The sequence below is a fragment of the Enterococcus sp. 5B3_DIV0040 genome (assembly GCF_002140755.1).
In the GTDB taxonomy this organism is placed as follows: domain Bacteria; phylum Bacillota; class Bacilli; order Lactobacillales; family Enterococcaceae; genus Enterococcus_D; species Enterococcus_D casseliflavus.
The window spans coordinates 780,833-896,175 of record NZ_NGLC01000001.1 but is presented as its reverse complement, the minus strand read 5'-3'; the positions used below and the strand labels follow the sequence as shown (position 1 = coordinate 896,175).

The 115,343-nt window shown below is 43.3% G+C and carries 118 protein-coding genes, 1 tRNA gene, 1 riboswitch and 1 other annotated feature (2 of these 121 running past the window's edge); of the genes, 29 read left to right on the top strand and 90 right to left on the bottom strand.

Annotated features, from left to right (window positions below):
• Positions 1-544: the 5' portion of a ThuA domain-containing protein gene (locus A5883_RS04450; protein ID WP_086338056.1), read on the bottom strand. The gene continues 152 nt to the left of window position 1, outside the view; only the first 544 of its 696 coding nucleotides appear in the window; its start codon is at positions 542-544; the stop codon falls past the left edge of the window.
• 96 nt (positions 545-640) lie between these two features.
• On the bottom strand, positions 641-1,573 hold the full coding sequence (locus tag A5883_RS04445; protein WP_005229489.1) for a DUF7916 family protein: 933 nt from the start codon (positions 1,571-1,573) through the stop codon (positions 641-643).
• Positions 1,574-1,642: 69 nt separating this feature from the next.
• Between A5883_RS04445 and A5883_RS04440 the strand changes: the two genes are divergently transcribed.
• Positions 1,643-1,714 (top strand) — tRNA-Arg (locus tag A5883_RS04440).
• A gap of 76 nt (positions 1,715-1,790) precedes the next feature.
• On the opposite strand, the gene A5883_RS04435 is transcribed toward A5883_RS04440, so the two are convergent.
• From A5883_RS04435 to sfsA, 11 genes are all read right to left on the bottom strand, one after another.
• A complete protein-coding gene (locus A5883_RS04435; protein WP_086338055.1) occupies positions 1,791-2,972 on the bottom strand; it encodes a GNAT family N-acetyltransferase in 1,182 nt (393 codons plus the stop codon).
• Positions 2,973-3,032: 60 nt separating this feature from the next.
• Positions 3,033-3,446 carry a DUF3284 domain-containing protein gene (locus tag A5883_RS04430; RefSeq protein WP_005229481.1) on the bottom strand — a complete coding sequence of 138 codons (414 nt, stop codon included), beginning with the start codon at positions 3,444-3,446 and terminating at the stop codon, positions 3,033-3,035.
• Positions 3,433-3,627, bottom strand: a complete 195-nt coding sequence (locus A5883_RS04425; protein ID WP_005236946.1) for a hypothetical protein — start codon at positions 3,625-3,627, stop codon at positions 3,433-3,435. The genes A5883_RS04430 and A5883_RS04425 overlap by 14 nt, the downstream gene beginning before the upstream one ends.
• A gap of 12 nt (positions 3,628-3,639) precedes the next feature.
• Positions 3,640-3,861 (bottom strand): hypothetical protein, encoded by a 222-nt coding sequence (locus A5883_RS04420; protein ID WP_005231914.1) that lies wholly within the window; start codon positions 3,859-3,861, stop codon positions 3,640-3,642.
• A 68-nt stretch (positions 3,862-3,929) separates the two neighbouring features.
• Positions 3,930-5,327, bottom strand: a complete 1,398-nt coding sequence (locus A5883_RS04415; RefSeq protein WP_081116262.1) for a PTS sugar transporter subunit IIC — start codon at positions 5,325-5,327, stop codon at positions 3,930-3,932.
• A gap of 81 nt (positions 5,328-5,408) precedes the next feature.
• The gene (locus A5883_RS04410; RefSeq protein ID WP_005229473.1) at positions 5,409-5,726 is read right to left on the bottom strand and encodes a PTS lactose/cellobiose transporter subunit IIA; all 318 of its coding nucleotides are present in this window, start codon (positions 5,724-5,726) and stop codon (positions 5,409-5,411) included.
• Positions 5,727-5,763: 37 nt separating this feature from the next.
• Positions 5,764-6,081: a PTS sugar transporter subunit IIB gene (locus tag A5883_RS04405; RefSeq protein ID WP_005229471.1), complete on the bottom strand. Its 318-nt coding sequence runs from the start codon at positions 6,079-6,081 to the stop codon at positions 5,764-5,766.
• Positions 6,082-6,216: 135 nt separating this feature from the next.
• A complete protein-coding gene (locus tag A5883_RS04400) occupies positions 6,217-8,931 on the bottom strand; it encodes a sigma 54-interacting transcriptional regulator (RefSeq protein ID WP_010749333.1) in 2,715 nt (904 codons plus the stop codon).
• A 66-nt stretch (positions 8,932-8,997) separates the two neighbouring features.
• Positions 8,998-10,272 (bottom strand): DEAD/DEAH box helicase, encoded by a 1,275-nt coding sequence (locus A5883_RS04395; protein WP_086338054.1) that lies wholly within the window; start codon positions 10,270-10,272, stop codon positions 8,998-9,000.
• A 14-nt stretch (positions 10,273-10,286) separates the two neighbouring features.
• Complete coding sequence (locus A5883_RS04390; protein WP_081116266.1) at positions 10,287-11,288, bottom strand: Gfo/Idh/MocA family protein; 1,002 nt, start codon at positions 11,286-11,288, stop codon at positions 10,287-10,289.
• A gap of 18 nt (positions 11,289-11,306) precedes the next feature.
• Complete coding sequence (sfsA, locus tag A5883_RS04385) at positions 11,307-12,032, bottom strand: DNA/RNA nuclease SfsA (protein WP_086338053.1); 726 nt, start codon at positions 12,030-12,032, stop codon at positions 11,307-11,309.
• Between the two features lie 183 nt (positions 12,033-12,215).
• On the opposite strand from sfsA, the gene A5883_RS04380 reads away from it, so the two are divergent.
• From A5883_RS04380 to A5883_RS04375, 3 genes are all read left to right on the top strand, one after another.
• On the top strand, positions 12,216-12,560 hold the full coding sequence (locus tag A5883_RS04380) for a DUF4828 domain-containing protein (protein ID WP_016610747.1): 345 nt from the start codon (positions 12,216-12,218) through the stop codon (positions 12,558-12,560).
• A 214-nt stretch (positions 12,561-12,774) separates the two neighbouring features.
• Positions 12,775-12,939 (top strand): hypothetical protein, encoded by a 165-nt coding sequence (locus A5883_RS19100; protein WP_005229460.1) that lies wholly within the window; start codon positions 12,775-12,777, stop codon positions 12,937-12,939.
• A gap of 245 nt (positions 12,940-13,184) precedes the next feature.
• A complete protein-coding gene (locus A5883_RS04375) occupies positions 13,185-14,519 on the top strand; it encodes a serine hydrolase (protein ID WP_010749328.1) in 1,335 nt (444 codons plus the stop codon).
• Positions 14,520-14,572: 53 nt separating this feature from the next.
• Here A5883_RS04375 and A5883_RS04370 read toward each other — a convergent pair whose 3' ends face one another.
• Positions 14,573-15,085, bottom strand: coding sequence for a GyrI-like domain-containing protein (locus tag A5883_RS04370; RefSeq protein ID WP_086338052.1), 513 nt, complete (start codon positions 15,083-15,085; stop codon positions 14,573-14,575).
• A 124-nt stretch (positions 15,086-15,209) separates the two neighbouring features.
• Between A5883_RS04370 and A5883_RS04365 the strand changes: the two genes are divergently transcribed.
• On the top strand, positions 15,210-16,409 hold the full coding sequence (locus tag A5883_RS04365; RefSeq protein WP_086338051.1) for a YdcF family protein: 1,200 nt from the start codon (positions 15,210-15,212) through the stop codon (positions 16,407-16,409).
• 48 nt (positions 16,410-16,457) lie between these two features.
• Here the strand turns inward: A5883_RS04365 and A5883_RS04360 are convergent, their stop codons facing one another.
• A complete protein-coding gene (locus A5883_RS04360; RefSeq protein WP_005229452.1) occupies positions 16,458-16,967 on the bottom strand; it encodes an HD domain-containing protein in 510 nt (169 codons plus the stop codon).
• A gap of 123 nt (positions 16,968-17,090) precedes the next feature.
• Positions 17,091-17,852: a TrmH family RNA methyltransferase gene (locus tag A5883_RS04355; RefSeq protein ID WP_010749325.1), complete on the bottom strand. Its 762-nt coding sequence runs from the start codon at positions 17,850-17,852 to the stop codon at positions 17,091-17,093.
• 94 nt (positions 17,853-17,946) lie between these two features.
• Here A5883_RS04355 and A5883_RS04350 point away from each other — a divergent pair, with 94 nt between their 5' ends.
• From A5883_RS04350 to A5883_RS04340, 3 genes are all read left to right on the top strand, one after another.
• A complete protein-coding gene (locus A5883_RS04350; protein ID WP_086338050.1) occupies positions 17,947-18,225 on the top strand; it encodes an acylphosphatase in 279 nt (92 codons plus the stop codon).
• Between the two features lie 124 nt (positions 18,226-18,349).
• Complete coding sequence (gene yidC, locus A5883_RS04345) at positions 18,350-19,279, top strand: membrane protein insertase YidC (RefSeq protein ID WP_010749323.1); 930 nt, start codon at positions 18,350-18,352, stop codon at positions 19,277-19,279.
• 106 nt (positions 19,280-19,385) lie between these two features.
• On the top strand, positions 19,386-20,327 hold the full coding sequence (locus A5883_RS04340; protein ID WP_086338049.1) for an AEC family transporter: 942 nt from the start codon (positions 19,386-19,388) through the stop codon (positions 20,325-20,327).
• A gap of 285 nt (positions 20,328-20,612) precedes the next feature.
• On the opposite strand, the gene A5883_RS04335 is transcribed toward A5883_RS04340, so the two are convergent.
• From A5883_RS04335 to rpsB, 9 genes are all read right to left on the bottom strand, one after another.
• A complete protein-coding gene (locus tag A5883_RS04335) occupies positions 20,613-24,962 on the bottom strand; it encodes a PolC-type DNA polymerase III (protein ID WP_086338048.1) in 4,350 nt (1,449 codons plus the stop codon).
• 118 nt (positions 24,963-25,080) lie between these two features.
• Positions 25,081-26,790 (bottom strand): proline--tRNA ligase, encoded by a 1,710-nt coding sequence (locus A5883_RS04330; RefSeq protein WP_005229438.1) that lies wholly within the window; start codon positions 26,788-26,790, stop codon positions 25,081-25,083.
• Between the two features lie 69 nt (positions 26,791-26,859).
• A complete protein-coding gene (gene rseP, locus A5883_RS04325) occupies positions 26,860-28,128 on the bottom strand; it encodes an RIP metalloprotease RseP (protein ID WP_005229437.1) in 1,269 nt (422 codons plus the stop codon).
• 149 nt (positions 28,129-28,277) lie between these two features.
• Positions 28,278-29,084: a phosphatidate cytidylyltransferase gene (locus A5883_RS04320; protein WP_010749318.1), complete on the bottom strand. Its 807-nt coding sequence runs from the start codon at positions 29,082-29,084 to the stop codon at positions 28,278-28,280.
• Entirely contained in the window at positions 29,081-29,881 is an 801-nt protein-coding gene (locus A5883_RS04315) for an isoprenyl transferase (RefSeq protein WP_015510051.1), read from the bottom strand. The genes A5883_RS04320 and A5883_RS04315 overlap by 4 nt, the downstream gene beginning before the upstream one ends.
• Positions 29,882-30,072: 191 nt before the next feature.
• Positions 30,073-30,630, bottom strand: coding sequence for a ribosome recycling factor (frr, locus tag A5883_RS04310; RefSeq protein WP_005229434.1), 558 nt, complete (start codon positions 30,628-30,630; stop codon positions 30,073-30,075).
• Between the two features lies 1 nt (position 30,631).
• Positions 30,632-31,354, bottom strand: a complete 723-nt coding sequence (gene pyrH, locus A5883_RS04305; RefSeq protein WP_005229433.1) for a UMP kinase — start codon at positions 31,352-31,354, stop codon at positions 30,632-30,634.
• Between the two features lie 147 nt (positions 31,355-31,501).
• Positions 31,502-32,383, bottom strand: a complete 882-nt coding sequence (tsf, locus tag A5883_RS04300) for a translation elongation factor Ts (RefSeq protein WP_005229432.1) — start codon at positions 32,381-32,383, stop codon at positions 31,502-31,504.
• A gap of 110 nt (positions 32,384-32,493) precedes the next feature.
• On the bottom strand, positions 32,494-33,282 hold the full coding sequence (gene rpsB / locus A5883_RS04295; protein WP_005229426.1) for a 30S ribosomal protein S2: 789 nt from the start codon (positions 33,280-33,282) through the stop codon (positions 32,494-32,496).
• 302 nt (positions 33,283-33,584) lie between these two features.
• Between rpsB and A5883_RS04290 the strand changes: the two genes are divergently transcribed.
• The gene (locus A5883_RS04290) at positions 33,585-34,055 is read left to right on the top strand and encodes an arginine repressor (RefSeq protein ID WP_005229424.1); all 471 of its coding nucleotides are present in this window, start codon (positions 33,585-33,587) and stop codon (positions 34,053-34,055) included.
• An 82-nt stretch (positions 34,056-34,137) separates the two neighbouring features.
• Here A5883_RS04290 and argS read toward each other — a convergent pair whose 3' ends face one another.
• The 10 genes from argS to A5883_RS04240 all read right to left on the bottom strand — a co-directional run bounded on the left by argS (position 34,138) and on the right by A5883_RS04240 (position 45,075).
• Positions 34,138-35,829: an arginine--tRNA ligase gene (gene argS / locus A5883_RS04285; RefSeq protein ID WP_086338047.1), complete on the bottom strand. Its 1,692-nt coding sequence runs from the start codon at positions 35,827-35,829 to the stop codon at positions 34,138-34,140.
• A gap of 128 nt (positions 35,830-35,957) precedes the next feature.
• Positions 35,958-36,151, bottom strand: a binding site (T-box leader).
• A gap of 79 nt (positions 36,152-36,230) precedes the next feature.
• Positions 36,231-37,244 carry an ornithine carbamoyltransferase gene (gene argF / locus A5883_RS04280; protein ID WP_005229421.1) on the bottom strand — a complete coding sequence of 338 codons (1,014 nt, stop codon included), beginning with the start codon at positions 37,242-37,244 and terminating at the stop codon, positions 36,231-36,233.
• 136 nt (positions 37,245-37,380) lie between these two features.
• Positions 37,381-38,400: a tRNA (adenosine(37)-N6)-threonylcarbamoyltransferase complex transferase subunit TsaD gene (tsaD, locus tag A5883_RS04275; protein ID WP_086338046.1), complete on the bottom strand. Its 1,020-nt coding sequence runs from the start codon at positions 38,398-38,400 to the stop codon at positions 37,381-37,383.
• Complete coding sequence (gene rimI / locus A5883_RS04270; protein WP_086338045.1) at positions 38,393-38,866, bottom strand: ribosomal protein S18-alanine N-acetyltransferase; 474 nt, start codon at positions 38,864-38,866, stop codon at positions 38,393-38,395. Before rimI (A5883_RS04270) ends, tsaD begins: the two co-directional genes overlap by 8 nt.
• Entirely contained in the window at positions 38,859-39,401 is a 543-nt protein-coding gene (gene rimI / locus A5883_RS04265) for a ribosomal protein S18-alanine N-acetyltransferase (protein WP_005237007.1), read from the bottom strand. Before rimI (A5883_RS04265) ends, rimI (A5883_RS04270) begins: the two co-directional genes overlap by 8 nt.
• Positions 39,385-40,110: a tRNA (adenosine(37)-N6)-threonylcarbamoyltransferase complex dimerization subunit type 1 TsaB gene (tsaB, locus tag A5883_RS04260; protein ID WP_086292836.1), complete on the bottom strand. Its 726-nt coding sequence runs from the start codon at positions 40,108-40,110 to the stop codon at positions 39,385-39,387. Before tsaB ends, rimI (A5883_RS04265) begins: the two co-directional genes overlap by 17 nt.
• A 263-nt stretch (positions 40,111-40,373) precedes the next feature.
• Positions 40,374-41,354, bottom strand: a complete 981-nt coding sequence (locus A5883_RS04255) for a LacI family DNA-binding transcriptional regulator (protein ID WP_005229404.1) — start codon at positions 41,352-41,354, stop codon at positions 40,374-40,376.
• A gap of 32 nt (positions 41,355-41,386) precedes the next feature.
• Positions 41,387-42,874: a UDP-glucose--hexose-1-phosphate uridylyltransferase gene (gene galT / locus A5883_RS04250; RefSeq protein ID WP_086338044.1), complete on the bottom strand. Its 1,488-nt coding sequence runs from the start codon at positions 42,872-42,874 to the stop codon at positions 41,387-41,389.
• A gap of 3 nt (positions 42,875-42,877) precedes the next feature.
• A complete protein-coding gene (galE, locus tag A5883_RS04245) occupies positions 42,878-43,876 on the bottom strand; it encodes a UDP-glucose 4-epimerase GalE (RefSeq protein WP_005229400.1) in 999 nt (332 codons plus the stop codon).
• Between the two features lie 41 nt (positions 43,877-43,917).
• Entirely contained in the window at positions 43,918-45,075 is a 1,158-nt protein-coding gene (locus tag A5883_RS04240; RefSeq protein WP_010749309.1) for a galactokinase, read from the bottom strand.
• A 150-nt stretch (positions 45,076-45,225) separates the two neighbouring features.
• Here A5883_RS04240 and A5883_RS04235 point away from each other — a divergent pair, with 150 nt between their 5' ends.
• On the top strand, positions 45,226-45,393 hold the full coding sequence (locus A5883_RS04235; RefSeq protein ID WP_017144401.1) for a DUF3042 family protein: 168 nt from the start codon (positions 45,226-45,228) through the stop codon (positions 45,391-45,393).
• Between the two features lie 56 nt (positions 45,394-45,449).
• On the opposite strand, the gene A5883_RS04230 is transcribed toward A5883_RS04235, so the two are convergent.
• The 9 genes from A5883_RS04230 to A5883_RS04190 all read right to left on the bottom strand — a co-directional run bounded on the left by A5883_RS04230 (position 45,450) and on the right by A5883_RS04190 (position 51,707).
• Complete coding sequence (locus A5883_RS04230; protein WP_086338043.1) at positions 45,450-45,806, bottom strand: DUF488 domain-containing protein; 357 nt, start codon at positions 45,804-45,806, stop codon at positions 45,450-45,452.
• Between the two features lie 148 nt (positions 45,807-45,954).
• On the bottom strand, positions 45,955-46,356 hold the full coding sequence (locus A5883_RS04225; protein WP_005229396.1) for a rhodanese-like domain-containing protein: 402 nt from the start codon (positions 46,354-46,356) through the stop codon (positions 45,955-45,957).
• Between the two features lie 83 nt (positions 46,357-46,439).
• Positions 46,440-47,411: an ROK family glucokinase gene (locus A5883_RS04220; RefSeq protein ID WP_005229395.1), complete on the bottom strand. Its 972-nt coding sequence runs from the start codon at positions 47,409-47,411 to the stop codon at positions 46,440-46,442.
• On the bottom strand, positions 47,411-47,620 hold the full coding sequence (locus tag A5883_RS04215) for a YqgQ family protein (RefSeq protein WP_005229394.1): 210 nt from the start codon (positions 47,618-47,620) through the stop codon (positions 47,411-47,413). Before A5883_RS04215 ends, A5883_RS04220 begins: the two co-directional genes overlap by 1 nt.
• A gap of 30 nt (positions 47,621-47,650) precedes the next feature.
• The gene (locus A5883_RS04210; RefSeq protein WP_005229393.1) at positions 47,651-48,319 is read right to left on the bottom strand and encodes a rhomboid family intramembrane serine protease; all 669 of its coding nucleotides are present in this window, start codon (positions 48,317-48,319) and stop codon (positions 47,651-47,653) included.
• A gap of 12 nt (positions 48,320-48,331) precedes the next feature.
• A complete protein-coding gene (locus tag A5883_RS04205) occupies positions 48,332-48,871 on the bottom strand; it encodes a 5-formyltetrahydrofolate cyclo-ligase (protein WP_010749307.1) in 540 nt (179 codons plus the stop codon).
• Between the two features lie 90 nt (positions 48,872-48,961).
• Entirely contained in the window at positions 48,962-49,939 is a 978-nt protein-coding gene (locus A5883_RS04200; protein ID WP_074536665.1) for a FecCD family ABC transporter permease, read from the bottom strand.
• Positions 49,939-50,919 (bottom strand): FecCD family ABC transporter permease, encoded by a 981-nt coding sequence (locus A5883_RS04195; protein ID WP_086338042.1) that lies wholly within the window; start codon positions 50,917-50,919, stop codon positions 49,939-49,941. The genes A5883_RS04200 and A5883_RS04195 overlap by 1 nt, the downstream gene beginning before the upstream one ends.
• A complete protein-coding gene (locus tag A5883_RS04190; RefSeq protein WP_086338041.1) occupies positions 50,916-51,707 on the bottom strand; it encodes an ABC transporter ATP-binding protein in 792 nt (263 codons plus the stop codon). Before A5883_RS04190 ends, A5883_RS04195 begins: the two co-directional genes overlap by 4 nt.
• 202 nt (positions 51,708-51,909) lie before the next feature.
• On the opposite strand from A5883_RS04190, the gene A5883_RS04185 reads away from it, so the two are divergent.
• Together A5883_RS04185 and rpmG are read left to right on the top strand one after the other, a co-directional pair.
• A complete protein-coding gene (locus tag A5883_RS04185; protein WP_086338040.1) occupies positions 51,910-52,869 on the top strand; it encodes an ABC transporter substrate-binding protein in 960 nt (319 codons plus the stop codon).
• A 137-nt stretch (positions 52,870-53,006) separates the two neighbouring features.
• A complete protein-coding gene (gene rpmG / locus A5883_RS04180) occupies positions 53,007-53,156 on the top strand; it encodes a 50S ribosomal protein L33 (protein WP_005229384.1) in 150 nt (49 codons plus the stop codon).
• Between the two features lie 6 nt (positions 53,157-53,162).
• Here rpmG and A5883_RS19360 read toward each other — a convergent pair whose 3' ends face one another.
• Positions 53,163-53,459 (bottom strand): hypothetical protein, encoded by a 297-nt coding sequence (locus A5883_RS19360; RefSeq protein ID WP_217809233.1) that lies wholly within the window; start codon positions 53,457-53,459, stop codon positions 53,163-53,165.
• A gap of 32 nt (positions 53,460-53,491) precedes the next feature.
• Here A5883_RS19360 and A5883_RS19095 point away from each other — a divergent pair, with 32 nt between their 5' ends.
• The 6 genes from A5883_RS19095 to A5883_RS04150 all read left to right on the top strand — a co-directional run bounded on the left by A5883_RS19095 (position 53,492) and on the right by A5883_RS04150 (position 57,196).
• Entirely contained in the window at positions 53,492-53,698 is a 207-nt protein-coding gene (locus A5883_RS19095; protein ID WP_172462577.1) for a hypothetical protein, read from the top strand.
• A gap of 246 nt (positions 53,699-53,944) precedes the next feature.
• Positions 53,945-54,196, top strand: coding sequence for a hypothetical protein (locus A5883_RS04170; protein WP_061053913.1), 252 nt, complete (start codon positions 53,945-53,947; stop codon positions 54,194-54,196).
• Between the two features lie 70 nt (positions 54,197-54,266).
• Positions 54,267-54,677, top strand: coding sequence for a FosX/FosE/FosI family fosfomycin resistance hydrolase (gene fosX / locus A5883_RS04165; protein ID WP_086338039.1), 411 nt, complete (start codon positions 54,267-54,269; stop codon positions 54,675-54,677).
• A 64-nt stretch (positions 54,678-54,741) separates the two neighbouring features.
• Positions 54,742-55,128 (top strand): VOC family protein, encoded by a 387-nt coding sequence (locus A5883_RS04160; protein WP_086338038.1) that lies wholly within the window; start codon positions 54,742-54,744, stop codon positions 55,126-55,128.
• A 254-nt stretch (positions 55,129-55,382) separates the two neighbouring features.
• Positions 55,383-56,777: a Y-family DNA polymerase gene (locus tag A5883_RS04155; protein WP_074933091.1), complete on the top strand. Its 1,395-nt coding sequence runs from the start codon at positions 55,383-55,385 to the stop codon at positions 56,775-56,777.
• Between the two features lie 143 nt (positions 56,778-56,920).
• Positions 56,921-57,196 (top strand): hypothetical protein, encoded by a 276-nt coding sequence (locus tag A5883_RS04150; protein WP_005229370.1) that lies wholly within the window; start codon positions 56,921-56,923, stop codon positions 57,194-57,196.
• Positions 57,197-57,230: 34 nt separating this feature from the next.
• Here the strand turns inward: A5883_RS04150 and A5883_RS04145 are convergent, their stop codons facing one another.
• The 4 genes from A5883_RS04145 to A5883_RS04130 form a co-directional block, all read right to left on the bottom strand.
• A complete protein-coding gene (locus tag A5883_RS04145; RefSeq protein WP_005229368.1) occupies positions 57,231-57,689 on the bottom strand; it encodes a hypothetical protein in 459 nt (152 codons plus the stop codon).
• A gap of 67 nt (positions 57,690-57,756) precedes the next feature.
• Positions 57,757-58,125 carry a thioesterase family protein gene (locus A5883_RS04140; protein WP_086338037.1) on the bottom strand — a complete coding sequence of 123 codons (369 nt, stop codon included), beginning with the start codon at positions 58,123-58,125 and terminating at the stop codon, positions 57,757-57,759.
• Between the two features lie 7 nt (positions 58,126-58,132).
• Positions 58,133-59,347, bottom strand: a complete 1,215-nt coding sequence (locus A5883_RS04135; protein WP_086338036.1) for a CCA tRNA nucleotidyltransferase — start codon at positions 59,345-59,347, stop codon at positions 58,133-58,135.
• The gene (locus A5883_RS04130) at positions 59,334-59,684 is read right to left on the bottom strand and encodes a nucleotide pyrophosphohydrolase (RefSeq protein WP_005231912.1); all 351 of its coding nucleotides are present in this window, start codon (positions 59,682-59,684) and stop codon (positions 59,334-59,336) included. Before A5883_RS04130 ends, A5883_RS04135 begins: the two co-directional genes overlap by 14 nt.
• A gap of 137 nt (positions 59,685-59,821) precedes the next feature.
• On the opposite strand from A5883_RS04130, the gene A5883_RS04125 reads away from it, so the two are divergent.
• Positions 59,822-60,727 carry a YitT family protein gene (locus tag A5883_RS04125; protein ID WP_010749295.1) on the top strand — a complete coding sequence of 302 codons (906 nt, stop codon included), beginning with the start codon at positions 59,822-59,824 and terminating at the stop codon, positions 60,725-60,727.
• 44 nt (positions 60,728-60,771) lie between these two features.
• Here the strand turns inward: A5883_RS04125 and A5883_RS04120 are convergent, their stop codons facing one another.
• From A5883_RS04120 to A5883_RS04050, 15 genes are all read right to left on the bottom strand, one after another.
• The gene (locus A5883_RS04120) at positions 60,772-61,329 is read right to left on the bottom strand and encodes a YpiB family protein (protein ID WP_005229358.1); all 558 of its coding nucleotides are present in this window, start codon (positions 61,327-61,329) and stop codon (positions 60,772-60,774) included.
• A 9-nt stretch (positions 61,330-61,338) separates the two neighbouring features.
• Complete coding sequence (locus A5883_RS04115; RefSeq protein WP_005229356.1) at positions 61,339-62,598, bottom strand: tetratricopeptide repeat protein; 1,260 nt, start codon at positions 62,596-62,598, stop codon at positions 61,339-61,341.
• Positions 62,599-63,648, bottom strand: coding sequence for a hypothetical protein (locus A5883_RS04110; RefSeq protein ID WP_086338035.1), 1,050 nt, complete (start codon positions 63,646-63,648; stop codon positions 62,599-62,601).
• A gap of 163 nt (positions 63,649-63,811) precedes the next feature.
• Positions 63,812-65,065, bottom strand: a complete 1,254-nt coding sequence (gene ilvA / locus A5883_RS04105) for a threonine ammonia-lyase IlvA (RefSeq protein ID WP_086338034.1) — start codon at positions 65,063-65,065, stop codon at positions 63,812-63,814.
• An 11-nt stretch (positions 65,066-65,076) separates the two neighbouring features.
• On the bottom strand, positions 65,077-66,066 hold the full coding sequence (ilvC, locus tag A5883_RS04100) for a ketol-acid reductoisomerase (RefSeq protein WP_005229350.1): 990 nt from the start codon (positions 66,064-66,066) through the stop codon (positions 65,077-65,079).
• A gap of 50 nt (positions 66,067-66,116) precedes the next feature.
• A complete protein-coding gene (gene ilvN, locus A5883_RS04095) occupies positions 66,117-66,593 on the bottom strand; it encodes an acetolactate synthase small subunit (RefSeq protein ID WP_005229349.1) in 477 nt (158 codons plus the stop codon).
• A 4-nt stretch (positions 66,594-66,597) separates the two neighbouring features.
• Positions 66,598-68,298 carry a biosynthetic-type acetolactate synthase large subunit gene (gene ilvB / locus A5883_RS04090; protein ID WP_086338033.1) on the bottom strand — a complete coding sequence of 567 codons (1,701 nt, stop codon included), beginning with the start codon at positions 68,296-68,298 and terminating at the stop codon, positions 66,598-66,600.
• 2 nt (positions 68,299-68,300) lie between these two features.
• Positions 68,301-69,989, bottom strand: a complete 1,689-nt coding sequence (gene ilvD / locus A5883_RS04085; RefSeq protein WP_015510070.1) for a dihydroxy-acid dehydratase — start codon at positions 69,987-69,989, stop codon at positions 68,301-68,303.
• Between the two features lie 567 nt (positions 69,990-70,556).
• Positions 70,557-70,832, bottom strand: a complete 276-nt coding sequence (locus tag A5883_RS04080) for an HU family DNA-binding protein (RefSeq protein ID WP_003126821.1) — start codon at positions 70,830-70,832, stop codon at positions 70,557-70,559.
• Positions 70,833-71,066: 234 nt separating this feature from the next.
• The gene (der, locus tag A5883_RS04075; RefSeq protein ID WP_005231911.1) at positions 71,067-72,377 is read right to left on the bottom strand and encodes a ribosome biogenesis GTPase Der; all 1,311 of its coding nucleotides are present in this window, start codon (positions 72,375-72,377) and stop codon (positions 71,067-71,069) included.
• Between the two features lie 163 nt (positions 72,378-72,540).
• A complete protein-coding gene (gene rpsA / locus A5883_RS04070; RefSeq protein ID WP_005229333.1) occupies positions 72,541-73,755 on the bottom strand; it encodes a 30S ribosomal protein S1 in 1,215 nt (404 codons plus the stop codon).
• Positions 73,756-73,967: 212 nt separating this feature from the next.
• Positions 73,968-74,639, bottom strand: a complete 672-nt coding sequence (cmk, locus tag A5883_RS04065) for a (d)CMP kinase (RefSeq protein ID WP_086338032.1) — start codon at positions 74,637-74,639, stop codon at positions 73,968-73,970.
• 105 nt (positions 74,640-74,744) lie between these two features.
• Positions 74,745-75,368: a LysM peptidoglycan-binding domain-containing protein gene (locus A5883_RS04060; RefSeq protein ID WP_015510072.1), complete on the bottom strand. Its 624-nt coding sequence runs from the start codon at positions 75,366-75,368 to the stop codon at positions 74,745-74,747.
• A gap of 72 nt (positions 75,369-75,440) precedes the next feature.
• On the bottom strand, positions 75,441-76,823 hold the full coding sequence (locus A5883_RS04055; RefSeq protein WP_086338031.1) for a RecQ family ATP-dependent DNA helicase: 1,383 nt from the start codon (positions 76,821-76,823) through the stop codon (positions 75,441-75,443).
• Positions 76,817-77,812, bottom strand: a complete 996-nt coding sequence (locus tag A5883_RS04050; RefSeq protein ID WP_086338030.1) for a helix-turn-helix domain-containing protein — start codon at positions 77,810-77,812, stop codon at positions 76,817-76,819. Before A5883_RS04050 ends, A5883_RS04055 begins: the two co-directional genes overlap by 7 nt.
• Before the next feature lie 26 nt (positions 77,813-77,838).
• Here A5883_RS04050 and A5883_RS04045 point away from each other — a divergent pair, with 26 nt between their 5' ends.
• Positions 77,839-78,054: a ferredoxin gene (locus tag A5883_RS04045; protein ID WP_005229322.1), complete on the top strand. Its 216-nt coding sequence runs from the start codon at positions 77,839-77,841 to the stop codon at positions 78,052-78,054.
• A 59-nt stretch (positions 78,055-78,113) separates the two neighbouring features.
• Here A5883_RS04045 and A5883_RS04040 read toward each other — a convergent pair whose 3' ends face one another.
• The 14 genes from A5883_RS04040 to tuf form a co-directional block, all read right to left on the bottom strand.
• Entirely contained in the window at positions 78,114-78,707 is a 594-nt protein-coding gene (locus A5883_RS04040; protein WP_086338029.1) for an ECF transporter S component, read from the bottom strand.
• Positions 78,708-78,857: 150 nt separating this feature from the next.
• A riboswitch (FMN riboswitch) is annotated at positions 78,858-78,982 on the bottom strand.
• A gap of 79 nt (positions 78,983-79,061) precedes the next feature.
• The gene (locus tag A5883_RS04035; RefSeq protein ID WP_060792339.1) at positions 79,062-79,778 is read right to left on the bottom strand and encodes a pseudouridine synthase; all 717 of its coding nucleotides are present in this window, start codon (positions 79,776-79,778) and stop codon (positions 79,062-79,064) included.
• Positions 79,779-79,780: 2 nt separating this feature from the next.
• Positions 79,781-80,365, bottom strand: coding sequence for an SMC-Scp complex subunit ScpB (gene scpB / locus A5883_RS04030; protein ID WP_005229316.1), 585 nt, complete (start codon positions 80,363-80,365; stop codon positions 79,781-79,783).
• Positions 80,358-81,107, bottom strand: coding sequence for a segregation/condensation protein A (locus tag A5883_RS04025; protein ID WP_005229314.1), 750 nt, complete (start codon positions 81,105-81,107; stop codon positions 80,358-80,360). Before A5883_RS04025 ends, scpB begins: the two co-directional genes overlap by 8 nt.
• 14 nt (positions 81,108-81,121) lie before the next feature.
• Entirely contained in the window at positions 81,122-82,012 is an 891-nt protein-coding gene (gene xerD, locus A5883_RS04020) for a site-specific tyrosine recombinase XerD (protein WP_015510075.1), read from the bottom strand.
• A 233-nt stretch (positions 82,013-82,245) separates the two neighbouring features.
• The gene (gene fur / locus A5883_RS04010; RefSeq protein ID WP_015510076.1) at positions 82,246-82,695 is read right to left on the bottom strand and encodes a ferric iron uptake transcriptional regulator; all 450 of its coding nucleotides are present in this window, start codon (positions 82,693-82,695) and stop codon (positions 82,246-82,248) included.
• A gap of 109 nt (positions 82,696-82,804) precedes the next feature.
• The gene (locus A5883_RS04005) at positions 82,805-83,668 is read right to left on the bottom strand and encodes a CvfB family protein (RefSeq protein WP_015510077.1); all 864 of its coding nucleotides are present in this window, start codon (positions 83,666-83,668) and stop codon (positions 82,805-82,807) included.
• A gap of 34 nt (positions 83,669-83,702) precedes the next feature.
• A complete protein-coding gene (locus A5883_RS04000) occupies positions 83,703-84,020 on the bottom strand; it encodes an AzlD domain-containing protein (protein WP_010749225.1) in 318 nt (105 codons plus the stop codon).
• Positions 84,013-84,720 (bottom strand): AzlC family ABC transporter permease, encoded by a 708-nt coding sequence (locus A5883_RS03995; protein WP_086338028.1) that lies wholly within the window; start codon positions 84,718-84,720, stop codon positions 84,013-84,015. The genes A5883_RS04000 and A5883_RS03995 overlap by 8 nt, the downstream gene beginning before the upstream one ends.
• 118 nt (positions 84,721-84,838) lie before the next feature.
• Entirely contained in the window at positions 84,839-86,734 is a 1,896-nt protein-coding gene (locus tag A5883_RS03990) for a cell division site-positioning protein MapZ family protein (protein ID WP_086338027.1), read from the bottom strand.
• A 308-nt stretch (positions 86,735-87,042) separates the two neighbouring features.
• The gene (gene rpoD, locus A5883_RS03985; RefSeq protein ID WP_005229298.1) at positions 87,043-88,149 is read right to left on the bottom strand and encodes an RNA polymerase sigma factor RpoD; all 1,107 of its coding nucleotides are present in this window, start codon (positions 88,147-88,149) and stop codon (positions 87,043-87,045) included.
• 23 nt (positions 88,150-88,172) lie between these two features.
• Positions 88,173-90,011 (bottom strand): DNA primase, encoded by a 1,839-nt coding sequence (gene dnaG, locus A5883_RS03980; RefSeq protein WP_015510081.1) that lies wholly within the window; start codon positions 90,009-90,011, stop codon positions 88,173-88,175.
• Between the two features lie 158 nt (positions 90,012-90,169).
• The gene (locus A5883_RS03975) at positions 90,170-90,799 is read right to left on the bottom strand and encodes a lysozyme family protein (RefSeq protein WP_005229291.1); all 630 of its coding nucleotides are present in this window, start codon (positions 90,797-90,799) and stop codon (positions 90,170-90,172) included.
• A gap of 212 nt (positions 90,800-91,011) precedes the next feature.
• On the bottom strand, positions 91,012-92,199 hold the full coding sequence (gene tuf / locus A5883_RS03970) for an elongation factor Tu (RefSeq protein ID WP_005229289.1): 1,188 nt from the start codon (positions 92,197-92,199) through the stop codon (positions 91,012-91,014).
• 246 nt (positions 92,200-92,445) lie between these two features.
• Between tuf and A5883_RS03965 the strand changes: the two genes are divergently transcribed.
• Positions 92,446-92,805 carry a YxeA family protein gene (locus A5883_RS03965; RefSeq protein WP_086338026.1) on the top strand — a complete coding sequence of 120 codons (360 nt, stop codon included), beginning with the start codon at positions 92,446-92,448 and terminating at the stop codon, positions 92,803-92,805.
• Between the two features lie 191 nt (positions 92,806-92,996).
• On the opposite strand, the gene A5883_RS03960 is transcribed toward A5883_RS03965, so the two are convergent.
• A complete protein-coding gene (locus A5883_RS03960; protein ID WP_005229284.1) occupies positions 92,997-94,001 on the bottom strand; it encodes a nucleoid-associated protein in 1,005 nt (334 codons plus the stop codon).
• Between the two features lie 163 nt (positions 94,002-94,164).
• Between A5883_RS03960 and A5883_RS03955 the strand changes: the two genes are divergently transcribed.
• The 3 genes from A5883_RS03955 (at position 94,165) to A5883_RS03945 (ending at position 96,152) form a co-directional block, all read left to right on the top strand.
• Positions 94,165-95,010 carry an aldo/keto reductase gene (locus tag A5883_RS03955; protein ID WP_375354563.1) on the top strand — a complete coding sequence of 282 codons (846 nt, stop codon included), beginning with the start codon at positions 94,165-94,167 and terminating at the stop codon, positions 95,008-95,010.
• A gap of 26 nt (positions 95,011-95,036) precedes the next feature.
• Positions 95,037-95,318, top strand: coding sequence for a hypothetical protein (locus A5883_RS03950; RefSeq protein ID WP_086338024.1), 282 nt, complete (start codon positions 95,037-95,039; stop codon positions 95,316-95,318).
• Positions 95,319-95,432: 114 nt separating this feature from the next.
• On the top strand, positions 95,433-96,152 hold the full coding sequence (locus A5883_RS03945; protein WP_010749217.1) for a hypothetical protein: 720 nt from the start codon (positions 95,433-95,435) through the stop codon (positions 96,150-96,152).
• Positions 96,153-96,190: 38 nt separating this feature from the next.
• On the opposite strand, the gene A5883_RS03940 is transcribed toward A5883_RS03945, so the two are convergent.
• The gene (locus A5883_RS03940) at positions 96,191-98,665 is read right to left on the bottom strand and encodes a hydroxymethylglutaryl-CoA reductase, degradative (RefSeq protein WP_086338023.1); all 2,475 of its coding nucleotides are present in this window, start codon (positions 98,663-98,665) and stop codon (positions 96,191-96,193) included.
• Positions 98,666-98,857: 192 nt separating this feature from the next.
• Between A5883_RS03940 and A5883_RS03935 the strand changes: the two genes are divergently transcribed.
• From A5883_RS03935 to A5883_RS03920, 4 genes are all read left to right on the top strand, one after another.
• Entirely contained in the window at positions 98,858-100,018 is a 1,161-nt protein-coding gene (locus A5883_RS03935) for a hydroxymethylglutaryl-CoA synthase (RefSeq protein WP_074536687.1), read from the top strand.
• A gap of 498 nt (positions 100,019-100,516) precedes the next feature.
• The gene (locus A5883_RS03930) at positions 100,517-101,494 is read left to right on the top strand and encodes an ABC transporter substrate-binding protein (protein ID WP_010749214.1); all 978 of its coding nucleotides are present in this window, start codon (positions 100,517-100,519) and stop codon (positions 101,492-101,494) included.
• A 29-nt stretch (positions 101,495-101,523) separates the two neighbouring features.
• Positions 101,524-102,444: an ABC transporter permease gene (locus A5883_RS03925; protein ID WP_005229245.1), complete on the top strand. Its 921-nt coding sequence runs from the start codon at positions 101,524-101,526 to the stop codon at positions 102,442-102,444.
• Positions 102,444-103,250 carry an ABC transporter ATP-binding protein gene (locus tag A5883_RS03920; protein ID WP_015510090.1) on the top strand — a complete coding sequence of 269 codons (807 nt, stop codon included), beginning with the start codon at positions 102,444-102,446 and terminating at the stop codon, positions 103,248-103,250. The genes A5883_RS03925 and A5883_RS03920 overlap by 1 nt, the downstream gene beginning before the upstream one ends.
• A 75-nt stretch (positions 103,251-103,325) precedes the next feature.
• Here A5883_RS03920 and A5883_RS03915 read toward each other — a convergent pair whose 3' ends face one another.
• From A5883_RS03915 to arcA, 10 genes are all read right to left on the bottom strand, one after another.
• Entirely contained in the window at positions 103,326-103,970 is a 645-nt protein-coding gene (locus A5883_RS03915; protein ID WP_005229243.1) for a V-type ATP synthase subunit D, read from the bottom strand.
• Complete coding sequence (locus A5883_RS03910; protein ID WP_005237151.1) at positions 103,970-105,358, bottom strand: V-type ATP synthase subunit B; 1,389 nt, start codon at positions 105,356-105,358, stop codon at positions 103,970-103,972. Before A5883_RS03910 ends, A5883_RS03915 begins: the two co-directional genes overlap by 1 nt.
• Positions 105,358-107,133 (bottom strand): V-type ATP synthase subunit A, encoded by a 1,776-nt coding sequence (locus A5883_RS03905; RefSeq protein WP_010749209.1) that lies wholly within the window; start codon positions 107,131-107,133, stop codon positions 105,358-105,360. Before A5883_RS03905 ends, A5883_RS03910 begins: the two co-directional genes overlap by 1 nt.
• A 31-nt stretch (positions 107,134-107,164) precedes the next feature.
• The gene (locus A5883_RS03900; protein ID WP_016613063.1) at positions 107,165-107,479 is read right to left on the bottom strand and encodes a V-type ATP synthase subunit F; all 315 of its coding nucleotides are present in this window, start codon (positions 107,477-107,479) and stop codon (positions 107,165-107,167) included.
• On the bottom strand, positions 107,472-108,473 hold the full coding sequence (locus A5883_RS03895) for a V-type ATP synthase subunit C (RefSeq protein WP_005229238.1): 1,002 nt from the start codon (positions 108,471-108,473) through the stop codon (positions 107,472-107,474). The genes A5883_RS03900 and A5883_RS03895 overlap by 8 nt, the downstream gene beginning before the upstream one ends.
• Before the next feature lie 14 nt (positions 108,474-108,487).
• Positions 108,488-109,078, bottom strand: a complete 591-nt coding sequence (locus tag A5883_RS03890) for a V-type ATP synthase subunit E (RefSeq protein ID WP_005229237.1) — start codon at positions 109,076-109,078, stop codon at positions 108,488-108,490.
• Between the two features lie 16 nt (positions 109,079-109,094).
• Positions 109,095-109,568, bottom strand: coding sequence for a V-type ATP synthase subunit K (locus A5883_RS03885; RefSeq protein ID WP_005229236.1), 474 nt, complete (start codon positions 109,566-109,568; stop codon positions 109,095-109,097).
• Positions 109,552-111,543 (bottom strand): V-type ATP synthase subunit I, encoded by a 1,992-nt coding sequence (locus A5883_RS03880; protein ID WP_086338022.1) that lies wholly within the window; start codon positions 111,541-111,543, stop codon positions 109,552-109,554. Before A5883_RS03880 ends, A5883_RS03885 begins: the two co-directional genes overlap by 17 nt.
• Entirely contained in the window at positions 111,544-111,855 is a 312-nt protein-coding gene (locus A5883_RS03875) for a hypothetical protein (protein WP_015510092.1), read from the bottom strand.
• Between the two features lie 384 nt (positions 111,856-112,239).
• Positions 112,240-113,457 (bottom strand): arginine deiminase, encoded by a 1,218-nt coding sequence (gene arcA / locus A5883_RS03870; protein ID WP_010749205.1) that lies wholly within the window; start codon positions 113,455-113,457, stop codon positions 112,240-112,242.
• Between the two features lie 435 nt (positions 113,458-113,892).
• Here arcA and A5883_RS03865 point away from each other — a divergent pair, with 435 nt between their 5' ends.
• Positions 113,893-115,343 carry the 5' portion of a beta-galactosidase gene (locus A5883_RS03865; protein ID WP_086338021.1) on the top strand. It continues 547 nt past the right edge of the window, so 1,451 of the gene's 1,998 nt are visible here — the first part of the coding sequence; its start codon is at positions 113,893-113,895; the stop codon falls past the right edge of the window.

Here is a 115,343-nt window from a genome sequence, read left to right as displayed (position 1 = left end):
ATTTTTTGATCCACATCATTGGCAGTATGACTTCTTGGTTAGCTGCATTCGGATGATCTTTAGCGGCAAATGTTGAGGTAGCTAACACAGTGACGGCTGGATCAACCAGACAATAGTATTGCTCCGTCGTCAACTGAGGGATCGATTGCGTATTTGCCGTAATATAGTGATCTGTCGTAAGATCGATGCTATAGGTCGTTTCCAATCCACCAGGATGTGCCAAAAAACAGCCGCCAGTCAGAAACAACCAGCCTTTACTGGCTTGAAAAGCCGAGGCAAAGCCGCCATGAACGCCTGCTAATCCTAACCCTTCTGCTACAGCCTGAGTGACATTTTGCAGCGGCTCATCAGGCAATTCTCCTCGCGTCCAATTCATGATCAACAGATCCAGCCTTTTTAATTCTTCTTTATGATAGAGAGGTTCAAAATCTGAGGCGAGTATCATCTGATATCCTTCTGACTCCAGCAGTGTTTGGTAAAACTGACTGGTTTCTTTTGGGGCGTGTCCTTCCCAACCTCCGTAAATGATCAATGCTTGTTTCATTTTGTGTTTCCTCCTTTCTTTCTAACTTAGCGAAAAAAATGCAAAAAGCGAAGCAGAACGATTCTCCGTTTTCCTTCGCTAGTAATTTTTTCTGATTTAACGGTTGATTGAACGCCCGACACGATTGATCGTATGGCGCATGCCTCTAATTGCAACTGATGTTTCGAAAATATTTTCGGTCGGTGCCATGCCGCCATAGCCAGCATCACCGATATGCTGCAGATCGACCCCACAAGTTTTGTTGATAATGGCTAATTGTCGCAACGTTTCTGGACGCGCGCTCTCTTGACTCGTTCCGATCGCTGACATCGTCAATAAGTCATATTGTTTGGCAATTTGAACAGCTTCGATCAGATCTTTTTCTAGAAAGCCTTGAATCGAACCAACGGAAGGCAGTAACAAAATATCTGCTCCAGCTTCAGCGTAAGAAATGATGGCGTCTCGATCAACCACAGGTTCATCTGAGCCGGCACTGTGCATTTTTCCAGCGATGATCAACCCAGAGAAATGTTCTTTTGCCAATTTTACTGCTTTAGCGATTTCTCGGTTGGTCACACCCGTTCCAGGATTGCCTGTAAAGCAAAGAAAGTCCACCCCGAGTTCTTGGGCTTTTTTGATGGTGTCAACCGAACTTGTACGGCCTTGACTGATGCTGATCTTTTCACTCATCATTTCCGTCGTAGCTGGGATCGGCTCAAGATTGATGCCGACAGGTCGTCCAATCAGTTGTTTTAGTTGAGGAATCGGATTTTCAATGGGCTGTGTAGGATCAAGCAGCTGCTCCAATGTGATACCAGGCATCCCAAAAATAGCTGGACGATAACAATCAAAGCCATTCAACAAAATCAAGTCAGCCCCAAAAGCTGCCGCGACTTCTGCGTTGGTGATGTCGCCAGCTTGCGGCATGGTTTGAACCACCGTTTCACAGATTATCACTCGTCCTTCGCTCGCTTTAATGGATTGTTTCAATTCTTGCGCCGACATTTCTTTGATTTCACTATAGTTTGCACTTATCAATCGTTTGACCATGTTTTTCTTCCTTTCTTTTCCTTCTCATCTTGCGAGAAACACGAATAACAGGTAAAATATAGCTATTGTGTTCCCTTAGTTAAATGGATATAACAAGTCCCTCCTAAGGATTAGTTGCTGGTTCGATTCCGGCAGGGAACGTTTTTTGAAGAAAAAGATTCCTTATTTTTAAGGAATCTTTTTTTGTTGGAAAGCAAATACCTCTGCCTCGATTTGCTTAGAAATAATCTTCCAGAATCGGCTTTCCGTCTGGTAAGTTTTCCTGAATCATCACTGCAGCTTCCTTCTCCGTTTCCATTTGCTGGAAAAAGACCAAGGAATCAAGGGATTGTGCCTGCAAAAACAGTTGCACAAAGCGCTGAATCGACAAGGTTGCTTTTGGCAGCTTGGTGGCGGTCGTTTTCGTGACATGATGCTGAGCGTTTTCGATCGTCACTTCATAACACCCATTATTCCATGGGGCATATTCGTCCCCTTGAATTTCTATGGCAAAACGACCAGCTTTTTTCAACGTAAATGGATAGCTTTTTAGAAACCCTTCCACATCGACGACTCGTGCCATCATGTCCGGGCGCACTTGGTAGTGAGCCAATGGTTTGGCTGCATTTACTTGCAGGACTTCCCCATCAAACCCTGGTCGATAATGGATCTGCGCTACTGAATCTGCATGGGAAACGATAAACCGATTGAATCCTTGATACGCGTCAGCGGTCAAATAGCCCCACTCTTGAATATCAAAGCGTCCTCCTTCAACAAAGTAGATCAAATACCCTTCAGGAACGCCCGCTTCATTGCGATAAATCGCAAACGTATACGGTCTGCGCAAAACAAACTTGATTTCTTCCCACCAGGCTTGGCGAATCAGCCCACCTTTTTGATGACGAGGCAATTGATGATAAATCTCGTGAATGATCGGCTGTGCTTCCTCCCAATTCATGCGTTGAATCCTTCCGTTCACTTTCTTCCCATCGGGCCATTGATGCGCATCAACTTCATAAACGGTGCGTTCAAAGGTATATTCATACCCATATCTGCGATAAAACGCAAAGGAGAAAGGTGCCAGATAGGACAGAACGATTTTTTGTTCATAGCAATCTTTAATGATTTGTTTCATGATCCGATCGATTCGACCTTGGCTGCGATACTCTGGATAAGAAGCCACAAAACCGATCCCTGCCATTGGATAGGTCGTTCCATGAAAATTCACATCAAAAATAGTTGCCATGATTTGGCTCGCTAGTTTTCCATCCTTGTCGTAGGAACCATAATTCCATGAATTCTCCGCAAGCTTGCGATAGCGCTTGATATTTGTTTCATTCAACTCCCACTGAAAGGCATAAGAAACCAATTCCAGTACTTCTTGCGAACCGAATTCGGTCATTTTTTTGACATCTGTCATTCCTTCATCTCCTCTACTTGAAAACACGCAAGAAACGCAAAAAAGGCGTCAGTCGACCCCTTAATATGCTTCTTCCATCATACTCAACATTTTTTTAAATTGCTTGCGTTTGAAATATCCTAGAATGGTGCCTAAGAGCATGTCATTCAATTGTTGGATCATTCCTTCAGAAGTCATTTTTTCTTCATAGTGCAAGGTGCAATGCGCGTCATCTATCGCTTCAATTTGATAGTGTACACGGAAGGTATTTTTTTTCGTCGCCGTTTGGAACGCATAGGCTTGGTTTTTCTTGACTGTTTCAATCGTTATGTTGGCATTGCTATCTTTATAAAATTGTTTTAGATAACTATAGCCTTCTAATTGGTCTTCTGTCAACGTTTGATCTGTCGCTTGTTTAATATCATGTAAAACGGAATCGATGATCGTTTTATATAAAAAGTCAGCGGGTACATTCATTTTTTTAGTGATTTCCATCTTGCGCCTCCTTGTCTTTCTTGTTGCGTTTGTGTCCAATTGAAGCCATGATTCCTCCAATAGCCATTAGAATGACTGACGTGATGAGATTCACCCAGTGGTATTCACCTGACTGCGCATTGGCGCTGTATATAAATAACATACTACCGATACTTATAAAAAACAATCCATTTTTAAACATGATATCACCTCACTATTGACTAACGACGTTGAAGTATAGTACTCGGCCCCAATCGGTATTTTTGATTGCGTCCTTGGCAAGCTTCACTGCTTTTTCTTTGTCATCTGCCGTTGTTTCAAAAATCAACTGAATCCCTTTTTTTTCTTTGAAGGTATACTTGATCTCATCTTCTGACAAAGACTCAAGTAATGCTTTGATGTTGTCTTGCTGCATTGCGGAATTTACGATAATCATTTTTTCTCCTCCTAAAAAAGATAGCTAGATGGGTGAAATCACCCATCTAGAACGTTTGCTTCGTTTGATTAGTTCTCTTGGTCTGCTGGATTGATTTTGTTGGCAGCAATAATAAATGGTGCCCAGATCAGTAAAGCTACAGCCAAATTAATGATCGTCAAGATGATTGCACGCCAGTCCCCACCGGTAGCCAAGAAGCCACTTAGGATCGTTGGCATTACCCAGATCACATTTACCACAACTGGTGCAACTAAGCCTAATGTTGTTGCAAAGTAAGCAATTGTCGCTGTAACTAATGGTGCAACAATAAATGGAATGATAAACAATGGGTTCAACACGATCGGTAGACCAAACATTACTGGTTCATTGATGTTAAACAAACCAGGTCCAATCCCTAGTTTACCAACTGTCTTGTAGTCGGCACGTTTAGAAAATAGCAAGATTGCGATCAAGAGCATTAAAGTCACACCTGCTCCACCAGGCCAAACAAACGCTTCGAACGAACCTGCTACCCATTTATAAGGAACTGCTTCCCCTAATTGGTAAGCATTGGTATTTTCAACCATAGCCACACCGTAAATCGATTGTAAAACGGGTCCCATGATATTTGTACCATGTAAGCCAAAGAACCACAAAACATGGACAAGCAATACAATGATAAATACGGCAAAGTATCCTTGAGAAAGACCCAATAATGGTTTTTGGATCGATTCGGAGATCCAGTCAATAATGGGCATACCAACGAAACGTTCAAATAGGTAGTAAATCAAGCCTGATGCATATAGCCCGGCGATCCCTGGGATAATTGCTGCGAAAGCACGAGAAACTGCTGGTGGCACTGAATCTGGCATTTTGATAATAATATTTTTTTGCATCAATTTTGCAAAGATAATAACTGAAACGAAACCAAAGATGATTGCGGTGAACAATCCTGAGCCGCCCATATAAGCACTAAATGGGAAATAGCCCCAGCCAGCAGCACTGATCGTTGAACCATCTGCTGCAAATCCTGATGTAGCACTTGTGCTGTTGATCAAATCTACTACGTTGGTTGGTAGTGCTTCTTCTAATGCTAAAGAAAGAGAAGCTGATTGTGGAATACCCATAATAAATGCTGCTAAAGAAACCAACGCACCTGATAGTGCATCAACATTGTAAGCCTTTGCTAAATTATAGCCAAAAGATGCTGAGAAGATAACCGCCATGATTGCTAAGGTACCTGTCCAAACTAATCCGTTGACGGCGATCACTGGTGTGAAAAATTTGGTGATTGCATTGTCCGCACCTAGATAAGTGTTTGGAAAATCACGCATGAAGGCGTTCAATAATACTGCAATTGCCCCAGCCATCGTTGCTGGCATCATTCCGATAAAGGCATCCCGCAAAGCAACCAAATGCTTTTGCGCACCAATTTTAGCTGCAACTGGGAGAATGTGTCTCTCCATCCAACTTGTTAATCCATCCATTCTTAATTCCTCCTATAAGTTCTATTCGTCAAAGAAGATTTTTTGATTCATCGACAATAACTACTTCTATCCGTTCAAAGATTATTCGTTATTTAGACGTCGATAGACATCAATGATTTCTTTCGCTAAATCGGTAAATGCGATTGACGTCATTAGGTGATCTTGTGAATGCACTGTCAACAATGTCACGGTCATATGATTGCCTTGCGCTTCTTGTGTCAATAATCCTGTTTGCGAATGATGCGCTTCCACAAGAGATGCTTCAGCATCTTTGATTTTTTGGTCAGCTAATTCGAAGTCCCCTTCTTTTGCTGCCGCGATTGCTTCCATTGCGTCACTTTTTGCATTACCACCATACATGATCAATCCCATAATGGCTTCCAAATTTTGCTCATCCATCTTTAAAAATCCTCCTTACACTTCGATCCTAAAAATCTTAGTTCATTAATGTTTCTGCTTGTTGCAATACTTTTTCGCCGTTCATCATGCCATAGTCTGCCATGTTGATCACGTCCAAAGGAATGCCTTTTGGTGCTAGCTTTTGTTCAAATTGTGATTTCATGAATCGTACTTGTGGTCCTAATAATAGAACATCGACTGGTTTCGACTCCAAATGTTGGTCGGCTTCTGAAGCTGAAACAGCAAAGATATCTGCTTCCATTCCTTTTGCTTCGGCTGCTTTTTGCATTTTCGTCACCAATAGACTGGTACTCATTCCTGCTGAACAAACAAGCATAATCGTTTTTTTCGCCATCGCGTATCTGCTCCTTTCTGTTGTAAGTTACACTTTACTATAAAGCAAAAAGCGTGCCAAAAAAAAAATAAGTCCAGACCTTTATATATCAATGGTCTGAACCAATTTTTCTTTTGCACACTCACGGATTTATCATTACACACTAATATTGTGTGCGGATTCATCATAACTTTTTATTTCATTTTCTAAGAACATTTGTGTTAAATAGGCGATCTCATCTTCAGAGATTTTGATTTGATAGTTTTTCTCTATCTGCAATAAATGAGTTCGCAACACATCTGTTTCGATACGATAGCGTTTTTGGAAGGCCGCCAAATTGGGGAAGGTACGGGAATGTTCCTTCTTCAATAAACTTTCCACTAGAAAGGCTAAATGAATCACTAAGCCCGCATCAACGGTAGGTTCAACAATCACATGCAATTGATTTTGAATTTGATGAACGATTCGCTGCAGACTTTCGATCAGATGATAGACGGACCCCACATGCGTTAAGGTATTTTCTAATGAACGTACGATTTTTTCAATCGGCACTTCATCTGAAACGATCCGCTTCAGCACATTCAACCGATTGTCATCAAAGACATCATAGGCGGAAAAGAACGGGATATTTTGATAATCGATCTCGACGGTGCCCGCAATGGCTTTGATCTCATATTCTTCTAGCAAGCCATCAATATGTTTCTTGAAGGTTTCTTTTTCAATAAATTGCATTTGAATGATCTCGACTTTTGATTGATCGACGACGGGATAAATTCGTTGATAAAGTTTGGCAGCGACACCTTCTCCAGTAAAGCAAGTGACGATGACTGCTTTTTTATTCCCCTTCGCTTCGCGAACTGTGCGGAACTGTTCTTGCACGATGGTTTCAAAAGAACGCTGAATGTTTTGATAAATGTCTTCTAAACTTCGGCCACTTTCCGCCATTCGCAAAGCCTCTAAGACGATCATCGTACTGACCATCGAGATGGCTTTCGTACGAATCCCGGTCTCTTCAGAAATCAAATTCGCAAATGAATTGAGGGAACCCATATCAGTTAAAAGCAATAAGCCGTTGCTCATCTTTTCCTTATTGTCAGTGACATAGTTCAATAGCTGTTCATACATTTGACCGACTTCCATATCTAAAGACATATTCATCGCTTTGCCGTGGTCAGTTTCAAGCAGCTCTTGTGCCGTTTCCAACATACTGCTAGCAGTCGCCTTGCCGTGCATCAAGACAATAATCTCGACTTTTTCAAGGGGCAGCTGCGAGGGTTGTTTGACTTGAATCGCTAAAAACATACTGATAAAGCCGATCTCATCGAAGGGGATCTCGACATGGCGTTCTTCTTCGATAATGGTCGATAGATCCATTGCCACCTGGAACTCGGATTTCAAGTTTTTTCTGACTGTATTCAAATCTGGATGAACGATCATATGTCCTTCCTTGACACGTTCCAGTGTACTTTGCAGATGTAGTGCAAAGGCAAAGCGGGCTTTTTCACTATAGGTTCGAGACAATCTTTGCCCAGCTAGATCATAAAGAACATTTGTCAGTTTCCAAATGTCTTCTGGAATCAGTTCTTTATGAACGGGATTTTGGATCAATTCTTCGACATACTTTTCAAAGTACGCATCGACATCTTTAGAGATCAAATTTTCTAGATCGACATTGGCTACGCCCGTTTCAATCAACGAGCTGACTTTTTCTTCGATCTCGTTATACACTTGCATATTCCGTTGTGGATCACGAGACCAGACGACATCTGGGTCGCCAGGTTCAAAACTTAGAAAGTCGCCTTTGCCATCTAAAAACCGATCCAAGCGTTCCGACATTTCTTTGATCTTCAACAAGCCTTTTTGAACTTGCAAGGAGCAGTCGCCTTTTCGTATCAGCAAGTGTTTTTTTCCATAGGTTCGATAATGCAAAAATGCTTTGGCACAGACGAGTTTAAGGTCGCGCTTGATTTGACCAATATTGCCTTCTGCATCATAGAGCATAAAGGCCAATATCGCATCTCGTTCGACATCGATTCGTTGGTTCAGACGGGTCGCCTCTTGCTTGATAAACAACGAAATGATTTCATACCGTTCATCTAAGGAACGACTTTCCACATTTGGCAAAGTAATAGCCATGGGAATTCGCCGATTGAAGGTCGTTAAAAAGGTTTCTGATGATTCCGTGGTGGCACCGATGATCTGCACGGCGGCTTCATGAACTTGATTACTTTCCCCTAATGGACGATAGATCCCTTTATCAATGAAGGTAAAGAGCATTTCTTGGCCTTCTGGCGGCAGTCGATGGATCTCATCTAAGAACAGGATGCCGCCATCGGCTTTTGCCATCAACCCTGGACTATCTTCTGCGGCACCAGTGTAGGCGCCTTTTTTGATGCCAAAGATGTGACCAAACAACAATTGCGGATTTTGTGCATAGTCCGCACAGTTAAAGGACACGAACGGGGCATCTTTTTCTAACATATTTGATTCAACCGCAAAGTGATACATACATTCGGCAAATAAGGATTTACCGGTACCTGTCTCACCAAAAATAATGGTATGGAGTCCTCTAGGCGGATATAAGATCGCCGCTTTGGCTTGCTGGATACTTACTTTCAAGGAAGCTTGGACTCCAACCAGACTTTCAAAACTAACTTCAGAGGAAACATCCACATGGACTGTTTCTTCTAAAGGCTCATAAACAACCGGACGGCCGGAACGTTTGCCGATTTTCTTTTCTTTATAAAGCTCACTGAGATAACGGCTTGCATTGCTGCGATCGATTTGTAAGATTTTAGCGACATCAACTGCGGTCAACCCTTGCTTATGCAGTTCGATCGTTTGAAAAATCTCTTCTTTTCGCGAATTCATTCGATAGCCTCCTCATTTTTTTACACACTAATAATAAACAACGTTAATGGTAACACAAAAAGACGCTCAATGGCGTCTTTTTCCTTTGTCTTTTTGCTTTTTCGTCTTTTTCTTGCTCTTTTTGACAGGAGTGTGTAATTTTTCAGGCGTTTTCTTGGAAATTTTCTGCACACTTGCTGTTTTCGTTTCTTTCTTGCTTTCTTTTTCGACAACAGGAGCTTCTGTGTGTAACTGTCCCCCATGCAGATAAACTTCTTTGAGTTCTATGGACAACTGATTCGCGATTTTTTTCAAATCCTTCAAGGAATGGTCTTGAACGATCGTGACGACGGTTCCTTCTTTGCCCATTCTCCCAACGCGTCCTGCCCGGTGTAAATAGGATTCTTTTTCTAAAGGGACTTCTGTATTGATCACGTAAGGCAGATCCACGACATCTAAGCCGCGAGAGGCAACATCGGTCGTCAATAGTTCCACTAGTTTTCCTTGACGAAAGCTCTCTAATGCACCTTTTCGTGCAAGTTTGTTTTGATCAGATGCCAGAGATGCCACCGGCAAGCCATGAAACAATAGCTTTTCTTCCGCATTCCCCATAGTGCTTAATTCATTGAAGAAAACCAAAGCTTGAAAGTTTGGTAAATGAGCAAAGCGTCTTAAAGCATCCACGATTCGTCGTTGCGGATAGTTCAAATAGTAATGATGGATGACGCCTTTGCTCTGATCTTCTTGGGTAACATCAATGATCAGCGGCTCTTTTGACACGAATGGTCGAATCTCATCGATCACTTCGTTCGCGGTTGCTGAAAAGAAACTACGCTGGATTTGTTTTGGTAATGTTTGATTGATCTTGGCTGCCAGGGTGAAGGCACCCTCTTTCAATAATTGGTCAACCTCATCCAATACCAACGATTGCAGCTGCTGGGTCTTGATTTTTTTGGCTTTGATCAACTCTAACACACGGCCTGGGGTACCGATCAAGACCTCGGGTTTGTCTTTTAGTTTTTCCACTTGGCGTTTTGTACTTGCGCCGCCAATTAGCGGCAGAACGGTCAAACCAATGGCTTGGGCCCATTCCCGTGCTACTTCTGTGACTTGCATCGCTAATTCTTGTGAAGAAGTCAAAATCAACAGCTGATTGCCTTGCTTTTTTTCAACCTTCGTTAACAATGGCAAGAGATACGCCAACGTTTTACCTGAACCGGTCGGTGAGATTCCTATGACAGACGCGCCGTCTTTTAAAGGACCAAAGGTTTTTTCTTGGATCAAGGACGGTGCGTGATATCCTGCCGCTTGCCATTTTTCCTGCCAGACGTCTGGCAATTGTGTCAATTCAAATACTGTCATAAATGTTCCATTCCTTATTTTTTATCTGCATCAAAAATGATGTCGGCCTGCTTACGCATCAAAGAGACGGTTTCATTGACACTGCGGGCAAGTTCCACCCATTCCTCATAGCGTTGTCCTTGTTTAGGATCATCTTTGTTTTCAATGATGTCTGCAAAGTCTTGCGCTTCTTCGATCATCGGATTGTCTAAAGCAGCGACTGCTAATGGATGCGTTTGTTTTGTTTGGCGTTCATAAAATGCTGCTTCTTCAATAGCATTGACGGCATTCAAATCTAATGTCCCGTCTTCAAAATAAATTTCTGAACGCAACTCTGAATCAGCGATTTTGCCTGTTTGGATCGTGACATCAAAATCAGCATAGCGCAACACTGCGGTTCCGATACCATCTACACCAGTCGGTAATTTACGGGCAAAATAATGAACATCTTGCGGTTTACCAAACCAAGCGACCGCCGCATATACTGGATACACACCCAAGTCGGCTAAAGCTCCGCCAGAAAAATGTGGAGAAAAGATATTTGGTTCCTCCCCAGCTAGTACAGCGTCATAACGAGACGAGTATTTCATATAAGAAAAGTTCGCCCCAAGAATGGCACCGCGTGTCGGTAAGAATTCGGCTACGGTTGAAAAACTCGCTTCATGAATGTTGCGAGCTGCTTCAAAGAATAAAACCTGTTGTTGGTTTGCTAGGTCAATGATCTCCGCCATTTCCTCTGGTGTCGAAAAGGCTGGCTTTTCCACTATGACATTTTTTCCTGCCAAAATACCTTGCTTGGCTTGTTCAAAGTGCAAACTGTTCGGAGAAGCGATATAGACCGTGTCCATATGAGCTAAGCCAAAAAAAGTGGCCAAATCGGTCGCATATTCGATATCCCCGTATTTTTCCCCAAAGCGTTGCGCTGTGGCCAATTTTCTTGAGTATACGGCTACCAATTGATACCGTTTGGTTTCGTGGGCTGCTTGTACAAATTGATCGGTGATCCAATTTGTGCCGATAATCCCTAAATGAATCATGTGTTTTCCTTCTTTCTTCTATAGATTGGGGTCGTCAAATTCGACGTTCAAATCAAAAGGGATCGGTTCTTTGACCGCGATCATCCCTTGGTTTACCTGGCAATTATAAGCAAACACTTCGACACCTTTGCTTTGCGCTTCAGCGATCTTATCGGCCAGATCCGGCTGCATCTGTCGATGGATCGTGGCGATTTGCACCACTTCAAATTGGATCATGAACAAAACCGTCGCATAATAGCCTGCTTCTTTGGCATGGATCAATTCATTGACGTGTTTCAAGCCGCGAATCGTTGGCGCATCTGGGAAAGCGCCGATTTGCTTGTTTTCAAGTGTCATCCCTTTAATTTCTATAAATCCTTTTTCTTGTTCGTCTGTTTCAAAATAAAGATCAAACTTAGACATCCCATAGACGACTTCACGCCGCAAGAGGGCAATTTTCCCTTTGATATTCGGCAACTGGATCGTGCCATCCAAAAGGCCTTCATAGGCTAACCGATTGGGTACTTGACTATCAATATTGATCCATTGGTCTTCTTTCTTGACTGAGATCAAATCGTAATTGGTTTTACGTTTCGGATTGTCCCAATATTGGAGGGTCACGAGTGTCCCTTTGTGCAATAGTTCTTTTCCTCGTCCCGTATTTTTCACATGGACGATCACTTCTTGCCCATCGACTAGACATCGGGCAATGAATCGGTTGTCTCGAACGAGAAACGTGGCTAAGAGGGTATTCGGATAATTCATTTTCTCACCTGCTCTTTTGAATCATAGCATATTTTGATAAAAACTTCTAAACTTCAAACTAAAGTACCATGCTTTTTTACCTTCTCATGGTATACTTATGGCAATTATTTTCTAGTGTGCAGAAGCGGGCATCTTGTTCACAAGGTGCAACTAGATGAATCGTAAGTGATAGGACGTGTATAAATGAAGAAAAGGTCTCTATTGATTGGTTTATCTCTAGCAACGGGCGTGGTCAGCTCCTTGCTGTTGCGAAAGGAAAAACAAAAAAATGAAAACCGCCAAAATTTCATTGGAAATTGGCGTTTTACTTCAAAGACAAAAGAAGATGTCATTTTAGAAATTGCCAATGATTATTCATTGACCATCGAAGGCAAACCGTTGCCTGTTTCCATTGTTGAACTGACTCCGATGCGATTAGTGTTACTGGACACATTTGGCTATCATTTAGTCCTGGAACAAAAAGGCTCCGTTATTACTTTATATGATGAAGCAGAAGATTGCCACTATTCTTTGACAAAAATCGCCTAAGGGACATGAGAAGATCGAGTTCACGTTTTCTTCACATTTTCTTCGGTCAATTCTCAGACTTTTTATCAGCATTTCCTGGCAATCCATGCTATCATTAACTTAACAAGTGGTTGAACAAGGTGTTCCGTTGAGTGATGTTTGATCGTTCATAGATTAAGGTGTAGGTTCGATTCCTACCTTCCACATTTATTTTAAACAGAAAGAAGGGATTTTTATGTTAACGACCTTTATTTCACTCTTTTCCATCTTTGCTTTAGCTGCGTTACTAGCTGGGACATTCTTTTTAGCAAAATTGGCCATGCAACAAGAAACGAGAGCAGTGAAAGTTCCCGTCAGAGCCCAAAACCAAAACCCGAGAATCCATTCCAATCGTCGCTAAGTGAAATCGTTTGACCCGATGTCAATTCAGAAAAACTTGTCTTCTTTATTAAATAGGAAGGCAAGTTTTTTTTGCTGTCTTTTGCCCTTAGGTCTTCTAGGTTGAAATGGTTTAACAACGCCCATTCCCCCTTTGAGCGGTCTTCTCGCAATTAAATGCTAAGTTTTCTCTTAGAGTATTGCAACAGCGGATACTCTTTGTTAAAATTTTTGCTTAGATACAACTTAAAAGGAGCTACTACATATATGCAGAAAATAACCAAGTTCGGGTATTCCTTCGTTGCTGCTTTGGCAATCCTCTTTGCTGCTGTCGGCATCCCCCTCGTTTCATATGCTGATGATACAGCAATGAGCATCGAAGAGATCCAAGATTTTTCGATTGACGCCAAAGCCGCTTACTCCATTGATTTTGACACAGGGAAAGTGTTGTATGATCAAGATGGCGAGACAGCCATGGGTATTGCCTCCATCACCAAGATCATCAGCCTCTACCTTGTCGCTGAGCAAGTAGAACAAGGAACGATCGCTTGGGATGATCCTGTGCCGATTTCCGATTATGCCGCTAATCTCAGCGTGTCCCCTAACTTATCAAATGTCCCTTTGCATCAAGACGTTACCTATACAGTAAAAGATCTGTATGATGCCAGTTATATCCAATCTGCAAATGCTGCAATCGTCGCGCTCGCGGAGCTGATTGCTGGGTCTGAAAGTGCCTTTGTGGATTTAATGCAAGAAAAAGTGCAATCATGGGGCATCACCGATGCAAAGATCGTCAATGCTTCTGGCTTAAACAATGCTTATCTTGGGGAAAATATTTACCCAGGATCAACTTCAACTGATGAAAACGAACTATCCGCAAAAGATGTGGCATTGATTGCCCGTCATTTGTTACAAGACTTTCCAGATGTTTTGGAAGTAACCAGCCTTTCAACAAAACAATTTGGTGAAGGTTCCTATTCGCCTGTCGAGATGGTCAATTGGAACTGGATGCTTCCAGGTTTTACGAATACGAAAGATGGTGTCGACGGTCTGAAGACTGGTACGACAGATATGGCAGGCGCCTGCTTTGTCGGAACCGCCGTTAAAGATGGGCAACGAATCATCACCGTGGTGCTAAACGTCAATGGTCATGCAGAAAATCCTAGTGTTCGTTTTATTGAAACAGGCCGTTTGATGGATTACTCGTTTGACGCTTGGGAACAAGTAGAGATTTTACCAGAAAATGCGCAACTAGAAGATACCCAGACGGTTGCAGTCAAAGATGGGAAAGAATTGAGTGTGCCCGTTGCCTTAAATCAAGGTTTGACCTTATGGGTACGTGGAGATATGGATGCCACCGCCTTTGAAACAACCATTGACTTTAATGAGCATTATCGTGATTCTGCCCTGCAAGCGCCATTGACTGAGGGCACAGAAGTCGGTACCGTAAGTGCTTCGATTCCAGCTGATACGCTTGGTTATATTGATGATTCCGATCATGACGAGACTGCAGGATTGATCACAACACAAACGGTGGAAAAAGCCAACATCTTTGTTCGTGCTTGGCGCGGCGTGTCCAACTTTTTCAGTAATCTTTTTTAACCTAAACGAAAAAATCTGTCCGAAGCAAAGACTGCTTCTCGGACAGATTTTTTTTATTCTACTGTTTCCACCGTTGCTGTTGCCAATGGCTCCACAGGGAAAAACAATTCAACTTCCCCTTCCTTAAAAAGAGGAAGATACCTTTCTTGGATGGCTGCTGACAACTGGACGTTGTTTTCTGGTAAAACTTCCATCAGCATTTTTTCAGTCATCATCGTTAAGTTTTTTTCATCTGTTTTTACAACGAGATAGGTCATTGCGGGCATTTCCCAACGGACCCAACCGACAGGAGGAAAATTTTCTGTCTGGACTTGAACGCCTGCCAAGTAGCGACCGGTTTCTTGCCAAGGCTCTAACCAATTGGTGCCATCACTCATCAAGCCCCAAAATTCCAGTTCTTCTGCCTTTTGATCACTTACGAGAAATTCGATCTCTTCAAAATCCTTTGTTGCAAGTTCCCAAAGCGCTGGTACCCAAGAAGCACCTTCTTCTGCTAACCCCTTGCCCTCTTTTCCAATCACATAAAAAGCGGGTCGTTCGACGCGAATCACTTCACCTAATTGCATGTTCCTTCCTCCTTCTTTCCTTCATTTTAGCGAATTGCAAGAAATTCAGCAACTTTGACCTTAGCAACAAGCAATTTCTGCCATTTTTCGGTATACTAAGTGTATCGTTAAAGGAGTGAAAAACATGGATCTTACGCAATTGCTGATTTTTGCCATCAGCTATGTGTCGGGCGTGATCGTCGTTCAAAAATGGCGCAAGAAAAAAGATGATCCGGATATTTTCTTTTTTGAATGTTGTTGGACGATTCTAGCCCTGCTAATTTATTTAGCTGTCTCAGAATTACGGACAGGTAGTTTCTTTATTTTGATACCCGTCGCCTTCGCCGGCCTTTTTTTATTTTCTTATCGGCGCAACAAGCACCAACTTGTAAATGGCTTGCTTTTTAATTTGTTCGTGCTGGCTTTTGGCGGCTACTTAGTCATTAATTTATACCGAACCCAAGACATACTCGTAGGTGGTCTACTCGCTGTTTTACTGGCAATCTTCGTTGCTGTACTATTATTCGGTTTGGCAACACTCGTGGTCTTTCTTTACTGGAATTCCATTATCGTACTACGAAGAGAATCGCGATCGATCGCCAATTTGTTAACCCTGATCTTAGCGGTGGTTTTGACCGTTTTACTATTTTCAGATACCCTTTTGCACTTTTTCCCAGATTGGATCCGAACCTTATTCGGCATTGTTCCCCTAAGTCTTTTGTATCTGTTTGTAGTCTTTTTGAACTTTTTATCCATTTCAGTCATTTATCAGTTCAACCATCCTCGCTATAATCAGGATTTTATCATCGTCTTAGGTGCAGGCCTTTTGAATGGCACCACGGTCTCCCCTTTATTGGCAAAACGCATCAATACAGCGATCTCGTTCTACGAATCGCAATTTAAAGCGAAAAAAACCGCGCCTCGATTACTGATGTCAGGCGGACAAGGAAGCGATGAGCAGCTGCCGGAAGCTGTTGCTATGAAAGAATATGCGATTGCCCAAGGCGTACCAGAAGGTGAGATTTTAGTGGAAACAAATTCCACGACTACTTATGAAAACATGAAATTTTCGAAAGAAATCATGGATTCGCTTAAGCCAAACGGCTACAAAGCAATCTTTGCCTCAAACAATTACCATATTTTTCGTGCTGGTCTCTATGCAGATCAAGCCCAACTTAAAGCGGATGGTATCGGAGCACCTACTGCCTTTTACTATTTACCGAATGCCTTTTTAAGAGAATTTGTGGCAATCCTTTTTATGCATAAAAGACGACATTTAACGGTATTGATCACCTTACTGATTCTCTATGCAGGAGCAGCGATCCTCCAACTTATTTTTGGCTAAACAAACAAAAAAAGTTCTTTGAACCAGTTGGTTCGAAGAACTTTTTTCTTATTGAATCGTGCGATGTTTCTTCCAGAAGCGTTGTTGCCATTTTTCTTTCATGCTGTCTGTAAGGGGTTCTGATGCTTCTTTGATCGCACAATATTTGTCCACCATCGTGACGATATAGCTTTCTTTATAGCGTGGCGGTGCAATCGTTGCTCCCCACATATGTTTCAAGATGATATCTTTTTCTAGATCACTAAGTTCAGTGATTTTTTCGGCATTTTTTACTGCGATTCGTGGATGCATGTACGCATGGGTACCTTCGTCAAACTTTGTAGTACGCCAATCGTAATAAAATAAATCATGAAGGAGTCCTGCACGAGCTGTTGCACGAGCATCGCCGCCCCATTTCTTGGCCAATTTGTAACTATAATAAGAGACGCTGATCGAATGTTCCAAACGTGTGGAGTTCATATGCTGCACAAAGTTGGCTAATTTTTTTACAGCTTCTGTTTCTAACAGGTCAGCCACGTAAGACATATATTCGCTATCTTCTTGCCATTTTTCTGTCATAAATTTTTGTCTGCCACCTTTTTTGATCTGCTTGATTGTTACAAGACAAAGTATAGCACCTATTCCTGCAAGTTTCTAGGTGAGGTGCAATAGATTCAAATAGTTTAACAGTTCCTTAAAAATCTAGCTGACAGCAAAATACATCAAAATACCTGCCGCAATGGCGACGTTCAATGATTCCGCCTGACCATAGATAGGAATATATAGATTTTTATCGGTCAATGCCAACAGTTCCTGATTGACCCCTTGCCCCTCGTTGCCTAAAATGAAGGCAGCCGCTTGTCCTTTAGGAAGCTCGGTATAAGGGACTGCTTCTTTGTTTAACTCGGTGCCATAAATCGCCACACCAGCTGCCTGCAGCTGCTTTAAAAATGGTGGGATCGCTCCTTCTACGATCGGCAGATGATAGTTGCTCCCTTGCATGCTGCGCAAGACTTTGGTACTGTAGAGATCGGCTGTTCCTTCGCCGAGAAAAACCCCGCTGAATCCAGCGGCATCCGCTGTTCGAATCATGGTGCCAACGTTTCCAGGATCTTGCACATTATCTAAAATCAGCCAATTGCCCGTCAGTGTCTGTAAGTCTTGTTCTTGCTTTTCCACCACGGCAAAAATCCCTTGTGGTGTTGGCAAATCAGAAAGCATCGCTGCGATCTCCTCTGTGATCAAATAGCTTTCTTCCTGATAATCATCGAGTTGCCCGTTGGCTTCACTTAACCCTCGCGGGGTCACCAACAATGCTTTGATGGGTACTTGTGCATGCAATGCTTCTTGCACCAAATGCCAGCCATCGATCAAATAGGTATTGGTTTGTGTCCGATGTTTTTTTTGTGTTAGTTTTTTGATTTCCTTGATAAAGGTATTTTTTTTCGATTGAATTTCTTTCATCTTGTCACCTCGATTCATTATAGCATGAGTCAATCGATCTAACTTGTTCTTTTACTGAAAAAACGCTATCATAAAAGCAGAGGAGGGATTGTCCATGAAGAAACTACGAATCCGTGTGCAAGGACGTGTCCAAGGCGTCGGCTTTCGTTATACCACAAAAATGCTTGCCGATCAGTTGGGCGTCACCGGATCTGTAAAAAACGAAGCGGATGGTTCTGTTTCGATTGAAGCAATTGGCGATGACAAAGCCATCGATGCCTTTGTTGCTGGGGTTAAGGATTCTCCTTCACCCGCTGGGAAAGTAAATCAGATCGACATCCAACCAGACGATGCTATCAAAGAGCGTAGGAGTTTTGATGTAGTGTACTATTAACAATTGAATATTTTCTAAGTCGAAAGATTGATTTTTCAATGAATTTCTCTTTGTACATTGAAATAGTCGGTCTTTTTTAGTATAGTTATTTTTGTCTAAATTTATTGTGAAGAGGAAGAATAGAATGTCTAAAATGAATAAATGGCTGCTTTCATCAGGATTATTTGGCCTGTTATTAGCATTATCAGGCTGTGTCAGTACCAATGCTGATGGTACGCCGAAAGAAACAGGAATGATTTATCGCTTTTTGGTGAAACCATTAGGGGATATGATCACGATGCTCGTAGAAAACTTCAACTGGTCTTACGGCTGGGCGATCATCGCCGTAACGATCGTTGTCCGTGTCATTATCTTACCATTAGGGATCCATCAGTCTCGAAAAACGATGGTTCAAAGTGAAAAAATGCAGTTTCTGAAACCTCAAGTGGATATTGCGCAAGCCAATTTGAAAAAAGCGACCACTCGGGAAGAACAAATGCAAGCGCAAGCGGAGATGCAAAAAATTTACTCTGAAAACAACGTCAGTATGTTTGGCGGTATCGGATGTCTCCCTTTGCTGATTCAGATGCCGATCTTCTCTGCTCTTTATTTCACCGCTCGTTACACACAAGGAATCCAAAACTCTGAATTCTTTGGCGTATCTTTAGGCGACCCAAGCATCCTCTTTGTGGCGATTGCTGGTCTTTCCTACTTGGCACAAGGATATATCTCAACCATCGGGATTCCTGAAGAACAGAAAAAAACGATGAAAACCATGTTGATCGTTTCTCCATTGATGATCGTTTTCATGTCCATGAGTGCACCAGCTGGTGTGACACTCTACTGGGTAGTTGGTGGGGTCTTCAGTTGTATCCAAACGTTTATCACGAATGTCATCATGAAACCAAAAATTCGTGCCCAAGTCGAAGCGGAAATGAAAGCAAATCCGCCTAAAACGGTAGTTACGCCTCGTAAAGACGTAACGCCTGAAAAAACAGAAGCTGTCAAAAAAGCGTTGAACACGACAAAGCCTAACGGAAAAGGTCGTAACGCTGGCAAGCAGCAACGGAAGTAATTCTTGACCAAATCGCTCATTGGGCGGTTTGGTTTTTTGTTGTTTTCAAATGGGAATCAGTTGCTTCTTCTATTTCCTTTCGCTATAGTAAATGAGAGGTGAGCGCATGTTTCAAGCATATATCAATATTTTTGTCATTTTCAGTCTCATGTTTATCGGTTATTGGTTGTCTTACAAACAATGGTTTTCTAATCGAACCGCCGATACGTTTTCAAAACTGGTGTTAAATGTCTCATTACCCGCCAATATGTTTTTGACGATCATTGAAAACTTTACGAAAGACGAGTTTCTCTCATTAGTTTCCGGGATGATCATCCCTTTGCTTTCCATGATGATCACTTACTTCGCCGGTTATTTATGGCGCCGTTTCGCGCAAGTTGAAACCAAACACCAAGGGGCATTTTCCGCCATGTTTACCTTTTCCAATACGATCTTCATCGGCTTACCGATCAATTTAGCCATTTTTGGTGAAAAAGCCGTTCCCTATGTGTTGTTGTACTACATCGTAAATACGACATTATTTTGGACCATCGGTATTTTTGAGTTAGCAAAAGATAACCCCGATTTCGGCGAAGCCCGCATTTCCTTTCATCCATTGGTCATGCTAAAAAAGATTTTTTCGCCAGCCTTGATTGGTTTCATTATCGGCTTGATCTGGATGCTGTTCACATTCCCACTGCCCTCCTTTGTTGATGGGCTTGGAAGCTACCTAGCAGATTTAACGACGCCTCTATCAATGTTTATTATCGGGATCATCGTGTACTTTGGCGGGCTCAAGAACTTGCGAATGACCAAAGACATTGCTGGTGTCCTATTTGGTCGCTTCATTCTTTCGCCCCTCGTTGTATGGCTATTAAGCAGGATCATCCCTATTCCTGAACTGATGCTTTCTGTGTTTATTATCCAAGCCTCCATGCCCGTCCAAAACTCTGTCCCGATCCTTGTACGAAACTACCAAGGGGATGAAGAATTTGCAACTTCATGTCTAGGCTATTCCGTCTTACTGTACATGGTGTATCTGCCTGTTTTGCTTTTTTTCTTTTTTTAGCTAGTTAACGAACTTTGTCGAAAAATACTCGTTGCCAAAGGCATTCGCTTCTTTCGGTAACGAGTATTTTTCTTCTCTTTGTATGGTAAAGGTTCGATTGATTCGCTGTCCAAGCGGCAACTCCCTTATGATTTGTCACTATAGACCACGATTTTTCTGATTTTCGCCAGATTGTGGCTGTTTAGGTTACCTTCATAAACAAGACAAAAAAGCCCATCATACAGAAACTAGCTATACTAGATGCTGCGATGATGGGCTTATTTTTTTAAGTGGACAGCCGTTGGCTTACAACATATCGAACAACGACAACTGATTTTCATCTGGTAGATCTTTTAGAACACCGTTATCCGTCATGTATTCAATCAATGTCTTAGAAACTTTCCCGCGATTGGCGAGGTCTTCTTTCGATAAGAAGGGACCATCTTTTCGTGCTTCCACGATTTGTTTCGCTACGTTCAGCCCTAAACTCGGTACTGCTCGGAACGGTGCGATCAATTTTTTCCCGTCGATCACGAAGTTTTCCGCATCCGATTTATACAGATCGATCATCCCAAATTCATAACCGCGCTCTAACATTTCATTGGCTAACTCCAGAACCGTCAACAGATTCTTTTCTTTCGTTGACGCATCCAATCCTTTGTCAGTGATTTCTTGCATCCGTTCTTTTACGGCGTCTTTTCCTTTTGACATGGCAATCAAATCAAAATCGTCTGCTCGGACAGAGAAATAAGCACAGTAATAGAGAATTGGGAAGTACACTTTAAAGTAAGCCACCCGCAACGCCATCAAAACATACGCCGCCGCATGGGCTTTCGGGAACATGTACTTGATCTTCGAACAAGAATCGATATACCATTCAGGGACATTGTTCTCCCGCATCGCTTGCAAGTAAGTGTCCCGCAAGTCGTCAGGAATCTTGTTCCATTGTCCTTTACGGACCGTCTCCATGATTTTAAAGGCCATCCCGTCATCTAAGCCAGCATGGATCAAATACACCATGATATCATCCCGACAGCCGATTACTTCCGCTAGGCTGGCATCTCCGCGACGGATCAATTCTTCCGCATTGCCCAACCATACATCGGTACCATGGGAAAGACCAGAGATCTGCAGGAGTTCAGCAAAGGTCGATGGATGGGTTTGATCCAGCATCCCCCGCACAAAGCGGGTACCAAATTCCGGGATGCCTAATGTACCGGTTTTCGAATAGATCTGCTCTTCGGTCACACCTAACACATCCGTGCCGCCAAAAATACGCATCACTTCTGGATCATCGGTGGGGATCGTTTTTGGATCGATGCCTGATAGATCCTGCAGCATCCGAATGACCGTCGGATCATCGTGTCCGAGGATATCCAGCTTCAAGATATTGTCATGAATCGAATGGAAATCAAAGTGGGTCGTTTTCCACTCCGCATTTTGATCATCCGCTGGGTATTGGATCGGGGTGAAATCATAGACATCCATATAGTCGGGAATAACAATAATCCCCCCCGGGTGCTGACCAGTCGTCCGTTTGACGCCTGTGGCACCTTTTGCCAGGCGATCGACCTCGGCTGCTCGATAATGAAGATTATGATCGCGCTCAAAGCCTTTTACGAAACCAAAGGCTGTTTTGTCGGCTACGGTACCGATCGTTCCTGCACGATAGACGTATTCTTCACCGAAGAGTACTTTCGTATAGTTATGGGCTTCTGGCTGATATTCTCCTGAGAAGTTCAAATCGATATCGGGTACTTTATCGCCGTGGAAACCAAGGAACGTTTCAAAGGGAATATCGTGGCCATCTTTGTTCAGACGGGTGCCGCATTTTGGACATTTTTTCTCTGGCATATCATAACCAGAACCATACGAACCGTCTTCGTAAAACTCCGAATACTGGCAATCGGGACAATAATAATGAGGAGCTAATGGATTGACCTCAGTGATCCCCGTCATGGTTGCCACGAAACTAGAACCGACTGATCCCCGTGACCCTACTAGATAGCCGTCTTCATTGCTTTTATGAACCAGTTTTTGTGAGATCAAATAGATCACGGAAAAGCCGTTCCCAATGATCGAATCAAGCTCTTTTTTCAAACGTTTTTCCACGATCTCTGGTAATGGATCGCCGTATAACTCTTTGGCACGGTTGTAACTTAAGTCGGTGATCTCTTGTTCTGATCCGGGAATCTTTGGTGTATACAGATCATCTTTTACCGGAATGACTTTTTCACAAAGATCGGCGATTTTATTCGGGTTCGTCACTACAATTTCTTTCGCTACTTCTGGACCTAAAAACTGAAAAGCGGTCAGCATCTCATCGGTTGTTCGGAAATGTACATCCGGTAAACTATGTCGATTCAAGGGATTGGCGCCCCCCATCGAATTGATCAAGACCTTACGATAAATGGCATCTTCTTCGTTCAGGTAATGGGCATTCCCAGTAGCCACAACGATTTTCCCTAACTCTTCCCCCATCTTTACCAGATTCCGAATGATGTCTTCTAGGTCTTTTTCGCTTTTCACGAGCTCCGTTTCCAGAAGATGGGCATAAACTGCTTTGGGCATGACTTCGATATAGTCATAAAACTTGGCAAGTTCTCGTGCTGCATCGACCCCTTTTTGCATCATTGCGACAAAGACTTCTCCTTTATCACAAGCGGTTCCGACTAACAATCCTTCCCGCAATTTCACCAATTCTGAGCGCGGGATCCGCGGAACTTTATCATGGAAGTACTTCACATTCGACATCGAGATTAGCTTGAATAAATTCTTCAATCCCGCCTGTGTTCGGGCTAAAATCGTGGCATGGAAAGGCCGAGCTGCTTTATAGGAGTTCTCACCCCCCACGTGTCGGTTCAACTCTTCGTGCAGTAGCATGTCATGTTTTTCCATCGCTTCTTTGACAAAGATCCATGCTAAATGACCGGTTGCCTCGGCATCGTAGATCGCTCGGTGATGTTGTTCTAAGCTGACGCCGAATTTTTTGGAAAGGACACCTAAACCGAATCGCTTAAACTCTGGATACAAATAACGAGCGAGTTCCAATGTATCAATGACCGGATTTTCCGCTTCTGGAATACCGTATTTTCGATAACTGGTATTTAAGAAGCCCATATCAAATGACGCATTGTGGGCAACTAAAATGGCTCCTTCAGAAAACTCACGAAACAAACGTAAGACTTCTTCTTCTGATTTTGACCCGCGAACCATTTCATCGGTGATTCCCGTCAGTTCTACGGTCGTTCGCGATAACGGATGACCGGGATCGATAAATTCATCAAAGGATGCCTCCACGTTGCCTTTATGCATCCGCACAGCAGCCAACTCAATAATGGTGTCGTATACTGCAGACAACCCAGTGGTCTCCACGTCAAACACGATATAAGTAGCATCGGTCAGTGGAACAGGCTGAGGATTGTAGGCAACCGCTACGCCGTCATCCACGATATTGGCTTCCACACCGTAAAGAATTTTAACACCAGCCTTTTCTCCTGCATGATGGGCATCAGGAAACCCTTGTGCGCCACCATGATCGGTGATCGCAATCGCCTTATGGCCCCATTTGCCTGCTTGAGCGACAAAATCCGCCACGTTGTTGGTGGCATCCATCGTACTCATATTGGAATGCAGGTGGAGTTCGACCCGTTTCTCGCCTTCAGGTGCATAGTCTTTGCGGGCTTCGTGTTTGACTTCCAGCAAATCTTGCGCATTCATAACGAGATCTCGCATGAAGGTATCTTCTTGGACGCTACCGCGTACTTTGACCCAACTACCTTTGGCGATGGCATCAAAAACTTGTTCATCTTTTTCATTGTTGGAGAATTTTTTCACACTAAACGATGACGTATAGTCGGTGATTTTCAAAATCAAAATCTTCCGTTTTGAACGCAATTCGCGGACTTCTTTATCAAAGACATACCCTTGGATCGTAACTCGGCGTTCTTCCTCGATGATATTGATCATCGGTGTCACAGGTTCATCGGCAGGAATATTACGTCCCAAGGCGATTGGTCCGTCAAATTCGACTGTTTTGACTTCTTTTTTGCGTTGCTCGTGCGCCATTAAGTTCTCAGCAGCTTGTTGTTGGAACGCTGCTGTTTGCTCTTCCTTGCGTGCTTCAAGTTCTTTTAAGGCCGCCTCCGCTTGCTCTTGGTCTAGCTGCGGCAAGATCCGAAATTTTTGAAAGCCGAAGGTACTATAATTTTCCTCAATGATCGGCAAGTACTGCTGCTGCAAAATCGTGATGACCGCATCATTGTTGACTGGCAAAATCACTTTGTTCTCTTGCAGCACAGGCATTTGGTTTTTGATCACTTGATGAACCAGTGGTCGATCACAATTTTGATTGGCTAACGCTAATGGCCAATATTCTTGAATGAATTGCTCATCAAAGGAACCATCTTGAGCTTCAATGATGATACGAACTTCCGCAATCTCTTTAAACGCCAATTCAATATGTTGTTTAAAGGACTGATACACCATCACCGGTAATAAACGTTCAAATTGGAAATAAAACGTCCACGCTTTTGATTGTCGATGCACGGTCACTTGTTTGATTTGGGCAGTCTGCATCAACGGATGCTGCCGAAGATTTGGGGCAGCTGCAATTTGGTCTAATAATATCTCAAAGGTCTCTCTTTCTTTTGACAATTGAAGATCCTCCTTTTCTCAGTACTCACTAGTATACCTCTTTTTGCCCTCATTTTCATTAAAAAATCGAGAAAGGATTTCCTCTCTCGATCTGTTATTCATTCTTGTTCGTTCCTGTTTATTCCTGATTGGCTAACAAAATCGTCAAGGTCGAAGCGACTTCTTCTTTTCTCACTTCAACGGTCGCACCAGTATGCTTGATTTTGATCTCCACGATGCCTTCTACGGCTTTTTTACCGATAGTCAAGCGAATCGGACAGCCAATCAAATCGGCATCTGCAAATTTGACCCCTGCACGTTCATTGCGGTCATCTACCAGCACTTGATAGCCGACTTGGTTCATCATTTCTTCTACTTCTTCACTTAAGGCATTTTGATAGCTATCTTCAATCGACGTTTGAATGATATGCACATCAAATGGGGCAATTTCTTGGGGCCAATCGATCCCAAATTCATTGCCGTATTGTTCGACGATCGTTGAAAGCAGCCGAGAAACCCCCAGCCCATAACAGCCCATGATGATTGGCTGCTCATCGCCGTTTTCATCGACAACCGTCGCTTCTTGCGCCTCACTGTACTTGGTTCCTAACTTGAAGATATGCCCAACTTCGATTCCTCGCGTAAAGGTTAAGGTTCCTTTTCCATCTGGGGAAGGATCACCTTCTTGAACCAAGCGAAAATCGGCAAAGGCTAATGGTTGAAAATCACGCCCCACATTCGCATTGAGATAATAGCTTTGTTTTTCTGCCGCTGGAACGATCAGATTCGCCATATCTTGGACATGCTGATCGGCGTACAACTGGATCGAATCAGCAAGCGCAATGGGACTGCGCAGCTGCGTCTCACTCGTCAGATAAGACTCCGCTTCCTCAACAGTCAGCACCTTCACTTGATCAGCGGCTAAGTAATGCTTGACCTTTGTTTCATTGAGGCTGTGATCGCCTCGTAATAACACCATAATGACTTGCTCGTCAACGAGTAATAAAGATACTTGAACGATTTTTTGCAAGTCTGTTTCGTATGCCTGCGCCAGCTCCTCTAACGTTAAAGGCTCATCCTGAACAACTTTTTGTAATTCTAAATAGGTCTCGTGAGATTTTTTGGCGATGTATTGACTGGTTGCTAATTTCCAATTGGCGACATAATCGCTTTCGGTCGAGTAGCAGATCAGCTCTTCGCCGATCCCCGACAATGCCAAAAATTCTTTCGAATCTCTGCCACCCATCAAGCCATTGTCCCCGACCACTGCCCGATACTCGATCCCACAGCGTTTCAATATTGCATGATAAGCCATTTCGTAACGATTATAGGTTTGATCTAAGCTGGCTTCATCGGCATGAAAGGAATAGCCATCTTGCATGATAAATTCGCGGCTGCGGATCAATCCAAAGCGCGGCCGCTGTTCGTCCCGATATTTCGTTTGGATCTGATACAAGCTCAATGGCAGCCGTTTATAAGACGTGATCTCGTTTTTGATCAATGTCGTAAACGGCTCTTCATGAGTAGGTCCTAAAACGATCTCTCGTTCGTTTCGATCTGTTAATCGATACAAGGATTCACCATACAATGAGGCACGTCCTGACTCCTTCCATGGCTCATACGGAAGCAAAGAAGGCATCGCCATCTCTACGGCATCGATTTGTGCCAATTCTTCACGGATGACCCGCTTGATCTTTTCTAACACCCTTTGTGCTAGCGGCAAGTAAACATAAATGCCTGCCGCCACTTGTCGAATATACCCTGCCCTAACTAACAGTTGATGACTTAACGTCTCCGCATCGCTGGGGGTTTCCCGCAATGTCGGAATCAAACATTTTGACTGTTTCATTTTTTTCTCCTTTGCTACAAAAAATCATGTTCACCCGATCAACAATTGATTTGCTTGTGCGTCTTATTTTTAAAAGAAGAAACGTTGGATATCATTCCAGGTAACGAGAACCATCAGCAGCATCAAAAACCCAAACCCAATCAGAGTAATGATGCCTTCTTTTTCTTGGCTGATTGGCTTGCCTCGCAAACCTTCTAAAATATTTAAAACCAGCTTACCGCCATCCAATCCAGGAATCGGTAATAAATTAAAGATCCCCAAGTTGATAGAAATCATCGCCATCATCGCGATCACCGTTGTTACCCCTTGCGATGCAGCTTGAGAAGACAGTTGGAAAATCGCTACCGGTCCACCCAATTTATTGATATCTGGTTGGGCAATCAAGTTGCCGACTGCTCTAAAAATCACCAGTGAATTGTCAATGGTCGTTTGCAAGCCGCCCAGTAAGATATCTCCGATCCCAGTTTTTAAGGAAGCGGTGATCCCTAAGAAACCAATCGTGGTCTCCCCTGATTCTTGACTCGCAGGAGTTGCCGTCAAATCAAGTGTTTCTGATCCTCGTTTGACTGCTAGAGCAATCTGAGTATCTGGGTACTTTTGGATCTCAGTCGTTAATTCTGACCAGTTAGAAACATCGACACCTTCGACAGCTAAGATTTCATCGCCATTTTGCAGCCCTGCTTCAGCTGCCGGTGTTCCTGCTTCGATTCCTGTCACGATGGTTGCATCTTGATTCGCAACACCACCTTGTGCAAACACCAACCCAGTGAATAAGACCAAGGATAAAATAAAGTTGTTCATCGGTCCAGCAAAATTCGTCAGCATTCGCTGCCAAAGCTTTGCGGACTGGAATTGAACGTCTTTAGGTGCGATCCGAACTTCAACGCCATCTTCATGGATGATCGTTGCATCATGATCCACAGCGTACGTAATCGCTTCTTGTTCATTGCCATTGATGAACCCTGTGATCGTCAACTTCTCCTCCAAGTCAAAGTCGGTCACTTCCATAGGGATCGCTTGCGGCAATTGGATCTTTTTGCTCGTATTGATTTTGATAACTTTGCCAGTTGCATCTTGAACCAAGGAGACTGGCATACCTGGTGTTAATTCTGTTTCATCTTCACCCCAGCCCGCCATTTGGACATACCCGCCTAATGGCAGCATCCGAATCGTGTAGGTCGTCCCATCTTTCGCTTGATGCGCGAACAATTTAGGCCCCATACCGATGGCAAACTCTCTTACTAAAATACCTGCCCGTTTTGCAAAGAAGTAGTGTCCAAACTCGTGAATCACTACCACTACGGAAAAGATAATGATAAATACAAGTATCGTTTTCATGCTCGTTCCTCTCTTTCACAGCATCCCTCTCATTCAGGGCAGCCTTTCCTTATTTTATCACACCGATTCCCGTTGAGGAACTCACATTCCCGTTGTAACAAGAATTTAAAAAAAGAAGCGCAAGCCAAGCCTGCACTTCTAAATAATTTCTAAAAAACACCGAATAAATACATGATTGGAAACACAAACAGCATGCTATCGAAGCGATCCAAGATCCCGCCATGTCCTGGCAAAAGATTGCCTGAATCCTTCACGCCATAATGACGTTTAATTGCCGATTCCACTAAATCCCCGAATTGACCAGCGATCGAAAAGAGGACCGTCAATAAGATCATGATGGCACTACCATGTCCAAAATAATCTTTCCCTGGAAATGCTAGCAGATACAGACCGGCTACGACCACCGCAGCAGCAATCCCGCCTAGGGCCCCTTCGATCGTTTTATTAGGGGAAATCTCTGGCCATAATTTTCGTTGTCCGTAACGCCGTCCCACCATGTAAGCCCCAATATCCGTTGCCCACACGATAAACAGACCGAAAACTAAAACGACTAAGCCATCTGTTGCTGAACGTGCCGTCAAGAAACGTTCAAACCCGACACCCGTATATAAGCTGACGATCACTGGAAAACCAGCTTCATCGATAGTATACGTATTTTTAGAAATAACCGCGATCCCTAGTAATAAAAGGACGATTACATAATACAAGGCACTTTTATCTGTGCCCTCTGGCAAAAAGAAAAACCAGCGTTCTTGAGGTAAAACTAAAATCACCGCACCGATGATTGAAAGAATTCCTTCAAAACTGAAAACAGCTAGTCCTTTCATCCGAAATAATTCATAAACACCAATCCCTGCCATCGCTGCTGCCAGCAATTCGACGGCAATGCCGCCAACGTAAATAATTGGCAGGAAAAAGGCTAATGCGACGACCGCAGTGATTACACGTTGTCTCACTCTTCTTCCTCCTTCGTTTTCAAACCGCCAAAACGCCGGTTTCGTTGTTGAAAGCTCCCGATCGCATCTTCTAGTAAAGCAGCATCGAAATCAGGCCAGAGCGCTTTCGTAAAGAATAATTCGCTGTAAGCAATCTGCCATAACAAGAAGTTGCTGATACGTTCTTCGCCACTCGTGCGAATCACCAATTCAGGATCACGTAACGCGTTTGGCAAAAAACCAGTCATCAAATGTGTCGCCAGCATGTCTTCCGTGAGCTTGGGCAGGGCTTCCTCCGAAGCTGCAAGCTCTTCATAAAGGGCTTGGACCGCAGTCAAAATTTCTGCGCGGCTGCCGTAATTTAAAGCAAAATTCAAGATCATCCCAGTATTATCTTTGGTTTGGTCAATCGCTCGCTTGACCGCTTCTTGTGTGTGTTCGGGTAAAGATTCCGTGAACCCCATCACTTTGACTTGAACATTTTCTTTGATCAGCTCAGGAACAAACGTGTCGAAAAAGTCGACGGGCAGTTGCATCAAAAAGTCCACTTCTTCGTTTGGCCGTTTCCAATTCTCTGTTGAAAACGCATAAAGAGTCAATACTTTCACACCAAGGTGTGAAGCATGTTTCGTGATCTTTTTTACCGTCTCCATGCCTTCTTTGTGACCAGCTACTCTTGGCAAGCGCCGGTTTTGCGCCCATCTGCCATTGCCATCCATAATGATCGCGATGTGTTGGGGAATCGGCAGTGATGGATCAAATTCATGTTCAGCCGCTTCTTTGATATATTTGTCTTTTTGTGGAAAAAAACGCAGCATCGTATTCGCTCCTCTTCCAATTCTTGAAATTCATCTTTTACATTATAACAATAATCAGATTTCTTGCCTATGAAAACCAAGAAAAGATTTCCATATTAAGAAAAAACAAAAAAACAGTCGTGATATTCAAGTACATACGGCACTTTCGACCATAAAAAAAGAGCCGCTGAAGCGACTCTTCGTCATTCCTTTTAAACCTCAAGTAGCTCTTGCTCTTTTTCAGCTGCGATCGCATCGATTTCTTTGATGCTGTTATCTGTAGCAGTTTGCACTTCTTTTTCAGATTCACGCAAATCATCTTCTGTGATATCGCCAGCTTTTTCTTGTTTCTTGTAAGCTTCCATCGCATCACGGCGAATGTTACGGACCGCGATTTTCGCATTTTCAGCTTCTTTTTTCACGTCTTTGGCTAATTCTTTACGACGTTCTTCCGTTAATTGAGGAATCACCAAACGAATGACTGTTCCGTCATTGGCAGGCGTGATACCAATATCACTTTGCATGATAGCTTTTTCTACTTCTTGGATCATTGTTTTGTCAAAAGGTGTGATCATCAAAATTCTTGCTTCTGGAATCGTAATTGAAGCCATTTGGTTCAAGGGTGTTGGTACACCATAGTAAGTAACCATTACGCGGTCTAAGATGCTCGCATTCGCGCGGCCAGCACGGATTTGTCCTAATTCCCGCTGCAAGTTTTCTGCTGCTTTTTTCATTTTGTCTTTTGCTTCTGTTAAAATTTTGTCAGCCATGTTATTTCCCCCTTACTGTCGTTCCAATATGTTCACCTAAAATGGCGCGGCGAATGTTTCCATGCTCATTCAAGTTGAATACGACTAATGGAATATCGTTGTCCATACTTAATGAACTTGCGGTTGAATCCATTACTTGCAATCCTTTAGAAATGACTTCTAAATGGGTCAATTCTTCAAATTTCACAGCACTTTGGTCCGTTTTAGGATCTGCTGAGTAGACGCCATCAACATTGTTTTTCGCCATCAAAATGACATCAGCGTTGATTTCAGCTGCCCGTAAGGCTGCGGTCGTATCAGTTGAGAAATAAGGGTTGCCGGTTCCGCCTGCAAAAATGACGACCCGCCCTTTTTCTAAGTGACGTTCTGCTCTGCGACGAATATAAGGCTCTGCGATTTGACGCATTTCGATCGAAGTTTGGACACGCGTTGGTACACCAGCGTTTTCTAGTGTGTCTTGTAATGCTAAAGCATTCATCACAGTCGCTAACATGCCCATGTAATCAGCTTGTGCTCTTTCCATCCCCATTTGCGCGCCGATTTGTCCACGCCAAATGTTTCCGCCGCCGACCACGATCGCCATCTGTACGCCTAATTCGTGGACTTCCTTGATCTCTTTAACGATCTCTTGGATCGTCGGTGGTTTGATCCCAAAGCCTTCGTCACCCGCTAATGCTTCACCACTTAATTTTAATACAACACGTTGATATTTTGGTTTGCCCATCATGATTCCTCCGTACATTCTCCAATTCTATTGTAGCATATTGGTGCTCTTTCGTTGAAAATTATCTACACTATTTCTTCAAAAACCGTTTTTGCTTAAAAAAAGGGAGCGCACTTCCATGCGTTCCCATCTGTTCGAGGAACAGAATTATTTTTTCACTTGGCTCATTACTTCTTCAACGAAGTTGTCTTCGCGTTTTTCGATACCTTCGCCGACTTCAAAGCGGACAAAAGATTTCACAGTTGCGCCTTTTGATGCAACATATTTTTCAACTGTCATATCTGGGTCTTTAACGAATGGTTGGTCAACCAAAGCGATTTCTGCTTTAAATTTCTTCAAGCGTCCTTCAACCATTTTTTCAACGATGTTCGCTGGTTTGCCTTCGTTCAATGCTTGTTCTGTCAAGACTTGTTTTTCATGATCCAATTCTTCTTGAGAGATTTGTGCTTCGTTCACGTAGCGAGGGTTGATCGCTGCAACGTGCATTGCAACATCTTTCGCAACTGATTCGTCAGTTGTTCCTTCAAGAACAGTCAATACAGCAATACGTCCGCCCATGTGTAGGTAACCGCCGAAAGCAGCATTGTCATCTTTTTCAACAACTTCAAAACGACGGAAGCTGATTTTTTCTCCGATTACTTGTGTTGCTTCGATTAACGCAGCATCCATTGTGCCTTTAGAAGTTTCTAATTTTAAAGCAGCATCCATATCAGCTGGTTTGTTTGCTGCGATTACTTCAGCGATTTCTTTTACTAAGTCTTGGAACATTTCGTTTTTAGAAACGAAGTCAGTTTCTGAGTTCACTTCAACGATTGCTGCTGTGTTGCCGTTGATCGCCACAGATGCTAAACCTTCAGCAGCAATACGGTCGTTTTTCTTCGCAGCTTTTGCCATACCTTTTTCACGTAATAAGTCTACGGCTTTTTCGATGTCGCCTTCTACTTCAACTAATGCACGTTTTGCGTCCATCATTCCTACACCAGTCATATCGCGTAATTCTTTTACTAATTTAGCTGTTACTTCTGCCATTTTTTGTTTCCTCCTAAATGTTTTTAAACAAGATTGCTTGTCTTTAAAAAAAGCTGTTTCAAAGGAGAGTGAGGCTTGGCGCCTAGCCTTTGAAACAGCTCCATCATTTATTATTCAGCTGATGCGTTGTCGCCTTCGACAACATCAACGATTTCTTCGATTGAAGTTGCGTTTTCTGTTGATTCAGCAGCAAAATCTTCTTCTGCTACTTGGTCTTCGCCTTGGTTACCTTCGATGAAAGCATCTGCCATTTTCGCAGTGATCAATTTAACGGCACGAATAGCGTCATCATTTGATGGGATAACAACATCGATTTCGTCTGGATCACAGTTTGTATCGACCATCGCTACGATCGGGATATTTAATTTGCGTGCTTCTTGGATCGCGATACGTTCTTTACGTGGGTCAACAACGTACATTACATCTGGAATTCTTGGCATATCAGCGATACCGCCTAAGAATTTTTCAAGACGTTCGCGCTCTTTGTTCAAGCCAACGACTTCTTTTTTAGGAAGAACAGCAAATGTGCCATCTTCTTCCATTTTGTTGATTTGTTTCAAACGAGCAACACGTTTTTGGATTGTTTCCCAGTTTGTCAAAGTTCCACCTAACCAACGATGGTTAACATAGTATTGACCTGAACGGATTGCTTCTTCTTTGATTGCTTCTTGTGCTTGTTTTTTAGTACCTACGAACAATGCAACGCCGCCTTCTTCAGCAACATTTTTCATGTAGTCGTAAGCTGCGTCTACTAATTTCACTGTTTTTTGCAAATCAATGATGTAGATGCCGTTTCTTTCTGTGAAGATATATTTCTTCATTTTTGGGTTCCAGCGACGAGTTTGGTGACCAAAGTGTACGCCGGCTTCTAGTAATTGTTTCATTGAGATTACTGCCATGTTGTGTTTCCTCCAATTTGGTTTTTTTGTTTTCCTCTCTTGCTCTTTTACTCCTTGAAGAACTGAATCGATCAGCACCGCTTCGCAGATGGAACAAGATGTGGGATTGACGTGAAAAACTCACGCCTTAAACAGTATACAGTAGCTAAAAAAGAAATGCAACTGATTCAAATGAAAAACTACGATTCGTGGTCCAGCTTTTTTTTAGCGTTCTAATTCTTTTCTTATTATATCTAGGTTTTTTCGGCTTTATCTGCTATGATAAGGCTGACTTAATCAATCATGCTTAAAGGAGTTTACCTATGCGAAAAGCTGATCGCCATTTACTTATTAGACAAATCATTACTGAACATACTGTACGCACGCAAGAAGAATTATTGCAGCAATTGGAAGCCCAAGGCGTCTCCGCCACGCAAGCGACCATCTCTCGCGATATTCGTGATTTGAAAATCGTGAAAGTGCCCGATGAAACAGGTCAGACGAAGTTTGTCATTTTTCAAGGAATGCAATCGTCAGAAGATGAAAAAGAAGAAGAGCAGCGTTTGATACAGATGATCGAAGACGTTGTCACTAAAGTAGATCGTGTGCAATTTATGACGTTGATCCATACCGTTGCGGACAATGCGCCTTTGCTTTCGGCTGCGATCGATGAAGTGACTATGCCAGAAAAAGTTTGCTCGTTGGCGGGCTTTGATACAGTAGCGGTGATTTCCCGCAGCGACGAAGATGCTGAAACTTTTTATCAATTTATCAGAAACCACGCGGTCTTATAAGACACCGAACAAATGTGACCTATCTGTATTTTTACTACAAAAAAGCTGTGTCTTTGTCGAAACAAGGACACAGCTTTTTTTGTTACATTTTGTCGGGTGCATGTAAACCAAGCAACCGTAAATCTTCTTTTAATAAGGTCGTTACTGCATAAACTAGAGCCAGACGTGCGTCTTTTTCCGCATCTTCAGCCAAGATTTTCACATTGGCGTAATACTTATTAAAGGCCTGTGCCAATTTGATGGCATGTTTAGCAATGACGGATGGTTCATATTTTTCTGCTGCTTGCAGCACGGTTTCTGGGTAGCGCTGAATCAATTTGATGACTTCCCAGCTCTCAGTATCTGCCAATGACAAACTGCTGACAACAGCAGGATCAAAGTCGGCTTTTTCAAGAATGCTCATGGCACGGGCATGAGAATATTGCACATAGGGTCCGGTCTCTCCTTCAAAACGGACAACTTCTTCTAGCGTAAAGTCGAAATTATTCAAACGGTCATTTTTCAAGTCGTGGAAAACGACTGCCCCGACACCGACTTGTTTTGCAACTTCTTCTTTGTTTTCAAGCGTTGGGTTCTTTTCAGTGATTTGTTCTTTCGCCGAATCGATCGCTTCATTCAATACTTCTTCTAAAAGAACGATCTTCCCTTTTCTCGTAGATAATTTTTTCCCATCTTTGGTGATCAATCCAAATGGTACGTGGGTCATATCATCTGCCCACTCAAAGCCCATTTCCTTCAAAACAGCTTTTAATTGCTTGAAGTGATAACTTTGCTCATTTCCTACCACGTACAATGATTTGGCAAAATTGTAGGTCCGTTTGCGGTACAGCGCTGCGGCCATGTCCCGTGTGATGTAAAGAGTCGCACCATCGGATTTGCGGATCAAGGCTGGATTTAAGTCATACGCAGCCAAATCAACGATCTCTGCCCCTTGGTCTTCTTTCAACAAGTGTTTTTCCTCTAATAATTCCACGACTTCTGTCATTTTATCATTATAGAAAGCTTCGCCATTCAATGAATCAAAGGAAACTTCCAACATATCATAGATTTTATTGAATTCTTTTAATGATTCATCACGGAACCATTGCCACAAATCCATTGCTTCTTGGTCACCATCTTCTAGTTTCTTGAACCAAGCTCTCGCATCATCTTCTAATTGTTTATCTGTCTCGGCAGCTTCGTGAAAATCAACATACAAACGCAACAGTTCGTTGATTGGTTCCGCTTTGACCGCTTCTTCTGACCCCCATTTTTTATAGGCCACGATCAATTTCCCAAATTGTGTGCCCCAGTCGCCTAAATGGTTGATGCGAATTGGCTGGTAACCGATTTTTTCTAAAATAAAGCCGATTGAGTTACCGATCACAGTGGAACGCAAATGCCCCATTGAGATGGGTTTGGCAATATTTGGTGAAGACATATCGATGGGTACTGCTTGCTGATTGCCGATGGTTTGATCGCCAAAATGATTTTTTTCTTTGAGAACCATCTCTAAGACGTGGGCAGAGATTGCTTTTTTATCCATAAAGAAGTTTAAATATGGACCGACCACTTCAATTTTTTCAAAAGACGCTTGATCGATTTTTTCTGCTAAGTCTGCGGCAATTTGCTGCGGCGCTTTCCGATAGACTTTTGCTAGCGAGAAGGCTGGGAATGCCACATCCCCATGGTCAGCTGACTTTGGATTTTCCAGTAATTGCTGAACTTGTTCGATCGATAGATCTTCTTTTACTACTTGATGGATGGCTTGTGCGACGATTTCTTTGTTATTCATAGTATCCCTCCTATAATGACTGAGCCCATGTTTTGATGAAAAGTTGTTTGAAGCAAGCAAACAGCTGTATGTTTTTAACGCAAGAAATGATTGATAAAAACAAAAAAAGCCTCTAGCGCATAACATGCACTAGAGACGAGATTTCCCGCGGTACCACTCTGATTGTCCTTTTCGGACCTACTTTTTTCTGATAACGGCAGAATTCCGTTTGCTTGGCAAATTCTCACAAGTGCGTTTCACAATCTGATCAATTCGGCTTCCACCACCCCGAACTCGCTAACTGATACTCGAATCGCTACTTCTCTTGTTTCATCAAATCAAGGCTATTTACTTCCCAGAAAGTATAGCAAAGAAATGTTTGTTTGGCTAGCGAGATTTTGGCATTTTCAAAAAAAATTATTTTATACTTTAGGAATAAATAGATCTCCAGCAGTCACTGCCATGATCGCTTTGATTGAGTGCAAACGATTTTCGGCTTGATCAAATTGACGGGCATACTTACTGCGAAAGACCTCATCAGTGACTTCCATCTCAGAAATTCCATACGCCTGCGCTGCTTTTTTGCCATACGTGGTCTGATCATCATGAAATGCTGGCAAACAATGCATAAAAATCACTTGATCGTTTTGTGTTTTTTTCATCAACGATTGGTTGACTTGATACGGCAGCAGCTGTTCGATCCGCTCTTGGAATTTTTCTTCTTCACCCATTGATACCCAAACATCGGTATACACGACATCAGCGCCTAGAACACCTTGATCCACATCATCAGTCACCAAAATCTTTGCGCCCGATTGCTTGGCATAGGCTTGTGCCTGTGCGATGATGGTTGCTTCTGGCTGCAAGGCCTTCGGGGTGACGACATGAATATTGACCCCTAAAATCGCACTGGTCACTAATAAAGAATTAGCGACATTGTTGCGCCCATCCCCACAGTATGCGATGGTCAAGCCAGTCAGCTCACCAAAGTTTTCTTGAATGGTTAAAAAGTCAGCAATCATTTGCGTTGGATGCCATTCATCCGTTAAGCCATTCCAAACAGGTACACCTGAATAGTTGGCCAGATCTTCGACAACCTGTTGACTAAAGCCGCGAAACTCGATCCCGTCGAACATGCGGCCGAATACTTTGGCGGTATCTTCAACAGATTCTTTAGACCCCAACTGAATATCATTGGCCCCTAAAAATTCCGGATGTGCCCCCAGATCCACCGCTGCAACCGTAAAGGCTGCTCGCGTCCGTGTCGAATTCTTTTCAAACAAAAGTGCAATGTTTTTGCCATCTAAATAACGATGTGGTTGATTGTTGGCCTTCATCCCTTTCAAGTGCTGGGAAAAATCAATCAAATATTGTAGTTCTTCTTTTGTAAAATCCTTTTCTGCTAAAAAACTGCGTCCTTTAAAAACCGATGTCATTGCATACCCGCCCTTCAATTAACTAATAATTATACATGATAATATCAAATGATGAAATAAAATACAACAAAATCTTCTATTTGCTCATAAAGAAACCAAAAAAAACACCTAAGAACGGATCTTAGGTGCAATCATCTTAAGAAATCGTATGGGCAAAGCTGACACTTGGATCAGCATTCAATGAAAGATCTGCTAAGCGTTGCTTTTTCAACGCAACATAGGCGTAGGCACCAATCATGGCCGCATTATCTCCGCAAAGACGCAACGGTGGAATCAACAATTCCACTTCCGGCAATTCCTGCATCGCTTTTTGTAAAGCGTCACGCAAGCCTTGATTCGCCGCGACTCCCCCAGCAACGATCAGCTGGTTTACAGGATAAGCTTGGCACGCCCGCAACGTTTTGTGAACCAAGACTTCGACAACGCTGGCTTGGAAACTAGCTGCTAGATTTTCTACTGACAAAGCTTCCTCTCTTTGCTGTGCATTATGCACAAAATTGATAAAGGAACTCTTTAAGCCGCTGAAACTAAAATCAAAATTATCTTCTTGTATCATTGCTCGAGGAAAGTGATACGTATCACTGCCTAGATGCGCAAGGCGATCAATTTCTTTCCCACTAGGATAAGGCAAACCTAGAACACGACCGACTTTGTCATAGGCTTCACCAGCGGCATCATCTCTCGTTTCACCGATGATCTCAAAAGAGCCATCTTCTGCCATATACACCAATTCGGTGTGGCCACCACTGACCAATAACGCCATTAAAGGAAAAACCAATGGCTTCACTAGGCGAGCTGCATAAATATGTCCTGCCATGTGATTGACCGGAATCAGCGGTAAGCTGTGGGCCCAGGCAAAAGCTTTTGCTGCAGACAGCCCAATCAACAGTGCCCCAACCAACCCTGGACCATAGGTAACAGCAACAGCTGACAACTCTTCAGGTTGGGTGTCGGCCTGTGTCAATGCTTCTTCGATACATAAAGTAATCTGTTCGACATGGTGACGACTAGCGACTTCTGGTACGACACCGCCGAAGCGCTGGTGGCTCTTGATCTGCGAAGCAACAATGTTACTTAAAATGGTGTCGCCGTTTTTAATCACTGCCACACTGGTTTCATCACAACTGCTTTCAATGGCTAAAATCAATTCATTCATTTGATTTTTGTCCGCCTACTTTCTTTTCCATAATCAACGCATCCTCTTCTGGATGACTGTAATATTTTTTTCTACGACCGATGACTGTATAGCCCATACGTAAATAAAGAGCTTGTGCTTGCAAATTCGACACACGCACTTCAAGATAGATGCGCCGACCATCGGTTTGTTCCACGAGCGATTCCATTTGCTTCAACAATTCTTTCGCCAAACCACGACCTTGATACGCTGGTAAAACCGCTACATTAAACAACTCTGCTTCATCCAGCACTTGCTGAAAACAGAGAAACCCAATTAGCTCTTGATTGGTTTTTCCATAACGGAACAAATAGCGACTGTTGCTGTTTTGCAAATCTTGTTGAAATTGCTGCACATTCCAAGGCGAGCCAAAGGGATAGCTCTGATCTGCCAATGACCAGAGCATTTGCGGTGTCGGGATCGTTTGCTCTGCTTGTTCGTTAGTCATTTAAAAATTTCACCATATCCAATGCGTCTTCATTGCCTTCGGTGTAGTACGCCGTTTTGATCGCCTGTGAAACAAACCCGAGGGTCCGATACAAACGTTGCGCATCACGATTGCCCAGGCGCACTTCTAATGTCAAACGGTCGCATTTGTTTTTCCGTGCATAACGTTCGATTTCTCCTAGCAAGAAAGAACCGATCCCTTTTCCTTGATAATCAGGAATGATCGCGATATTGGTGATATGGGCATCAGCGCCTAAAATCCGCACCCCGATAAACCCAATCATCCGCTCATTATGCAAGATGCCCAAATAAAGATGTTTGACCCGTGAATAAAGTTCTGACAAAAAGGCGCTCTTGGTCCAAGGCAGTTCCCCCGCATACACGAGACGCTCCACCTGCAGCAGCTCTTTAATGTCATCTCCGACTAATTCACGAACAACGTACGTTTCCCCTCGTATCTCTTTTTTACGCTCTGGGTATTGAATCTGACGGAAAAGGGCCAGCTTTCCCGTCATCGTTTTAAATTTTTTCAACATAGGCATCCACTCCCGGTTCATGCGAGGCTAACCATTTTTCTTCGGCTTCAACTAATTTTAAATAGTCTGGTACAAAATCATGGATCGAAGCGACCGGCGCTTCTTCTTTCGCAATAGCAGCTAAAACAACGCCATTGGGGTAACTCCATAACGATACTTGATTGATATGGGCTGTCGGCAGTTCCGCCTCGATCATGTCTTTAAATTTGATGGTATCGGCGCCGACAAATAGCACTTCTTGACCATCGACTGCTTTTAACTGGGTCAATAATTCAGACAGTGAGATATGCTGGTCTTTGATCCTTGTTTCTAAGGTCCCATTATGCCATTGGTAGGCACCTGCGTAGACATTTTGACGGCGAGCGTCAAACAACGGCACGATCACTTGCGATACGCCCACACAATTGGCAGCGACTGCTTTCAAACTAGAAACACCAATCAGCGGGATGTTCAATGTTTGCGCCAGCGTTTTTGCTGTTGTGACGCCGATTCGCAAACCTGTATACGAACCAGGACCTTTCGCAACAACGATTTGCTCCAGCTCTTTAGGTGCCATCCCCACTGCTTGCATCAATCCATCAATGGCAGGCATCAATGCTGTGCTGTGGTTTTTGATCGCCATCGTCTGGCTTTGTCCCAACACTTCTTGACCATCGACCACCGCAACCGCCAGTGTCTGGTTTGAGGTATCAATCGCTAATGTTTTCATCTATCTTCTCCCCATTCAAAAAACTCTCTCATATTCTACCATATTCTAATCAAATGCCCAACCAAGTCTCCAAAAAGATGCCTGCGTTTAGAAAAAAAGCAATAGGACAACAATACCCGAACCTTTGAAAAAAGCAAGCACGGCTGCAGCTGCAAACCGACGAGGCTGTTTAAAGGTTCGGGTAAGACGATAGTCATTTTTTGTTATTCCATTAAAACTCAGTTGACGTGTGTAAGGACATCCTTCGGTGATTCAACTGGTTGCTAGGAGGATTGGCGCGTGATCAGTTCCGTTGCGATCGTAACTTTGCGAGGAACGGGTGCTGCATTCGTAATGATATCCAGCAAGGTCGTCACTGCCAGCTCCCCCAACCATTCCGTATGAACTTTGATGGTTGACAGCGTCGGAAAGACGTACTTTGCAACACTGACATCGTTGAAGCCGATAATTGCGATCTCCTCAGGAATCTTGATGTTTTTTTCTTGCAAAGCACGCATAGCGCCAATCGCTAAGGCATCACTGGAAGCAAATAAAGCACTTGGCAACTCTTTGTTTTGCTGCAAATACTCTTTCATCGCCTCATAACCGCCCTCTACTGTAAACGGTGCGCTGAGGTGATATTGCGGGTGGTGCAGCTTCAACCGACGGAGCCGTTCCTCAAAAATTCGGCGCCGAGGGTCTTCGATTTCTTGGTGATGATCCTTGGTAAACTCAACGCCTGATAACAAGCCGATCCTTTGGTGGCCTTTTGCAATAAAGTCATCGATCACTAAATCCACCGCTTGTTGAAAGTCCACCACCAGAGAATTGACGCCCTGAGCCAATGCGTCAAAATCGACCATCAACAAATTGGCTTGGCTTTTTTTCAATTGTCGAATCTGGTGATCATCAAATTTCCCTAGTGCAATCGTTCCATCGACTGCGGTATCAGTCAATCCTTCGTAGGGTTCTTTCAGCAAACGAATCCCTAATTCTTCGGTTTTGTTTTCAATCCCGATACGGATCGCTAAATAGTAAAGATCTGCTAATTCTTCCTCGGTATCAAACCATTGGATCAAGCGCATACTACTGGTTTCTGGCTGACTCTTTTTTTTATGTTTTGTGTAATTGAGTGCTTCTGCGGCTTTAAAAATTTTCTCTTTGGTTTCAGAACTGACCGATAATTCTGAATCGTAATTCAGCACCCGTGATACAGTGGCTGGCGAGACGCCAGCCTGTTGTGCAATATCTTTGATCGTTGCCATCTTCCAGCCTCCTTTTTTTGCGGGGAACTTTTTTATAAAGTAGCTATAAAGCGAGCAAAGGCCGCTTGCCCTGTCTGGTCTCGCTTGAAGACGCCTGCATGCGTCAATACTTGTGTAAAGACTTCCCCTAATGCATTACGTAAAATCTGCGACACGTTTTCGGCATTGCATTCTGGGTGCTGGGCTTTGATCGCATCTGCCCAAGGAATATGGTATGCCGCGATTTGATTGGGCTGATCCAATAGATAAGCAGTCACTTCTTCTAGTTCCGGAGCTAAACGCGGCGGGAGAACTGCCAAGCCCATGACTTCAATCAATCCGATATTTTCTTTTTTGATATGCTGCACTTCTTGATGCGGATGAAAAATGCCGTCAGGATGTTCTTTGGAAACATTATTATCCCGCAAGACTAAGTCCATTTCAAACAGCTCTCCTTGCTTACGTGCGATCGGTGTCACCGTATGATGAGGCGTTCCATCTTCTGAAAAGGCATTGATCGAAACACTTGGATCTGAGTACTGTTGCCATTGGGCTAACACATATTGGCAAGCAGCGGCTAATTTTTGTTTGTTTTTCGCTTGTAGTCGTATCACCGACATTGGCCACTTCACGATCCCCGCAGCGACATCAGGAAAACCAGTTAAAGAAAAGCGTTGCTCGATCGGCGCTTTTGCCATGGCAAACGTGTGCCGTCCTCCTTGATAATGGTCATGAGACAAGATCGAACCCCCAACGATCGGCAGATCGGCATTGGACCCGACAAAATAATGCGGCATCACTTCAATGATCTGCAACAAGCGAGCGAAGGTTTGCAAATTGATTTTCATAGGACGATGGTCTAAAGAGAGAAAAATCGAATGCTCTTTGTAGTAGGCATAGGGCGAATATTGAAAGCCCCATGCTTCATTATCCAAATTCATACGGATGATCCGATGGTTGGTCCGCGCTGGATAATTGACTCGTCCTTGGTAGCCTTCATTTTCCAAACACAACATACATTTCGGATAATCTACAGAAGAAGCAGCAGCTCCTTCTTTCGCTATTTGCTTGGGATCTTTTTCAGGTTTTGATAAATTGATCGTGATCTCGATCTCCCCATATTCGGTATCAACTGGGAACACGATATTCTTTGCGATGGCCCGAGTCTTGATGTAATCATTTTGACGGCACAGCTCAAAGAAATAATCCGTCGCTTCTTTAGGATCATTGGCATAATGCTGCGCAAAAAAAGCATTGACTACTGAAGGCGGTGGCGTCAAAAAGTCCATCAACTGGGCTTCAAAGATTTCTCTTTCTGCGTGAGAATCGCCAATTTGCTGATTGCTTAAAGCGCATGCCACCAGCTCGTCCATCAAATCAATGGAGGACCGATCGACAGAACGAATTTCGCTGGGCTCAAAAACAGCTTCCCCGATCATGGCTAGTACTCGGTTTTGCAAATAAATACGATCCATTTCCATCCAGCCGCCAGCCTTGATTGCTAAAGTGACGAAATCGCTGATTGTTTGGCTGATCGTCATTGGTTATTCCTCCTGCCCTTGATACCCATTTGGATGGCTGACATGCCAATTCCAAGCAGTCTCGATGATTGCTTCGACGTCGGTATAGACTGGTTTCCAGCCTAAAACCTTTCGTGCTTTTTCACTCGATGCCACTAAGGTACTTGGATCACCGGCACGGCGAGGCGCCACTCTGGCTGGGATCTCTTTTTTCGTTACATTGCGAGCAGCTTCCACCATTTCTTTCACAGAGTACCCATGATTGCTGCCTAAATTGAAGACATTGCTCTCATTGCCTTTTTGTAAATATTCTAATGCCAACAGGTGAGCAGCGATCAGATCTTCGACATGGACATAATCGCGGACACAAGTACCATCTGGAGTATCGTAATCCTCCCCAAAAATCGCTACCTCTTTACGTTGTCCTAAAGCAGCTTGCAAGATGATCGGTACTAAGTGTGTTTCTGGATCATGGTCTTCACCAATCGAAGCATCCGACTTCGCGCCAGCCACATTGAAATAACGCAATGCGACATACTTCATTCCATAAGCTTCATCGCACCAACGCATCATTTTTTCCATGATCAACTTGCTTTCGCCATATGGATTTTTAGGATTTGTTGGGGTTTCTTCCGTGATTGGACTATGGTCAGGTTCCCCATAAGTTGCTGCTGTAGAGGAAAAGACGATATGTTTCACTTGATGTTCCTTCATCACTTCTAAGAGGACCTGCATCCCATACACATTATTGTTGAAATACTTCAATGGTTTTTCCACAGATTCTCCCACCAAAGAACTGGCAGCAAAGTGAATCACGCCATCGATCGTTTCTTTTTCAAATACCGATTGTAAAAATGCTTTGTCGCGAATATCTCCTTCATAAAAGGTTGCTGCTGGATGGATCGCTTGGCGATGTCCTGTCAGCAAATTGTCAACGACAACGACTTGTTTTCCTTGTTCGATCAATTGATCGACTGCATGAGAACCGATATAGCCGGCTCCTCCTAATACTAAAATCGCCATATTTTCAGCCTTCTTTCTTCATTCCTTCATCGTTTCTTATTCTACAGTTTTCGTGCACCATCATCAATACTTGCTTGATAAATGTCGGTTGCGTAGCCGATTTCTGCTAAATAGGCTGCTTTGACTGACGCTTCGAAATCAGCCCATTCACTTGCTTTGACCAATGCGATCCCGCAACCGCCAAAGCCCGCACCCGTCATCCGCGCACCTAGAACAGCAGGGTGCGCTTGAGCGGCTGCGACTAGTGTATCTAGTTCATGCCCTGTCACTTCATAATCATCTCGCAATGAAGCATGAGAGGCATTTAATAACTGGCCGAATTCTTCAAGATCACCAGCAGTCAAAGCAGCTTTTGCTTTCAATGTCCGTTGGTTTTCCGTCACCGCATGTTTCGCCCGTTTGATCAAGCGTGGATCATCGATCAATGCTGTATTTGCAAAAAAGGTTGCTTCGTCTAATGCGCCCAATGAATCAATGGCTAATGATTTTTGCAAACGAGCCAATGCTTCTTCACATTCTGCACGTCGTTCATTGTATTTAGAATCAGCCAATTCGCGTCGCTTATTGGTATTCATGATCGCTACGACATAATCGCCAAATGCCGCTGGTACGACTTCATAATTTAACGTGTTCGTATCTAAAAGCAATGCATGGTCTTTTTGACCCATTCCGATCGCAAATTGATCCATGATCCCTGAGTTAACGCCAATAAACTCATTTTCGACTTTTTTGCCAATTTTAACTAAGTCCAAGGTCGTCAGGGTTAAATCAAAGAGATCTTTTAGACAAACCCCCGTCAGCAATTCAATCGATGCCGAAGAAGAAAGACCTGCGCCATTCGGAATGTTGCCATAAAAAGCGATGTCAAAGCCTCGATCGATCACTTGCCCCGCTTCTTTTAGAAAACGAACGACTCCTTTCGGATAGTTTGTCCAATCATCTTCTTTTCGGTAATCCAGCTCATCTAACGAAAAGGAGATCACGCCTTTTTCTGGAAAGTTCTCTGAATAGAGTTGGATCAACTGGTCTTCACGTTTTCGCGCTACTGCATACGTCCCTAATGTGATCGCCGCCGGGAAAACATAACCGCCATTGTAATCCGTGTGTTCACCGATCAAGTTGATTCTCCCTGGTGCAAAATACATGCCTGTGCCTTCTGTTCCAAATTTATCAATAAATATCTGTTGCAATTGCTCCATTTCTCTCACTCCCACTTTCTTTTTAGTAAACTTATTGTAAAATATTTACTAAATTATTTCAAGCGTTTTCAATCCCAAAAGTGATTTTTTTTGATATTTTTTCCGTTTTCATTCATAATGAACATATAACTAAAGGCGAGGTGTTTAATGATGAAACGATTTCTTTCAGGATTTTTAGTAGGAACAGTCGCAACGGTTGCTGCAGCTGCAAGTGTTGTTATGACGGTCAAGAAACAAGTGATTGATCCAATTGATGAACAACAAGCGGATCATGATGAAAAACGGAAACGTGCGATGCGTAAAAGCGTTGCCCGTTAATCATTTGCTACAAAAGAGCCGTCAGCCTTCAATAGGCTGGCGGCTCTTTTAGGTAATCATTCTTCCTTCTCCAGTAAGTCCTGCAAAATCACGGCTTGATTTTGTTCTTCATTTTTCGCTCCGTATAGTAAGGTAACGGTCTCTTGTTCAGCAACCAACGCGTTTAACTGTGCCAGGGCAACTTTTGCGGGCGCTTTCTCTAATTCTTGTAGATAGCGGTCTTTAAACGCATCAAAACGTTCAGGATCATGCCCAAACCATTTGCGCAATTCAGTACTTGGTGCGACTGCTTTGATCCATAGATCGATCTGAGCTGTTTCCTTTTTCATCCCTCTAGGCCAGATGCGATCCACCAATACCCGATAGCCATCTGTCGTTTCCGCCGCTTCATAAATTCTTTTTCGCTTGATCAACGCACACTCTCCTTATTGATAGACCTAAGTTCAAATAAAGGCAAAAGCCCACAATGTAAATTGAACAATGACTTACTTGAAACACTCCGTTTGGTGTTTCGTCACTCATTCAAATTTGCTTGTGTTCTTTTGCCTTGAGTTCTCTGTTTTATAAACTATTTTTCTTTTTCGTCTTGCCGCTCCAGCCTTCATATCCTTCTTTTAGGATATAGACATTGGTAAAGCCTTCTTTACGTAATTTATTCGCTGCGCGAATACTCAACGATTTACGCGTGTCATATAAGTAAATCGGTTGATCTTTACGAAATGCGCTGAAGGAATTGGTTAAAACAGTAAAGGGAATATTACGCGCCCCTAAAATATGTCCACTGTCAAACTCATTTTTTTCCCGAACATCGATCACTTGGGCTTTCTTCATTCCTGCTTTGAATTCATCTTCTGAGATGATCGTTGCTGAACGGCGTCCCATGATTTGAAAATACGCCCAGTTCAAAGCGATTGCTAAGATGATTAATCCCAAAACCAAGTTTAGCCACATAATTGGTGTCATTTCTTCTATTCCTCTCTATTGTAACAATCATTCTTTTTTTGATTTATGCTGCTTGAATGTATCATTGCCTAGCAGCTTGGCATCTAAGCTTTTGCTGCAAATTGCAAAGCTAATGATGCTGCCCCGATCACACCGGCATCATTCCCAAGTTCTGCCAATTTGATTTCGGTACTTTCCGTTACCTGTGGGAAGGTAAACTGAGCAAAGTAGGCAGCAACCCGTTCACGTAAAAATTCACCGGCTGCTGATACGCCTCCACCTAAAACGATACTTGATGGATTTAATGTGTTTCCTAAATTTCCGCATGCCAACCCAAGGTAGAAGCACACTTTATCAACGACCATCAAGCCAAATGGATCGTTTGCTTGAGCCGCTTCAAAAATATCTTTACTTGAAACATCTTCCCCATTGTCCAGCTGCTGTTTCAATGCCGAATCGCCAGCATATTCTTCTGCCAACTGTCGAGCAACTCGCACAACACCCGTCGCACTAGAAACCGTTTCTAAACAACCACGTTTGCCGCAAGTACATTCAAACCCTTCAGGATCAACAGTGATATGACCGATTTCTCCAGCACAACCAGCAACCCCATGAAGCAATTGCCCTTCCATGATGATACCGCCGCCAACACCTGTACCTAGTGTGATAAAGATGACATCAGGATTGTTATCCCCTGCCCCTTTCCAGCGCTCACCTAAAGCTGCTACATTGGCATCGTTATCGATGGCAAAGGGGATTTTTGTGCCTTTTTCAATCAGTTCTTTGACTGGCTGAAGTGTTTTCCAGTTCAGATTGTAGGCACCGATGACGGTTCCTTTGTCACGATCGACACTTCCTGGTGTCCCCATACCAATACCGATAAATGCTTCTGGCTGTAAGCCATATAATTCTAGGCGATGATTGATCGATGCCACGATTTCTGGCACAATATGTGAGCCTTCATCAAGAATATTGGTGTCAATACTCCATTTTTGCTGAATCTCGCCTTCGCTCGTTAAAATAGCGAATTTCACCGTTGTTCCGCCTAAATCAATTCCGATGATTTTTTTGTCCATCACTTGTTTTCCTCCCGGCTTTCTTCAATTCGATGCTCCCGCGTAAGAATTCGCCGGGCAGTCAGATATACATCCCGATCTATCAAGCGACTGTCATAAAAGTTTTTCAGCTCGATTTGCATCAGTTCTATATCGTAGATCCGCTTGCCGACATATACGTAAACACCAAATTGTTTCAGTAATTGTTGTACGTCATATAACGTTTCCATTTAACCACTTCCTGCTTATTATACAAGTAATTAATATTTTTTAAAACCATATATCACAAAAATAGCCAATAAGAAAACAAAGAGTACGCCAGAGAGGATTCTGGTGTGTATCGAATATTTTCCATAGTTCTTTGGCAATGCCAAAAGATTCCCTAACAATAACCCACCGAGGATCCCCCCAATGTGTCCCCACATATCGATCGTTTGATCAAACACCCCAAAAACCAGGTTCAATCCAACGAATAGGGCAAATTGCCGTACCATTGCTTGGATGCGGTAATCATTTCTAAAATGCCAACCTAAAATCAAAAATGCCCCGAAAAGTCCGAATAAAGAAGTACTAGCGCCTGCTGATTGAACCCCTATTTGGTTGAAGGCAAAACTCATGGTATTGCCCATGATGCCGCTTAGCAAATATAAGGCAAAAAAACGGCTATGACCATAGATGGCTTCTACTTGCTGCCCCATATAATACAGAATCACAGAATTGATCGCAAAATGAGCCAAACCGAAATGTAGAAAGATCGGGGTAACGAAACGCCAATATTCATTTAAATAAACGACAAACGGACCAAACATCACCCCGCCTGATTGAATAGAGGGACTAAAATAACCTAAGATAAACACAATTGTTTGGATAGCTAAAAACAGATACGTGAAGACCGGCTGATTCAGCCATCTTTTCATTTGAGAATTCATTGACGTGCTCCTTTACGTGCGAATAAGAGAATCCGTATAGATTTTATCGATTGGGATGTCGAATACATCTGGTGTCCATTGATCGTTGAATTGCTCTCCGAAGACCAAAGAAACGGTCTTGCCATCGAAAGCTGACAAGAAACGATCATAATAGCCACCGCCAAAGCCGATGCGATAGCCGTTTTTAGAAAACGCCAAACCGGGAACAATCAGCAAATCCAAGTGATGGGCTTCTTGCTCACTGATCGGCTCTTCAACTCCAAATGCCGACGCTTCATAACGTGTTGTCGGCTCCACATGATAAAACTGCAATTTTTTCTGTTGTGCTTTCGGCACTGCGATTCGTTTGTTTTGTTCAAATCCTTTAGCAAAAATAGCCGCTGTATCAAATTCAAATGGCAACGAACGGATCACACCTACTGACTCAGCTGTTTGCCAAATCTGAGAAGAAAACAGCAACTGCAAAATCAGCGTTTCTTTCTGCTGCTTTTGTTTGATTGGCATTTGTTTTAATGTTTGGATCATGTGCTCTCTAATGACTGGTTTTTCCATTGGATCACTCCTCTCAGAAATAGTACCAAAAACTGTGTCCAAATAGCAAACTAGAATCGCAGATTTCTTGACAAGATCATGACTAGTTGCTCATCCTTCTTTACGTCGGATCAGCAAAAAGACAAAGTACGGTGCCCCCACGATAGAAATGATGATACCAGCTGGGATCTCGCCGCTTGTCAATAGCAAACGACCGATCGTATCACTGACTAAGACTAGCAGACTGCCGATCATTCCCGCTAAGAAAAAGGCACTGCGAGATTCTCTGCCGATGAGTCCCTTAGCGATATGAGGCGCCAATAAGCCCACAAAGGCTAAATTACCAGTATAGCCAACCGTACTGGCAGCCAAACCAACCGCGATCACTAAAAACCACGTCCGCAAACGGGTCAAAGAAACCCCTAAGCTAATTGCCTGCTCCTCGCCAAAGCCAAGTAAGTTAAGCCTTGGTACGGTCCAGAAAGCTGCGGCAGACAATACGATGACCCAAGGAAGCAGACTGGTGATTTGCTGCCAAGAAGTTCCCCAAATCGAACCAGAAAGCCACGCTGTTACAAAGCGATAGCGGTCTTTTGATAATTCCACCGTAAAGAGTAAGGTAGCCGCCGCCAGCCCTGCATTGACGGCGATTCCCGCCAGCAGTACTCGCTCCATCGATAACAATTGGCGGTGCTTATAGGCAATCAAATAGACCAGTACAGCAGCTAATAAACCACCGATGATCCCAACGACAGGCAAAAGCTGCGATCCTTGGGTATAAAAACCTAAGTAGATCATCACAAAGAGCCCTGCCCCATTGTTGATTCCTACGATACTTGCATCAGCCAACTCATTTCTCGTTACTCCTTGCAAGACAAACCCAGAAAAACCAAAGGCACCACCAGCGATCAGCGCTAGACAAGCCCGTGGTAGTCGAAACTCAGTAAAAGTCAGTACTTGGCTCGAAGATGCCGTTCCTTGAAAGATTTCCCCTAATGCCTGAAAGGATAAAATTGTTTTTCCCACCATGACACTTCCTAAAAAAGCGACCATCAGCAGTAGGAAAAAAACAGAGAGTGTTTTTTTCATCAGCCTTCCCTCCGTATCTTGATCAATAGAAAAGGCACACCAATCAATGCCATCAGTATCCCAAAGGGTGTCTCAAAGGGCGGATTGATCAGGCGGCCAGCCAGATCAGCGGCCATCACCAGTGTTCCCCCTCCAAGAATCGTCAAAGGCAAAATCAGTTGATAGTTTTTGCCCACCATTCCCCGCACGACATGAGGAACCATTAAGCCGACAAAACTGACCGGTCCAACAAGCGAAACCGCCATTCCCGCCAAAACTACGACTAACAGTAAGGCAGATGCCCGAATCAGATGCGGGTGCTTGCCTAATGAAATGACGGTGTCATCTCCTAGCGCTAACAGATTCAACGCTTTTCCTAGACGTAGCACAAAAACGATGGCAATCAGATAGATGGGGCCCACAAAACGCAGTTGCTGCCAAGTCACATTTGCGGCACCACCGATAAACCAAAAGGCTAGCTCTTGATTTAAATCAAATTGCAGTGACAGGGTCTGACTGATAGCTGAGAAAAAAGAACTTAGTGCCACACCAGCCAAAATCAAACCTGTAGGTGACATACCCAATTTGGCATAGCGAGTCAGTAAAAAAAGCAGCGCAGTTGCCGCAAAGGCACCAAAAAACGAAAATAGCGCCGCTTGACTCGGTTGAATACTAGGAAATAGGATAAATGCGATCGCTAATCCCATCGCAGCCCCACTGTTGACACCTAAAAGACCGCCATCTGCCAGAGCGTTTTTCGTAATTCCCTGCATGATAGCTCCCGTAACAGCAAAACAACTTCCTACTAGAAAAGCAGCCAACACACGGGGCAATCGAATATTGCGCAAGACTTGATGCAGCTGATTCTCATAATCAAAAGCAAAGATAGCATCCCAGATCGTTTCAAAGGAAAGGTCTGCAGCGCCTTGGGTGATCGCCAAAAAGAAACAGATAATAAAGCAGCCGCTAAAAAGCAGCAGCAACCAAGAAAACTTTTTCATGCTTGGGCTCCTAACTCATAGGTCAAGACCAATGGCTTTGTGCTATGAGGAAAGGTACCTAACATGGCGTCGATCTCAAACAAACGCTGCAGCCACTCTTTGGTCAGCACTGTTTCTGGTGTACCAGAGACCAACAGTTCTCCACCTTTTAATGCATAAATATAATCAGAAAAACGCGAGGCATGATTCAGGTCATGAATCGACATAATGATCGTTTTTCCGTAGGTTTTATTGATTTGCTGTAATAAGAGCAAAATTTCTAATTGATGCGCTGGATCTAAAAAGGTCGTTGGTTCATCTAAAATCACGATATCCGTATCTTGCGCAAGTGCCATGGCGATCCAAACGCGCTGTTTTTGTCCCCCTGACAGCGTGCTGATCGTTTCATCTGCTAGTGCTGTCAAACCCGTTGCCTGCAAGGACCAGTCGATCGCCGCAAGATCTTGTTCCGATAAACTATTTAGTCCTTTTTGATAGGGAAAACGACCATAAGAAACAATTTCGCGAATCGTCAAGCCAATCGATGAATCGCTAACTTGTGAGAGCAGCGCAATCTTTTTCGCTACTTCTTTGGTTTTGATGTTTTGCAGGTTTTGTGCATCTAAAAGGACCTCACCAGACAATGGCTGTAAAATTCGGGCAAGTGCCTTTAAAAACGTCGATTTCCCACTGCCGTTCGGACCAATCAAGCCGATGATTTTCCCTTCTGGCATCTCAATTGTTAGATTTTGCACAATTTTTTGTTTTTGATAGCCGACACTCAAGTCAACTGTTCGTAATTTCGCCATATTCGTCCCCAAAATAAATGATTGATAATGCTTATCAATTATGAATGTAATCCTACTATTCGTCAATAGTTCTAAAAAAAGGAAATAAAAAAATAAGATTGACAAAGGAGCGTTTCTTCGTGATAATAGCTATCAGCAAATGAGAACTATTCTCAATTAAAATAATAAGTGCTCAACATGTAACAAAGGAGGAAGTGTTTCTATGAAACAATGGTCAAAAAGAAGTACTTGGCTTACCCTGCTAGCTGCCTGCTCCCTTACCCTACTGGGTGCTTGCAGCACGAATAATGACTCAACGGATAGCAGTGGATCGGCCACTACTTCTTCAGAAATAGCAACAACCTTTACCGATGCGATGGGAAATGAAGTCACTGTTCCCGAAAACCCACAGCGGGTGATTGGTAGTTATTTGGAAGATTATTTAGTCTCTTTAGGGGTAACACCGGTTGCTCAATGGACCGTCGGCAATGACAGTGATCAAGCATACTTGCAAGACAAACTGGCGGAGGTTCCAAGGATCAACTACGATCTGCCCTTTGAAGATGTCTTGAGCTTTGAGCCAGACCTGCTGCTGATGGATAGCAATTCCATGGTGGAAGGCGACAAATATGATCAATACAGTAAAATCGTGCCGACCTATGTGGTCACAAATGGCGAAGACGTGACCTGGCGGGAACGTCTGACAGATATCGCAAAGGTGTTACACAAAGAAGAGCAAGCTGCCCAGGTAGAAGCTGATTATGATGACTTAGTCGCTGCTACCAAGGAAACGTACGCTGATCAAATCCAAGGCAAGTCGATCGCTGTATTATGGGTGGTCAATAATTCTGTCTTCATGGTTTCAGAAACAAAATCAAGCGGTCAGCTGCTGTATCACGAACTCGGGTTTGAAGTTCCCGCACTGGTTTCGGAAATCAGTGAAAGTGCCACTGCTGATTGGTCTGCCGTTTCTCTGGAAAAATTAGCAGAATTGGATGCCGATTACCTGATTTTAGTGAATAGTGATAAAGGCGCTGATTTTTTCAGTGAACAAGTCTGGCAAAATCTTGATGCAGTCAAAAACAATCATTTATGGGAATTCGGCCCTGAATCAAGCTGGCTCTACAACGGTCCGATCGCCTACACCAAAATGATCGAAGATATCCAGAGCAAATTGGACTAATGCGTTTCAAGAAATTCGTCAAGTAAAACTACTTAACAAATTTCAGGAAAAAGCTAGCATTCCCTCACGAAACATGCTATTATATTTTAGTCTGAGAGATTTCTTAGAGGATTCTTGTATCGTTAGGGGGGAAAATCATGCGCGTAAACATCACATTAGAGTGCACTTCTTGTAAAGAACGCAACTACTTATCAAACAAAAACAAACGTAACAATCCTGATCGTTTGGAAAAGAAAAAATATTGCCCACGTGAAAGAAAAGTTACTTTACACCGCGAAACAAAATAATGCTATTTAAGAAGTTCGCAAACGCTGATAACCAAGGCGTTTGCGAACTTCTTTTTTTGTAAAAACTAGCTTTGAGGTGATGGTTTTGAATGGAACTCCCCTTCTATTAGCCCTTGTTCTTTCAAACTTAGATAGTAATTGCATCGTCTCCTTGATTGCTCTTTGTTTTAGCTGCTTCTTGACTTCTCTTCTTTGGACTTTTAAGCCAATTCTTTGTAAAGTCACAAAAATAAATTTTAATGTATAGAAAAAAGGAGAAATTAAATGTTTAACAAAGAAGGAAAAGAGTTTCGTTGCAACCATTGCAAAAAAGTGATCGACACAGGGGAAGTCGTTTGGACAAAATGGCCGTTTCCGCCGAAAGCTTCTGCTTACCAACTAAAACCCAGAAAAGAATTAGCACTGATAAACGCGCCGATCCTTTGCCTAAATTGCTCAGAAAAGCTTCTCCTGGAACACCTCGAGTAACTATTCTTTTCATCGTTTTATTGTCTCTCTTTGTCCATCATAAAAAAGAGCAGGCAGTAGCCAAATTCACTTAGTGAATGTATTGCTGCTTTTTTGAATAAGCATCAGGAGAACGCATGAGCAGCAACAAAGATTTCAGGGGCGATTAAGCGGCAGCTTTATTTTCCGAAATTTTTTGCAGTATCTCTCCCGCGATTATGCGCGAGATGATTTTGGCAATAACCATAATATGAAGCCGCTCTCTCCCGTTGCCACCTTTTCTGTATACTTTGATCTCCGATCGACCCTTTCATGCTATACTGCCTATAGGAGGTGAACCCATGCTTGGTAATTTTGCGTATCTACCTAGTAACTATCGTCTGTTTTATGGCGCTTTTCTTTTTGCACTTATTGGAAATATGCTTTTCATTTTCATCAAACACCCTGCTTGGACCTTTAGCCTACCGACGGTGATTGTCCTCTTCTTAATAAATGTCTTCTTTTGGACAAAATACAAGAAGAAACTTATTCCTTGCGCAACAGATGCACTGTTTTATGTTCTGCTCTTCCTCTTGGTATTTCACAATCACTAACATAATGCTTCTTTTGATACTGATTGTTTCTCTTTCCCCTATTTCGTCATAGCAAAGGAGTGTTGATGCGATGGAGATTTCCCATATCACGTTGATCGTACAGAATTTAGCAAAGACGACAACGATGCTGGAAACATTGTTTGATGCAGAGGAAGTTTATGATAGTCAAGATCAGGCCCATTCTTACTTCCCAGAAAAATTCTTTTTGATCGATGGCTTATGGCTTGCTGTCATGGAGGATGCCTCCCAGAAGCTGCCGAAAACGTATAACCATATTGCCTTTAAAATCGATCAAGCTCGAATCGATTCCTTGATTACGCGCATCCAAGGACTAGGATTGAAGATCGAAAAAGATCGTTCCCGCAGCAAAGGCGAAGGTGCTTCTATTTATTTTTATGACGATGACAACCATTTATTTGAATTGCATACTGGTACGTTGGCTGAACGGTTGCACCATTACCGTCTGACAAAAACGAGGTGATCTTCATTGCTAGCAACTGCATTGACTGTTATGTAAAGAACGCCCACATGAAAGGAAGAAAACAATGAAACTAGATATGGTCGGTATTATCACAAAAAACATGGAACAGGCACTGGCTTTTTATCAAGTACTTGGCTTCACGCCATTAGGTCAGCACTCAGAAGATTATATGGAATTAGCAAACGACGGGGTTCGCATCTCCTTGAATAGCCGCCAGATGGTTGCTGGGATCTACGGACATGCACCAATGACTGTGGGTGATACGATTGAATTAGCCTTTTTATGTGATTCTCCTGAAGAAGTTGATGCCCTTCATGCAAAAGTCGTTGCTGCCGGGTATCAGTCTTTCAAAGAACCTTGGTCTGCCTTTTGGGGGCAACGCTATGCCATTGTCAAAGATATAGACGGCAATCTCTTAAGTTTGTTTGCAACCCTACCTGCCGAAAATTGATTTAAGCTACGACAGTCGGTCCAATGGAGCGGCTGTTTTTTTATCCGTTTTTCGGGTAAAAAGACAAAACCCCGTATTTATGTCCAATCGAATTCTGATAGTCTGAAATGAATGTATTCCTTATAAACCAATGTTTCCCATCATTATAAAACAAAAATAATCTCTCTATAAAAAAACAAATCCCCCTCATCCACTCCTGTTCGCTTGACAAAAAAGAACAAACGTTCGTATAATCTCGGTAAGGAGTGATAAAAATGGGTGGTTTTAATTATGCGCTCGAGCCAAAACGCGATATCTTATTTATCGATGTCAAAAGTTTTTATGCTTCTGTCGAATGCATCTCTCGCGGGTTAGATCCTATCCAAGCGATGCTGGTCGTCATGTCACATTCTGACAATACTGGTAACGGCTTAGTCTTAGCAGCTTCCCCAAAGGCAAAATCGGTATTGGGGATTTCAAATGTGACTCGCAATGACAACCTGCCGACACATCCCGATTTGTACAAAGCATCGCCGCGTATGAGTTTTTATATCAAAGAAAACACCAAAGTCAATAATGTCTTTCGCAAATATGTTGGACAAGACGACTTGCTGCTCTATTCGATCGACGAAACGATGATGGATCTGACCCGTACATTGGATCTTTTCATTCCCGATAAAACGATCTCTCGCGAAGAAAAACGTTGGTTGATTGCCCAGCAAATTCAAAAAGACATTTACGAAACAACGAAATTGTATGTCACCATCGGCATTGGCGACAATCCATTGTTAGCAAAACTAGCTTTAGATAACGAATCCAAACACAATCGTTCCTTGATCGCTGAATGGACCTATGACGATGTACCGACAAAAGTTTGGCAGATCGCCCCTATGACAGAGTTCTGGGGGATCGGTCGGCGTACAGAAAAACGACTTCACATGATGGGGATTGAAACGATCGAGCAATTGGCTCACGCCAGTCCTGATCTTTTACGCAGTCGCATGGGGATCATTGGCGAGCAGCTCTATCATCACGCCCATGGCATTGATCGCACGATTTTATCTGAACCGACACCACAAGTGATGGAAAAAAGCTACGGCAATAGCCAAGTCCTACATCGCAATTATTATTTACAAGAAGAAATCGAAATCGTCATCAAGGAAATGGCGGAGCAAGTTGCCGCTCGGATTCGCCGTCATCATTGTCAGACCGCTTGTATCAATGTTTACATCGGCGTAGCCTTTGGTGAAACTGCCTCTGGTTTTTCCCGACAAATGAAGATTCCGCCAACTGACAATACCCGCAAACTTGTCGCTCATTGCCTGTTTCTCTTTCGAAAATTTTATACGGGGCAAGTCGTTCGCCACATTGGTATTACCTATTCAAAATTGGTTTATACAGAAAATGTCCAGTTGGATCTTTTTGAGCAAGCAGAAACGCAGTTGCGCCAGCGTAAATTAGATTTGATCATCGATAAGATTCGTGAGAAATATGGCTTCACTTCGATCGTTCATGCCACAAGCCGAATGGAAGGCGCTCGCGCCATTGCTCGCAGCAAATTAGTCGGCGGACATGCCGGTGGTCTAGATGGGATCGCTAATATAGGACCCGTCCATCAGCAAAAGGAAAAAGAACCGTTTGCTGATGGTTCGAAAAATACTGGCACTTGATTCGTTTTTCTTTCCTTTTTGCTGACAAATCTTAAGATAACATTAACAAACGGTCCATTTTTTAAAGATTTATGTAATTTCGATTCGCCCACCTCCCCCTTTGTTCTTTTCTAAGGTACTTTAATAGCAAGGAGTGTGAGCAGATGAAAATTGACAAAATCGAATACAAACGAGTCATCAACGGTGCGGGACACCTTGAGTACGATTTGCTGCAATATTTAGAAAAGAATCGGGCGACTGCTGCACAAAACCTGAAACAGTCTGAGATCGATTACCTTTTAGAAAAAGATATTCAGCATCGTATCATCCAACATGCGCGTAAGAGTTTCTTTGGCGATACGATCGTTTTAAAAGATGAATATGCCGAAGATTATCTTTTATTAAAAAAGTATACGGATATGTTCCAAGAATCATTCTAAAAAAAACGCAGAACCAGCTGGTTCTGCGTTTTTCTTATTCTTCGAAATGTTCTTTATAAACATCATCGACTGTCTGGTTCGGGTCGATCACGATATAAAGGCTCTTCGTTTTCTCACTGATTTTTGTTGATTGGTATACGTTATCCAATCCTTCCGTATCTTTGTCCTTATATGGGAAATACACAAGATCCGGTGTACCGTTACGGTAAAGAATTTCCATCCGTTCGATATCTTCATATTTCAACGCACGGGCAAACATCCCTAATTCAAGCCCACCTAAGTTGATGTCATGCGTTGCCACATGATCGCCTTCTTGGAAGATTTCAATTTTGAACCCAGCACATGGATGAATCTCAACAAATTCGCTTCCGTGGATGCGGCCAAAACTGGTCGTGATTTGTTTGATCCACAAGTCACCGATGTAACGGCGCTCAATCGTCCATGTTTCTCCATTACGGAAATAAAATTTTAAAGCTTTCATTTCTCTAGCCATGACAAAACGCTCCTTTTTATTAGTAATACACTTTAATTCTAACACATAGTCGCCATCGGGACACAAATTAACTTTGTTTTTCGTTGACTTTTTTCATGAACCGAGAGATTTCCACTGCTGCTCGTTGATGCGTCCCATTGGCAATGATCTGTTGTTTCGCGTCTATTACCTGATAATGAAATTGGAGCCCCTGTTCTTTTTCCCACTGCACAAGAACTGTGATTGTCGCTCCAACTGGTGAAGGCTTCAAATGATTGATCGAAAACTTTGTACCGACGGTAGTAAACCCTTTATCTAAAGTAGGCTCAAGGGCTTCCCAACAGGTGTTTTCCACCATTGCTACCAATCGTGGGGTTGCTAAAACGTCTAATTCCCCAGAACCCAAAACAGCCGCAGTGTCTTGCTGTCCCACGATAAATTCTTTTTTGCTTTCCATTTTTCAGTTATCCCTCCTTTGCTAAATACGCTTGGACAAACGCTAATAGTGCTTCTTGTTCATTAGGGATTTTTCGTGTGATGACTGCAGCTTCGGCAGCGGTCAAGACTTCTTTGAGCCACGGACCAGAAGAACGATCGATCGTTTGTAGTAAATCACGTCCATTGATCGCCAACTCCTTCAGTGAATGGATCGGCAGCTGCTGATAGCGCTGACTGATTTTTGCTGGATCGTTGGGCTGATTGTCATAACGCAATAATCCTTCGGCTAAACAGGTTGCTTCTAGACCGAACTGATACAACACTAGGTCATTCCATTCGCCGTTTCGACGCGCGAGCAGTGCTTGATAAGCCGTGTGTACTTGGCGGATGCAGTCATTGGAACATTTCCAAGCTTTTAAAAAGCTGCGGACTGCCTCTGGCGCTAAACCCATTTGGTCAATGAGCAAAACCCAGGCCGCCGTTTCGTTTTCTAATGGGATCGCTGGCAGGTCTGCCATCCGCAGTAACGCCTCACCGTATTCCCGCAAGCCTGGACAATAGATATAGCATTCGGTTTCTACTAGCGCCCGTAGTGCTTGGTTCCGATGATTGCCTAAAAGCAATTTCACGAATTCAATCATGATCCGTTCAACAGAGATTTTTCCCAACAAGGCATGATTCGCATGGATAGCAGCCAATGTTTCTGTTTCTAAAACAAAGCCCAATTGACTGACAAAACGCAGCCCCCGCATCATTCGTAGGGCGTCCTCATGGAAACGTTCCTGGGGGTGACCCACTGCTCGTAAGATTTGATTATCGATATCTGCCAGACCATCGAAAAGATCAATGATGACACCATCTTCTTGAAGTGCCAACGCATTGATGGTAAAGTCCCGCCGTTTTAGATCTTCTTTCAGGGAACGGACAAAATCCACTTTGTCGGGTCTGCGGTAATCTTGATAGGCTGCTTCCGTTCGAAACGTAGTGATCTCATACTGCGCCTGCTCCCACAAAACCAACACCGTCCCATGCTCGATGCCAATGTCAATGGTTCGAGGAAAAAGCGCCTTGATTTCGGCTGGAAATGCACTGGTAGCAATATCGACATCATGAATCGGCTGGCCTAAGATCGTGTCTCGCACGCTGCCGCCGACAAAGTATGCTTCATAGCCTGCGGCTTCGATTTTTTTTAAAAGCGGTGCAGCTTCTGCAAATTCTTTTGGTAGTTTAGTCAGTTTCATTTACTTTCCCATCTTTTCTTTCAAAACGATACGCATCCCGCTGATTGAATTTTGCCATATTTTCCTCAAACACTTCAGTCAGGTCGATGTCTAGTGAATTGGCCATGATCATCGTCACAAAGAGTACATCACCGAGCTCTTCTGCCACTGTTTTTTCAACTTCATCGCTTTTTTTATTTTTTTCCCCGTAATAGTGATTCACTTCTCGCGCCAATTCGCCGACTTCTTCGGTCAAACGAGCCATTTGGGCGAGGGGGCTGAAATAGCCAGTTTTGAATTGCTGAATATACGCATCGACTTCTTCTTGCATCGATGCCAAAGAACGTTTTTCTGTCATTTTCTCCACCCTTTCTCGTTTATCTTACCAAAAGAATGGCTGCCTGCCTAGATAGAGCCCCCTTCAGGATTTGTTGTGCATTCAATGATTTCGTGCTACATTGATACTTGTGGAAGTTGAATAACGGAGGAAACAGGATGCGGGCATTTTTTTCATGGCGAACGATTCGCGATATTGTTTTGATTATTTTTGGTACAAGTATCTATGGCTTCGGTCTAGTCTATCTAAATATCCCAAATGACTTAGCAGAAGGCGGTGTGACGGGGATCACCTTGATCCTGCGAGCCTTATGGGGAATCAATCCTGCCATCAGTACACTGATCTTAAATATTCCGATCATTTTGATCGGTGGCAAAATTCTTGGTCGACGCTCATTAGTGTATACGATTTTAGGAACTTTTGGTTTGTCTTTTTGGTTGGCATTTTGGCAGAGTGTTCCCCTGTTGATCGATCTGCAGCACGATCTGCTGATCGTTGCGCTCTTGGCTGGTTTGATTGCAGGGATCGGTAGTGGGATCGTCTACAAGGTCGGGGGAACGACTGGCGGAGTCGATGTATTGGCACGTATTTTAGAGAAAAACTTTGGGGTGACAATCGGTCGTTCGCTTTTGATCTTTGATGTGTTCGTCCTGTTGCTTTCTTTGACTTATATAGATTTGAACCGCATGATGTATACCTTGATTTTTTCTTATGTCTTCACGCGCGTGATCGATTCGATCCTAGATGGCGGCTATTCAGCCAAAGGGATCTTAGTGATCAGCAATCACAGCGAAGAGATGGCTCCTGTTTTAATGGATGAATTAGAACGAGGCGTCACGTTTTTACAGGGCGAAGGGGCTTACTCAAGAGTGTCGAAACAAATCATTTATATGGTGGTCAGCGGGCGGGAGATTTCTGAAGTCAAGCGCATCGTTCATGACTTTGATCCGCAAGCGTTTGTTTCTGTCATCAATGTCCATGAAGTCGAAGGTGAAGGCTTTACCTACTTAAGACCTAAGTCGCGGTTCTTACAGCGCAAAACCGCTGTTTCTAAAACAAAATAAAGACTGAAAAAAGCAGCCCCGGTTAAAGGGCTGCTTTTTGCTTGTTAACGGCTTTCTTCTTTTTGCTGGAGCAAGTGTCGATTTACTTCATCGGAAAGTTCTAAGAAGGCATCACGATCCCCATTTTCCAAGGCTAGATCGATTTGCCGATACAAGGTATCGATTTTGGTTTTTGTTTCTTCTTTTTCAAGATACTGGGTAACATGTTGGGTCATTTCTTGATCCAAGTGGTCGTTCCAACGTTCATAAGGATTGTCTTCTAAAACTGCTAAATAAAAGGATTGCGACCAAGAATCTGGGAAGAGACATTCAAGATACAAGGGTTGTTTCCAATTCATGCGAATCTCATGAAAAATCTGATCAATGTCATAAAAGGTCTGCCCTTCGATGCTCAAGACAAACGGTTCGCCCCCAATTTCTGTACTGCGGACACTCAAGCCCCGTTTGGCTGCGGCTGCCCCTTCTACAAAATGAACATTGGTCAAGATCGCTTCATGGTTCGCCAGATAGTTTAACACCCAAGAGACTTCTCGGCGGCTGAAGGAAACGGTCGAAACTAACCAATTAAGAAACTTTTTCTTTTCTTGTACATTGATGTTCATTTCTCTCACCTATCTTTCTAATAAGTCCTCCACGATCGACTGTACTTCTAAATCACCTGGCTCATGCGCCAAATAATGTTGCAGCAAATGAAGTGCTTCAGGTAAACGCCCTTCTTCACGTAAGAAAATGCCATACTCTTTCATAAATGCTGGCTCATGGTGCAAATCAGCATTGGCTTCTTCGTAATAGTTTGCTGCTTTGTCAAAATCTTCCAGCGCATTATACGCTTGCGCCAAATTCCAAAGGGCATGCGGCTGCTCATTGTCTTCCATTCGTTCGATGGTCAAGATCGCTTCTTGCCAACGCTCTTCATTCAAGTATAAATTACTTAAGGTCAGTAACGTATCATCTTCTTTGTCACCAGTCTCCAATGCTTTTAGTAAAAATGATTCTGCTGCTTCACTGTCATGAAGTCGGTAAGCATTCTCGGCAGCAAAATGATAAAAATCCACTTGATATGGATCTTCATGAATCCCTTCTTCGATCACACGCTGCGCTTCTTCCAGCTGCTCTTCTTCTTGCAATGCTTCTGCAAGATAAAGATACAAGGCACGGTATTGCGGATTCATGACCCGCAACTGCTGCAAGTAGCGAATCGCTTGTTCATTTTCTTTTAGCTGCAAATAGACTAAAGCTGTTTGAAAAAGACGCTCATCGGTCTGTTCGTCTTCTAGGCTTGCTTCAAAATATTCCAATGCCTCTTCAAACTTGCCCGCCATACTCAATGATGTACCAGTCCGTTCAACGATCGAGATCCCCGAAATATCCGTGATTTCTTCTTCCAGCAATCCTTGATAAAGGTCAACGGCTTCTTGATAGCGATCAGTCGAAAAGGCTAACTCAGCTAAGGCAAACCGTATCAAAGGTTCATCTGGCACAATGCTTTGCGCTTCTTTTAGTTTGGCTTCACTAACTTCAGGGATACCGATCAATTGGTAAAGATCCGCACTCAATAGCAAGGCTTGCAAATACGCTTCACTAGTCGGTGGTATTTGATCAATATAGGCAAAAGCCGTTTCGATCTGGTCTTCTTCCATCGCAATTTCTGCTAAAGGAAGCAGCAAAGCTTCATTATCAGGATGTCGTTGCTGCAAGGTTTCAAATAACGTTTTCGCCTCTTCCAAAAAGCCGATCTGCAATAGTTCATCACCTAAAGCGCCTAATGTCTCATCATCATCTTTTTGCAGAGCTTCGGTAAAATTTAATTGTGCTTCAGCCAGTTCTTCCGCGGCTAATGCTTTTAACATTTTTTCACTATATGTTTCCATTTAGACCCCTCGAATCTCATTGATTAATCGCTGATAAGTCTCCATCGTCTGGACGAGATCTTTTTCCTCGATTTTTGTTCTGCCCCCTATTGTACCAACTTTTGCCAAAAATAACAGTTTTTTTTCTTTTCGCTGCAATTCCAGTACATGACTGAAATATTCGCTTAATGAAAAAGACTCGGGCAATTCGATAGGAAAACCCAATCGGGCAAGCCATTGGCAGAACACGGGCAGATCGACAGTCAATTGCTGCTGCTGGACGGTCCACATAAAATGAAACAAAAAGCCAAAGAATAATTTCATCGCATCAGACAGCAAGTGCCCATTTTCCGTTCGATAAGCAGCATCGGCAAAGAGTTGGCCAAACTCCTCCAATTCGCTGCCTGATTGCTGGTATAGTTGGATCAACCGATCGGTATACGCAGCCAACGAATGTCTCATCAACGCCTGATGACTGGGATAGGTTCGATAAAGCTCTTTTAAAAACTCACTATCGGCAAGCACGCCACAACGAATCAGAGTCAAAAAATCGACCAATTTCCCATCGATCTGTTTTTCTGCGATCGTCTGATCGTAAATAACAAATTCGGGTGTATTAGGATTTTCCAGCATCGGGATATCTGGCTTTTTCACAACGATCGCTGTTTCTTTCACACTTTTAGCTAAGGCCCGCAAGGAAACGGGAATCAGCCAAAGCTGTGTCGTCAGAACCGACGTCGCGTGGATAAAACTGCTCAATGCCAACACGCCTTCATTCCCAAAACCGACGATCAACAGCGGCTCTTGTTTTGAAAAGCGACCGAAGAAATCCATTGCAGCTTTAAACTCGCTAAAGTTGTTGCAATACATTTGATTGGTACAAATATACCAATTGACCTCTCGTGGCAAAAACAGGCGGGTCAATTTTTCTGAAAAGCGGTCATAATAGCGCTGATTCGTCAAAATGATCACCTGCTGCGGCTCGATCGACTGTTCTCTCATGACCGATGCTAGTGTTTCACCATAAGAAATTTGGGTTTCTTGTTCATTTCGGAAAAAAACAGCTTCCATCGGCTCACTCCTTTGCTACTACTTCCTATTATAACAAGAAGCCGCTTAAACACCTACTAAATCGCTAATGATTAGGAAGTATTTTCCTGCGATTGGTTCAATGATCCGATAAAAAGCAAAAAACATGATTTCCTCTTCTTCCAAAGGAAAATCATGTTTTTTCTTAAACCAAAAGTGAGTAGAGTGATTGATTTTGCTGAAGGTTGATATAGTTTTGGTCAAACTGTTCAATTCGTGACAGTAATGCGGGGAGATCTTTTTTGTGTTTCAACAAGATTCCCAGCATTACTGGTCCTGTTCCACGATTGATTTTTTTTGTATATTCAAACCTAGTGATATCATCATCGGGACCTAATACATGGCTAACAAATTCCTTCAACGCACCGGGACGTTGTGGGAAATTGACGATAAAATAATGTTTCAATCCTTGATAGATCAGTGATTTCTCTTCGATCTCTGCCATGCGGGAACTATCATTGTTACCACCACTCACAATACAGATGACCGTCTTGCCTTTGATTTGCTCTTTGATCTCATCCAGGGCTGCCACGCTCAAGGCACCAGCTGGTTCAGCGACGATCGCTTGTTTGCTGTATAATTCTAGAATCGTTTGGCAGATTGCACCTTCTTCCACCGTTACCAATTGATCCACATAGCGTTTGGCATGGGCATAGGTCTGAGCTCCGACTTGTTTGACTGCCGCACCATCGACAAAGGTTTCAATATGCTCTAAAGCCACCGGTCCTTGATGATCAAAGGCGGCTTGCATCGAGGCTGCCCCTACAGGTTCTGCTCCAACAACTTTTATATTTGGCTGCTTTTCTTTCAAATAGGCTGCGGTCCCGCTGATCAAACCACCGCCACCAATGGCAGCCACCACTAAATCGATCGATACTTGTTTTTTTTCAGCATCCGCCAACATTTCCACGGCTACTGTTCCTTGTCCTGCGATAATATTGGGATCATCAAAAGGAGCAATGAAAGCCATTTGCTTTTCTTTTGCAAAGTGTTTAGCCGCTTGGGCTGCCGCATCAAACGTATCTCCCACCAATTCGATTTTGACATAATCTCCACCGAAAAAGAGGACTTGCGCGATTTTTTGCTGTGGCGTCGTTGTCGGCATGAAAATGACCGCTCGGATCTGCTGTTCTTGACAGGTATAAGCAACACCTTGCGCATGGTTCCCGGCACTGGCACAGACGACGCCACGACGAGTCAGTTCAGGATCTGCCTGGGTGATCGCATAGTAGGCACCTCGTAATTTGAAGGAGCGGACTTTTTGCAAGTCCTCTCGCTTCAACAAGACCGTCGCTTGATACTTCTCAGATAAAAAGCGATCATACTGCAGCGGCGTATGACTAACTGCTCCCCGCAGTCGCTCGTAGGCTTGTTCGATTGCAGAAACTGTCACCAACAAACGCGTCCCTCCTAATCTTTCGCAACAAACGGCATCATTTTCCGTAACTCGCTGCCGACTTTTTCAATTTGATGATTGCCGTTTTCCTCACGCATTTTATGGAATTCAGGGAAGCCGTTTTGATTGTCTTCAATGAATCCTTTCGCAAATTGGCCGTTTTGGATGTCTGTCAATACGGCTTTCATGTTTTCTTTGGCTTGTGCAGTGATTACCCGAGCACCAGAAACGTAGTCACCATACTCAGCCGTATTCGAGATCGAATGGCGCATTTTTTTGAAGCCTCCTTCATAAATCAAGTCAACGATCAGTTTCAATTCATGACAAACTTCAAAATAAGCCAATTCCGGTTGGTACCCCGCTTCTACCAATGTTTCAAAGCCCGCTTCGATCATACTGGTCAAACCGCCACAAAGTACGGCTTGCTCACCGAAAAGATCGGTTTCGGTCTCTTCTTTAAAGGTCGTTTCCAAAACGCCGACCCGTGTGGCACCAATGCCTTTTGCATAGGATAAAGCCGTTGCTTGTGCGTTACCAGTCGCATCTTGATAAACTGCAAACAAGGCTGGTACCGCAAACCCTTCGGTAAAGGTTCGACGCACCAAATGACCTGGTCCTTTTGGCGCAACTAGAAAAACATCCACCTCTTTTGGTGGCGCGATCACATCAAAATGAATATTGAAACCATGAGCAAATGCCAATGCATTGCCCGCAGAAAGATTCGGTTCGATCTCATTTTTATACAACGATCCTTGGATCTCATCGGGTGCCAAGATCATGACTACATCCGCTTTTTGAACGGCTTCGGCTACTGGGAAAACCTCAAATCCATCGTTTCTTGCGGCTTCCGCTGATTTTCCTTCACGAATGCCGATAAAGACTTCATGACCTGTGTCCCGTAAATTTTGCGCATGAGCGTGCCCTTGAGAGCCGTAGCCGACGATCGCAATCTTCTTGTCTCCTAGATTATCTGTAACTTCCTCGTTGTAATATACTTTTACCATACTTGTTTCCTCCGAATTCTTTCTTTATTTTAAGCAATTCAAAATTGCACTTACCCTCTTGTAAAGCCAGTGACACCCGTCCGTGCCAATTGTTTGATGCCGTATGGACGTAAAACTTCGATGCATGCTTCTACCTTTTTCGTATCGCCAGCAACTTGCACAACGATTGTTTTTAGTGCCACATCGACAATGTGCGCTCGAAATGGATCGATCACTGCTTGGATCTCCGAACGGCTTGTGGTTGGCGCATTGACTTTGATCAGCACCAGCTCCCGTTCGATATGAGGAACTTCTGTAATATCAGAAACCTTCAAGACATCGATCTGCTTGTTCAGATGCTTAGTCACTTGTTCTGTTTCTGCCAAATCGTTCACGTTGACAATGATCGTCATACGTGAAAACTCTGGTCGTTCTGTCGTACCGACAGAGATACTCTCAATATTGACTTGACGACGGTTCAAGACACTCGTGATACGGCTCAAAACACCTGCTTCATTATGGACGATTGCTGCTAATACCCGTTTCATCCCCTTAGACCCCCATCATTTCATGATTGGCTTTCCCCGGTGGGATCATCGGCAGCACATGCTCAGATGGCGAGACCATTACTTCGATCAGCTGCGGCCCAGCTTGAGAAAAAGCTGCTGCCAATTGATCAGCCAGTTGCTCTGGGGCATCGATCCGACAGCCTTCAATGCCATAAGCCTGTGCCAATTTGACAAAATCAGGCTGCTGCGCAAAAACGGAGGCAGAGCGCCGCTTGCCATGGAATGTTTCTTGCCATTGGCGAACCATTCCTAAAGAGCAGTTGTTCAATAAAACAAATTTGACATTCAAGCCATACTCATTCAAAATCGCAAATTCTTGGTTCGTCATTTGAAATCCACCATCGCCAACGAACACCACGACCATTTTTTCTGGATGAGCAAATTGAACGCCGATTCCTGCAGGGATGCCATAGCCCATCGTTCCTAGTCCGCCACTGGTGATCAATTGTTTGGGAAAGCGAAAAGGATAATACTGCGCGACCCACATTTGATGCTGACCAACATCGGTGATGACGTAAGCCTCTCCTTTAGTCAAACGCCCTACTTCTTCGATGACTTTTTGTGGTTTGATCTCTTGTGTCTGAGTGCGATCATAGCGATAAGGTTTTTCCTTTTTCCGTTTTTGGCATAGATCCAACCAAGTCGTCCAGGTTCCTCTTGTTGGTGGGTACCGCAGCATTTGCTGCAAAGCAGCCTTGGCATCGCCGACGATTGGGATCTTTGTCGTTACGATCTTGCCGATCTCCACTGGGTCAATATCGATATGAGCAACGATCGCCTGCTTGCCGAACTGACTGCCGGCCGTTGCTAGGCGATCATCGAAGCGAGAGCCGATATTGATAATCAAATCGGCTTCTGATAAAGCCATGTTCGCCGCATAGGTGCCATGCATACCGCCCATGCCTAAGAAAAATTGATGATCACTTGGCAGTAAGCCTAAGCCAAGCAACGTTGTCACTGTCGGCAACTTGTACTTGGCAATAAATGCATTTAGTTCAGCTGCAGCTTCAGCAGCGATCACGCCTGCACCCGCCAGTACCACTGGTCGCTGAGCTTTTTCCAAGACTTTCATCAGTTTTTCGATTTGCAGACGGGATGGCTCTGCCGTCGGCTGATAACTTTTCCTTGTGATCGGCAATGAGCAGGTTTCAGCGGTTTCTTGTAATGTAATATCTTTCGGAAGGTCGATGACAACCGGTCCTTTTCGCCCTGTGGAAGCGATATGGAAGGCTTCAGCGATCACTTTTGGCAGCTCATCGACACAGCGGACTTGGTAGTTGTGCTTCGTGATCGGCAACGTGATACCCAGAATATCCGCCTCTTGGAAGGCATCTTTGCCAATTCCTGGTACCGCCACTTGTCCCGTGATAACTACCAATGGTACGGAATCACTCATAGCATCGGCAATGCCCGTGACGACATTTGTAGCACCTGGTCCGCTCGTCACTAAAACGACCCCAACATTGCCAGTAGCTTTGGCATAGCCTTCAGCGGCGTGGATCGCGCCTTGCTCGTGACGCGTCAAAATATTCGGAATCGCTGCATCATATAATTGATCATATAACGGCAGGACGGCGCCGCCAGGATAGCCAAAGATCATTTCGACGCCTTGCTCTTGTAAGCTGTCCACTAATACTTGTGCGCCAGTCCTTAGATGCGATGCTTGATACTCGATATTTTCCATTGCTACTCCTCCTCATCAGGTACTCGCATAATCCCGCCCGTATTGGCAGAAGTCACTAAAGCGGTATAACGTGCAAGCCATCCTTTTTTCACTTTTGAACGAAACTTCGGTCGTTCTTGCGCACGCTGGGCAAGCTCTTCATCAGATACTTGCAGATTCAGCGTTCGATTTGGTAAATCGATAATGATTTCATCGCCATCGTTGACAAGGCCTAATGGACCGCCTGCAGCGGCTTCTGGCGAAATATGGCCAACGGCGATTCCTCGGGTCGCTCCTGAAAAGCGACCATCGGTGATCAAGGCGACATCTTTGCCTAACCCACGTCCAACGATGCTTGAGGTAGGCGCCAACATTTCTGGCATACCTGGTCCTCCTTTTGGTCCCTCATAGCGGATCACTACAACATGTCCTTTTTGTACGGTATGATTGTCGATGGCAGCAACTGCTTCATCATGTGAATCAAAACAGATCGCTTTGCCTTTGAACACTTGGACACTTGGATCGACCCCACCGACCTTGATGACACTGCCTTCTGGGGCGATATTACCGTACAAGATCGATAGACCACCCACAGGACTATACGGGTTTTCTTTGGGATGAATAACTTCTTCGTTGTGGATCTTCGCTTCAGCGACATTTTCTCGTAACGTCTTGCCTGTGACAGTCGGTCGATCAGGATGAATCGCTCCCTCGATATCACAAAGCTCCCTTATGATTGCGGAAACGCCGCCAGCTTCATGAACATCGTGCATCGAATAGGCTGATGATGGCGCGATTTTTGAGAGATAAGGCACTCTTTTAGCGATTTCATTGACCCGTCTTAAGTCATAATCGATCTCAGCTTCATTGGCGATCGCTAAGGTATGCAACACTGTGTTGGTGGAACCCCCCATCGCCATGTCTAAAGCGAAGGCATCATCAATAGCTTCTTTGGTCACGATGTCTCGAGGTTTCACTTGTTTTTCAACAAGATCCATCAACTTAAAGGCGGCTTGTCTAACTAGTTCTCGTCGTTCTTCAGACACGGCAAGAATCGTACCATTGCCTGGCATTGCCAATCCTAAGATCTCTAAGAGACAATTCATTGAATTGGCAGTAAACATCCCAGCACAGGAACCGCAAGTCGGACAGGCATTTTGCTCCATAAATTCAAAGTCTTCTTTCGTCATGTTGCCAGTCTTGTAAGTCCCCACGGCTTCAAACATGGAAGACAAGGTTATCTGGTGGCCCCGTGGATCAATACCGGCTTTCATCGGACCGCCAGAACAAAAGATCCCCGGTACGTTCGTCCGCATCGCTGCTAAAATCATGCCAGGAGTGATCTTGTCGCAATTCGGGATATAAAATACGCCGTCAAACCAGTGAGCATTGATCACGGTTTCTGCGGAATCAGCGATCAATTCTCGGCTGGGTAGCGAATAACGCATGCCTATATGGCCCATCGCAATGCCATCATCCACACCGATCGTATTGAACTCAAAAGGGATGCCGCCAGCTTCACGAATCGCTTCCTTAGCGATATCTGCTAACTCCCGTAAATGCACATGTCCAGGCACAATATCGATATAGGAATTACATATCGCAATAAATGGCTTGTTCATGTCATGGATATTTTTTACTTGTCCTGTGGCATAGAGCAGACTCCTAGCTGGCGCTGCATCGATCCCTTTTTTAATCTGATCACTTCTCACACTCATCATCTCCTGCATTTTGGAATAAAAAAAAGCATCCCGGTTATAAAAAACTGGGATGCTTTGCCAGAATCCCATTTTACTTACGCAAATAGGACTCAAACAAACGGATAATTTTTGCTTCCGTGTTCTAAGTCCTGGTATCAATAATAATGACTAATAAATATTGATTAAAATTGCGCATAGAAAATGGCTCCTTCATTAGAAATAGTAACGTTCTTGTAATTGTTTACCAATATACCCTTTGCAAAAACACTTGTCAACGAATTTTCTGAATTTTTTTTCAATAATGACAATTCCAAGGAAACCTTCCTCACATTAGATGTCATTTAATCGCTTGCTTCTTTTGATAAAAATGACTTTTAAATCAACTTTATTCTTGCTTGAGAATTAAAGTGAGCCCGCAACCCTTGTTTTTTTTAGACCAAAAGAAAAACAAAAAATATTTTTGAATTTTCTGACAATAATAACCATTTCTTTTCCCATTCGATCCGCCTGCATGGTGGCAGTCCCTAGTTAGACAAAAGAAAAAACCCTTGATTACTCAAGGGTTTCTACAAGACTCAATTATTTCACTGCGTCTTTAAGAGCTTTACCTGGTTTGAATGCAGGTACTTTGCTAGCAGGGATCTTGATTTCTTCACCAGTTTGTGGGTTGCGTCCTTTGCGTTCTGCACGAGAACGAACTTCAAAGTTACCAAAGCCGATCAATTGAACTTTTTCACCGTTAGCTAAAGCGTCTTGAATTGTTGAGAATACAGCGTCTACTGCTGCAGTTGCGTCTTTCTTAGTTAAGTCAGTAGCTGCTGCAACTTTTTCGATTAATTCTGCTTTATTTGCCATGGATGGTTTCACCTCCTGATATTTTTTTTGATGTCATGCATCAACAAAAATCTTGAGTGGTCCAAGGTTTTTGTCAAATATTGATTACCATCAATATTCTGATATAACGTTATCATAAGAACCTTGTAATATCAAGGATTTTAACGTTTTTAGGGGGTTTTTTTTTGGTTTTTTCCCATTTTTCTAGAAAAGGACAGATTTCTTTGTAAAAAGAAACAAAGTATGATAAAATCTCTATTTTCTTCTGCGAGGAATGATCCGAATCGGCGTTCCTTCAAAAGTGAATGCCTTGCGGATTTGATTTTCTAAGAAACGTGCATAAGAGAAATGCATCAGTTCTTCTTCGTTGACAAAAATAACAAAAGTTGGCGGTTTGACAGCTACTTGCGTCGCATAAAAAATCTTCAAACGTTTGCCTTTGTCTGTTGGGGTTGGGTTGATCGCCACAGCGTCCATAATGACGTCATTCAACAACGCAGATGGAATACGCATGTTTTGATTCATGCTGACTTCTTCAATCAATTGCGGCAGCTTATTCAAGCGCTGTTTCGTCACTGCGGAAACAAAAATGATTGGCGCGTAATCCAAATATTGGAATTCGTCTCTGATTTCTTCTTCAAAATCACGCATCGTATTCGTTTCTTTTTTCAATGTATCCCATTTATTGACAACAATAATGATTCCACGGCCTGCTTCATGGGCATAGCCAGCGATCCGTTTGTCTTGCTCGCGAATCCCTTCTTCGGCGTTCAAGACCATCAAGACGACGTCTGAGCGTTCAATGGCCCGCATCGCCCGCATCACACTGTATTTTTCAGTAGACTCGTAGACCTTCCCTTTTTTACGCATCCCTGCCGTATCAATCATGGTAAATTCTTGACCGCTTTCGCTGGTAAAATGGGTATCGATCGCATCACGAGTCGTTCCTTCGATATCAGAAACGATCACTCGCTCTTCCCCTAGAATTGCATTGATCAAAGAGGATTTACCGACATTTGGACGACCAATCAAACTAAACTTGATGATGGAATCATCTTCTTCTTCTGCTTCATTGGTGAAGTGTTTGACTGCTTCATCAAGAACATCCCCGATCCCTAATCCATGACTTCCTGAGATTGGGTATGGATCGCCTAGACCCAAACCATAAAATTCATAGATGTCGGTACGCATCTCGGGATTATCAACTTTGTTGACGGCTAAAATCACGGGTTTGTTGCTTTTGTACAGCAAACGAGCCACAAGCTCATCAGCATCGGTTACTCCTTCACGAGCACTCGTAATAAAAACAATGACATCTGCTTCATCGATGGCGATTTCTGCTTGATGCTTGATTTGATCCATAAACGGCTCATCACTTAAATCGATCCCACCTGTATCGATTACGCTAAACTCACGGCCTAGCCATTCACCGGTGGCATAAATACGATCTCTGGTCACTCCTGGAGTATCCTCAACGATCGAAATTCGTTCTCCAGCTATCCGGTTGAAAATGGTCGATTTCCCCACATTCGGACGTCCAACGATCGCTATTGTTGGATTTGACATTTTTTACCCTCCATTTAAAAAAGCAGTCCTTGTACGCTGCTTCTTGTATTCAATCTTACTTAGTTTACCTAAAGCCATGGAAAGTTGCAAGCTTTCCTGGCAAACAAAAAACCAGCTTATAACAAATTCAAACATCGAATCGTTATAAGCTGATGGCATACAATTACTCTTCGTCGCTGTCTTTTAAGGCATCACCTAAGATATCACCCATAGTAAAACCAGTTGATTCTTCTGGCAATTGATAGTCGTCCTCTGAAACCTCTTGTGTTTCATTGGTGTTTTCGGCTTTTTCTAATGCTTTGATACTTAATGCGATTCGGTGTTCTGAAGGGTTCACTTCAAGCACTTTCACTTGCACTTCATCACCTTCTTGTAAGACTTCATGTGGTGTCGCAATGTGTTTATGGGAGATTTGTGAAATATGGATCAGCCCTTCAACACCTGGGAAGACTTCCACAAACGCACCGAAGCTTGTCAAGCGTTTAACAGTCCCTGTCAAGACACTGCCAACAGCCGCTTGCTCTTCAATATTGGTCCAAGGTCCAGGCAATGTGTCTTTGATCGAAAGTGACACACGTTCTTTGTCTGCATCAACAGATAAGATACGCACATTGACGGTATCGCCAACAGATAAAACGTCACTCGGTTTGCCAACATGTCCATGAGAAATTTCAGAGACATGGACAAGTCCATCGATGCCGCCAAGGTCTACGAAGGCACCAAAGTCGGTCAAACGCGCTACTTTTCCTTCTACTTCTTGTCCTTCATATAAATCAGCTAATAAAGCTTCTTTTTGTTTTGCTTTTTCTGCTTCGACAACTGCTTTATGAGAAAGGATCAAACGGTTTTCTGAAGGCTCGATCTCAACGATTTTGAAGGTCAATGTTTTCCCTTTGTAATCTTCGAAATCCGCAACAAAATGGTCTTCGACCATTGATGCTGGGACAAACCCACGAACACCTACATCAACCACTAACCCGCCCTTAACGACGTTGGTGACTGGTGCTTCAATGATTTTTCCTTCTTGGAAATCTTTTTCGATATCTTCCCAAACTTTTTTCGCGTCTAAGCGACGTTTAGAAAGGAGATAGCTGCCGTTTTCTTTGTCTTTACCAATTGCTGAAATCACAACCAATTCTAAGACATCCCCAACTTTGACTGCTTCGTTGATGTCTTCAACAGGTAAAGTTGATAATTCTTTTGCAGGAACAACGCCTTCAACGCCGGCGCCTTCGATCCCTACGATCGCTTGTTTATCCTCAATGGCCAATACCTCACCTTTAACGATATCTCCAACTTTTACTTCTTGGAAATTGTCTAAAGCGGCTTCCATTGATTCATTTCCACTCTCAACCTGATTATTTTCAAATTCTGTCATCTCTCATGTCCTCCTAACCAACAATTCTGCAATAATTGCACTACATCTTTTAGTTTAAAATAGAATGAAAAAAAAATAAAGCGATTTCTCTTATTTTCCTAAAAAACTACGGTTTTTTCGTTAAAAAAGTCTTTTCACCTCTGTTTTCTTACTCACTTTCATCTTTTGGTTTCGAAAAATAAAAAAACAATGGGGAACACCCATTGTTTTTGTTAATCAATTTTTTCTTTGAATGTTTTTTTGATTGCTTCGACGACTTGCTCGATCGTTAAACCAGACGTATCGATTCGAACCGCATCCTCCGCTTGTTTCAAAGGGGAGACTTCTCTGTGAGAATCCAGATAATCTCTTTGCTGGATCTCTTCTTTCAACGTCTCATAATCGGTTTTGATCCCTTTTTGCTGATTTTCTTTAAAACGGCGCTGTGCGCGTTCTTCCACACTTGCTACCAGAAAAATCTTGACTTCTGCTTGTGGTAAAACCGCCGTACCAATATCGCGGCCATCCATCACGACACCGCCATCTTTAGCGATCATCTGCTGTTGTTGGACGAGTTTTTCGCGGATCGCAGGGTATGCCGACACCTTCGAAACTGCGTTGGTTACTTCTGGCTGACGGATCGCTTCTGTGACTTGCTCTCCTCCTGCAAAGACCTCTTGACCGTGTTCAGTCGGTTCAAAAGTGATGGGGTATTGATCGATCAAAGCAGCGATCGCCGCTTCATCTTCAAGTGAACAGCCCGTTTTTAAAGCTAAATACGTGATGCTTCGATACATGGCACCAGTATCCGTATAAATAAATCCCAGGTCATTCGCGATGATTTTTGCCACTGTGCTTTTCCCAGATGACGCAGGACCATCAATAGCGATGTTGATTTTTTTCATTTTTCTTACTCCTCGTTTCCCAACGATGTGTATTCCTTCATCGTTTCTGCTTATCGTCCACCTTGGCTTCTCTCTTTCAAGAAAAAAAACCGCCAAAGCGGTTTTTTATTTAATTCGTAAGGTGTCGCCAGGGTAAAGCATGTAGTTGTTTGGATCAATTCCATTTAATTGATATAGGGTTTCAACTGAGATGCCTGTACGGGCTGCCACTTGTTCAGGACCTTCGCCAGCTTGGACTGTCGTGTATTCCTCGGTACCAGTTGCGCCTTGACCTTGATCAGTTTGCGTATTCTCTTGTCCCGCATTGTTTTCTTGTTGCGCCGGTTCACTACTTGATGGCGTCGTTGAAGCTGGTGCAGAACTACTGCTACTTGATGAAGAACTTGATTCACTTGTTGACGAACTCGTTTCACTTGTCGATTCCGTAGTGGATGATTCCGTCGTTGATGATTCGGTTGTTGAAGACTCTGTCGTACTTTCTACAGTACTGCTCGAACTTGCTGTGGTTGGGGCATCATTGTTATGGTTCAATACCCAAATACCGGCACCAACCGGAATTGCCACGATCAAGAAAAGCAAAACTAAAACGATCGTCAAAAAGAGTGAATTCCCACGCTTTTGTTTTCTTTGTTGGGATCTTGATGCAGAATCATCGTATTCTGTATCATAGATTGGTTGTTCCCACGGTTCTTGATTTTCTGAATTGTAGTCATTGTCTTTCTTGCTCACTCGTATTCCCTCCTAGTTTCCTTCCGATGTATTATACCATAGGTAAATAAAAACTGTCCTACAAAATACGATTCAATTTATATCTTTAAAAATTTTTATTAAACGTTCCTGCCAATGATGGGCTTCCTTTTTCTCGGGCAGCTGTTCTTCACCCGCTATTTCGATCCCGTCATTGTCGCAACAATAAGGATTCTCCTGGGCTTCCTCTCCGAAATGCGCCAGTAAAAATTGTCGGCGACAACCTGTAAAATGAATATAAGCCAACATTTTCTGTAATTGTTCTTGTTTTTGCTGTTCATTGCGTTTTAATGTTTCCAGCCAAAAGGAAGTCCCCAACTCTTTCATTTTTTGCTGCCACTTTTCTTGCAACGGTGTCAAGGGTTCTTTCCTCTTCTCCTGAACCATTCGTTCTAAAGCAAGGCGTTCTTCTTTATTTTCTCGCTGAAAGAAGTAATGGATCTGCTCATCATGTTCCTGATAAAGCAAAATCGCATTGCTTTGTTTGCCATCACGACCAGCTCGCCCGATTTCTTGACTGTAATTCTCTAACGAATCAGGTAGATCATAATGGATCACAAAGCGAATATCTTCCTTATTGATCCCCATCCCAAAGGCATTGGTAGCAACGAGTAATTTTAATTTATTCTGAGAAAACTGCTGCTGCAACGTTTTTCTTTGATCACTCGCGAGACCACCATGATAATAGCCTACCAAATAGCGCTGACGCAGTTTGTTATAGACTTCTTCGACTTTGCTTCTTGTGGAACAGTAGATGATCCCAGCCCCGCCTAAGCGGCTGAGATAGTCTGCTAATGCCGCATCTTTGTCTGTCGTTTGCTCTACGAACAAGCCGATATTGCTGCGGTTCATCGAATAACGGTAGACATTGGCGTTCTTTGCTAATAATACTTGCCGTATGTCTGCTTCCACTTGTGCTGTTGCAGTAGCCGTCAAGGCTAATGTGACGGGTGCCTTCAAGCGTTTCTTTACTTCACCAAGCTGCAAGTACTCTGGTCGAAAATCAATGCCCCATTGCGAAACACAATGGGCTTCATCCACCACGAGCATGGCGATCTTAACCTGTTCCAATTGATGCAAAACAGCTTCTTGTACGATCATTTCTGGACTTAAAAACAAAAACTTGTACTTCTGCAAATGCTGCATCACATACTGGCGATCAGCAAGGTCCAATTGACTATTAAACGCAATCGCGTGTTTTTCCCCTTGCTTTTGTAAGCCGTAGACTTGATCTTCCATCAAAGAGACTAACGGCGAGATAATGATCACGATCCCGTCTACTAGGTACCCTGGCAGCTGATAGCACAGACTTTTGCCATTCCCAGTAGGTAGAATCGCTAACGTATCTTGCTGTGCTAAAACACTTTCGATGACTTCTTTTTGTCCTTGGCGGAATGTTTTGAAACCAAAATACTGATTCAGTGCATCTTCTAACATCGAATCCCCCGCTTCTGAGCAATCTGTAACAAACGAATCGTCAAAAAATCAGTCGTAAGAAGCGCCTGTAATTCTTGATAGCTATTTTTCCAAGAAGCTTCTGGCAGCTTTTTCAGCAACGCTGTATCAAAGCGCTGAAAAGGAAACGTTGGATCAAGCAATGCCCACTCAATCAAATGATCATTAACAGTTCCTCGTTTGATCCTTCTTTTTTCCATAATCTGCTCGACAGAATCGCCTCGCAAAAACAATGCTCGGCTTTCCACCATGCTTTGGTTTAAATTTCTCTTTAGAAAAGGCGACAATCCTCGAAACAGGATCGTCTGGGGCGTGTTTTCGATCAAGGTTAAAAATTGATGGATCGAAGCTCCTACATAAAGAGTGTCCCAAGGCTTACTTTGAACATTTTCTGGTAAAAGCTGAAAAAACGCCTGCCCTAGAATATCTGGACCAGATAAGGTGCCCGCTAAAAAATCTGCCACTTCTGCGGGAAGCTGGTCAAAAATTGCTGATAGCTCTTGATACAGGCACTTTTTGATGTCAGGATTGTGACGGATCAGCTGACGGACAGGTTCTGTATAGAGTGGCGTGTTTTCAACGGGAATATACTGATTGGTCACGCCTTGATACGCAGCTGCTTGAACCAGCAGCCGAACAAAACGCCAAGCCTCCTCCGTCGTTCTTCCATAACGAAAGTAATTCGCATACCGCAACAATCGTTCACCTGGCTGCTGGCTGTTTCTAGCGGTCGTTTTGAGCAGCAGACCATCTGAATCTCGACTTAGAGCCCCTCGTTGGATCAAGTTAGCGAGCGTCTGTTGATACGCTTTCTCATTCAGCTGGGGCAACGATTGAAAGAGACCTAAGCGATCATAAAAAAAGGCATAACTCAAGACAGAGCTAGTACGCTTACCAATGAGAATTTGATAAAGTGTTGATGGGCGCAGCTTGTCAGTATCAGAAAACAGCGCTAAAATAAAAGAATCCATATTTCCCCTCCAGAAAGGACTAAAAAATGTCACAACGCTGTAAAATTATTCCTGAGCGCTGCATTGCTTGTGGCCTATGTGCGATCTATGCCCCCGAGATCTTCGATTATGATGAAGACGGGATCGTTTTATTTGCCCAAGAACCGAATGCTCGGCAACAGTTTATCATAGAAGACCAACAAGAAAAAGTCAAAACTGCTTATCGCAAATGCCCTACCCGTGCGATTATCATGGAAAAATAAAAAAAGCCGACTTGCCATTGACAGACCTTTCGTCTGCAACAGCAAGTCGGCTCATTTTTTTATTTTCCTATAGCAGAATGATGGGGCTGCTTACGAGCCAACCATGGCAGCAGTTTGGCGTGAAGTGCTAAAAAGACAGCACTGACGATTGCGCCTTTGACCAAATTGAAAGGTAAGATCCCGATCGCCACATATTGCGGCAAAGACATTCCTAAAAATTGATCGGCTGTGACCCCGAAAAAGCGCAGGTAAAGCGGTGTGATCATAAATAGGTTCGCCACACTCATAAAAATCGTTACCGACAAGATACCGCTGATGACACCAACCATTTTGTTTTTGGTGTGAATACCTTTGCGGAAAAAGTAGTACATTGGCAAAGTAAAGGCACATGATGCTAAAAAGCTTGCCGTATCCCCCACCATATCAGCAGGTGAAAAACCAGATAAGAACAAATGCAGCACCGAACGAATGAAAGCAGTCAATACCCCGCTCCAAGGACCAAATAAAAACATCATGATCATCACGGGAATATCACTAAAATCGATCTTTAAAAAGCTGAATGCTGGGAAAATCGGAAAAGCGATAAATTGCAAAATTGTTCCCATAGCAGCACACATGGCGATTGTCACCATTTTTCTTGTTTTGTTGTTCATCAGTATAAATCCTCCTAAGTTCAGGATTCCTCTTCAAACGAACCTATTAAATTTCCTCGGCTTTCTTGTCGGCGCCAGACAAAAAATGCCCTCTTTTTTCCACAGGGAAAAAAGAGGGCATTCGAAATAGCCATAAGCAAATCAAATACGCTCTATCTTCTTTATCCAGACTGTACTGTCGGTATCGGAATTTCACCGATTCAGCTATTTCCGAAGAAATAGGTCGTGGACTATAACCACCGGTCGGGAATTGCACCCTGCCCCTGAAGACGAACCTTTATTCTATTTATTACATGTTCTATTATACACAAAATCTAAAAATTAACAATAGTTACGTTTTCAGATACTTTTCAACTATTTTGCACTATTTTTCAGCTGACTGACTTCCTTCTTCGACAATTCTCGATATTCCCCTGGACGAAGACCTTTCAAATCTAACGGACCATAATTTTCCCGTTTTAATTTTTGCACAGGCAAACCAACTGCTTTTAACATATTTTTGACTTGATGGTTGCGTCCTTCATGGATCGTCAATTGCACAATACTAGATTGCGCTGTTTGGTCTGTCGACAAGATCTCAAAGCGAGCAGGTGCCGTCTTACGGCCTTCGATCCGAATCCCTTTTGTCAATGGGAGCAGCTGCTTTTTATCCGCAATCCCTTTGACTTTGGCAACGTACACTTTGTCGACTTCGTGTTTCGGATGCATCAGTGTCTGTGACAATTCCCCATCATTTGTCAGCAATAACAAACCAGAGGTATCATAGTCCAAGCGCCCGACGGGATACACCCGTTCAGGAACTTCAGCAAAATAATCCAAAACGACTTTGCGCTTTTTATCATCCGTTACAGCTGAAATCACACCACGAGGTTTGTAGAATAGATAATAGACGTGTTGTTCTTGTTCGATTGGTACACCATCGACTTCAACAACATCTTTTGAGCTAACTTGGACCCCTAATTCTTTGATCACTTGCCCGTTGACACGCACTCGGCCTTCGGTTATCAATCCTTCAGCTTTTCTTCTTGAGGTGATGCCAGCATGGGCAATCACTTTTTGCAAACGTTCCATCTTCATTCTCCTTCTGTTTCTGCTTGTTTGTAGCGGTCGTAAAAAAGATCAAACGGTGCATCTTCTTCAAGTTCATCTTCCATGGATTGGATATCGGGTAATTCAGCCAAACTTTTTAAGCCAAAATAATCCATAAAGTATTCCGTCGTACCATATAGGATCGCTCGTCCTGGTCCGTCAACGCGGCCTTTTTCTTCAATCAGTCGTTTTGCCACCAATTTTTGAACCGATCCGCTAGATTGGACGCCGCGGATCTCTTCTACTTCCATCCGAGTGATCGGCTGCTTGTAAGCAATGATCGACAACGTTTCTAAAGCGGCCTGAGACAACGAGCTGCCCATCGGTGATTCAGCATATTTCTTCAATAAAGGGGCAAATTGTTTCTTGGTGGTCAAAATGAAATGATTGCCCACTTCAAGAATATGCAACGCAGTATGTTCATTTTCTTCATATTGCTGATTTAGTTCCTGCAAATGCTGATAGACACTGGCAGTATTGCTTTTGACTAAGTAACTCAATTCTTCAAGTCCGATCCCCTCATCACCGACGACGAATAAGATCGCTTCTAATTCACTATATTTACTCATCTTCTTTACCTGTTGGATAGAGCAGAATCGACGCATAATTGTCTGTTTGCTCTACTCGAATCGTTCCTTTTTTCATTAATTCTAACAGTGCCATAAAAGTCACCACAACTTCTGTTTTATTGTAGGTCGTAAAAAACGAATCAAAGCTGCGGCCTTTTTTGGCACTGACATGCTGCATCTCCAGCTGAATCGCCGCCATCTTTTCATCGATGGTGCTTTCATCAGGAGAAATTTTGGTTTCTAGTACTTGGCGATTTTTCTTTTTCTCGATCATTTTTTGAAAAGCCAAAAAGAGATCGATCGTATTGAATTGATTGGCTCTTAACTGATCTTCTTCCTCTTTGTATTCATCGACATCCATCGGATCTTTCGTATAATACAAACTGCGCTCTTCCGCTTTTTCGGAAAGCTGCTCGGCTGCATACTTAAATTTGCGGTATTCTAGCAGCTGTGCCACCAGCATATCTCGTGGATCTTCTTCGTACTCTTCCACTTCAGCAATCAGCTCTTGTTTCGGTAACAGCATCTGGCTTTTGATCGCCATCAGAGTTGCCGCCATGACTAAATATTCACCAGCGACTTCTAATTCTAAAATTTTCATGGCATGGATATACTGCATGTATTGTTCGGTGATGGTTGCAACTGGAATGTCATAAACATCGATTTCCAGTTTTTTGATCAAATGAAGCAGCAAATCCAACGGTCCTTCAAAGACAGCTAATTTTATTTTGATTTCTTCCATTCCATCCTCGATTTCTAGGCGCGCGGAAAGTGCTGCTTGTACACTTCCGTCATCCGTTTCTTCGTTATATGCGTGTAAATCTGAGTGGTCGAGATATCTGCGTGTCCTAACAGCTCTTGAACCGTTCGCAGATCTGCCCCGTTTTCTAATAGATGGGTCGCAAAACTATGGCGCAACGTATGGGGAGTCACATTTTTGGTGATCCCAGCTTGTCGAACCAAGGCTTTTAAATTTTTCCAGATTCCTTGACGAGACAGCTGCGTGCCATGGTTGTTTACAAACAGGTGGCTTTCATCCGGTGTTTTTCTCGTCAAATACGGACGTGCATCGCTGAGATACGTTTCGATCCATTGAATCGCTAAATCCCCTAATGGGACGATCCGTTCTTTGTCGCCTTTCCCGGTTGTTTGCAACAAGCCCATACTTAAATGCAAATCATTCAATTTCAAACCGATCAACTCGCTGACGCGCAAACCTGTCGCATACATCACTTCCAAAATCGCTCGATCGCGAATGCCCAACACCGCTCGAGTATCTGGTGTTTCGATCAAGCGCTCCACTTCCTGCAAACTCAAAGTGTCAGGTAGCTTCTGCTGTTTTTTCGGCGAATCAATATGCTGCATCGGATCATGATCTGTCAACCGTTCTTGACGCAAATATTGATGGAATCTTCGCAAACTGGAAACCATCCGAATCACGGTTGCCGAGGATTTTCCCGCCTCTTGCAAACTTTGCAAAAAAGACAAAACGATCACTCGGTCGATCTGTTGCCACTGCGTCACTTGTTTTTTTTGTAAAAACGCAAGATACTGTTGCAGATCCCGCTGGTAGCTGGCACGGGTATTTTGGGATAGCCCGCGCTCAATGGTCAAATAATGAAGATAATCAATAATTTGTTCGTTCATGGGGCTTCCTCTACTTTCAGCTTTTTTATCATATCAAATTCTGGCTCGTTTAGATAGTAGCTTGCCAACAAAAAAGAGGCATCTACCCGTATCTTTTTCCCAAGGAAACACCCGAATCATAGCAGATTTTTTGGTTTCTTTCAAATTGGAAAAAAGAGCACTCTTCCTATCGAAACCATCTGACTATCATTCGGGTGATAACAAATTTTTTTCAAATTACCCAGCTACAGACACTAGGCTTTGTTTTGGCATTTTTGGCAGACACCATGAAATGTCAACCGATGATCCTTTACTAAAAAATGGTACTTTTGTTCGACGATCTCTTCGACTGTGCCCAACAGATCCTCTTCAACCTCTTCGATATTGCCGCATTCCAAACACAACAAGTGATGATGGAAATGTTTGGCGCCTTCTTTACGTAGGTCATAACGAGCGACACCGTCATTAAAACTGACTTTATCGACGATTTTCAAATCCGTCAAAATCTCCAATGTTCGATAGACGGTTGCTAAGCCAATCTCAGAATTTTTTTTGCGCACAAAGAAGAAAATCTCTTCGGCGGATAAATGATCTTTCTCATTTTCTAATAAGACCAACAACGTCGCTTCTCGCTGAGGAGTTAATTTGAACCCCGACTCGTGCAATTGTTTCTTGGTCTTTTTTAACGCTGCTGTTGTGTTCATAGTTGCCTCCGTATGCCGCTAATTTATAACGATTCTAATTTGAGTGAGAATCACTCAAGACAAACATTGTAATCATTATAAATTAGAACAGCAAAAGAAACAAGTATTCTCAATTAGGTTTTTTAACAAGAATCGTAAAGCCATCTTTTTGCTCAATCAAACGCTGTTTCATCAAGGTTCCTAACGCCCGTTTAAATTGGCCTTTACTAATACCAAACGTTTGTAAAATCTCTTCTGGTGCTGATTTATCGGTAAAAGGAATTTTATTTTCTGGTGCTCGTTCTAAAAAGGTTAGGACCATGGCGGCATCATTTGAAATCGCCTCGTGGGCTCTTGGTTTCAACGAAAGGTTCAAGACGCCATCTGGACGAACCCCAATCACTCGTCCTTTGACAACTTCCCCAAGACGCGGCTCTTGATAGCGCTCTGATGGGTGGACGAAGCCAATATAAAAATCATCTGTCAATAAGTAGGTTCCCGCTAGTTTTAAGCGATACACGGTACCTGTAACATCTTGATTCTTCATCTGTTCCGTACCATTCTTACTCAGTGCCTTGAAGATTTTCTCATCTGCTAACGAAGCCCATATACGCTCTTTGTCGTCGACGCGCAAGCTGACCATCAAACGATCGCCTTTTTTGGGCCAAAGTTCCCGCATTGTTGGCAATTCATCTAATGAAACCACCATGTCCTTGTCTTTTAAACCGATATCGACGAAAACGCCTAAGTCACGACGGCTTCCTGTGACTGTACCAAAGGCATAATGCCCTTTGCGGCTTTTCGGAATATTCGTAGTGAGTACATTTTCTTGCTTTTGGTTTTGATAGCCAAACCCTTCGACGGCTTCACCTAAATGATGTTCGCCTTCTTCCTTGGCTAGTCGGAAGGTAACCCCGCCTTTTTGAACAAAATAATTCTGTTCATTTTCATCAATGATCAATCCGCTAAATACGGATGCTAATAAGTCTTTCATCTATTCTCTCCTTCTTCATAAAAACTGCCCGTTGCTAGAAAAAGAAACGCAGCAGTGCCATAGCAATAACGCCTGTGATAACGATCTTCATCAAATCTTTTGTATAATACCCCACCAACAATGCTGGGATACAGGCAACAGTTTCTTTGACTTTCAAGATGGGAAATTGCCCTTCTCGAAAGATCAGCAAATTTTGAACCAACAATGCCGCCAAAATACACAAAGGCAAGTAACTCAAAAAGATGGTGAAAGGTTTTGGAAATACGAGCTTTTTAGAAAATAAAAAAGGAACGATTCGCGGAATCCAAGTAACCAACCCACATGCTAGCATTAGTATAACAAAATTAGTCATGATGTGTCACCGTCCCAACCAAACATCCTGCCAAGGTCGCAGCTATTACCGCGATCTCAGCAGTAGAAAAACGCATAAATAAAATCAATGTCCCCACAACTGCCCCGAGTACTAAGAGCGTTTGCTGGGTTTTCTTCTTGAGGGGTCGCTCTACTTGAAATAAAAAAAGACCAACAAACATGGCTACCAAGGCAAAATCTAAGCCTAACGCTTCTGGATCTGGAATAAACGAGCCTAATAGTCCGCCCAAAAAGGTTGCGAAGATCCAACTCAAATACGCCATCACGTTCAACCCATGGGTCCATTTCGCTGTGACTGGTTTGTCTTGTTGCAGTGCCGTCGTCAAAACGCCATAGGACTCATCAGTCAAAAGCGTCCCAATCCCGATAGCAGAAAGCAAAGGAGCCTTTTTAAAATAGGAAGCCACTGATAAGCTCATTAAGAAATGTCGTAAATTCACTAAAAAGACGGTTGCGACGATCGTCATGAAAGGTGCTTGAATCGCGAGTAATGCACAAATAATAAATTGAGCACTGCCTGCATAGACAATAATAGACATTAAAATAATTTCAAGAATAGATAACCCAACGCCTTTTCCCACGACCCCCATCGCAAAACCAATCCCTAAGTACCCAAGAATCGTTGGTACACAAGCAATGACCCCATCTTCAAAGCGATCATATCTTTCTATTTTCTGCACAAAAAACCCTCCCTGTTTGAACGATTATCTTTCATCATATCGAAAACAGGGAGGGGAAACAAGTGTTTTTCACATGTGCATGTAATAACTCTGAAAGTTTTCTAGCGACTCAGGAGACTTAGCGAACGGTGTGATCGTTCCCATTGCCTCTGAAATAGCCAGTTTTGGCGTTTACCGTAAATAAGTATAGCGGGAACGCTGAATCATCCGTTCCTTTAAGCAAGCTGCCTTGGGCATTTGTCGCATAAAAATTGTAATAGCCTTCGCCGTTGACGATCCGCACGCGTTCAAAAGTATAACCACCATCAACCACGTAACCACGGGCAATCGCTGTGGCAATGATTTTTTCTTGGACACCATCTGCCCACACCCAAGCGCTATTGTTTACATCATTCAAATCACTTTGACGGGCTGGAATAATTGGCTGATTATTGGTATTTGTTGGCGTATTTGGCGAAAGCACATACTCTTCTTCAGACGTGCTTTGTGCAGGCGTCGCAGCGCTTGTAGAACCGCCGCTTGAAGCGGAAGCGTTGTTCTCAGAAACCGCCGCTTGTGCTGCTTCTTGGGCCGCTTGTTGTTGTGCCGCTGCTTCTTGCGTAGCGGTTTCACGCTTCGTCAACGCAGTATCGACTTTGCGCAGATCAGCAGTGAGACTTTCCACCAATGAATCGATCGGTAAAGCTTGGACTTTTTTCATCAAGGCATTGTAGTTCTCACGGGTGACACTTGCAGGTGCTTCACCATCACCACTTAAAGCCACCATGCTCTTCACCGCATTTTGAACTTCCTCGATCGCACTGAACTCTTTTTGTCCCATGTCGATGGCTTGATTGATCAACTCATCAAAGGCATCCCCGTTCTCACGCTTCGCCATTGTGACGGCAGCCGCTTCTTTCAATGAGACTTCTTCCAATTGATCTTCCACAACGGCAGGACTGCTAAAATAGCTGTTGATCTCGGTCAAAGTTGCTAGTTTGTCAGCGATCGTCGCAGCTTCTTGTGACAAGGCATCGTACCGTTCATGGTCTTGAAACTCTGCCAACTGATTCGTCACAGCCGTCAGCTGTTCTGATGTTTTGTCGTTTTTAATGAACACTCGTTCATCATTTGTATAAAAATCATTCAGCTCATTTTCAATTTGATCGAGTGTACGGTTTTCCTGCGCCAGTTGCGTTTCTCGGGCTGTTTCTTGTTGCTGCTGTTGATAGTAATACGCCCAACCGCCACCAGCTGCCACTAATAAACAAGCCGCTGTAATATAGAGTGCTTTGCGAGGACTCTTCTTTTTTTCGCTAGGCGTCGACGTTTTTTCTTCAGTAGTCGCCTTTTTCGGTGCTTCATCCGCTGCGGTGATCGGCTCAGGAATTGGATCGATCACTGGTTCTGGCTGCTTCTTCGCTTCTTCAATGACTGGATCCGTCACTGGTTCATCTTCGCTTATCAGTAGAGGTTCCTCACTGGCTTGTTCCTGACTTTCTTCTTCAGTAGCAGACAAATCATCAGTGGCGGCTTCTGCTTCTAGAGCAGCGGCTTTTTCTTCTTCATCAAGTTTGTGTTGGCGGATATAAGCAGCCAAAATATCAGCGTCATGCTGTTCCTCCGTACTTAATGCATCGGTTTCACTTGCTTCCTCACTGGCTGATGTCGCATGCTCTTGCGTTGCGCTAGAACTTTCTACTTCCGTTTTTTCCTCAGCTTCTTTCTTAGAGGCTGATGTGGGGGTTACATGTTGCTCATTGGAAAAAGTCCCTTGTTGCGCGAGGTCGATCGTTTCTTCATTTGAGGATGGCCGATCACCTAAGTGCTCCTCCATTTTTCCGATCGGGACGTTTTTAAAGTCTGACCAGCGAATATCATCATTTTTATTCTGTGGCTCTTCTGGCGTAACGGAAGACTCAGATGTTGGTTCCAGTTCATTCTCCTTTGCCTGGTTCCATTGGAACCCGCAATTGGGACAAACGGGTGTTTCTTCTATTGCTTGAAATCCACATTCAGGACATGTCTTCTTCATTGATTCAAACTGACTCCTTTTGTTTTTTGCATTTCCTTTTATGAAGCAGTCGCCTCTTTCATCAGACGCTTGCTGTACCTACTGCTTCTTTTTTTAGACCAGCAAATAATGGGTCTTTTTTGACACTTCGTTGTTTGTTACGTTTTGATGCAGATGCACAAAATTAAATTTATCACATTCTTGGCAATTAGCCAACACTTGCTTGGTTACGTTTTTATTAAGTTCTTTACCAATCTTGTGTCGAGAGGACAAAATCTGAATAAAAAAGACTTTCCAAAGGGTTCCTTTGGAAAGTCGATAAACCTTGATTATTCTAAGAAATCTTTCAATTGTTTTGAACGAGATGGATGGCGTAGTTTCCGTAATGCTTTTGCTTCGATCTGACGAATCCGTTCTCTCGTTACCCCAAAGACTTTGCCGACTTCTTCTAATGTCCGAGTACGACCATCATCGATTCCGAAACGCAAGCGCAGCACGTTTTCTTCACGGTCAGTCAACGTATCCAGTACATCTTCTAGCTGCTCTTTCAACAGCTCATAAGCCGCATGCTCTGCTGGACTTGTGGCATCTTGGTCTTCAATAAAATCACCTAGATGAGAATCGTCTTCTTCACCGATCGGTGTTTCTAATGAAACAGGTTCTTGAGCGATCTTCAAGATTTCACGAACTTTTTCCGTCGGCAGATCCATTTCTGCGCCGATTTCTTCTGGTGTCGGTTCGCGCCCTAAGTCTTGCAGCAATTGCCGTTGAATACGGATTAATTTGTTGATGGTTTCCACCATATGCACAGGAATACGAATGGTTCGCGCTTGGTCAGCGATCGCACGGGTGATCGCTTGACGGATCCACCAGGTCGCATACGTCGAGAATTTGAACCCTTTGCGGTAGTCGAATTTCTCAACGGCTTTCATCAAGCCCATGTTTCCTTCTTGGATCAAATCAAGGAATTGCATTCCTCGACCCACATAACGTTTGGCAATACTAACGACCAAACGTAGGTTGGCTTCTGCCAAACGCTGTTTTGCCTCTTGATCGCCTTCTTCGATTTTCAGTGCGAGCGCCACTTCTTCTTCTGCGGTCAATAACGGCACACGACCGATTTCTTTCAAGTACATCCGAACGGGGTCATTGATTTTCACACCAGTTGGTGCAGACAGATCTTCTTGAGGTTGTGTTTCTTGTCGTTTTTCATTGCTCTTTAGACTATGGACTGAAGGCTCTCCATTTTCATCCACGACACTGATGCCTGAATCCTCCAGTTTTTGAATTAATTTGTCCATTGCATCAGCATCCAAAGTATACGGCGTTGCTAAACGATTCGTAATGTCATCGTAAACAACTTGCCCCTTTGTTTTATTTTCTCGGATGTATTCGGCAACTGCTTTATCATACGTTTTTTTTGTTTCTTCTGCCATGAAAGAAAGCCCCTTTCAGTTCGCTATTTAGCTTGTTTCAACCGTTTGGTCAAATCAATGATTTCGATCGCAAGTTCAAGTTCTAATTGCTGGTTTCCTTTTTGTCTTGCTTCTTGCTGCTGGATTCGTTTTTGATTGATTTCTTCAGCAATGCCCGACTTTTGAAATACCTGCAGAATGTCCTGAAATTCTTGTTCAGTCCCTTCCTCAGAAGCTTTAAGATCTGCAATATCGATCACCATTTTTTTCATTGAATCTTCTTTTAAAAAATCTAAGAACTTTGCTAAAACAAAGTGTTCTTCTGTTTCCATATACGCATCAAACAGCAGATAAAGCTGTTGGTAACGATCATGGATAAAGGATATGCCACTCGCTCGAAAGCGATGGTTTAACGTACTGTCATGAAACAAACGGTACAATAATAATTCTTGTGCTTTTTCTACCTGTGTTTTGGGCTGCTGCCGCGTTGGCGGCGTAAAGACCATAGGATTATTGGTTGTTGGCGCTGGCGGCGGTGCATCTTGCCGCGGCTGCTGCTCTTGCCGGTTTTGCTTGAGCTGCTGCTGCAAGGTCTCACGGCTCAAGTTGAACTCTGTGGACAACTGAGTCAAATAACGGTCTTGCTCCAGCAAAGAATCCACCCGCTGTAATTCCTTTAAAACGACTTGGACATAATCTAGCTGCTCTTTCTCATTGGCCAAATTCCGATTCGCTCGATGGTAATCCATTTTGAAAGCAAAGACGGTTTCTTTCCCATGTACAGCTAATTTATAAAAAGCTTCTGTCCCATATTTGCGCAAATAGTCATCTGGGTCCATCCGTTCCGGCACTCGAACCACAGATAATTTCAAGCGGCTATTGTTTTGCAAAAGATCGATCCCACGGTTCGTGGCTTCAACCCCTGCACTATCTCCATCGTAACAAAGAATCACTTCTTGTGCCACTCGCTCGATGTGAGCGATCTGCTGATTGGTCAGGCTGGTCCCCATCGAGGCGATCCCATTTTCGATCCCTGCTTGCCAAGCGGCGATCACGTCCATAAATCCTTCAAATAAATACACTTGGCCATCTTTACGCATCGCTCGTCGCGCTTTGTCAAAGTTGAAAAGAACCTCGCGTTTATTGAAAAGAATCGTTTCAGGACTATTTAAATATTTTGGTTGGTCTTGATCACCGACTTTTTCGCTTGCTAACCACCGACCAGAAAAACCAATCGTTTTCCCCTGAGGATTGCGGATCGGAAACATGATTCGCTGGTAAAAGCGATCCGCCAGTGAGCCATCGTTGCGCTGAACAAAGAGTCCTGTATCAGGAAAAAACTCTGCTTTGGCTTTTTCATTCAAAAAAACTTTCTCCAAAAACGAGCGTTCATTCGGTGCAAAGCCAATATTGAACTCTTCGATCAGTGCCATCGTCAATCCACGATCTAATAAATAGTCAAGCGCTTCTTGTCCAGCAGCTGTATTCACCAACATGTGATGATAGACTTCGGCGGCTTTTTCATGTAACGCAATCAATTGACTCGTTTGTGAGGTCGCTTCATTGATGCCTTCAGACTGCTGATATTGCGGATCAAGAGGAATATCGTTCATTTCTGCTACTTTGACGACTGCTTCTGGAAAACTGATCCCTTCAAGCTCCTGTAAGAAACCATACACATTTCCACCACGACCACAACCAAAGCAATGAAAAATTTGTTTGTCCTCTGCAACGGAAAAAGAAGGTGATTTTTCATTATGGAACGGACACAAACCAAAATAATTTTTTCCAGACTTCTTTAACTGGACATACTGTCCCACGATATCGACGATATTGCTACGTTCGCGAATGTCGTCAATGACCGTTTGAGGAATTCGTGCCATCCACTCACCTCCATTTGGTAAGTATTCATCGGTTTACTAGGTAAAAAAACGCACTAATAGATATCAGTGCGAAGAATAATTAGACAGAATCACTCATAATGATTTTACCATATTTTATTTGTATTTCAAGCTTTTTTGTTTCACTTATTTTCCAACGCTTATGAAAAGAAACGCGCCGTAACATTGATCTTCCATTGATTCATTTTTATTAAATCAGCGTAGAATAAATTGCCGCCGTTATGATACAGGTGACCACCATTATAAAAAACGGATTGGATGCCCCAGTAACGATAGGTTTGTTCCGTATCATTGCCTAACAATGGAGATAAAACCTCTCTGGAATATGTTTCTGCTAGCTCTAAGGTGTTCACTCCCCCTCGGGCAGCGACATAATCAATATAATCTGTACCAAAATTATACGCCTGTACGGCGGTCCAAAGATCACAGTTCATTTGCTCGGCTTTTTCAATCAACTCGGCTAAATAGGAAACACCTTGTTCGATGCTTTGTTCTGGCGTATCGAACTGATTTTGTTTTCCATAAACACTTTCAGAACTTTGCATCGGGTCGTTGCCTTGTCCTTTTGACTCCGTCAGCATGATGCTCATGGCTAATGACTGATATTCAGAGATGTCGTGGGCTTGCGTCTGTTGCGCGATTGCTTCTTCATACGCATAGACAGCTTTCAATGCCGTGTAGTTTCGATAGACCCAAACCCCTGCCCCGATCAGCAGCAGCACGAGGGCCAGCTTCAGTATAAATCCTAGGAAACGTCGAATTTTTCTCATCAAATACATCCCATCTTTTCTAAGTCAGAATCTATCGTACTATGAAATGAACGGGCTGACTAGAATTTTTTCTCTCCTAAAAAATCCTTAATAAAATCACAAGATTATTTAGAAAAAAACAAGCAATCCTAAGCTGACCGAGGGATTGGCGATCTTTCGACAAGAAAAAGGAAACAGCGCTTCTTCAAAAGGAAGCACTGTTTCACTCATCATTATTTTTCGATCGTGGTAACAATACCAGAACCGACTGTTCGTCCACCTTCACGAATCGAGAAGGTCGTTCCATTTTCTACAGCGATCGGATGGATCAATTCCACATCGATCGTTACGTTGTCACCAGGCATCACCATTTCCGTTCCTTCTGGTAAAACGATATTCCCAGTTACGTCCGTTGTACGGAAGTAAAATTGTGGGCGATAGTTATTAAAGAATGGGGTATGGCGACCGCCTTCTTCTTTTGTCAACACATAGACTTCCGCTTGGAATTTCGTATGCGGTGTGATAGAACCTGGTTTTGCTAACACTTGGCCACGTTCAATTTCATCACGGGTGATGCCCCGTAACAATACCCCTACGTTATCGCCAGCTTCTCCGAAGTCCATCGTTTTGCGGAACATTTCTACCCCTGTCACGACTGCTTTTTGTGTTTCAGGTTTGATTCCGACGATTTCTACTTCATCCCCGACTTTTACCATGCCGCGATCGATCCGACCAGAAGCAACGGTTCCCCGTCCTGTGATCGAAAAGACATCTTCGATCGGTAACAACAATGGTTTGTCAGTATCTCGTTCAGGCGTTGGGATATATTCATCTACTGTATCCATCAGCGTTAAGATCGCTGCTTCAGCATCTGGGTCCCCTTCCAAGGCTTTTAACGCAGAGCCCTTGATCACAGGAATGTCGTCGCCAGGAAAATCATATTCAGTCAGCAATTCTCTGACTTCCATTTCAACTAAATCGATCAACTCGTCATCATCGACAAGGTCCGTCTTATTCAAAAAGACGATCAAATGTTTCACACCCACTTGACGAGAAAGCAAAATATGCTCCCGTGTTTGTGGCATTGGGCCATCTGTCGCTGATACGACCAAGATTGCGCCGTCCATTTGAGCAGCCCCTGTAATCATATTTTTCACATAATCCGCGTGTCCCGGTGCATCGATATGGGCATAGTGCCGTTTTTCCGTTTCATATTCCACATGAGCAGTATTGATTGTGATACCACGTTCGCGTTCCTCAGGAGCCGCGTCGATACTTGCGTAATCTTGCGGATTGGCAAGCCCTTTTTTCCCAAGAACTGTGGTAATTGCAGCAGTCAAGGTGGTTTTCCCATGGTCGACGTGTCCAATCGTTCCGATGTTGACATGGGGTTTGCTACGATCATAATGTTGTTTTGCCATATTGTTTCCCTCCTAGAGAAAGTTGAGTCGTTGGTTGACTCGAATCATATTTTTGCGATTTACGCTTCCAAAGAGATAAGGATTAACTTATTTTTTGTAAGTTTAAATCTACCCTTATTATAGGTCAAAATTAGTCAAAGTCAAGCAAGAGGTCTCGGCAGCTAATCCCTAAGAATTTCTTTGCTTTTTGTGATCCATTGGACGCAAGCCTGGTTTTTATGAATAATAGAAGATGAGGTGAGAAATGTGAAGAAAATCATTGCAGCGCTGGTTTTTACAGCAATTTTTCTTGGCGGCTGCTTCCTTACTTATGACTATTACTATGGTGGAAGTGACTACTATACAGTTATCAACGATGCGGGGGAACACGATACCGAAGTCAGTGACGAGGGGGTTGTTGAAAACATCTATCGTTATACACAAACAGCCTACAGCGCCTCTGGTGACGTCAAAACGGTCAAAATGAATGAACACCGTTCCGCTCCTTTGAAAGAAGGCGCCTATTTGAAACTATTGGTCAATCCAAACAAAGGCGTTATAAGCTGGGAAGAAGTTTCTGAAGAAGACGTTCCTCAAGGGGCTCTTGAAAAGTTGACCCCTCAATAATTGCTGCTATCAAGCAAGCGTCTGTAAAAAAGCAGGGCGTCCTCTTTCTAAATGAGGACGCCCTGCTTTTTGTGCTCTATAATTTATGGGCCTGATGAATCAGAATTGATTCTTCAGCCCCATTTTCATTATTGACAAAGAGCCGCTTTTTTGTACTTGTTTTGCCATCGTCTGCTTAGAAACAGCTCTTGTTACATCCGATTAATCACTTCTTCTACATTTTTGATCGTTACGGAAATCGTGCCATCGGGGTTATTGATAAATTCGATCAAATTCGGATCTCGGTAAACATCCAAAGGAACGATCAATTCGATTCCATTCGATAATTTTAGTTTTTGCTTACCAAATTTTTTCTCCGAGATCTCACGAACATCCCGCATCATCGGTGCTTGATTGACGAATCCTTTTTCAACCACTTCTTCTTGAAATGAAAGCTGAGCAGTAATATTGTCTTTAAAGACTTTTTGCGCCACTTCACTCACATCGATATGACCAGACTCTTCGATCGTATCGTAGACCGCTTCTTTCAAATCGGCAACAACGTTATAGGTGGGTGTTTCAAATTTCTGACCAATTTTTTCGGCTACTTTTTTGATGACTTTGACATTTTCTTCTAAAGATGGGATCGGTTCGGCATCAATGACTTTTGTTGAAAAGTAGGCGTATTTTTCACCTGAAAAGCTATATTTCTTTTCAATCAGTTCAAAGTCTAAGCTCTCCACATCGATCGTGATCCCTTCATCTGCCTTTTGGGTTTTACCTGCTAGTAAGGCACGATGCAAAATCAAATTATTTTCGATCCCAGCCTCCCCATTATCAATAAAATGCGTATAGCCATCTTGATAATTGACCTTCAAAAAAGCCAGCTGCATTCTTGTATCTAATTCATATAAGACGACAAACGCATCCGCACTTGGCGCATCTTCACTTTCCTTGTACGCTTCATACCAGCGTTGCACGATCGCTTCACTGGCTGCGATAAAGTCGTCTGGCGCTTGTTTGACCAATTGAGCGATCGTTGAAGTTTCGAGTAAACGACCTGTTTTGGTTTGCGGTGTAGCAAGTTTCTGTATTTTCTTCGTCAAATAATCACGAATGTATTCCGTTGTTAAATCAAGTTCAACTTGAGAAAAAACTGGATCGCCTGTTTGACGGTCCACAATGTGTAAAATCGCATGTTTCAAATAAATATCCATTGGTTACGCTCCTTATCCATTTGTCTAGTGTACAAAATAAATAGGCGAACTGACAAGAGCGAATCGGCATTTTCCTTCAACATTCGCTTTCTTTTTAAAAGGTGCAATCATTGGAAATTCCTGCCTCGTCTGCTAAACTAGAAGTATCACAGAAAACGGAGGAATGAACATGAACAGCTATACGTTATCAAACAATGTGACCATCCCTGAGCTAGGCTTTGGCACATGGCAAACACCAGACGGCGACGTTGCCGTAGCATCAGTCAAAAAAGCACTAGAAGTAGGTTACCGCCATATTGATACAGCACAAGGCTATAAAAATGAAGCCAGTGTTGGTCAAGCGATCAAAGAAAGCGGCATTCCCCGCGAAGAACTTTTCTTGACTACAAAATTATGGAATGCGAACCATTCTTATGATCTTGTGATGTCCTCTTTTGAAGAATCTTTAGAAAAATTACAAACAGACTATATCGATCTTTTCTTGATCCATTGGCCAAATCCAGTGGCTTTTCGCGACAATTGGCAAACAGCGAACGCAGAAACATGGCGTGCTTTTGAAGAGTTGTATCAAGCAGGCAAAATCAAAGCGATCGGCGTCAGCAACTTCTTACCACATCATTTTGAAGAATTGAAAAAAACAGCGACTATCTTCCCAATGGTCAATCAAATTTTCCTTGCACCTGGCGAGTTACAAGAAGAAGTCGTGACTTATTGCCAAGAACACGATGTATTGCTTGAAGCATACAGCCCATTAGGTACTGGGAAGATCTTTGATGTACCAGAAATGAAAGCATTAGCTGAAAAGCATCAAAAATCAATCGCTCAAGTTGCATTACGCTGGTCTTTACAACATGGTTTCTTGCCATTACCAAAATCAGTCACACCAAGTCGGATCGAAGAAAACATTCACGTCTTTGATTTTGAGCTATCTGAAGAGGACATGAAAAAGATCGATCAATTAGATGGTGTGGTTGGGAAAGCGACCAATCCAGATACGACAGGGTTTTAATTTCACTCTCTATAAAGGAGAAGCCTATGAAAAAAACTGATTTGAATCATCTCTCCCCTGCTGTTCAAAAAGCCTTACATGCTGATTTTGTTTTTCTCATTTGGCCAGACAAAGTCCAACACTTTCCAGCACGTCAATGGACGACCAGCGACTATCAGCAGATGCTGACCGAGAAACTTACTGGGGAACCACGCTTTTTTCTTTGGGAAAACTACTTAGTCGCAACTGGAGAAAATGACCTTTTGGTCCTGATGCCCAAGTACCATCAAATCAATGATCTAGTAGAAACACCAGCGCCGCTTTTTTAGCAGCGTTGGTGTTTTTTCAGGAAGTATATAAATTTTTTTGTATTTTTTCATGAGAATCACTGTTCTTTTCTGCAAATTTTCCTTATAATCGATAGTGATCGAGAGGAGAAGATTATGAAAAAGAAACAATTAGCAAAATTGAAACAACAATTCCGCCCGTCTTATGAAACAGCTCGACAACAGTTGTTTACAGCGATCGAGCGCAAAACAGCAGATAAGTTTGACCTTCCGACGACTGTGTATATCAATCCTAAAAACCAAGAGGAATTATTGATTGAATTGTTGAAGGAAACGCCAAAAGAACAAAAAATCGCTGTTCCTTTAGATGAGAACTTCAAGATCGTCGTGAAACGAATCCAACGCTTAGAAGCTGGTTTGCTTGATCGTTTCAGCGATAACTTAGTCGATGAGATCGCTGCTTACTGGTTGCCGACCAATCCGCAAGAAAGTACGGCACCCGCTCCTGCAAAAGAACCAGCGAAAGTGAAGGAAGAATCAGCACCAGCTGAAGCGGCTGCACCGACTACCTCTGCATCAACTAAAGAAGTAGAAAAAGCAACTGAAACAATGGCTGATACTGCTGACAACACAATGACTTTTTCAGCATTTGCTGAAAAAATCGCAGCATTCCCTAAATTTTCTGCCAAACAATCTTCAGGAGAAACGATCGTGATCGAAGCTTCCCCGAAAGAAGATCGTGTTCTAGCAACGATTTCTGAAACAGAAAGTGATACTTTTACCATCGAAACTGCGCTAGAGCGCAAATACAAAGTAAAATTAGAAGTCATTCCATTGATCGAGGCGTATGCCCACACGGCGATTTCGAAACGATAAACAAAAGGTTCTCTAGACAAATGTCTAGAGAACCTTTTTTAATTGCGTATTTCGGTTAAAAATTTACGGGCTTGCTCTTGGTTCATTTGAGTCGCAGCTCGCAGCTTAGCTGCCAGCTGTTCAATCTCGGATCCTTTTGCTCCTACTGAAATGGCTAATGAACGGGCTTGCATGCTCATATGGCCTTGCTGGATACCTTCTGAAACCAATGCTCGCAACGCTGCCAGATTCTGAACCAACCCGACACTTGCCGCCAGCGAAGCTAACTCACTCGCCGTTTCAACACCAGTCAATGCCAACGCAGCTTGGGCTTTTGGCAATATTTTTGTGGCACCCCCGACTGTGGCGATCGCCAACGGCAGTGTGATACTACCAATCAAACGGTCTTCTATGATGGTCCAGGAAGTCAACCCTTGCATGCGGCCATTACGGGCAGCATAGCCATGACAAGCGGCAGAAACGGCGCGAGTGTCGTTTCCGGTAGCCAAAATCAGCGCTTCAACCCCATTCATGATCCCTTTGTTATGGGTTGCGGCACGATATGGATCGATCTTGGCAAAATCAGCTGCATGAACAATTTTTTCGGCAACTTGTCTGCCATTTCCGGTCTTGCTCAATTTGTCAAAAGGCACCGAGCAAGTGGCTGTTACTAACGATTCCGTAGCGAGATTGCTTAAAATACTAAAGAGAATTTCTTCTTCTGGGAACCATTTGCGAAAAAGCTTTGCCACTCCTTCTAAAATCGAATTGATGATATTGGCGCCCATCGCATCTTTGACATCAACCATTAAATCGATCGACACATAAGCGGTTGCTAAGTCAGATTCTGCTGGCGAGAAGTTCCGACCGATCACTCTTCGCAATCCACCGCCGCGTTTCACGATGGAAGGATACGTCTCATTCGCCACTGCAAAGATCGTTGCTTGCTCGGATTCAACTTTTGCCAAAATCGCTTCCGGATCCTGAACATCCATAAAGACGATCTGGCCTCGAAGCAAACGTTCTTGACTGATCGTTGTAATGGGCCCAGCCATTTTTGCTCCATTGCTCATCGCTGCGATCACCGAGGGTTCTTCTGTGGCTAATGGGACATTGTATGCTTTGCCATTCACCTGCAGGTTCAGCCCTACGCCTAACGGGATCTCTACTTCACTGATTTGGTTTTCGATCAAGTGATTAGCAGTTTCCTTGTTTAGCGTCATTTCTTGAAAAACCAAGGATTCTGCTGCTGTGATCGCTCCTTGTGCTTCAAGAAAGGCTAATCGTTCATTAGGCGCGAGGGCGTAAAACTTTTTTTTTTCTGTTTTTTCTGATGCCGACTCTTCATCAAAATTCGTTTGACTTGCTGTCGCCGAAGGATTTTCTAACAGCATCGCTAGCCCTAATCCGCCACCGACACACAAAGAGGCGATTCCATAGCGCTCTTGGGTGTCTTTTAGCTGATAAGCGACGGTCGTTGCGATCCGCGCGCCAGTCGCTCCAATGGCATGTCCCAGTGAAATGCCCCCGCCGTAACGGTTGACTTTCTTCGGATCCAAACCAAGTTCACGTTCTACTACGATCGAAGAAGCTGCAAAGGCTTCATTGATCTCAAAAATACCGATATCTTCAATCGTCAGTGCTTGCTTTTTCAGTAACGTATCGATTGCTTTGATTGGTGAGATTCCCATGATCTCTGGGGCGAAACCGACTTCGACGATCTCTTTGATCACTGCCAGATAAGGAATCTGATGCTCTTCACAATAGCTTTTTGACGCGATCAAGACCATGGCCGCCCCATCATTGATGGTTGAGGCGTTCCCAGCAGTCACCGTACCGTCTTTTTTGAAAACTGTTTTTAATTCAGCTAATTTTTCGACTGTCGTAGCGGCGCGAATGCCTTCGTCCTGTAAAACGGTTCCTGATTTTTCAGTCAACGGCACGATCTCTTGATCAAATTTCTTTGCTGCTTGCGCTTTGGCAGCTTTCATTTGTGAGTGGTAGGCAAACTCATCTTGCTCTTTGCGAGTGATCCCGTATCTTTCTGCTACCGTCTCAGCCGTCAGTCCCATTGGCTTGCTACTGAATGCATCTGTTAATCCGTCATGCATCATTGTTGACACCGGAGCTGAATACTGATCTTCCGCCTTGTTATAATAACTAAAGAGCGGCGCATTCGTCATACTTTCAATCCCACCAGTCAATACGACGGATGCCTTGTTCAATTGAATTTGCTCCATCCCCATTAGAATCGCTTTCATTCCCGAACCACATACTTCGTTGATCGTTGAGGCTGGAATATCTGAGGAAAGCCCACTTTGCAAGGAAACTTGGCGTCCTGGATTTTGACCACTGCCTGCTTGTAGCACATTTCCGATAATCACTTGTGCGATATGTTCTTTTGCTTGTTGGTTTCTTGCCAACAAGGCTTTTGCAGCGACTGTTCCTAATTCTACCGCTGTATATTCTTTTAATGACCCATGGTATTTGCCAATTGGCGTTCTTAGTGCGTCGATAATGACAACTTCTTCCACGTACGTCACCTCCTCTTGAAATATATCATTAAATCCTCCAAAAAAGAATACCCCACATTCGGTTGTCGCACCCTTTTCTACTTTCTTTAATAAAGTTTAAATTCTAATCAATTCTTTTTCATTTTTTTCAAAAAATATGATACCTTAGAACGTGTAGCCTACTAAGTATGTAGAACATAAAGGAGCGACGGAATGAACGTTGGTATTGATAAAATAAATTTTTTTGTCCCCCCCTATTTTATAGATATGGTTGATCTAGCTCACGCGCGAGAGGTAGACCCGAATAAATTTACGATCGGGATCGGTCAAGATCAAATGGCGGTCAATAAAAAAACACAAGATATCGTCACCTTTGCCATGCACGCGGCAAAAGATATCCTTACGAAAGAAGATTTACAAGCAATTGATATGGTGATCGTCGGAACAGAATCTGGCATCGATGAATCAAAAGCTTCGGCAGTGGTTTTGCATCGCCTATTAGGTATCCAGCCATTTGCACGGTCCTTTGAAATCAAAGAGGCGTGTTACGGCGCAACGGCGGGCTTACAATTTGCCAAAGCCCATGTACAAGCCAATCCACAAAGCAAAGTTTTGGTCGTGGCTTCAGATATCGCCCGTTATGGCTTAGCTTCTGGTGGCGAGCCCACTCAAGGTGTGGGAGCTGTTGCTATGTTGATCTCGGCGGATCCAGCAATTTTGCAGCTTGAAAATGATAATTTGATGTTGACGCAAGATATTTATGATTTTTGGCGTCCAGTAGGACATCAATATCCAATGGTAGATGGTCATTTGTCAAATGCCGTTTATATCGATTCTTTCAAACAAGTTTGGCAAGCCCATTGCGAAAAAAATCAGCGGACAGCAAAAGATTATGCGGCTTTGAGCTTCCATATCCCTTATACAAAAATGGGTAAAAAAGCCTTGTTGGCTGTTTTTGCCGAAGAAGATGAAACAGAACAAAAACGCCTGATGGCTCGCTATGAAGAATCGATCGTTTACAGCCGTCGTACCGGCAACTTGTATACTGGTTCACTGTATCTGGGCCTGATCTCTTTATTGGAAAATTCCTCTAGCCTGCAAGCAAATGATCGAATCGGATTATTTAGCTACGGATCAGGAGCGGTTGCTGAATTTTTCAGCGGCTTGTTGGTACCCGGCTATGAAAAACAGTTGGCGCAAGCGGCACACCAAGCGTTGCTCGATGACCGTCAAAAGCTAACGATCGCTGAATACGAAGCGATGTTCAATGAGACGATCGATATCGATCAAGATCAATCCTTCGAAGATGATCTGCTTTATAGTATTCGTGAAATCAAAAATACCATTCGTTATTATAAAGAAGAAAACGAATGACCCTGAAAAAAACTTTGCTTCTTTTTTAGCTAAAAAGCTTGAAGGAACAAAGTTTTTTTCTTTCTTTGAAAATGATTGAAACGAAACTTGTTTTCCAAACATTTTCTGCATGTTATTCAAAAATTTTCAGATAATTCAGGAAAAACATTTGACAGTCCGCTTTTTTTTGTCTATACTAAAATCAATTCAAGTTTGGAGGAACTTTTTATGTTAAACACGACCGTATCCCCACAACTGAATACCTTTTACTTTAGCTACTTTAGATAGTTTGTATTCATATCACATTATGGATGCAAACCAAAAACGAGTTTTGTTTGTATCTATGATGGCTAAAGCATTTTAACTTGAACTTGCAGCCATGTAGAAAATCTTCTAAATGGTTGCCAATATACGTTTACGCTTGGTATAGGATCGAATCCATTTAGACGATTGTCTGAATGGATTTTTTTGTTCAGGTAAACCCCCATAAAAAAAGAGACGATCATAGGAGGAATTACAATGAAAATGAAAAAATGGATCACGACTGGGTTACTGACAGCTTCCCTACTGGCATTGGCAGCTTGCGGAGAATCAAGCAACACTTCGGAAGAAAACGACGGAACAAAAACAGTCGGTGTCTTACAATTGGTCGAACATGGCTCCTTGAATGCAGCCTATGAAGGGTTCAAAGAAGGCTTAGCAGAAGCGGGCTACACGGAAGGTGAAAACCTAACGATTGAATACCAAAATGCGCAAAACAGTCAAGACAATTTAAAAAGTATGAGCGAACGCCTAGTGAATGCCTCACCAGATCTTTTATTAGGCATTGCCACCCCTGCTGCTGTATCTTTAGCAAATGAAACCACCGATACACCAATCGTAGTTACCGCAGTCACTGATTTAGTTGGAGCGAAATTGGCCGATTCAAATGAAGAACCTGGTCGCAACATCACCGGTACTTCAGACATGGTGCCGATTGAGCAACAGATCAACTTGCTGTTAAGCATCGTGCCTGATGCTAAAACGATCGGCATTATGTATAACGCAGGTGAAGCCAATTCAAAAATCCAAGCTGACTTGGCAGAAGAAGCCTTAAAAGCTGCGGGCGTTGATGTAAAAGTATTGACCGCCAATACAACCAATGATGTGCAACAAGTAACCACCAGCCTTGCAAAAGATGTTGACGGCATTTATGTTCCAACAGATAATACCTTTGCCTCTGCTGCTGCAATCGTCGGCGAAGTGGCCAAAGAAACCAAAACACCGATCGTCGCTGGTTCCGTAGAACAAGTCGATGATGGTGCCCTAGCAACTTACGGTATTGATTATAAATCCCTTGGCATTCAAACAGGGAAACTAGCAGCGAAAATTTTGGATGGCGATGCAGAGCCAGCAACGACGCCCGTTGAAACAGCGGATAATTTAGAGTTAGTCGTCAATGAAGAGATGGCTGCTGCTTTAGGGATTGATCCAGCCAGCATCACTGCACCAGAATAACCATACTAACTTAGATTTGAGGAAATCATATGAATTTAGTCGACACATTCTTGCTCTTACTACAATCTGCCACCTCTCAAGGGATCCTTTGGGCATTGCTGGCGATTGGTGTATTTTTAACCTTTCGTATTTTAGATATCGCTGATTTAACTGCAGAAGGGAGTTTCCCCTTAGGCGCTGGGATCGCAGCAATCAGTATTACGAATGGTCTCTCGCCTATTTTAGCGAGTCTGATGGGCTTTGGCGGCGGCATGGTAGCCGGCTTAGTATCTGGTCTGCTGCACACAAAACTAAAAATCCCTGCCTTATTGGCGGGGATCATCACGATGACTGGCCTGTATTCCATCACAAATCGTGTGATGGGTGCTCCCAACATCGCCTTGCTGGGGCAAGACACGGTCTTCACCCAATTTCAAGCCATGGGACTGACCAAAAACAATGCCGTGATTCTTGCAGGCTTTCTCTTCGCGGCAATCGTCATTTTGTGCCTGTTCCTCTTTTTCCGTACAGAGATCGGCTTAGCATTGCGAGCGACGGGCGACAATTTAGCTATGAGCGAGGCCAACGGCATCAACACTGATAACATGAAGATTATCGGCTATATGATCTCTAATGGCTGTATCGCCCTCTCTGGTGCCCTCTTAGCCCAAAACAATGGCTTCGCTGATTTGAACTCAGGGATCGGTACGATCGTGATCGGTTTAGCATCGATCATTATTGCAGAAGTTTTATTTGCCAATAAATCTTTGCTTTTGCGATTGATCACCATCGTGATCGGGGCAATCGTTTATCGCTTTATCTTGGCCGTCGTATTCGAATTCAATGTCGAGGCCAACGATATCAAATTGGCATCTGCAATCGTCTTAGTCATCTGCCTCTCCTTACCGCAGCTTCGTTCAAAACTAGGACTTAAAAAGATGCTGCCAAAAACCAAAGGAGGCCAATCCTAATGACTTCAGTCTTAACAATCGAGAATCTACACCAAACCTTTGAAAAAGGAACGATCAATGAAAACCATGTCTTGCGAGGCATTGACCTGACGATGAATACCGGTGACTTTATTACGATCATCGGTGGGAATGGTGCTGGAAAATCGACCCTCTTAAACAGTATCGCAGGAACGATCCCAACAGAACAAGGAAAAATCACCTTAGATGGGAAAGACATTACTCGTTTATCCGTGACCAAACGGTCAAAAGATATTAGTCGGGTCTTTCAAGATCCACGTATGGGGACCGCGGTTCGTTTGACCGTTGAAGAAAATTTAGCATTGGCTTACAAACGCGGCCAAGTCCGCGGATTTGCAACAGGCGTCAAAGCGAAAAACCGCGCGTTTTTCCAAGAGAAGTTAGCCAGCCTAAACTTAGGCTTAGAAAATCGCCTTTCTGCTGAGATCGGTTTGCTATCAGGCGGACAGCGGCAAGCCATCACCCTCTTGATGGCAACGTTGCAGCAGCCTAAATTGATTTTATTAGATGAACATACCGCGGCCCTTGATCCTAAAACCTCATTGACGGTCATGGCATTGACCGATCAGTTGATTCGGTCCCAACAGTTGACGGCTTTCATGGTCACTCATGACATGGAAGATGCCATTCGTTATGGCAATCGCCTGATCATGCTTCATCAAGGCAAGATCGTCGTAGACATTGCCGGTGAGCAAAAGCAGCATTTGACGGTCCCTGAATTGATGGAAATGTTCCATCAAAATAGTGGTGCTGAGTTGAAAGATGACCAACTGCTCTTACGCTCTTAACAAGCAAAAAAGGCACGTAGAAAGAATCCTCCTTTCTACGTGCCTTTTGCTGTAATCACACTGCTTGCAAAAGCCTTACTTCGCTTCATTTTCTGCAATGATGTCCGTTACCTTCATCAAGCGAGTCAATGTTGCTCGTTCGTCTTCTGCCAGATTGCTTTCGATGTATTGAATGGTTTCTGTCAGCTTGGGAATCGTCATATACTCTAACGCATTGACTCTTCGTCTCGTCCGTTCGATCTCATTGGCCATCAGTTGACAGGTTTTCTCGATCTCGGCCAACTGCAGCATCACTGGCAGCATTTGATCCAGATGGGACAACGAGAGATCCAGCTCACTGGTGGTACTCACAAAACCGTAGGAAAAATCATCATCCGAGCTTTCTTCTTCGTAAACAGGGTTCAACACTGGCACATCCATATTCATGATGGTTCGGCTTTGCACATCTAAGGTCACTTTATTTAAAGGGATCATAAAGGCTTCTTGCAAAACGACATCGGGAATACTACTAGAAGCCAGCACATACTCTTCCATTCCTGCTTGCAATGCGGTCTCCATCTTTTTACGAAGTTCCTGGTTTTTCTTTACTAGCTGAATGAACTGACGTACTAGCTCATCTTGCTTGTCTTTCAATAATTTGTGACCACGGGTTGCCGTCGTCAGCCGCTTTTTCAAACGACTTAGTTCCATCCGTGTCGGATTGACATTTAAGATCGCCATTAAGAACTCACATCCTCGTCCGTTGGGTAATAGGCGTCGATAAATTCTTCTTTGATACGGCTCAACTCTTGTTTTGGCAAGGTAGCTAATAGCTTCCAGCCTAAATCTAACGTTTCTTCAATCGTCCGATTGGTTTCAAATCCTTGATTGACGTACTCTTTTTCAAAAAGATCAGCAAAGCGTGCGTACTTTTTATCAAGATCAGATAAGGCAGACTCGCCTAAAACGATCGATAGCTCTTTGGCAGCTTTTCCATCGGAATAGGCGGCATAGATTTGATTCATCGTTGCCGCATGATCGGCACGGGTCTTACCTTCTCCCGTTCCTTTGTCCTTCAACCGTGAAAGACTTGGTAAAATATCCACTGGCGGGTTGATATTGCGCTTGTAAAGGTCCCGCGACAAAATAATTTGTCCTTCCGTGATATAGCCGGTCAAATCAGGAATCGGGTGGGTTTTATCGCCATCTGGCATCGTTAAGATCGGTATTTGTGTGACCGATCCTTCTTTGCCCATCAAACGTCCTGCCCGTTCATACAGCGTCGCTAAATTGGTGTATAGATACCCTGGATAGCCGCGACGTCCTGGAACTTCTCGGCGGGCAGCGGAGATTTCTCGCAACGCTTCACAGTAATTCGTCATATCGGTCATGATCACTAAGACGTGCATGCCTTTTTCAAAAGCCAAATACTCTGCTGCGGTCAATGCCATCTTAGGTGTAGCGATCCGTTCGATTGCTGGATCATTGGCAAGGTTCATAAACAAAACAGAACGATCTAACGCACCGGTTTTGCGGAATTCATCCACGAAAAATTCAGCTTCTTCAAAAGGGATCCCAATTGCTGCGAAGACGATCGCGAAATTGCCTTCTTGGCTAGGTACTGTTGCTTGTCGTGCGATTTGAGCAGCGATCTCTTTATGAGGCAAACCAGACGCAGAAAAAATTGGTAGTTTTTGTCCACGAACTAATGTATTTAAATGATCGATCGTTGAGATCCCCGTTTGGATAAATTCATCTGGGAAGTCCCGCGCCATCGGATTGATGGCTTCACCGTTTACATCGATGCGTTTTTCTGGCAAGATTCTCGGGCCATTATCTTTTGGTTTTCCTAAACCGTCAAACACCCGACCCATCATATCTAGAGAAACTCCTAGCGTCAAACCAGTCCCTAGAAACCTTGCTTTGCTTTCTTCTGCACTCAAATTACTGGTACCTTCAAAGACTTGGACAACAGCATTGTCATCACTGACTTCCAGTACTTGTCCTTGACGGATCTCGCCTGTGTCCATGCGGACCTCAACGAGTTCGTCGAATTTCACGCCTCGAACATTTTCGACCACCATTAAGGGGCCAGCAATTTCGGAAACTGTACGATATTCTTTTAACATCAATGAACACCTCCAGTTTCAATGATTCGTTGTAACATTTCTTTGATGTCATGCTTGATCGTATCCAAGCGAGTCAATTCTTCTTCAGGAATGTATTTGCTGCGGGCGATGCGCTCACGCAGATCAACCGTTCCTTTGGTGATCTCATCTAAGTAAGCACCTAGCTGCAATGCACGCTGTGCTTGTTCATTAAAGTAGAGAATGTTTTCCAGCATCTTGAACTGCTTGTTGCGGGAAGTGTACGTATCAACGTCATCGAAGGCGTTTTGCTGCAAGTAGTCTTGTCTTAAAGAACGAGCAGTCATCATCGTCAAGCGGTCTTTCTGGGAAAGAGAGTCCATCCCTACCAGCTGAACGATTTCTTCTAATCTGCTTTCCTCTTGGAGAATCGCCATGGATTCATTGACTAGCTCCGACCAGCGATCACCTAATAATTGATCCAAATAAGAATTGATTTGATCCTCATAAAGGGAATAGGAATTCATCCAGTTGATGGATGGAAAATGCCGCTTTTGCGCCAACATGCTATCCAATGCCCAAAAGACTTTCACGATTCGCAAGGTATTTTGAGTGACCGGTTCTGAGATGTCTCCTCCAGCAGGTGAAACCGCACCAATTGCGGTAATGCTTCCTTCCCGAGGTTGCGTGCCTAATGAATGGAAACGCCCTGCTCGCTCATAGTATTCCGCAATTCGACTTCCAAGGTAAGCCGGATAGCCTTCATCTCCTGGGATCTCTTGCAAGCGCCCACTCATTTCCCGCAGTGCTTCTGCCCAACGAGAAGTTGAATCTGCCATGATGGCAACACTATAGCCCATGTCACGGTAATATTCCGCGATCGTGATTCCTGTATAGATCGAGGCTTCCCGAGCAGCAACTGGCATATTCGACGTATTGGCGATCAATACCGTTCGTTCCATGATCGACTTGCCGGTATTCGGATCGATCAACTCAGGAAATTCGTTCATGACATCCCGCATTTCGTTGCCCCGCTCACCGCAACCGACATAGACCACGATATCCACATCTGACCATTTAGCGATCTGATGCTGAACGACTGTTTTTCCAGCACCAAAAGGTCCAGGAACAGCAGCTGAGCCGCCTTTTGCCACTGGAAAATAGGTGTCGATGACTCGCTGTCCAGTGACTAGCGGTTCGCCTGGATTTAATTTAGCAGTAACTGGCCGCGGTTGACGCACTGGCCATTTCTGAACCATCGTCAAGGATTTTTCACCATCGATGGTTTCTAAAACACAGATCACTTCAGTAATCGCAAAATTTCCCACCATGATTTCTTTGACGGTTCCTTCATAGTTTGGTGGCACCATGATCTTATGCTCGATCACCGAAGTTTCTTGTACTGAACCTAAAATATCACCGGCTTGTACAGTATCGCCGACTTGTACTTGTGGGACGAAGGTCCATTTCTTTTGGCGATTCAGTGGATCGATGGTGACACCCCGCTCCAAAAAATCACTCTCTGTTTGCGACATAAATGTATCTAATGGTCGTTGGATCCCATCAAACATCTGAGTCAACAAACCTGGTGCTAGTTCGACAGACAATGGTGCGCCTGTCGTTTCTACGGGCTCGCCTGGTCCGATCCCCGCTGTTTCTTCGTATACTTGGATCGAAACCAGCCCTTTTTTGATCTCAATGATCTCACCGATAAGGCCCTTGTCACTGACTTTGCAGATTTCGTGGATTTTTGCGCCACTTAATCCTGAGGCGGTGACCAGTGGTCCCGATACTTTTTCAATTGTGCCAAATGCCACATTTATTCCTCCTAGCTGGCTGACTTGTCTGTTATGAATCTAATATATTCATTCCTACCGCTTTTTCCACATTTTGCTGAATGCGTGCCATGCCGATCCCTAAACTACCCGTACTACTTGGAATCGGAATGATCGCTGGTGTCGGTACTTCTTCGTAACGACGAACGATCGGTTCTAATTGTTCAATCAACCGCTCGGTCAAAAAGATCACACCATACGCTTCAGCTATCTCTTCTAATTGTTGGGCGGCTTCATCCAAATCGCTGACTGGAAAGATATCGATCCCCAGCCCTTTGAAAGGCAAGATCGAGTTCTTACCACCCATCATTGCTATTTTTTTATGCATAACTATCACGCACCCGACTTCTTAAAATCTCTTCTGGCACCTTATTGATTTTACCAATCAAGAGAATACGCAAATTCTTGCTTTCAATTTCCTTGGCATACAGATACCCTGCCAATGCTGACGGCCCAAAAGGCACGATTTTTTGTTCTTTGAGCTTCGCCATTAGAAAATTGTCTTTACGTATATCAAAGGTATTCAAGGTCTTCTTTTCTACCAATTCTTCATAACTATGATTGATCAGCTCTTTATAAGGGGTTCCTTGCAAGTATCCCACAAACGCCTCAAGAGAAGTCGTGATTTCTGCTAACAACTCACTTGCAGGTAAATTCCCATGGTCGGCTAAAACTGCGCTGATAAAGCCGCGCTTGCGTTTCATCGCGTAACTGCGCAACGTTGTTGAAATATTGAAGATATCGATTTGACGGCGAATCAAGCTTTGCAGCAACTCGTCTTGGTATTCTTTACCGATCGTCCATAATTGCTCCCAATAATGGTTGTCAAAGATGATATCGATGGACTGGACTTCATGATAGTTCTCAATATAAGAAAAGACTTCTTCCACACAGGCAACCATTTCTTGCGCGACCTGAGTACTTTTCCTGGTCTTGACCAGATCTTTAAGGACGGAAAGTGGCTGGGTGCCGATTGGGACGAGATACGCCGAAAAATCTTCTTGCATATACGCCGCTTTTACTAAAACTTTCAGATTTTGATAGTCATATTTCAAAGCAAAGAAATCAACGATCGCTTTTTCTGGTGTCAACTGATACATCGTTTCGTATACCCGTTTCAACTCAGCCATCAGGACTTGTTCAAAATCGTGTACACGATCATCTTCATTGATGAAGTCACCATAAACCGTTTCTTGCAGCATCCCATAGATTTCCTCTGCGCTGGCAGCTGAGAGCATTCGCTCATAGCGACTACGATCGAATAATTGCGATTCATACGTCCGAATTCTCGTATTCAACGTATTATATTTGATGTCATTCATCTGTTTGCACCTGCTTACTGTTCAAAAATCAATTGCAGTAACGTATTGCTTAACTCTTCTTTGTTGGCTTCTAGTAGCGCATCAAAGGTAAAATTCAACTCAATTGCTTCTTGTCGCAACAAAAAGCCACCCTTGCGAGGGATCGTTTTATTTACCAGTTTCAGCTGAACCTCTGGGACCGATGCTTGCAACTTAGTAAGGAATTCCTCATCTACAAAATGACGGGACTTCTCACCTAAAAGCAACTCGACCTCACCAGTTAACCGTGCATTCGCCAAGCCTTTCGCGATAAACGTATAAAATGCTGCCTGATCCATCGTGTTCAAACGGGTCAGAGCCTCAGAAAACAGCTCATCTAAGACGGACTGCTTTGCTGCCAAGACCTTGTTTCTTGATTGGATATGCACATCTGAGATTTCCAAATACATCGCAGCACGTTTTTCTTTTTCATAAAAAGCTAACCGTTCATTAAGCTCTTTTTCTAACTGTGCTCGTTTTAAATTTTCTTGGTTTTCACTTTCTTTTTGTGCTTCTTTGATTTGAAGCTGGTATTTCTTTTCCGCATCAGCGGTTATTTTGTCAGTTAAACGTGTAATATCAGACATTCACTTTTCCCTCCTCTTAATTCAAGACAAGCAAGAAGGAAATCACGAACCCTAAAATACAATACGTTTCCATCATCGCTACCAAGATAATTCCTTTGGTCACATGTTCTGGTTTTTTTGCTAAAATCTGCATCGCAGCACTTGCGGCACGTCCTTGCCATTTACCGGCGATAATTGCTGTTAACGCGATCGGTAATGAAGCGATAAACAAATACAACCCGCGATCGAATGAGATCGAACCACTGATCTGACCAAAAATCATAAAGGAGATTACAAAGCCGTATAGCCCCTGGGTACTAGAAAGCAATTCCAAAATCAACGCTTGCCCAAATTTCTCTGGCTGCTCTGAGATCAAGCCTGATGCTGCTTCACTGGTCATCCCAACACCGATCGTTGATCCGATACCACCACAAATCGTTGCGGTCGCTACACCTAAAGCTGCAAAAACAATTCCACCATTTTCGTAAAAGAAACTAATCCAATTTTCCATTATTATCCTCCTGTAACTTTTCTTCTGAGATGATCTCTACATAATTTTCATTTGATTTGAACGGGTCAAAGGCACGTCCGCCCCCCGTAAAGAATTTTCCAAAATACTCCAAATACTGCAAGCGAATACCATGAACATACGCACTAAGGTAACTTAAGAAAATATTCAGGCCATGTAGCGCCACAAATAATAAGATACCGACGGTAAACCGGGCTGCTGGCGGCAAGTAGCTAATGATCAAGTTGAAGGCTGAGGCGATACTTCCGCCGGCAACCCCTAACGCCATCAGACGGGTGTAACTGATCAAGTCACCAACATAATTGGTCACATCCATCAATCCGTACAATCCAGAACCGATTTTTCCTGCCAACGTTTTTCCTTCTAAACTGCCTCCGATTGCCACTGCTAAAAGACTGGCAGCGATCATTACGATCCCAATCGTTTGTAACGGGGTGTCAGGGAAAAGCAGCATTCCTGCGGCGACAAAAACGACACTGATCAAAAAGACGATCCACGAACCGGCTTGGAACATCGCAGCCAGTTTCTGGTCTTTTTTCTTCCATAAAATATAGAATTTCAGCGCCAAGCCAAACATGATCTGAATGTACCCAAAGATCACGGATAAGACTAAGATCTGATTGACATCATCCTGGGCAGACAACAGTTGGAATGAGAATTCAAATCCAAAGAAGTTGCCATAGATCAAGCCCCAAATAATCGTAGGGATCGAGCACAACTGAAAGAGGGTCAAATTTTGTTCCAGCCCTTTGCTGAGGTGGAACAGCTTTTTCCCCAGGAATGTCGCCAGAAACAAGAGCAACCCATAGCCAAAATCGGCAACCATCATCCCGAATGCCACCATGTAAAAAGGCGCCATAAATGGTGTCGGATCTAACTCGTCATATTGCGGCAAGCTGTACATCCGAACAAGTCCTTCGAAAGGTTTGATCCAACGTGCGTTTTCTAATAAAATCGGCACATCAGCCAGCTCTTTTTCCGTCACTTCTTGGTATTCGAGGTAATAGTTATCCGTGGTCCCTTTTTTGATACGTTTTTCTAATTCGGCCGCCCCATCAACAGGAACCCAGCCAGAAATCGATACCGCATGAGTCGAACGCAAAAGCATTTTACTGCTTTTTAAGCGGGTGATCGCTCCATCTAAATACTCGGCAACGATCCGCAAGGTTTCTTGCTCTTTTGTCATCGCACCAAGAGAAGCTTTGATTTCTTTTTCTTCATCAATTAGACGTTGGGATTTTTCTTTCATCGTTTGCAGATCTTCTTCTGGAATCCCCTCATAAGGGTAGATGTATTGCTCGAAGGCTGCTTTCTTTAGAAGAGTAGTTACTTTTTCTTTTACATCTTTATGGAAAAGTACCAATAAGTAAGTTGTCGTTTGTGATTGATAAATGGTTTCGACATAGACAAGCGGCAGCTTTTCACTGTTGGTCGTAAAGTCAGCCATTTCAGAAGTAGGAATCGATCCTAACAAGCCACCTGATTTTTTTAATTCTTTTAAAACAGCTGGTCGTTCTTTGAAATACTTCCAGATCGACAGTTCTGCTTCTTGTGCTAATACATCGCGTTTTTCTTGATCAATCAAGCGAAGACGTTTGTCTTGTTTACGAAGGATTTGGCATAATTCTTGCCAAGGATAGGTGTGGGCTGTTTCAGCCAATTCTTGAAGGGTATATTTTTTGATTGGTTGCCGCAGTTGTGCCAGCATTCCTTTTTTGGGTACATATTCTTCTAAAAAATTTAAGCTCCAGTTGACTTGACCAAACTGGTTCTCCATTTCTTCTTCAGACTGTTCCTCGCGAACCGGTGTCAAAACACCCGTCGTTTCTTCAGAATCATAATATTTTTCCGAAGAAAGCAGTTCTACGCCTTGAAAGTCTTGCAGCTGCTCTAAAACAGCTTCTTTCTGATCGTAAAAGGTCAACAGACTGAACTTTTGCATTTTTGCAATTGCCATTTATGTCACAACCTTATTTATTATTATTGCTAATGCTTCTTCTTTCAATTCATTAGGGATCGTTCGCAGTGTTTCCACTTCTGCTTGGGTCTTAGCCAAGAGTGGTTCCTTAGACTGTACCAACTCAGCTGCGATTTTTTGGTTGATTGCTTCTTTTTGTTGGGCTTCTTTTTCTGCCAACTCTTTTTTAAACGCCTTCAACCGTTCTTCTCTTGCTTGTGCCAATTGTTTTTTTTCTGCTTCTGCTTCTTTATTTTTATTTTCCGCAAATTGCTCTGCTTCTTGTAATAATCGAATGGCATCTACTGTCATTTTCTCACCTGCTTTCACTTTTTTTCCGCAAAAAAAACCACTACAAATCAAGCATATGGCATTCGCTGATCGTAGGGTGTCAAAAATCAATAAGTGGCAAATACCTTCACCTATTTCCGTTTTCTAATATAACCGTAACATAAATTTTGCGATAGAACAAGGTTCCTAGCGTTTTTTTATAGTCTTTACATATAAAAGTCACAAAAATTACACATTTTCACAAAAAGAAATCCTTTTCATTTTATTGGGGGTTAAATGATGACAAAAAAGAAAGATTAGAAACAAAATGATGTTTCAAATCTTTCTTTTAGTTTTTTCTCGTCTTTTTCTTAACTTAAATGCTTCTAAAGAAAAGACAAGCATTTAAAATAACAAAGCATCGACCTACTCACGTATAAACGGCATACTCATACAGCGGGGGCCCCCGCGTCCGCGAACCAATTCGCTGCCCGAGATTTCATTCAAAATGACTCCTGCCTCTTTTAACAGCCCATTGGTAATGGTGTTGCGGTCATAGACCACGACTTCTCCAGGTGCAATCGCCAAGGTATTAGACCCATCATTCCATTGCTCTCTAGCTGCCGCTGCTAAATCGTCGCCACCACAGCGGATCAAGTGGACTTCAGGCAAATCTAAATAACGGCAAAGAATGTTTTCCAACGTATCTTTTTCCTCATATACTCGCACACCGTCCTTGTGTTTAGTGATTGAATACAGCGAAAGTTCTCCCTCGATTTCTGGATGGATCGTGAACTTATCATGATCCACCATCGTGAAGACCGTATCTAAATGCATAAATTTTCGTTCTTCGCCGATATTAAATGCCAAGATATGTTCGAAACTCGGTTCTGTGGCAAAAATCGTTTCGGCAATTTTTTCAATTGAGGCAACTTCTGTTCGTTGAGAGATCCCGATCGCCACGATTTTATCAGATAAAATCAGCTGATCGCCGCCTTCCATCCGCGTCGTTTCGTCCCGATGATACAAAAAGTTCGTCTCATTGCGGGCAAACATCGGATGGTGCGTAAAAATTTGTTTTCCGTAGAGGGTTTCCCGTCTTCTCGTTGCAGAATACATTCGATTCAAGGAAACACTGTGACCAATCGTCGCAAACGGATCTCGCGTGAAATATAGGTTTGGCATTGGATCGATCAAGAAAGGATATTCTGTTTCAACGATTGCCGTTAAGTTACTGGCTTTTGAAATTTCTACCTCACTTTTTTTCAAGCCCGCCATCGTATGATCGATAAAGGCGCGATTGTCTTTAATCGACAGGAAAAAGTTGCGCACTTCGTTGCGAATCTCTTCATCAAGGATCGTTGTTTCATTTAAATAGTCTTCTAAAAAGGCCTCTTTGGCACCAGTTGTTGTCAATGTTTCAGCAGCTAGATCCTCCAAATAAAGGACTTCCACCCCTTTGCTTCTTAACGTATCCGCAAAAAAATCATGTTCTTTTTGCGCTTGGGTTAAAAAAGGAATATCATCAAACAACAATCGATCAAGATAATCCGGCATCAAGTTTTCTAATTCTGCGCCTGGACGATGCAGCAGCACCCGTTTTAAAGGGGCAATCTCAGAAAAAATCTGTATTGGCTGGTTCATGAGCTTGTCTCTCCTTCTTGGCAATTTTGTTGAATAACTTATGTCATTCATTTTTTTGATTCCTCATCACATAATTATTCATTTCTCTGACTCATCGTGTTTTTTCTACTCGTGATTCAAAGTTTTTTTGGTGGATCATATAGTTATAAACATGCATTTCAGCAAAAAGAAACCTCCGATAAAAAAACAACTAGATAAGAATATAAATTCTAGATACTTTAATTTACCGCCTTTTTCAATTGTATATTTTTGTTAAAAAAACAGCAAGGCAAAAGAACTGATGGACGATAGTCCTAGCTGCGAAACCAGATTGAATTATTTTTGTTTTTTTGGATCATTTCATGATTTTCAAATGATACCGCTATCAAACAGATAAATATTTGCTATGATTCAAGTATCTTGATGCTAAAGAAACGTCTATAAAGGAGCGATTTGATGAAAATGCAACGTCAACTTTACTATGGTGCCGACTACAATCCTGAACAATGGTCTAAAGAAGTCATTCTTGAAGATATGCGCTTAATGAAAGAAGCAGGTGTGAACTATGTAAGTATCAATATTTTTGGCTGGGTCAATCTGCAGCCAGATGAATCCACCTATGATTTTGATTTTCTGGACTGGTTGATGGATCTTTTATATGAAAACAATATCATGATCGACCTAGCCAACGGAACGGCTTCGCCTCCCGCTTGGCTTGTTCAAAAACATCCTGAGATGCTGCCTGTGACCATTCATGGCAATCGACTGGTTCATGGGGCGCGCCAGCACTACTGTCCGACTTCCCCTATCTATCGTCAATATGCCACCGATTTGTCAGAAGCAGTCGCAAACCGTTATGCCAATCATCCAGGGCTAGTCATGTGGCATATCAATAATGAATATACCTGTCACATCCACGAGTGTTATTGCGATCATTGTCGGAAAAGATTTCAGACATGGTTAGCAGAGAAATATCAGACCATCGCTGGATTGAATGATGCTTGGTCAACCAAGTTTTGGAGTCAATCCTATGGCAGCTGGGAGGAAATTTTTCTACCTGAAGCGATGCCGACCTTCAAAAATCCTGCGCAGCAGTTAGACTATCGCCGTTTTCTTTCCGACATGAATATGGAGCTCTATCAACTCGAAAAGGCGGCGATCGCAAAATATTCACAAGGCATCCCTTACATGACCAATCTGATGGGCTTGCACAAATACGTGGATGGGTTTAAATGGGCACCCGAAATGGATGTAGTCAGCTGGAATTCGTACCCGAATCCCTTTGAAAAGATCCCTTACCCGCAATTTCTTGCTAACGATCTAACTCGTAGTTTAAAGAAAAAACCTTTTTTGATCATGGAACAAGCCACCAGCGCCGTTAATTGGCGGCAAATCAATGGTGCCAAGACACCCAACCAGCTGCGTCTATGGAGTTATGAAGCGCTCGCTCATGGCGCTGATGGCATCATGTTCTTCCAATGGCGGCAGTCTCGTGGCGGTGCGGAAAAATTTCATAGTGCGATGGTGCCTCACGGAGATCCTCATTCAAGCCGTATCTTTCGTGAATGTGCGCAATTAGGCAACGAATTTTCGCAACTGTCGGAAATTGTTGGGACGCGCTTCTTGGCTGATGTCGCGGTTGTCTTTGACTGGGAAAATTGGTGGGCGCTGGAATTGGATGCCAAACCAAGCACCTTAAAGTACATTCATCAGTTACGCAGCCTGTATGGCGCGCTAAGAGCGTTAAATCTGAACGTAGACTTTGTCCATCCTTCCGAATCCCTAGACGGCTATCCTTTAGTGATCGCCCCAAATCTCTATTCAGCACCAGAAGCCTTCGGTAAGAAAATCAATGATTACGTGCGACAAGGTGGCATCTTCTTGACGAATTTCTTTAGTGGGATCGT

Coding starts and splice junctions, on each gene's coding strand:
- cmk (WP_086338032.1), bottom strand. CDS start 74,639: ATGAAAAAAATCAACATCGCTATTGATGGTCCTGCGTCATCTGGGAAA.
- A5883_RS04420 (WP_005231914.1), bottom strand. CDS start 3,861: ATGATTATCGTAAATTCCGCAATGCAGCAAGACAACATCAAAGCATTA.
- der (WP_005231911.1), bottom strand. CDS start 72,377: ATGTCAAATCCAACAATAGCGATCGTTGGACGTCCGAATGTGGGGAAA.
- A5883_RS04425 (WP_005236946.1), bottom strand. CDS start 3,627: ATGTTTAAAAATGGATTGTTTTTTATAAGTATCGGTAGTATGTTATTT.
- A5883_RS04155 (WP_074933091.1), top strand. CDS start 55,383: ATGGGTGGTTTTAATTATGCGCTCGAGCCAAAACGCGATATCTTATTT.
- A5883_RS03955 (WP_375354563.1), top strand. CDS start 94,165: ATGAACATGAACAGCTATACGTTATCAAACAATGTGACCATCCCTGAG.
- A5883_RS03945 (WP_010749217.1), top strand. CDS start 95,433: ATGAAAAAGAAACAATTAGCAAAATTGAAACAACAATTCCGCCCGTCT.
- arcA (WP_010749205.1), bottom strand. CDS start 113,457: ATGAACCAGCCAATACAGATTTTTTCTGAGATTGCCCCTTTAAAACGG.
- A5883_RS03890 (WP_005229237.1), bottom strand. CDS start 109,078: ATGTCTGATATTACACGTTTAACTGACAAAATAACCGCTGATGCGGAA.
- tuf (WP_005229289.1), bottom strand. CDS start 92,199: ATGGCAAAACAACATTATGATCGTAGCAAACCCCATGTCAACATCGGA.
- rseP (WP_005229437.1), bottom strand. CDS start 28,128: ATGAAAACGATACTTGTATTTATCATTATCTTTTCCGTAGTGGTAGTG.
- A5883_RS04150 (WP_005229370.1), top strand. CDS start 56,921: ATGAAAATTGACAAAATCGAATACAAACGAGTCATCAACGGTGCGGGA.
- A5883_RS04080 (WP_003126821.1), bottom strand. CDS start 70,832: ATGGCAAATAAAGCAGAATTAATCGAAAAAGTTGCAGCAGCTACTGAC.
- A5883_RS04235 (WP_017144401.1), top strand. CDS start 45,226: ATGAAACGATTTCTTTCAGGATTTTTAGTAGGAACAGTCGCAACGGTT.
- A5883_RS04115 (WP_005229356.1), bottom strand. CDS start 62,598: ATGGAAACATATAGTGAAAAAATGTTAAAAGCATTAGCCGCGGAAGAA.
- A5883_RS04210 (WP_005229393.1), bottom strand. CDS start 48,319: ATGAATTCTCAAATGAAAAGATGGCTGAATCAGCCGGTCTTCACGTAT.
- dnaG (WP_015510081.1), bottom strand. CDS start 90,011: ATGGCACGAATTCCTCAAACGGTCATTGACGACATTCGCGAACGTAGC.
- A5883_RS04365 (WP_086338051.1), top strand. CDS start 15,210: ATGGATCTTACGCAATTGCTGATTTTTGCCATCAGCTATGTGTCGGGC.
- sfsA (WP_086338053.1), bottom strand. CDS start 12,032: ATGAATTATCCGAATACCCTCTTAGCCACGTTTCTCGTTCGAGACAAC.
- A5883_RS03885 (WP_005229236.1), bottom strand. CDS start 109,568: ATGGAAAATTGGATTAGTTTCTTTTACGAAAATGGTGGAATTGTTTTT.
- A5883_RS04045 (WP_005229322.1), top strand. CDS start 77,839: ATGTCACAACGCTGTAAAATTATTCCTGAGCGCTGCATTGCTTGTGGC.
- A5883_RS03935 (WP_074536687.1), top strand. CDS start 98,858: ATGAACGTTGGTATTGATAAAATAAATTTTTTTGTCCCCCCCTATTTT.
- yidC (WP_010749323.1), top strand. CDS start 18,350: ATGTCTAAAATGAATAAATGGCTGCTTTCATCAGGATTATTTGGCCTG.
- galE (WP_005229400.1), bottom strand. CDS start 43,876: ATGGCGATTTTAGTATTAGGAGGAGCCGGCTATATCGGTTCTCATGCA.
- argS (WP_086338047.1), bottom strand. CDS start 35,829: ATGAATAACAAAGAAATCGTCGCACAAGCCATCCATCAAGTAGTAAAA.
- tsaB (WP_086292836.1), bottom strand. CDS start 40,110: ATGAAAACATTAGCGATTGATACCTCAAACCAGACACTGGCGGTTGCG.
- A5883_RS04380 (WP_016610747.1), top strand. CDS start 12,216: ATGAAGAAAAGGTCTCTATTGATTGGTTTATCTCTAGCAACGGGCGTG.
- A5883_RS04240 (WP_010749309.1), bottom strand. CDS start 45,075: ATGGAGCAATTGCAACAGATATTTATTGATAAATTTGGAACAGAAGGC.
- ilvB (WP_086338033.1), bottom strand. CDS start 68,298: ATGGAAAATATCGAGTATCAAGCATCGCATCTAAGGACTGGCGCACAA.
- A5883_RS04430 (WP_005229481.1), bottom strand. CDS start 3,446: ATGGAAATCACTAAAAAAATGAATGTACCCGCTGACTTTTTATATAAA.
- A5883_RS03895 (WP_005229238.1), bottom strand. CDS start 108,473: ATGAATGACATCAAATATAATACGTTGAATACGAGAATTCGGACGTAT.
- A5883_RS04355 (WP_010749325.1), bottom strand. CDS start 17,852: ATGAAAGAAATTCAATCGAAAAAAAATACCTTTATCAAGGAAATCAAA.
- A5883_RS04055 (WP_086338031.1), bottom strand. CDS start 76,823: ATGTTAGAAGATGCACTGAATCAGTATTTTGGTTTCAAAACATTCCGC.
- A5883_RS04040 (WP_086338029.1), bottom strand. CDS start 78,707: ATGAACAACAAAACAAGAAAAATGGTGACAATCGCCATGTGTGCTGCT.
- rimI (WP_005237007.1), bottom strand. CDS start 39,401: ATGTTGAAAAAATTTAAAACGATGACGGGAAAGCTGGCCCTTTTCCGT.
- A5883_RS04190 (WP_086338041.1), bottom strand. CDS start 51,707: ATGGCGAAATTACGAACAGTTGACTTGAGTGTCGGCTATCAAAAACAA.
- frr (WP_005229434.1), bottom strand. CDS start 30,630: ATGGCTGACAAAATTTTAACAGAAGCAAAAGACAAAATGAAAAAAGCA.
- rimI (WP_086338045.1), bottom strand. CDS start 38,866: ATGACTAACGAACAAGCAGAGCAAACGATCCCGACACCGCAAATGCTC.
- A5883_RS04145 (WP_005229368.1), bottom strand. CDS start 57,689: ATGGCTAGAGAAATGAAAGCTTTAAAATTTTATTTCCGTAATGGAGAA.
- A5883_RS04025 (WP_005229314.1), bottom strand. CDS start 81,107: ATGGAAGAAATCAAAATAAAATTAGCTGTCTTTGAAGGACCGTTGGAT.
- A5883_RS04375 (WP_010749328.1), top strand. CDS start 13,185: ATGCAGAAAATAACCAAGTTCGGGTATTCCTTCGTTGCTGCTTTGGCA.
- A5883_RS03910 (WP_005237151.1), bottom strand. CDS start 105,358: ATGTTAAAAGAATATCGTACAGTTTCCGAAATTGCTGGCCCCTTAATG.
- A5883_RS03990 (WP_086338027.1), bottom strand. CDS start 86,734: ATGAAGAAGACATGTCCTGAATGTGGATTTCAAGCAATAGAAGAAACA.
- A5883_RS04050 (WP_086338030.1), bottom strand. CDS start 77,812: ATGGATTCTTTTATTTTAGCGCTGTTTTCTGATACTGACAAGCTGCGC.
- A5883_RS19360 (WP_217809233.1), bottom strand. CDS start 53,459: ATGGTTGCAACGAAACTCTTTTCCTTCTTTGTTAAACATTTAATTTCT.
- fur (WP_015510076.1), bottom strand. CDS start 82,695: ATGAACACAACAGCAGCGTTAAAAAAGACCAAGAAACAATTGCACGAG.
- A5883_RS04215 (WP_005229394.1), bottom strand. CDS start 47,620: ATGGAAACGTTATATGACGTACAACAATTACTGAAACAATTTGGTGTT.
- A5883_RS04445 (WP_005229489.1), bottom strand. CDS start 1,573: ATGGTCAAACGATTGATAAGTGCAAACTATAGTGAAATCAAAGAAATG.
- ilvN (WP_005229349.1), bottom strand. CDS start 66,593: ATGAAACGGGTATTAGCAGCAATCGTCCATAATGAAGCAGGTGTTTTG.
- A5883_RS04160 (WP_086338038.1), top strand. CDS start 54,742: ATGAAACTAGATATGGTCGGTATTATCACAAAAAACATGGAACAGGCA.
- A5883_RS04220 (WP_005229395.1), bottom strand. CDS start 47,411: ATGGACAAAAAAATCATCGGAATTGATTTAGGCGGAACAACGGTGAAA.
- A5883_RS03900 (WP_016613063.1), bottom strand. CDS start 107,479: ATGCATAAAAAAATAGCAATGATGGGTGGTAAGAACTCGATCTTGCCT.
- A5883_RS04405 (WP_005229471.1), bottom strand. CDS start 6,081: ATGGCGAAAAAAACGATTATGCTTGTTTGTTCAGCAGGAATGAGTACC.
- A5883_RS03975 (WP_005229291.1), bottom strand. CDS start 90,799: ATGAGAAAAATTCGACGTTTCCTAGGATTTATACTGAAGCTGGCCCTC.
- A5883_RS04000 (WP_010749225.1), bottom strand. CDS start 84,020: ATGACTAATTTTGTTATACTAATGCTAGCATGTGGGTTGGTTACTTGG.
- A5883_RS04340 (WP_086338049.1), top strand. CDS start 19,386: ATGTTTCAAGCATATATCAATATTTTTGTCATTTTCAGTCTCATGTTT.
- pyrH (WP_005229433.1), bottom strand. CDS start 31,354: ATGGGCAAACCAAAATATCAACGTGTTGTATTAAAATTAAGTGGTGAA.
- rpsB (WP_005229426.1), bottom strand. CDS start 33,282: ATGGCAGTAATCTCAATGAAACAATTACTAGAAGCCGGCGTACACTTT.
- tsf (WP_005229432.1), bottom strand. CDS start 32,383: ATGGCAGAAGTAACAGCTAAATTAGTAAAAGAATTACGCGATATGACT.
- A5883_RS04410 (WP_005229473.1), bottom strand. CDS start 5,726: ATGGATGAGCAAAATTTGGAAGCCATTATGGGATTGATCATGTATGGT.
- A5883_RS04390 (WP_081116266.1), bottom strand. CDS start 11,288: ATGATTCATTTAGGGATTATCGGCACAAATTGGATCACCGATCAATTT.
- A5883_RS03920 (WP_015510090.1), top strand. CDS start 102,444: ATGACTTCAGTCTTAACAATCGAGAATCTACACCAAACCTTTGAAAAA.
- A5883_RS04110 (WP_086338035.1), bottom strand. CDS start 63,648: ATGGAAGCTGTTTTTTTCCGAAATGAACAAGAAACCCAAATTTCTTAT.
- rpoD (WP_005229298.1), bottom strand. CDS start 88,149: ATGGCAGAAGAAACAAAAAAAACGTATGATAAAGCAGTTGCCGAATAC.
- A5883_RS04170 (WP_061053913.1), top strand. CDS start 53,945: ATGCTTGGTAATTTTGCGTATCTACCTAGTAACTATCGTCTGTTTTAT.
- A5883_RS04360 (WP_005229452.1), bottom strand. CDS start 16,967: ATGACAGAAAAATGGCAAGAAGATAGCGAATATATGTCTTACGTGGCT.
- A5883_RS04255 (WP_005229404.1), bottom strand. CDS start 41,354: ATGGCAACGATCAAAGATATTGCACAACAGGCTGGCGTCTCGCCAGCC.
- xerD (WP_015510075.1), bottom strand. CDS start 82,012: ATGAACGAACAAATTATTGATTATCTTCATTATTTGACCATTGAGCGC.
- ilvC (WP_005229350.1), bottom strand. CDS start 66,066: ATGGTAAAAGTATATTACAACGAGGAAGTTACAGATAATCTAGGAGAC.
- A5883_RS19100 (WP_005229460.1), top strand. CDS start 12,775: ATGTTAACGACCTTTATTTCACTCTTTTCCATCTTTGCTTTAGCTGCG.
- A5883_RS04370 (WP_086338052.1), bottom strand. CDS start 15,085: ATGCAATTAGGTGAAGTGATTCGCGTCGAACGACCCGCTTTTTATGTG.
- A5883_RS04185 (WP_086338040.1), top strand. CDS start 51,910: ATGAAACAATGGTCAAAAAGAAGTACTTGGCTTACCCTGCTAGCTGCC.
- A5883_RS03915 (WP_005229243.1), bottom strand. CDS start 103,970: ATGGCGATCTTAAATGTCAATCCGACACGGATGGAACTAAGTCGTTTG.
- A5883_RS04195 (WP_086338042.1), bottom strand. CDS start 50,919: ATGAAAAAGTTTTCTTGGTTGCTGCTGCTTTTTAGCGGCTGCTTTATT.
- A5883_RS04035 (WP_060792339.1), bottom strand. CDS start 79,778: ATGGAACGTTTGCAAAAAGTGATTGCCCATGCTGGCATCACCTCAAGA.
- A5883_RS04330 (WP_005229438.1), bottom strand. CDS start 26,790: ATGAAACAGTCAAAATGTTTGATTCCGACATTGCGGGAAACCCCCAGC.
- A5883_RS04130 (WP_005231912.1), bottom strand. CDS start 59,684: ATGACAGAAAAACGTTCTTTGGCATCGATGCAAGAAGAAGTCGATGCG.
- A5883_RS04120 (WP_005229358.1), bottom strand. CDS start 61,329: ATGAACATCAATGTACAAGAAAAGAAAAAGTTTCTTAATTGGTTAGTT.
- A5883_RS03960 (WP_005229284.1), bottom strand. CDS start 94,001: ATGGATATTTATTTGAAACATGCGATTTTACACATTGTGGACCGTCAA.
- A5883_RS04205 (WP_010749307.1), bottom strand. CDS start 48,871: ATGGAAAAACCAGTCATTAGAGAGCACATGATCCAAACATTAAAACAA.
- A5883_RS04125 (WP_010749295.1), top strand. CDS start 59,822: ATGCGGGCATTTTTTTCATGGCGAACGATTCGCGATATTGTTTTGATT.
- A5883_RS04435 (WP_086338055.1), bottom strand. CDS start 2,972: ATGACAGATGTCAAAAAAATGACCGAATTCGGTTCGCAAGAAGTACTG.
- A5883_RS03880 (WP_086338022.1), bottom strand. CDS start 111,543: ATGGCAATTGCAAAAATGCAAAAGTTCAGTCTGTTGACCTTTTACGAT.
- A5883_RS03925 (WP_005229245.1), top strand. CDS start 101,524: ATGAATTTAGTCGACACATTCTTGCTCTTACTACAATCTGCCACCTCT.
- A5883_RS03930 (WP_010749214.1), top strand. CDS start 100,517: ATGAAAATGAAAAAATGGATCACGACTGGGTTACTGACAGCTTCCCTA.
- A5883_RS04200 (WP_074536665.1), bottom strand. CDS start 49,939: ATGAAAAAAACACTCTCTGTTTTTTTCCTACTGCTGATGGTCGCTTTT.
- A5883_RS04225 (WP_005229396.1), bottom strand. CDS start 46,356: ATGACACCAATTATGTGGCTAAACTTGGTTTTGGGATTAATCATCTTA.
- tsaD (WP_086338046.1), bottom strand. CDS start 38,400: ATGAATGAATTGATTTTAGCCATTGAAAGCAGTTGTGATGAAACCAGT.
- rpmG (WP_005229384.1), top strand. CDS start 53,007: ATGCGCGTAAACATCACATTAGAGTGCACTTCTTGTAAAGAACGCAAC.
- A5883_RS03950 (WP_086338024.1), top strand. CDS start 95,037: ATGAAAAAAACTGATTTGAATCATCTCTCCCCTGCTGTTCAAAAAGCC.
- A5883_RS04135 (WP_086338036.1), bottom strand. CDS start 59,347: ATGAAACTGACTAAACTACCAAAAGAATTTGCAGAAGCTGCACCGCTT.
- A5883_RS04290 (WP_005229424.1), top strand. CDS start 33,585: ATGCGAAAAGCTGATCGCCATTTACTTATTAGACAAATCATTACTGAA.
- argF (WP_005229421.1), bottom strand. CDS start 37,244: ATGACATCGGTTTTTAAAGGACGCAGTTTTTTAGCAGAAAAGGATTTT.
- A5883_RS04350 (WP_086338050.1), top strand. CDS start 17,947: ATGAAGAAACTACGAATCCGTGTGCAAGGACGTGTCCAAGGCGTCGGC.
- scpB (WP_005229316.1), bottom strand. CDS start 80,365: ATGAGTAAATATAGTGAATTAGAAGCGATCTTATTCGTCGTCGGTGAT.
- A5883_RS04395 (WP_086338054.1), bottom strand. CDS start 10,272: ATGACAGTATTTGAATTGACACAATTGCCAGACGTCTGGCAGGAAAAA.
- A5883_RS04315 (WP_015510051.1), bottom strand. CDS start 29,881: ATGCTGCGTTTTTTTCCACAAAAAGACAAATATATCAAAGAAGCGGCT.
- A5883_RS04400 (WP_010749333.1), bottom strand. CDS start 8,931: ATGAATTCGCGAAAAGAAGAGATTTTTCAAACGATCGAACTGCATAAG.
- A5883_RS04005 (WP_015510077.1), bottom strand. CDS start 83,668: ATGAAAGACTTATTAGCATCCGTATTTAGCGGATTGATCATTGATGAA.
- A5883_RS04140 (WP_086338037.1), bottom strand. CDS start 58,125: ATGGAAAGCAAAAAAGAATTTATCGTGGGACAGCAAGACACTGCGGCT.
- rpsA (WP_005229333.1), bottom strand. CDS start 73,755: ATGACAGAATTTGAAAATAATCAGGTTGAGAGTGGAAATGAATCAATG.
- A5883_RS03875 (WP_015510092.1), bottom strand. CDS start 111,855: ATGACAGTAGATGCCATTCGATTATTACAAGAAGCAGAGCAATTTGCG.
- fosX (WP_086338039.1), top strand. CDS start 54,267: ATGGAGATTTCCCATATCACGTTGATCGTACAGAATTTAGCAAAGACG.
- A5883_RS04415 (WP_081116262.1), bottom strand. CDS start 5,327: ATGGATGGATTAACAAGTTGGATGGAGAGACACATTCTCCCAGTTGCA.
- galT (WP_086338044.1), bottom strand. CDS start 42,874: ATGACGATCAGCCAAACAATCAGCGATTTCGTCACTTTAGCAATCAAG.